Annotated in this window: 101 protein-coding genes, 3 tRNA genes and 1 other RNA gene (1 of these 105 running past the window's edge); 56 read left to right on the top strand and 49 right to left on the bottom strand. The window is 66.5% G+C overall.

The features are described 5' to 3' along the window. Positions 1-406, top strand: the 3' portion of a protein-coding gene (locus tag PKE72_RS14135; RefSeq protein WP_271166019.1) for an amino acid permease. 1,169 nt of this gene lie to the left of the window's left edge; the window shows 406 of its 1,575 coding nt (coding positions 1,170-1,575); its start codon lies off the left edge, out of view; it ends in the stop codon at positions 404-406. 186 nt (positions 407-592) lie between these two features. On the opposite strand, the gene PKE72_RS14130 is transcribed toward PKE72_RS14135, so the two are convergent. From PKE72_RS14130 to PKE72_RS14120, 3 genes are all read right to left on the bottom strand, one after another. Then, positions 593-677 (bottom strand) — tRNA-Leu (locus tag PKE72_RS14130). Positions 678-735: 58 nt separating this feature from the next. Continuing rightward, a complete protein-coding gene (locus PKE72_RS14125) occupies positions 736-1,098 on the bottom strand; it encodes a hypothetical protein (protein WP_271166018.1) in 363 nt (120 codons plus the stop codon). A gap of 87 nt (positions 1,099-1,185) precedes the next feature. Continuing rightward, positions 1,186-1,701: a Dps family protein gene (locus tag PKE72_RS14120; protein WP_271166017.1), complete on the bottom strand. Its 516-nt coding sequence runs from the start codon at positions 1,699-1,701 to the stop codon at positions 1,186-1,188. Positions 1,702-1,910: 209 nt separating this feature from the next. Between PKE72_RS14120 and PKE72_RS14115 the strand changes: the two genes are divergently transcribed. The 7 genes from PKE72_RS14115 (at position 1,911) to nagE (ending at position 10,835) form a co-directional block, all read left to right on the top strand. Beyond that, entirely contained in the window at positions 1,911-2,447 is a 537-nt protein-coding gene (locus PKE72_RS14115) for a chemotaxis protein CheD (RefSeq protein ID WP_271166016.1), read from the top strand. Positions 2,448-2,611: 164 nt separating this feature from the next. Beyond that, a complete protein-coding gene (locus tag PKE72_RS14110) occupies positions 2,612-3,616 on the top strand; it encodes a glycosylasparaginase (RefSeq protein WP_271166015.1) in 1,005 nt (334 codons plus the stop codon). Continuing rightward, positions 3,616-4,359 carry a copper homeostasis protein CutC gene (locus PKE72_RS14105; protein WP_271166014.1) on the top strand — a complete coding sequence of 248 codons (744 nt, stop codon included), beginning with the start codon at positions 3,616-3,618 and terminating at the stop codon, positions 4,357-4,359. Before PKE72_RS14110 ends, PKE72_RS14105 begins: the two co-directional genes overlap by 1 nt. 67 nt (positions 4,360-4,426) lie before the next feature. After that, positions 4,427-5,461, top strand: coding sequence for an SIS domain-containing protein (locus PKE72_RS14100; protein ID WP_271166013.1), 1,035 nt, complete (start codon positions 4,427-4,429; stop codon positions 5,459-5,461). Continuing rightward, entirely contained in the window at positions 5,458-6,600 is a 1,143-nt protein-coding gene (nagA, locus tag PKE72_RS14095) for an N-acetylglucosamine-6-phosphate deacetylase (protein WP_271166012.1), read from the top strand. Before PKE72_RS14100 ends, nagA begins: the two co-directional genes overlap by 4 nt. A 30-nt stretch (positions 6,601-6,630) precedes the next feature. Further along, the gene (gene ptsP / locus PKE72_RS14090) at positions 6,631-9,147 is read left to right on the top strand and encodes a phosphoenolpyruvate--protein phosphotransferase (protein WP_271166011.1); all 2,517 of its coding nucleotides are present in this window, start codon (positions 6,631-6,633) and stop codon (positions 9,145-9,147) included. After that, entirely contained in the window at positions 9,144-10,835 is a 1,692-nt protein-coding gene (gene nagE, locus PKE72_RS14085) for an N-acetylglucosamine-specific PTS transporter subunit IIBC (protein WP_271166010.1), read from the top strand. Before ptsP ends, nagE begins: the two co-directional genes overlap by 4 nt. Positions 10,836-10,884: 49 nt before the next feature. On the opposite strand, the gene galA is transcribed toward nagE, so the two are convergent. Continuing rightward, on the bottom strand, positions 10,885-13,782 hold the full coding sequence (galA, locus tag PKE72_RS14080) for a beta-galactosidase GalA (protein ID WP_271166009.1): 2,898 nt from the start codon (positions 13,780-13,782) through the stop codon (positions 10,885-10,887). Between the two features lie 49 nt (positions 13,783-13,831). Then, positions 13,832-14,569, bottom strand: a complete 738-nt coding sequence (locus tag PKE72_RS14075; protein WP_271166008.1) for a GntR family transcriptional regulator — start codon at positions 14,567-14,569, stop codon at positions 13,832-13,834. A 298-nt stretch (positions 14,570-14,867) separates the two neighbouring features. Between PKE72_RS14075 and PKE72_RS14070 the strand changes: the two genes are divergently transcribed. The 6 genes from PKE72_RS14070 to PKE72_RS14045 are packed head-to-tail and all read left to right on the top strand — an operon-like array spanning position 14,868 to position 27,894. Next, a complete protein-coding gene (locus PKE72_RS14070; protein WP_271166007.1) occupies positions 14,868-17,063 on the top strand; it encodes a beta-N-acetylhexosaminidase in 2,196 nt (731 codons plus the stop codon). Then, positions 17,060-19,666, top strand: coding sequence for a beta-mannosidase (locus PKE72_RS14065; protein WP_271166006.1), 2,607 nt, complete (start codon positions 17,060-17,062; stop codon positions 19,664-19,666). The genes PKE72_RS14070 and PKE72_RS14065 overlap by 4 nt, the downstream gene beginning before the upstream one ends. After that, positions 19,663-22,254: a glycoside hydrolase family 3 C-terminal domain-containing protein gene (locus PKE72_RS14060; RefSeq protein ID WP_271166005.1), complete on the top strand. Its 2,592-nt coding sequence runs from the start codon at positions 19,663-19,665 to the stop codon at positions 22,252-22,254. Before PKE72_RS14065 ends, PKE72_RS14060 begins: the two co-directional genes overlap by 4 nt. Continuing rightward, on the top strand, positions 22,251-23,678 hold the full coding sequence (locus PKE72_RS14055; protein ID WP_271166004.1) for a glycoside hydrolase family 125 protein: 1,428 nt from the start codon (positions 22,251-22,253) through the stop codon (positions 23,676-23,678). The genes PKE72_RS14060 and PKE72_RS14055 overlap by 4 nt, the downstream gene beginning before the upstream one ends. Continuing rightward, positions 23,675-25,981 (top strand): GH92 family glycosyl hydrolase, encoded by a 2,307-nt coding sequence (locus PKE72_RS14050; protein WP_271166003.1) that lies wholly within the window; start codon positions 23,675-23,677, stop codon positions 25,979-25,981. Before PKE72_RS14055 ends, PKE72_RS14050 begins: the two co-directional genes overlap by 4 nt. Further along, the gene (locus PKE72_RS14045; protein ID WP_271166002.1) at positions 25,978-27,894 is read left to right on the top strand and encodes an alpha-L-fucosidase; all 1,917 of its coding nucleotides are present in this window, start codon (positions 25,978-25,980) and stop codon (positions 27,892-27,894) included. Before PKE72_RS14050 ends, PKE72_RS14045 begins: the two co-directional genes overlap by 4 nt. Before the next feature lie 224 nt (positions 27,895-28,118). On the opposite strand, the gene PKE72_RS14040 is transcribed toward PKE72_RS14045, so the two are convergent. The 4 genes from PKE72_RS14040 to PKE72_RS14025 all read right to left on the bottom strand — a co-directional run bounded on the left by PKE72_RS14040 (position 28,119) and on the right by PKE72_RS14025 (position 36,131). Next, positions 28,119-32,573: a beta strand repeat-containing protein gene (locus PKE72_RS14040; RefSeq protein ID WP_271166001.1), complete on the bottom strand. Its 4,455-nt coding sequence runs from the start codon at positions 32,571-32,573 to the stop codon at positions 28,119-28,121. An 11-nt stretch (positions 32,574-32,584) separates the two neighbouring features. Continuing rightward, positions 32,585-34,186 (bottom strand): ShlB/FhaC/HecB family hemolysin secretion/activation protein, encoded by a 1,602-nt coding sequence (locus tag PKE72_RS14035; protein WP_271166000.1) that lies wholly within the window; start codon positions 34,184-34,186, stop codon positions 32,585-32,587. A 385-nt stretch (positions 34,187-34,571) separates the two neighbouring features. Then, positions 34,572-35,576 carry a helix-turn-helix domain-containing protein gene (locus PKE72_RS14030; RefSeq protein ID WP_271165999.1) on the bottom strand — a complete coding sequence of 335 codons (1,005 nt, stop codon included), beginning with the start codon at positions 35,574-35,576 and terminating at the stop codon, positions 34,572-34,574. A 481-nt stretch (positions 35,577-36,057) separates the two neighbouring features. Further along, positions 36,058-36,131, bottom strand: a tRNA-Gln gene (locus PKE72_RS14025). Positions 36,132-36,342: 211 nt separating this feature from the next. On the opposite strand from PKE72_RS14025, the gene PKE72_RS14020 reads away from it, so the two are divergent. Beyond that, positions 36,343-36,419, top strand: a tRNA-Pro gene (locus tag PKE72_RS14020). Between the two features lie 147 nt (positions 36,420-36,566). On the opposite strand, the gene ilvC is transcribed toward PKE72_RS14020, so the two are convergent. Next, positions 36,567-37,601: a ketol-acid reductoisomerase gene (ilvC, locus tag PKE72_RS14015; RefSeq protein WP_271165998.1), complete on the bottom strand. Its 1,035-nt coding sequence runs from the start codon at positions 37,599-37,601 to the stop codon at positions 36,567-36,569. Here ilvC and PKE72_RS14010 point away from each other — a divergent pair. The 3 genes from PKE72_RS14010 to PKE72_RS14000 all read left to right on the top strand — a co-directional run bounded on the left by PKE72_RS14010 (position 37,600) and on the right by PKE72_RS14000 (position 41,771). Then, a complete protein-coding gene (locus PKE72_RS14010; protein ID WP_271165997.1) occupies positions 37,600-38,142 on the top strand; it encodes a DUF924 family protein in 543 nt (180 codons plus the stop codon). The two genes, ilvC and PKE72_RS14010, sit on opposite strands and share 2 nt — an antisense overlap. A 1,005-nt stretch (positions 38,143-39,147) precedes the next feature. Continuing rightward, positions 39,148-40,815 carry an energy-dependent translational throttle protein EttA gene (gene ettA / locus PKE72_RS14005; protein ID WP_271165996.1) on the top strand — a complete coding sequence of 556 codons (1,668 nt, stop codon included), beginning with the start codon at positions 39,148-39,150 and terminating at the stop codon, positions 40,813-40,815. Positions 40,816-40,844: 29 nt separating this feature from the next. After that, entirely contained in the window at positions 40,845-41,771 is a 927-nt protein-coding gene (locus tag PKE72_RS14000) for a 2-hydroxyacid dehydrogenase (RefSeq protein ID WP_271165995.1), read from the top strand. Here PKE72_RS14000 and PKE72_RS13995 read toward each other — a convergent pair whose 3' ends face one another. Next, complete coding sequence (locus PKE72_RS13995; RefSeq protein WP_271165994.1) at positions 41,772-42,173, bottom strand: EF-hand domain-containing protein; 402 nt, start codon at positions 42,171-42,173, stop codon at positions 41,772-41,774. 117 nt (positions 42,174-42,290) lie between these two features. Here PKE72_RS13995 and PKE72_RS13990 point away from each other — a divergent pair, with 117 nt between their 5' ends. The 5 genes from PKE72_RS13990 (at position 42,291) to metH (ending at position 48,609) form a co-directional block, all read left to right on the top strand. Beyond that, a complete protein-coding gene (locus PKE72_RS13990) occupies positions 42,291-43,265 on the top strand; it encodes an ArsR/SmtB family transcription factor (RefSeq protein ID WP_271165993.1) in 975 nt (324 codons plus the stop codon). Further along, the gene (gene metF, locus PKE72_RS13985; protein WP_271165992.1) at positions 43,265-44,221 is read left to right on the top strand and encodes a methylenetetrahydrofolate reductase [NAD(P)H]; all 957 of its coding nucleotides are present in this window, start codon (positions 43,265-43,267) and stop codon (positions 44,219-44,221) included. The genes PKE72_RS13990 and metF overlap by 1 nt, the downstream gene beginning before the upstream one ends. Positions 44,222-44,396: 175 nt before the next feature. After that, positions 44,397-45,479, top strand: a complete 1,083-nt coding sequence (locus PKE72_RS13980) for a homocysteine S-methyltransferase family protein (RefSeq protein WP_271165991.1) — start codon at positions 44,397-44,399, stop codon at positions 45,477-45,479. Then, positions 45,479-45,943, top strand: a complete 465-nt coding sequence (locus PKE72_RS13975) for a hypothetical protein (RefSeq protein ID WP_271165990.1) — start codon at positions 45,479-45,481, stop codon at positions 45,941-45,943. Before PKE72_RS13980 ends, PKE72_RS13975 begins: the two co-directional genes overlap by 1 nt. Further along, positions 45,943-48,609 carry a methionine synthase gene (gene metH / locus PKE72_RS13970; RefSeq protein ID WP_271165989.1) on the top strand — a complete coding sequence of 889 codons (2,667 nt, stop codon included), beginning with the start codon at positions 45,943-45,945 and terminating at the stop codon, positions 48,607-48,609. Before PKE72_RS13975 ends, metH begins: the two co-directional genes overlap by 1 nt. A 41-nt stretch (positions 48,610-48,650) precedes the next feature. Here metH and PKE72_RS13965 read toward each other — a convergent pair whose 3' ends face one another. The 3 genes from PKE72_RS13965 to PKE72_RS13955 all read right to left on the bottom strand — a co-directional run bounded on the left by PKE72_RS13965 (position 48,651) and on the right by PKE72_RS13955 (position 53,346). Continuing rightward, a complete protein-coding gene (locus PKE72_RS13965; RefSeq protein WP_271165988.1) occupies positions 48,651-49,226 on the bottom strand; it encodes a hypothetical protein in 576 nt (191 codons plus the stop codon). A 144-nt stretch (positions 49,227-49,370) separates the two neighbouring features. Beyond that, the gene (locus PKE72_RS13960; RefSeq protein WP_271165987.1) at positions 49,371-52,502 is read right to left on the bottom strand and encodes a TonB-dependent receptor plug domain-containing protein; all 3,132 of its coding nucleotides are present in this window, start codon (positions 52,500-52,502) and stop codon (positions 49,371-49,373) included. Positions 52,503-52,785: 283 nt separating this feature from the next. Further along, positions 52,786-53,346: a hypothetical protein gene (locus tag PKE72_RS13955; RefSeq protein WP_271165986.1), complete on the bottom strand. Its 561-nt coding sequence runs from the start codon at positions 53,344-53,346 to the stop codon at positions 52,786-52,788. 187 nt (positions 53,347-53,533) lie between these two features. Here PKE72_RS13955 and PKE72_RS13950 point away from each other — a divergent pair, with 187 nt between their 5' ends. Next, a complete protein-coding gene (locus tag PKE72_RS13950) occupies positions 53,534-54,436 on the top strand; it encodes an MBL fold metallo-hydrolase (protein ID WP_271165985.1) in 903 nt (300 codons plus the stop codon). On the opposite strand, the gene PKE72_RS13945 is transcribed toward PKE72_RS13950, so the two are convergent. Further along, positions 54,433-55,119 carry a DUF1499 domain-containing protein gene (locus PKE72_RS13945; protein WP_271165984.1) on the bottom strand — a complete coding sequence of 229 codons (687 nt, stop codon included), beginning with the start codon at positions 55,117-55,119 and terminating at the stop codon, positions 54,433-54,435. The genes PKE72_RS13950 and PKE72_RS13945 overlap by 4 nt on opposite strands. A gap of 15 nt (positions 55,120-55,134) precedes the next feature. After that, positions 55,135-56,769, bottom strand: coding sequence for a long-chain-fatty-acid--CoA ligase (locus tag PKE72_RS13940; protein WP_271165983.1), 1,635 nt, complete (start codon positions 56,767-56,769; stop codon positions 55,135-55,137). Positions 56,770-56,928: 159 nt separating this feature from the next. On the opposite strand from PKE72_RS13940, the gene udk reads away from it, so the two are divergent. The 5 genes from udk (at position 56,929) to PKE72_RS13915 (ending at position 59,689) form a co-directional block, all read left to right on the top strand. Then, a complete protein-coding gene (gene udk / locus PKE72_RS13935; protein WP_373878103.1) occupies positions 56,929-57,576 on the top strand; it encodes a uridine kinase in 648 nt (215 codons plus the stop codon). 102 nt (positions 57,577-57,678) lie between these two features. Next, positions 57,679-58,536 carry a thymidylate synthase gene (locus PKE72_RS13930; protein WP_271165982.1) on the top strand — a complete coding sequence of 286 codons (858 nt, stop codon included), beginning with the start codon at positions 57,679-57,681 and terminating at the stop codon, positions 58,534-58,536. Then, entirely contained in the window at positions 58,536-58,835 is a 300-nt protein-coding gene (locus PKE72_RS13925; RefSeq protein WP_271165981.1) for a nucleoside triphosphate pyrophosphohydrolase family protein, read from the top strand. The genes PKE72_RS13930 and PKE72_RS13925 overlap by 1 nt, the downstream gene beginning before the upstream one ends. Continuing rightward, positions 58,832-59,359: a dihydrofolate reductase gene (locus PKE72_RS13920; protein WP_271165980.1), complete on the top strand. Its 528-nt coding sequence runs from the start codon at positions 58,832-58,834 to the stop codon at positions 59,357-59,359. The genes PKE72_RS13925 and PKE72_RS13920 overlap by 4 nt, the downstream gene beginning before the upstream one ends. A 9-nt stretch (positions 59,360-59,368) precedes the next feature. Further along, a complete protein-coding gene (locus PKE72_RS13915) occupies positions 59,369-59,689 on the top strand; it encodes a YbjQ family protein (protein WP_159851431.1) in 321 nt (106 codons plus the stop codon). Between the two features lie 19 nt (positions 59,690-59,708). On the opposite strand, the gene PKE72_RS13910 is transcribed toward PKE72_RS13915, so the two are convergent. Next, on the bottom strand, positions 59,709-60,806 hold the full coding sequence (locus PKE72_RS13910; RefSeq protein WP_271165979.1) for an NADH:flavin oxidoreductase: 1,098 nt from the start codon (positions 60,804-60,806) through the stop codon (positions 59,709-59,711). Positions 60,807-60,881: 75 nt separating this feature from the next. Then, positions 60,882-61,958 (bottom strand): Mrp/NBP35 family ATP-binding protein, encoded by a 1,077-nt coding sequence (locus PKE72_RS13905; RefSeq protein WP_271165978.1) that lies wholly within the window; start codon positions 61,956-61,958, stop codon positions 60,882-60,884. Positions 61,959-62,032: 74 nt separating this feature from the next. Between PKE72_RS13905 and miaA the strand changes: the two genes are divergently transcribed. From miaA to PKE72_RS13885, 4 genes are all read left to right on the top strand, one after another. Further along, positions 62,033-62,905, top strand: a complete 873-nt coding sequence (miaA, locus tag PKE72_RS13900) for a tRNA (adenosine(37)-N6)-dimethylallyltransferase MiaA (RefSeq protein WP_373878102.1) — start codon at positions 62,033-62,035, stop codon at positions 62,903-62,905. A gap of 10 nt (positions 62,906-62,915) precedes the next feature. Beyond that, positions 62,916-63,283: a transfer-messenger RNA gene (gene ssrA / locus PKE72_RS13895) on the top strand. Positions 63,284-63,373: 90 nt separating this feature from the next. Further along, positions 63,374-63,844 carry an SspB family protein gene (locus tag PKE72_RS13890; RefSeq protein WP_271165977.1) on the top strand — a complete coding sequence of 157 codons (471 nt, stop codon included), beginning with the start codon at positions 63,374-63,376 and terminating at the stop codon, positions 63,842-63,844. 62 nt (positions 63,845-63,906) lie between these two features. Beyond that, the gene (locus PKE72_RS13885) at positions 63,907-64,668 is read left to right on the top strand and encodes a C13 family peptidase (protein WP_271165976.1); all 762 of its coding nucleotides are present in this window, start codon (positions 63,907-63,909) and stop codon (positions 64,666-64,668) included. Here PKE72_RS13885 and PKE72_RS13880 read toward each other — a convergent pair. After that, positions 64,637-64,993, bottom strand: a complete 357-nt coding sequence (locus PKE72_RS13880) for a RusA family crossover junction endodeoxyribonuclease (protein ID WP_271165975.1) — start codon at positions 64,991-64,993, stop codon at positions 64,637-64,639. The two genes, PKE72_RS13885 and PKE72_RS13880, sit on opposite strands and share 32 nt — an antisense overlap. Positions 64,994-65,096: 103 nt before the next feature. Between PKE72_RS13880 and fumC the strand changes: the two genes are divergently transcribed. The 4 genes from fumC to PKE72_RS13860 are packed head-to-tail and all read left to right on the top strand — an operon-like array spanning position 65,097 to position 68,214. Next, positions 65,097-66,488 (top strand): class II fumarate hydratase, encoded by a 1,392-nt coding sequence (gene fumC / locus PKE72_RS13875; RefSeq protein WP_271165974.1) that lies wholly within the window; start codon positions 65,097-65,099, stop codon positions 66,486-66,488. 35 nt (positions 66,489-66,523) lie between these two features. After that, complete coding sequence (locus tag PKE72_RS13870; protein WP_271165973.1) at positions 66,524-66,766, top strand: type II toxin-antitoxin system CcdA family antitoxin; 243 nt, start codon at positions 66,524-66,526, stop codon at positions 66,764-66,766. Beyond that, on the top strand, positions 66,760-67,077 hold the full coding sequence (locus tag PKE72_RS13865; protein WP_271165972.1) for a CcdB family protein: 318 nt from the start codon (positions 66,760-66,762) through the stop codon (positions 67,075-67,077). The genes PKE72_RS13870 and PKE72_RS13865 overlap by 7 nt, the downstream gene beginning before the upstream one ends. A gap of 57 nt (positions 67,078-67,134) precedes the next feature. Beyond that, positions 67,135-68,214, top strand: a complete 1,080-nt coding sequence (locus PKE72_RS13860; RefSeq protein WP_271165971.1) for an alpha/beta hydrolase — start codon at positions 67,135-67,137, stop codon at positions 68,212-68,214. A 4-nt stretch (positions 68,215-68,218) separates the two neighbouring features. Here the strand turns inward: PKE72_RS13860 and PKE72_RS13855 are convergent, their stop codons facing one another. Both PKE72_RS13855 and PKE72_RS13850 read right to left on the bottom strand, forming a co-directional pair. Continuing rightward, on the bottom strand, positions 68,219-68,605 hold the full coding sequence (locus PKE72_RS13855; protein WP_271165970.1) for a YccF domain-containing protein: 387 nt from the start codon (positions 68,603-68,605) through the stop codon (positions 68,219-68,221). Between the two features lie 89 nt (positions 68,606-68,694). Next, positions 68,695-68,934, bottom strand: coding sequence for a DUF2171 domain-containing protein (locus tag PKE72_RS13850; RefSeq protein ID WP_271165969.1), 240 nt, complete (start codon positions 68,932-68,934; stop codon positions 68,695-68,697). 156 nt (positions 68,935-69,090) lie between these two features. On the opposite strand from PKE72_RS13850, the gene PKE72_RS13845 reads away from it, so the two are divergent. Next, positions 69,091-70,341: a patatin-like phospholipase family protein gene (locus PKE72_RS13845; RefSeq protein WP_271165968.1), complete on the top strand. Its 1,251-nt coding sequence runs from the start codon at positions 69,091-69,093 to the stop codon at positions 70,339-70,341. 2 nt (positions 70,342-70,343) lie between these two features. After that, positions 70,344-70,535, top strand: coding sequence for a DUF4169 family protein (locus PKE72_RS13840; RefSeq protein ID WP_271165967.1), 192 nt, complete (start codon positions 70,344-70,346; stop codon positions 70,533-70,535). A 2-nt stretch (positions 70,536-70,537) separates the two neighbouring features. Here the strand turns inward: PKE72_RS13840 and PKE72_RS13835 are convergent, their stop codons facing one another. Next, a complete protein-coding gene (locus PKE72_RS13835) occupies positions 70,538-71,431 on the bottom strand; it encodes a DMT family transporter (protein WP_271165966.1) in 894 nt (297 codons plus the stop codon). 148 nt (positions 71,432-71,579) lie between these two features. On the opposite strand from PKE72_RS13835, the gene PKE72_RS13830 reads away from it, so the two are divergent. Then, a complete protein-coding gene (locus PKE72_RS13830; protein WP_271165965.1) occupies positions 71,580-71,804 on the top strand; it encodes a ribbon-helix-helix domain-containing protein in 225 nt (74 codons plus the stop codon). A 25-nt stretch (positions 71,805-71,829) separates the two neighbouring features. Further along, positions 71,830-72,549, top strand: a complete 720-nt coding sequence (locus PKE72_RS13825; protein ID WP_271165964.1) for an SIMPL domain-containing protein — start codon at positions 71,830-71,832, stop codon at positions 72,547-72,549. Here the strand turns inward: PKE72_RS13825 and PKE72_RS13820 are convergent. Then, the gene (locus tag PKE72_RS13820) at positions 72,530-72,754 is read right to left on the bottom strand and encodes a hypothetical protein (RefSeq protein ID WP_271165963.1); all 225 of its coding nucleotides are present in this window, start codon (positions 72,752-72,754) and stop codon (positions 72,530-72,532) included. The two genes, PKE72_RS13825 and PKE72_RS13820, sit on opposite strands and share 20 nt — an antisense overlap. Positions 72,755-72,900: 146 nt before the next feature. On the opposite strand from PKE72_RS13820, the gene PKE72_RS13815 reads away from it, so the two are divergent. From PKE72_RS13815 to PKE72_RS13805, 3 genes are all read left to right on the top strand, one after another. After that, positions 72,901-75,258, top strand: a complete 2,358-nt coding sequence (locus PKE72_RS13815; RefSeq protein WP_271165962.1) for an ATP-dependent helicase — start codon at positions 72,901-72,903, stop codon at positions 75,256-75,258. Positions 75,259-75,353: 95 nt separating this feature from the next. Further along, positions 75,354-76,445, top strand: coding sequence for a PLP-dependent cysteine synthase family protein (locus PKE72_RS13810; RefSeq protein WP_271165961.1), 1,092 nt, complete (start codon positions 75,354-75,356; stop codon positions 76,443-76,445). An 80-nt stretch (positions 76,446-76,525) separates the two neighbouring features. Then, positions 76,526-76,708: a DUF3606 domain-containing protein gene (locus PKE72_RS13805; RefSeq protein WP_055753752.1), complete on the top strand. Its 183-nt coding sequence runs from the start codon at positions 76,526-76,528 to the stop codon at positions 76,706-76,708. A gap of 9 nt (positions 76,709-76,717) precedes the next feature. Here PKE72_RS13805 and PKE72_RS13800 read toward each other — a convergent pair whose 3' ends face one another. The 16 genes from PKE72_RS13800 to lipA all read right to left on the bottom strand — a co-directional run bounded on the left by PKE72_RS13800 (position 76,718) and on the right by lipA (position 90,270). Continuing rightward, positions 76,718-77,878 carry a low temperature requirement protein A gene (locus PKE72_RS13800; RefSeq protein WP_271165960.1) on the bottom strand — a complete coding sequence of 387 codons (1,161 nt, stop codon included), beginning with the start codon at positions 77,876-77,878 and terminating at the stop codon, positions 76,718-76,720. Between the two features lie 89 nt (positions 77,879-77,967). Next, a complete protein-coding gene (gene lpdA, locus PKE72_RS13795) occupies positions 77,968-79,374 on the bottom strand; it encodes a dihydrolipoyl dehydrogenase (RefSeq protein ID WP_271165959.1) in 1,407 nt (468 codons plus the stop codon). Between the two features lie 2 nt (positions 79,375-79,376). Next, a complete protein-coding gene (locus PKE72_RS13790) occupies positions 79,377-79,856 on the bottom strand; it encodes a glutathione peroxidase (RefSeq protein WP_271165958.1) in 480 nt (159 codons plus the stop codon). Between the two features lie 15 nt (positions 79,857-79,871). Next, positions 79,872-81,176, bottom strand: coding sequence for a pyruvate dehydrogenase complex dihydrolipoamide acetyltransferase (locus tag PKE72_RS13785; RefSeq protein WP_271165957.1), 1,305 nt, complete (start codon positions 81,174-81,176; stop codon positions 79,872-79,874). Continuing rightward, positions 81,173-81,472 carry a DUF5076 domain-containing protein gene (locus tag PKE72_RS13780; RefSeq protein ID WP_271165956.1) on the bottom strand — a complete coding sequence of 100 codons (300 nt, stop codon included), beginning with the start codon at positions 81,470-81,472 and terminating at the stop codon, positions 81,173-81,175. The genes PKE72_RS13785 and PKE72_RS13780 overlap by 4 nt, the downstream gene beginning before the upstream one ends. Further along, positions 81,469-82,839 carry a pyruvate dehydrogenase complex E1 component subunit beta gene (locus PKE72_RS13775; protein WP_271165955.1) on the bottom strand — a complete coding sequence of 457 codons (1,371 nt, stop codon included), beginning with the start codon at positions 82,837-82,839 and terminating at the stop codon, positions 81,469-81,471. Before PKE72_RS13775 ends, PKE72_RS13780 begins: the two co-directional genes overlap by 4 nt. A 3-nt stretch (positions 82,840-82,842) precedes the next feature. Next, positions 82,843-83,871 carry a pyruvate dehydrogenase (acetyl-transferring) E1 component subunit alpha gene (gene pdhA, locus PKE72_RS13770; RefSeq protein WP_271165954.1) on the bottom strand — a complete coding sequence of 343 codons (1,029 nt, stop codon included), beginning with the start codon at positions 83,869-83,871 and terminating at the stop codon, positions 82,843-82,845. 133 nt (positions 83,872-84,004) lie between these two features. After that, the gene (locus PKE72_RS13765) at positions 84,005-84,304 is read right to left on the bottom strand and encodes an FtsB family cell division protein (RefSeq protein ID WP_373878110.1); all 300 of its coding nucleotides are present in this window, start codon (positions 84,302-84,304) and stop codon (positions 84,005-84,007) included. A gap of 137 nt (positions 84,305-84,441) precedes the next feature. Further along, entirely contained in the window at positions 84,442-85,719 is a 1,278-nt protein-coding gene (eno, locus tag PKE72_RS13760) for a phosphopyruvate hydratase (RefSeq protein WP_271165952.1), read from the bottom strand. Between the two features lie 86 nt (positions 85,720-85,805). After that, the gene (locus PKE72_RS13755; protein ID WP_271165951.1) at positions 85,806-86,423 is read right to left on the bottom strand and encodes a hypothetical protein; all 618 of its coding nucleotides are present in this window, start codon (positions 86,421-86,423) and stop codon (positions 85,806-85,808) included. A 110-nt stretch (positions 86,424-86,533) separates the two neighbouring features. Beyond that, positions 86,534-86,716, bottom strand: coding sequence for a 50S ribosomal protein L32 (rpmF, locus tag PKE72_RS13750; protein ID WP_035305966.1), 183 nt, complete (start codon positions 86,714-86,716; stop codon positions 86,534-86,536). Positions 86,717-86,861: 145 nt separating this feature from the next. After that, a complete protein-coding gene (locus PKE72_RS13745) occupies positions 86,862-87,386 on the bottom strand; it encodes a GNAT family N-acetyltransferase (protein WP_271165950.1) in 525 nt (174 codons plus the stop codon). A 10-nt stretch (positions 87,387-87,396) separates the two neighbouring features. Further along, positions 87,397-88,515 carry an NAD(P)/FAD-dependent oxidoreductase gene (locus PKE72_RS13740; RefSeq protein WP_373878109.1) on the bottom strand — a complete coding sequence of 373 codons (1,119 nt, stop codon included), beginning with the start codon at positions 88,513-88,515 and terminating at the stop codon, positions 87,397-87,399. Then, the gene (locus PKE72_RS13735) at positions 88,512-88,844 is read right to left on the bottom strand and encodes a hypothetical protein (protein WP_271165948.1); all 333 of its coding nucleotides are present in this window, start codon (positions 88,842-88,844) and stop codon (positions 88,512-88,514) included. The genes PKE72_RS13740 and PKE72_RS13735 overlap by 4 nt, the downstream gene beginning before the upstream one ends. A 9-nt stretch (positions 88,845-88,853) precedes the next feature. Continuing rightward, on the bottom strand, positions 88,854-89,300 hold the full coding sequence (locus PKE72_RS13730) for a type II toxin-antitoxin system RatA family toxin (RefSeq protein WP_271165947.1): 447 nt from the start codon (positions 89,298-89,300) through the stop codon (positions 88,854-88,856). Positions 89,301-89,307: 7 nt separating this feature from the next. Continuing rightward, positions 89,308-90,270 carry a lipoyl synthase gene (gene lipA, locus PKE72_RS13725; RefSeq protein ID WP_267513065.1) on the bottom strand — a complete coding sequence of 321 codons (963 nt, stop codon included), beginning with the start codon at positions 90,268-90,270 and terminating at the stop codon, positions 89,308-89,310. A gap of 171 nt (positions 90,271-90,441) precedes the next feature. Between lipA and PKE72_RS13720 the strand changes: the two genes are divergently transcribed. Then, positions 90,442-91,986 carry an AMP-binding protein gene (locus PKE72_RS13720; RefSeq protein ID WP_271165946.1) on the top strand — a complete coding sequence of 515 codons (1,545 nt, stop codon included), beginning with the start codon at positions 90,442-90,444 and terminating at the stop codon, positions 91,984-91,986. Positions 91,987-92,244: 258 nt separating this feature from the next. Here the strand turns inward: PKE72_RS13720 and ygiD are convergent, their stop codons facing one another. The 3 genes from ygiD to PKE72_RS13705 all read right to left on the bottom strand — a co-directional run bounded on the left by ygiD (position 92,245) and on the right by PKE72_RS13705 (position 94,619). Next, on the bottom strand, positions 92,245-93,003 hold the full coding sequence (gene ygiD, locus PKE72_RS13715) for a 4,5-DOPA-extradiol-dioxygenase (RefSeq protein ID WP_271165945.1): 759 nt from the start codon (positions 93,001-93,003) through the stop codon (positions 92,245-92,247). 4 nt (positions 93,004-93,007) lie between these two features. Beyond that, on the bottom strand, positions 93,008-93,610 hold the full coding sequence (wrbA, locus tag PKE72_RS13710; RefSeq protein WP_271165944.1) for an NAD(P)H:quinone oxidoreductase: 603 nt from the start codon (positions 93,608-93,610) through the stop codon (positions 93,008-93,010). A gap of 151 nt (positions 93,611-93,761) precedes the next feature. Next, on the bottom strand, positions 93,762-94,619 hold the full coding sequence (locus tag PKE72_RS13705; RefSeq protein WP_271165943.1) for a D-alanyl-D-alanine carboxypeptidase family protein: 858 nt from the start codon (positions 94,617-94,619) through the stop codon (positions 93,762-93,764). Between the two features lie 338 nt (positions 94,620-94,957). Between PKE72_RS13705 and PKE72_RS13700 the strand changes: the two genes are divergently transcribed. The 4 genes from PKE72_RS13700 (at position 94,958) to PKE72_RS13685 (ending at position 98,096) form a co-directional block, all read left to right on the top strand. Continuing rightward, positions 94,958-96,316, top strand: a complete 1,359-nt coding sequence (locus PKE72_RS13700) for an MFS transporter (RefSeq protein ID WP_271165942.1) — start codon at positions 94,958-94,960, stop codon at positions 96,314-96,316. Next, positions 96,313-97,107, top strand: a complete 795-nt coding sequence (mazG, locus tag PKE72_RS13695; protein WP_271165941.1) for a nucleoside triphosphate pyrophosphohydrolase — start codon at positions 96,313-96,315, stop codon at positions 97,105-97,107. The genes PKE72_RS13700 and mazG overlap by 4 nt, the downstream gene beginning before the upstream one ends. 8 nt (positions 97,108-97,115) lie before the next feature. Continuing rightward, positions 97,116-97,772, top strand: a complete 657-nt coding sequence (locus PKE72_RS13690; protein WP_271165940.1) for an HAD family hydrolase — start codon at positions 97,116-97,118, stop codon at positions 97,770-97,772. 126 nt (positions 97,773-97,898) lie between these two features. Next, complete coding sequence (locus PKE72_RS13685) at positions 97,899-98,096, top strand: hypothetical protein (RefSeq protein ID WP_271165939.1); 198 nt, start codon at positions 97,899-97,901, stop codon at positions 98,094-98,096. Between the two features lie 41 nt (positions 98,097-98,137). On the opposite strand, the gene ahpF is transcribed toward PKE72_RS13685, so the two are convergent. The 5 genes from ahpF to PKE72_RS13660 all read right to left on the bottom strand — a co-directional run bounded on the left by ahpF (position 98,138) and on the right by PKE72_RS13660 (position 103,101). Further along, positions 98,138-99,724, bottom strand: a complete 1,587-nt coding sequence (ahpF, locus tag PKE72_RS13680; protein ID WP_271165938.1) for an alkyl hydroperoxide reductase subunit F — start codon at positions 99,722-99,724, stop codon at positions 98,138-98,140. A 131-nt stretch (positions 99,725-99,855) separates the two neighbouring features. Continuing rightward, entirely contained in the window at positions 99,856-100,419 is a 564-nt protein-coding gene (gene ahpC / locus PKE72_RS13675; RefSeq protein ID WP_271165937.1) for an alkyl hydroperoxide reductase subunit C, read from the bottom strand. A gap of 187 nt (positions 100,420-100,606) precedes the next feature. Further along, positions 100,607-101,122, bottom strand: coding sequence for a hypothetical protein (locus tag PKE72_RS13670; protein WP_271165936.1), 516 nt, complete (start codon positions 101,120-101,122; stop codon positions 100,607-100,609). 48 nt (positions 101,123-101,170) lie between these two features. Further along, positions 101,171-102,373 carry an exo-beta-N-acetylmuramidase NamZ family protein gene (locus PKE72_RS13665; RefSeq protein WP_271165935.1) on the bottom strand — a complete coding sequence of 401 codons (1,203 nt, stop codon included), beginning with the start codon at positions 102,371-102,373 and terminating at the stop codon, positions 101,171-101,173. A 224-nt stretch (positions 102,374-102,597) separates the two neighbouring features. Next, the gene (locus PKE72_RS13660) at positions 102,598-103,101 is read right to left on the bottom strand and encodes a DOMON-like domain-containing protein (RefSeq protein WP_271165934.1); all 504 of its coding nucleotides are present in this window, start codon (positions 103,099-103,101) and stop codon (positions 102,598-102,600) included. A gap of 202 nt (positions 103,102-103,303) precedes the next feature. On the opposite strand from PKE72_RS13660, the gene tyrS reads away from it, so the two are divergent. The 4 genes from tyrS to PKE72_RS13640 all read left to right on the top strand — a co-directional run bounded on the left by tyrS (position 103,304) and on the right by PKE72_RS13640 (position 107,073). Then, positions 103,304-104,557 carry a tyrosine--tRNA ligase gene (gene tyrS / locus PKE72_RS13655; RefSeq protein ID WP_271165933.1) on the top strand — a complete coding sequence of 418 codons (1,254 nt, stop codon included), beginning with the start codon at positions 103,304-103,306 and terminating at the stop codon, positions 104,555-104,557. A gap of 127 nt (positions 104,558-104,684) precedes the next feature. Beyond that, positions 104,685-105,152 (top strand): peroxiredoxin, encoded by a 468-nt coding sequence (locus PKE72_RS13650; protein WP_271165932.1) that lies wholly within the window; start codon positions 104,685-104,687, stop codon positions 105,150-105,152. 192 nt (positions 105,153-105,344) lie between these two features. Next, positions 105,345-106,493: a peptidoglycan DD-metalloendopeptidase family protein gene (locus PKE72_RS13645; protein WP_271165931.1), complete on the top strand. Its 1,149-nt coding sequence runs from the start codon at positions 105,345-105,347 to the stop codon at positions 106,491-106,493. Then, on the top strand, positions 106,474-107,073 hold the full coding sequence (locus PKE72_RS13640) for a bactofilin family protein (protein WP_271165930.1): 600 nt from the start codon (positions 106,474-106,476) through the stop codon (positions 107,071-107,073). The genes PKE72_RS13645 and PKE72_RS13640 overlap by 20 nt, the downstream gene beginning before the upstream one ends. Positions 107,074-107,113: 40 nt before the next feature. On the opposite strand, the gene prfB is transcribed toward PKE72_RS13640, so the two are convergent. Continuing rightward, a protein-coding gene (gene prfB / locus PKE72_RS13635; protein ID WP_271165929.1) for a peptide chain release factor 2 occupies positions 107,114-108,236 on the bottom strand; the annotation gives its coding sequence in 2 pieces (ribosomal slippage) (positions 107,114-108,166 and positions 108,168-108,236; 1,122 coding nt in all). Positions 108,237-108,356: 120 nt separating this feature from the next. Continuing rightward, complete coding sequence (locus PKE72_RS13630; RefSeq protein ID WP_373878101.1) at positions 108,357-110,768, bottom strand: penicillin-binding protein 1A; 2,412 nt, start codon at positions 110,766-110,768, stop codon at positions 108,357-108,359. 138 nt (positions 110,769-110,906) lie between these two features. Here PKE72_RS13630 and PKE72_RS13625 point away from each other — a divergent pair, with 138 nt between their 5' ends. From PKE72_RS13625 to PKE72_RS13615, 3 genes are all read left to right on the top strand, one after another. After that, positions 110,907-111,335 carry an organic hydroperoxide resistance protein gene (locus tag PKE72_RS13625; protein ID WP_271165928.1) on the top strand — a complete coding sequence of 143 codons (429 nt, stop codon included), beginning with the start codon at positions 110,907-110,909 and terminating at the stop codon, positions 111,333-111,335. 172 nt (positions 111,336-111,507) lie between these two features. Further along, positions 111,508-112,512 carry a cobaltochelatase subunit CobS gene (cobS, locus tag PKE72_RS13620; RefSeq protein WP_271165927.1) on the top strand — a complete coding sequence of 335 codons (1,005 nt, stop codon included), beginning with the start codon at positions 111,508-111,510 and terminating at the stop codon, positions 112,510-112,512. Positions 112,513-112,581: 69 nt separating this feature from the next. Further along, positions 112,582-114,372 carry a response regulator gene (locus PKE72_RS13615; protein WP_271165926.1) on the top strand — a complete coding sequence of 597 codons (1,791 nt, stop codon included), beginning with the start codon at positions 112,582-112,584 and terminating at the stop codon, positions 114,370-114,372. The last annotated feature ends 356 nt before the right edge of the window (positions 114,373-114,728 follow it).

The following is a 114,728-nucleotide window of genomic DNA, read 5'->3' as shown; positions in this document are numbered from 1 at the left end:
CAAGACCCCCTATGTCGTGACCATCTTCACCGGCGTCGCCGTCGCCATCGCCGCCGCCCTGTTCCCGGTTGGAAAACTGGCCGACATCTCGAACTCAGGCACCCTGTTCGCCTTCTTCATGGTGTCGATCGCGGTCCTGATCCTGCGCAAGACCGATCCCAACCGGCATCGCCCGTTCAAGACGCCGCTGGTCTGGATCATCGCCCCGCTGTCGGCCATCGGCTGCGCCGCCCTGTTCTGGAACCTGCCGCACGACGCCAAGATGGTGCTGCCGATCTGGGGCGGCGTCGGTCTGCTGATCTATTTCGCCTACGGCTATCGCAAGAGCCACCTGGGCCGCGGTCTGGTCGAGGTCCATGAGACCGACAGCGACTTGCCGCCGCCGCCGGTTCCGCCGATCAGCTAAGACACGCGCTGACGTCCTCAGGCAGGCCAGCCAAGACGGCCCTAAGCCCTGAGGGCGAACAGCCCAAACTCGGCCTCAAACAGCCCGCCAGGGCGGCAGGCCCAAAAAAACGGCCTCAGTAGCGCGAAGCGCGATAGGCCCAACAACAAACAAAGGCCCCGGAGCGATCCGGGGCCTTTTTTGCTTTGGTGCGGATGAGAGGACTCGAACCTCCACGCCTCTCGGCGCTGGAACCTAAATCCAGTGCGTCTACCAGTTCCGCCACATCCGCAGGGGCAGGCAGAGGGCTCTAGAGGCGTGCGCCGCCCCTGACAAGAGCCCGACCGGCTTCAACGACGACCGGCGACCAATTCGTTGCGGATAGTGCGTCCCAGGGGATCTCGGGCTTGCCAGGTTTCGCCGATATCGGCCTCGACCATGCGGCTGCAGAAACGCGGCAGGATCTGGCGCGGACGAAACCCCGTCAGGCAGATCTTGTCGCCCTCCAGGCTCCATCTTGCGCTCAGCTGGCGCCCGTCCGAAAACTGGGATGTATAACGCCCATCCGGTTCAAAGAAATGCTTCACCCACTGGCCGTTGGGATAATGAGACACGATCGTGTTCCCAAAGGCCCCCGACATGTCCGCCCGGACCGGCGCCGCCGCAACGACGACGCCCAACGCCAAGCCGCAGCCGACTAGTGTAATCCGCATTCAACCCCTCCCGGCTGCTGCGGCGGGATTATTACCGTCCGTTAAGATTTGGCAAGCCGGGACGAGTCCGCACGCGCGTCCTTAGCCTCAGACGTTGCCGCGACGGCCCGACTCGAACAGGAACCACACTCGCTTCTCGGTCTCATCGACCCAGTTTTCCAGCAGGCTGGCCGTGGCGATATCACCGTACTCGTCGCAAAGATCATGGACCTCGCGCATACGGCCGACCAGATCGTTGTTGTCATCCCTCAGCTCGGCCAGCATGTCGAGCGGGTCCACATAGTCCGCATCATTGTCCAGAACCCGTGACTCCTTGGCGATCTGGCCGATGGACCGCAGCGTGGTTCCGCCGATCTTGCGGGCGCGCTCTGCGATCGGATCGGTCATGGCCAGGATTTCCGCCGACTGTTCGTCAAGCAGCAGATGATAGTCGCGAAAATGCGGACCCGACACGTGCCAATGGAAATTCTTGGTCTTGATATAAAGCGAGAAGACATCGGCCAGCAGGGCGGTGAGGGCGGCCGAAATATCCCGCGTCGCATCCTCGGACAGACTGGTGGGGGTTCTTAGCGGCGCAAGCCGTTTTTCGCGAGCGGTGGCCATGATGCTTCTCCTCAGCTTCGGTCCTCTCTAGCTAGTCAGTGCAACGCTTCGGCGAAAGCCCCAGCTTCCACCATTTTCACGCCCAAGGCCTCGACAGGAGATAAGACCCTGACTCCGGCATCTAACACCCGTCCGCTACACCATCCATAAACCAATGTTCGTCATTTTCGCTGGTGACTTGGACCCCAGGTCGGTCCGGCCCAGGCGTCATGAAATACAATATTCGCAGTCGTGTCTGGGACGACGAAGGCCGCCCCGTACGCCACACATCCATCGCGCAGGGGCAATACTGCGTCAGCGACGATCCCGACGCCGTGATCACGACGGTCCTCGGATCCTGTGTGGCCGCCTGTATCCGCGACCCTCACCGAGGGATCGGCGGGATGAACCATTTCGTCCTGCCCAAATCGCCCACCCCCCTGCCGGAACATTGCGATCCCTACCGCTACGGCGACCACCTCATGCCCCGACTGATCGACGCCTTGATCGCCAGGGGCGCCAAACCCGAACGGCTGGAGGCCGTCATTTTCGGTGGAGCAAGCACCTTCGAGTCCTTCTACAATGTCGGCGAACGCAATCGCGACTTCGCGCTGGACTTTCTCTTTGCGCAGGGCGTCGCAATCATGGATGCCCCACGCGTCGGCGCATTGGGCTGCCGACTGGAATATTGGCCCGTTTCCGGCAAGTTGGTTCAGACGCCCTTAGGAGCAACCAAGGCGCGTCGCCGCAAACCCCTGAGTCAATAACGACTGCTGCGGGACGGATGAGAGTCCCGATGACGTTCGCCTACCCGAACGACACGGTGCACTAGACCCAATCTATTGCCAATGAATATCCTGCGAGATACCTCTTCCGTCCAGGCGCAGCCGAGGGCACGGTCGCGCCTCCACCGAATTGAACGAGGTCGAAGATGATCAACAGGCGCTCCATGATGTCTGTGATGGCGAGCGTCGGTTGCCTCGCCGCCAGCAGCCGCACCGCCTCGGCGGGCGCCCCGGCTTCGGGTGACGCGCTGATCGTCTCGACCTGGGATTTCGGCGCGGCGGCGAATGACGCGGCCTACGCCAGACGGCGCGCCGGCGGATCCCTGCTGGATGCGGTCGAGGCGGGCGCCAATGTACCCGAGGCCGACCCTACAAATCATTCCGTCGGCTTCGGCGGCTATCCTGACCGAGACGGGCGCGTCACTCTGGACGCGGTGATCATGGACGATACGGGCCGCGTCGGCGCCGTGGCCGCTCTGGAGGACACCGTTCACGCCATTTCGGTGGCGCGGGCCGTGATGGAAAAGACCCCGCACACGCTTCTGGTCGGCGAAGGCGCCACCCGGTTCGCGCGTGATCAAGGCTTCCCTCAGACCAATCTGCTCACTCCCGAAGCCGAGGCCGCCTGGCGCGACTGGCTGAAGACGGCGGACTATAGTCCCCAGGCGAACGTCGAGCGGACCGGATACCGCACCCCCGGGGGCGCCCTGGATCACGATACGATCGGCCTTCTGATGCGTGACCCGGACGGCCGGTTCGCCGGCGCCTGCACGACGTCGGGCATGGCCTTCAAGATGCGCGGACGGGTCGGGGATTCGCCCCAGGTCGGCTCTGGCCTTTACGTCGAGAAAGACGTAGGCGGCGCGACCGCGACCGGGGTCGGCGAAGAGGTTACCCGCGTCGCCGGCAGCGCTCGTGTCGTCGCCTCCATGCGCGCCGGCGCCTCGCCCCAGGCCGCCTGCGAAGAGGTGGTGCGCCATATCGCCGGCCTGCGCGGCGACGCGATCCGGGGGGTTCAGGTCGGCTTCCTGGCCATGGACCGGCACGGCCGCGTCGGCGCCTTCTGCCTGCTGCCCGGCTTCGTCTATGCGGTGACGGATACGTCCGGCGTGACCCAGGTCCGCACCGCACCTTCGCTGTTCGCCAGCTGATGACGCCCCTGCTCGAGGTCTGCGTCGGGAGCACGGCCGATGTCGAGGCCGCGACGGCGGGCGGCGCGGACCGGGTCGAGCTGTGCGCCGCGACATCCATCGGCGGGCTCACCCCCTCGGCCGCGGCCATCTCCGCCGCCGTTCGTGGCCCCTGCCCCGTCCATGTCCTGATCCGCCCCCGCGAAGGCGGCTTCACCTATGACGCCCCGGACGCCGCCCTGATTGCGGACGATATCGCGCGGGCGCTCGACCTGGGCGCCGCCGGGGTCGTGATCGGCGCCGGCCTGCCGGACGGCCGCCTGGACCTGTCGCGGCTGGAACAATGGATCGCCCGGGCCCGCCGGATCAACAGCGCCGCCGATGTCACCCTGCATCGCGCCTTCGACCTCTGCCCCGATCTGAGCCAGGCCCTGGAACAGGCGGCGGCCCTGGGGTTCGACCGTATCCTGACTTCGGGCGGCCGCCCGCGTGCGCCGGACGCCGTCTCCGCCCTGATCGCCTTGCATGAACAGGCTGACGGTCGCCTGACCATCATGCCCGGCGGCGGCGTCAACGCGGCCAATGTCGCCGCGCTTCTGGCGGGCGGCCTGACGGCCTTCCATGCCTCGTGCAGCGAACCCGTCGACGCAGAGAGCCACGATCCGCGTTTGCTCGCGTTCGGCTTCGTCGCCCCGACGACTCGCAGGACGACCGTCGCGCAAGTTGCTGCAATGCGAAAAGCCCTGAACGGACGGGGCAAATAGCCCTTGAACAATACCAATATATTACCTATCAACCTCCAGTGATCTGTCATCAGGGGTTGAGTCTTTCGTGGTCAAATTGGCGCTGACGGCGACCGTCATGGAACGTGAGGCGCTCGAAGCCGCCGACGCGGTGGAGCAGATGCTCCAGAAGAACGCAGCCGTCTTTCAGGCTCTGGGCGCGCAACTGCGCACGACGCCCCCGGCGGTGGTGGTGACGGTTGCGCGCGGATCCTCGGATCACGCCGCCACCTACGCCAAATATCTGATCGAGGCCTTTGTCGGCGTGCCGGTCGCGTCGGCGGCCCCCTCCATCGCCTCCGTCTACGGCGCCCCCAGCGCACCCGGCAGCGCGCTTTGCCTGGCGATCTCGCAGAGCGGGCGCAGCCCCGACCTTCTGGCCTCTGTCGATGCCCAGCGCGCCGCCGGCGCCCAGGTCGTCGCCCTTGTCAATGACGAGACCTCGCCCCTGGCTGAGCGGGCGGACACGCTGGCGGGGCTGAACGTCGGACCCGAGCTCGCCGTCGCGGCGACCAAATCCTTCATCGCCTCCCTGGCGGGAGTAGCGGCCCTGGTGGGGGCCTGGTCGGAGAATGCCGAACTTCAGGCGGCCGTGGCCAGGCTGCCGGATGATCTGCGGCGCGCCGCATCCCTGGATTGGCGCGACGCCGCCCGCTCCCTGATGGACGCTGACCAGTTGTTCGTCATCGGTCGCGGGTTTGGCCTGGGCGTAGCCCAGGAAGCGGCGCTGAAGCTCAAGGAGACCTGCGGCGTGCAGGCCGAAGCCTTCAGCGCGGCCGAAGTCCGACACGGCCCCATGGCCATCGTCGGCGAGGGCTTCCCGGTCCTGCTGATGGCAGGTTCCGACACCGCCGGCGATTCCGTCCGCGCCGTCGCCGCCGAATTCGCCGCTCGAGGCGCCAGAACCCTGCTGGCCGACGCCCAAACGGGCGCGGGCCCGCTTCCGGCCTTCGCCGCCCATCCGGCCATCGAGCCCCTCCTGATGATTCAGAGTTTCTATCGTCTGGCGGCCCATCTATCCGTGTCGCGCGGCCTCAATCCAGACTCGCCGCCCCATCTGCGCAAGGTGACGGAAACCGTATGACTCGCCTGCACTTCACCGGCGGCTCCATCGTCGCTTCGGACGGTGTTCATGCCCAGGGAACGATCACCGTCGACGGCGACCGCATCACGGCGCTGGACTTCGACGCCGCTCCAAACTCGGCTGACGACACCATAGATCTGGCGGGCGGATGGCTGACGCCCGGCTTCATCGACACCCAGTGCAACGGCGGCGGCGGGGTCCTGTTCAACGACGAGCCCACCGTGGACGGCGTCGCCGCGATCGCCGAGGCGCACAGGCGTTTCGGCGCAACGGCCCTGCTGCCGACCATCATCAGCGACACGCCCGAGGTCATCGCCGCCGCCCTGAAGGCCGTGGACGCAGCGATCGAAGCCGGCGTGCCCGGCGTCGTGGGCGTCCACATCGAAGGACCGGTCATCAGCACGGCCCGCAAGGGCATCCATGACCCCAGCCGCTTCAGCCGCCTGGACGAGAACCTGATCGCCCTGCTGACGCGGCCTCGTCGCGGCAAGGTCGTCGTCACCCTTGCTCCGGAACGGGTCCAACCCGCCGACATCGCACGCCTGGCCCAGGCCGGGGTGCGGGTATCGGCCGGTCACAGCGACGCCGACTATGACACCACCAGGGCCGCCTTCGCCGCCGGCATGACGGGCGTCACCCATCTCTACAACGCCATGACGCCGCTGCACCATCGGGCGCCCGGCCTGGTCGGCGCCGCCCTGGACGATCAACAGGTCTGGTGCGGCCTCATCGCCGATGGGCATCATGTCCATGACGCCGCCCTGCGGATCGCCCTGAGATCCCGGCCTATGGATCGCTTCATGCTGGTCAGCGACGCCATGCCCTGCGTCGGCGCCGAGACCAAGGACTTCATACTGCAAGGCCGGCCGATCACGGTTCGCGACGGTCGCTGCGTCAGCGCCGACGGAACCCTCGCGGGCTCGGATCTCGACATGGCGGGGGCTGTGCGCGGGATCGTCGCCCGGACGGGCGTCACGGTTCCACAGGCCGTCGCCATGGCCTCGGCCAGTCCGGCCGCCTTCCTGGGGCTGTCTGGAGAGCGAGGCGCGCTGGCTGCCGGCCTCCGCGCCGACTGGGTCTGGCTGACGGCCGACCTCCAACCGACGGGCGTATGGGTCGGCGGTCAACGGCTTCACTGACCGGCGCTTGATTTTCGGGGGGAAAACAGCATGGCGAACATCATCATCACGGCGCCGATCCAGGGTTGGTTGACCCCGATGGCCGCCGTTCCCGACCCCGTGTTCGCCAGCGGCGTCCTGGGTGACGGCGTCGCCATCGACCCCACCGGCGATCGGGTTCTAGCGCCCTGCGACGGCGTCATCACCAGCCTGCAGTCGGCTGGACACGCCATCGCCATTCTGACGGACGAAGGCGTTGAGGTGCTGATCCATGTCGGCGTCGATACGGTCGCCCTGGGCGGTCGCGCCTTCACCGCCAGCGTCGCGGTCGGCGACCGGGTCGTTCGCAACGATCTTCTGATCACGCTGGATCTCGACGACATCGTCCAGAACGCCAGCGCGGCTGTGACGCCGGTGATCATCACCAGCGCTGAACGGTTTTCGATCTCGTCGCGCGCGGCCGAGGGTCTGGTCGCGGCGGGCGCCCCGATCCTGACTCTGTCGGAAGAAACTTCGACCGACGCCGCCGCGATTTCGCCGGATCCGTCTACGTCGCCGGACCGGGCGCAGCTCAGCGTCCATGTCGCCATGATGCACGGCATCCACGCCCGACCCGCCGCGCGCCTGCGCGAGGCGACGGTGGATCTCGAGGCGGAAGTCGCACTGGTTCACGGCGAGCGCCGGGCGGCCTTGACCAGCCCCATCGCCGTGATGGCGCTGGGCGTTCGTCATGGCGACACCATTGTCGTGTCCGCCACCGGCCGTGACGCCGAACGGGCGGTCGCCCTCGTCGCCGGCCTGATCGAGGACGGCATGGGCGAGCGCGGCGAGCCGCTCCATCCGGCCCCGTCCGTCGTCGCCCCCGTTCCGCCTCGGACCATCCCGGACGACGGGCGGCTTGTCGGGGTCTCGGCAGCGCCAGGGCGGGTCATCGGCGTCGCCCATCGGCTGCAGGTGGCGGAAATCGTCTTCACCGAGACGGCGACGGACCCTGCGGCGGAACACGCCGCCCTGGACGCGGCGCTCGACGCCGTCGGCGTCCGCCTGGCACAGGCCAAGATCGGTGCGAACGCCGATGAACAGGCGATCCTGACCGCCCACGCCGCCATACTCACCGACCCATCGCTGGTCGAAGCGGCCGTGTCGGTCATCAAGACCGGCGGCAGCGCCTGCGCCGGATGGCGCGCGGCGATCCGCGAACAGGCGGCCGCCCTTCGCGCCGGCGGCGACGCCCGAATGGCGGAACGCGCGGACGATCTGCTCGATCTGGAACGGCGCGTCCTTCACCAGTTGACTGGCACAGCCGAGACCGCCGGCGCGCCCCTGCCCCCCGACGCCGTTGTGGTGGCCCGCGATCTCCTGCCGTCTGACGTCGTCGATCTGGCGCGTCGCGGCGCGGTAGCCTTGTGCGTTGAAGGCGGGGGCCCGACCTCCCACGCCGCCATACTGGCGGCGACGGCGGGTCTGCCCATGGTCGTGGCCCTGGGGTCGGTGCTGGACAGCGTGACCGACGGCGTCTGCCTGATCGTCAATGGAGACGAGGGCGTTGTCGAGCCGGCGCCCGATGACGCCCGCCTGACCCAGGCGCGCGCCCAGATCGAGTCTGAACGACAACGGATCGCCGCCGCCCGCGCCGCCCGCGACGTCCCTTGCCGCACCCGCGACGGCGTCCGGATCGAGGCCTTCGCCAACTGCGGCTCGGTGGAAGACGCCCGCGCGGCGGTCGAGGCCGGGGCGGAAGGCTGCGGCCTGCTGCGCACCGAATTCCTGTTTCTCGAACGGGATACTCAGCCGACGGTCTCGGAACAGACCGCGGCCTATCAGGCCATCGCCGACACCCTGTCGCCGCGCCCGCTTATCATCCGCCTGCTGGATATCGGCGGCGACAAGCCCGCCCCCTATCTGCCGATCGCGGCCGAGGAAAACCCGGCCCTGGGTCTGCGCGGCATCCGCGTCGGTCTGGCCCATCCTGAGGTTCTCGAGGCCCAGTTGCGCGCCATCCTGACCGTCGACTCCGCTGGCCCGCTCCACATCATGGCGCCGATGATCGCCAGCCTCGACGAACTGCGACAGGTGCGCGCCGTGCTGGACCGGCTGACGGCCGAACTCCCCGTCACGTCCGCCGTCTCGCTGGGCGTCATGGTCGAGACGCCCGCCGCGGCCATCACCGCAGATCTGTTGGCGGCGGAGGCCGACTTCCTCTCCATCGGCACCAATGACCTGACCCAGTACGCTCTGGCGATGGATCGCGGCAATCCGGCGGTCGCGGCAGGCGTCGACGGCCTGCATCCCGCCGTCCTGCGCCTGATCGCCGAGGCCTGCCGCGGCGCCGCCCGACACCAGACGCCGGTCGGTGTTTGCGGGGGCCTGGCCAGCGACAGCCTGGCCGTTCCCCTGCTGATCGGCCTGGGCGTGACCGAGCTGTCGGCCGCCCCCGCACGCGTCACCGCGATCAAGGCCCTGGTCTCCGGTCTCGACGCCGCGGCCTGCCGCGCCCACGCCGCCGCCGCCCTCAATTGCGCCACCGCCGCCGAGGTTCGGGCGCTCGCACGGAAGTTCGCCGCATGAAGTCGCTGCTCGAGGCTCTCCAACCCCTGGGCCGCGCCCTGATGCTGCCCATCGCCGTCCTGCCTGTCGCGGGGCTGATGCTGCGCCTGGGCCAGGCCGACCTGCTCGACATTCCCTTCCTCGCCGCCGCCGGCGACGCCATCTTCGCCCACCTGGGCCTGCTGTTCGCCATCGGGGTGGCGACCGGGTTCGCGCGAGACGGCGACGGCGCGGCCTGTCTCGGCGGCGTAGTCTGTTTCCTGGTCGCGACCGAGGCCGGAAAGGCCCTACTGGCCGTGCCGCCCGAGGCCGCCGCCGGCCTCACGGGACCGGGCGCCGAGCTCGCCGTCGCCGCCTGGAAGGCCAAGGCCATGGCCAAGCTGGACGTGCCCATCGGCATCCTGTCGGGCTTGATCGGCGGCGTCTTCTACAACCGCTTCTCGGGCTTGAAACTGCCCTCATACCTGGCCTTCTTCGGCGGTCGCCGGTTCGTGCCGATCGCGGCGGGCGTCGCGGGTCTGGTGCTGGCGGCCATCGTCGGCCTGGGCAACGCCGGGATCAGCGCCGCCATCGCGACGATGAGCGACTCCATCTCCCAAAGCGGCAGCGTCGGCCTGTTCCTGTACGGGATGTTCAACCGTCTTTTCCTCGTCACCGGCCTGCACCACGTCCTGAACAACTTCTTCTTCTTCGTTCAGGGCGATTATCAGGGTGTGAGCGGCGATCTGCGCCGCTTCTTTGCGGGCGACCCCAGCGCCGGCGGCTATATGGCGGGCTACTTCCCGGTGATGATGTTCGGCCTCCCCGCCGCCTGTCTCGCCATGTATCACGCCGCCCGTCCCGAACGGCGTCGCGCGGTCGCCGGCCTGCTGTTCAGCCTGGCCCTGACCTCCGCCCTAACGGGGGTGACCGAGCCGATCGAATTCACCTTCATGTTCCTGGCGCCGGCCCTCTATGTCATCCACGCGGTGCTGACCGGCGTGTCCATGGTGGTGATGGACCTGCTGAACGTCAGGCTGGGCTTCGGCTTTTCGGCCGGCCTGTTCGACTATGTGCTCAGCTTCGGCAAGGCGACACGGCCCCTGCTGCTCATCCCGGTCGGCCTGGTCTATTTCGCCATCTATTACGGCCTGTTCCGCCTGGTCATCGAGCGCTTCGACCTGCCCACGCCCGGACGCGAGAAGGACGAGCCGACCGCCCCAACCCAGGACGCAGCCCTGACCGACCGCGGCGCCGCCTTCATCTCCGCCCTGGGCGGGGCTGCGAACATCACCAAGGTCGACGCCTGCGCCACCCGCCTGCGCCTGATCGTGGCGCGTCAGGACGCCGTCGATGCGGCGGCGCTGAAAGCCCTCGGCGCGCTCGGGATCGTGCGCCCGTCAGACCATGCGCTCCAGGTCGTGCTGGGCCCGGTGGCGGATATCGTCGCCGTCGAGATTCGCGACGCCCTGGCGCGTCCGACCGCTGCGGTCAGCAATCAGGCCGCAGCCGCGCCGGCCCCCGCTGCGCCACTCGACGAGCCGGTCCTGTCCGCCGCTCTGGTCACGGCCCTGGGCTGCGCGGACAACATCCTGTCCACGACCCGGCACCATGGACGCGTTCGCGTGGTTGTGGCCGAACCAGGGCTGATCGACGACCAGGCTCTGGCGACGGCAAGCGCACGCGGCGCCTGCCGCCCGTCTCCCACGGTCGTGCATCTGCTGGGCTAGATCGCAGCAAGCCTGACGGCGCCCGCCAGGGCCGCCGTCAGGTCGATCTTCAGCGACGAGCCTTCAGCTTGACCGGACCAGTCACGCCCGACGCTTCGGCGGCCGCCGCCTCGATGATCAGCGTGATCCGCCGGTCACCGGCGCCCGGCCCGAACGCAGCGACGCCGTCTATCAGGGGCGTCGCCTGGCCGTCGATCCACAACGAGGCCTGACCGGACAGGCCTTCGAACTGCAACACCCCGCCCTCCTGGGCCACGGCGCGCCACGGCCTTACCGCCGTGCGATAGACCCGCCAGTTCCGCATCGGCTCCGCGCCGGTCGCCACGCCGCTGCGCACGAAGGCCCAGCTGTTGTTGTCGCCGTCGGTCGGCGCCAGGCTCGGGTCGGGCCGCTGCGCCAGGGCCGGCGAACGCCGCCAGCCCAGGATCGGCTGGGCGGGGACCAGGACGGGCGCGTACCGAGGCGCCGCCCGATCCAGCCGTTCGACCGCCAGCCGCGCGGGCCGCAGTCCGGGCGCCGACGCCGTCACGACGATCCGTCCCTTCCCCGCCGCCGCCTGAACGATCACCTGCGCCAGACCGTTGAACAACGATCGCGCCGCGCCCTTTTCCGGCTCGTGGCTGTTGGGATTTCCATTGCCCAAACCGATGATCTCCGCCCCCGCAACATCAAAGGTCACGGGCAGGTTGGCGATCGGCACATGGCGTCCGGCGGCGTCCACCGCATCGACCGTGATGGGCTGAACATCCTCTCCATCGCCTGCCATCACGGTCCTGGCCGGGGTCAGCCGCAACCGAACCGGCGCGCCCGTCGTCTCGTGCGCCGCCGTGGCGACGACCCGTCCGGCGCGCCGGGCGACCGCCTCGATCCGACCGGGCTCATAGGGCACCGTCCATTCCGCCCCCATGATCCGGTCGCAGGCCACGACGCCCAGCGAGCGTCCGTTCAGCTTCAGTTCGACCTCATCGGCGTTCGACATGACCAGCACCGGGACCGGCTGTCCCTCGCGCCCCGGCCAGGTCCAGTGCGGCGTGATCGAAACCACGTCCTGATCATCGACCCAGTGCGCCCGGTGAATATCGAAGGCCGTCTTGGGGAAGCCGCACAGATCCATAATGCCGAAGAAGCTGGCGATGGTGGGCCAGGCGTGCGGCGTGGGCTCGCCATGATAATCAAACCCGGTCCAGACGAAGCCGCCGGCGACGAAGGGCCGATCCATGATCGCCTTCCAGGTCTTGCGATGCGTATCGCCCCAGCTCGCCGCCTCAGTGTCATAGGAGGTGATGACATTGGCGCGCGAATCACTGGCGAAGGCGCCCCGCGTTTCGAAGGCGCTGGTGTCCTCCGAACTGGTGATCGGCCGCGTCGGATGAAGCGCGTGAAAGCGATCATAGTCGCCCTGGTAGTAGTTGAAGCCGGTCACATCGACGACGCTCGACACATTGATCGGTTCGAAGAAGGCCCCGTTCATCGCCGCCGTCACGGGCCGCGCATCGTCCAACGCCTTCACCGCATGGGCCATGCGGCGCACCATCTCGACCCCGGCTTCGGAGCCCTGCATCGGCTCCTCGTTGAACACCGACCACAGGATCACGCTGGGGTGGTTGCGGTCACGCCGGACCAGCCACTCCAGCTGCGCCATATAGTCGGGCGCCGGGTTGAACACCCGGTTCTCGTTCATGACCAGGAAGCCCATCCGGTCACACAGGTCCAGGAACTCGACCGCAGGCGCGTTGTGGGCGCTGCGAATGGCGTTGCAGCCCATCGCCTTCAGCCGCTCCAGCCGCCAGCGCACCAGGGCCTCGGGCAGGGCCACCCCGACCCCGGCGTGATCCTGGTGGATACAAACGCCCTTGAGCTTCAGCGGCTGGCCGTTGAGGAAGAAGCCCTGGTCCGCATCGAATCTCAAGGTGCGGAAACCGACCGCGATTCGCCGCTCATCCACCACGCGCCCGTCGACCAGCACCTGGGTCAGAACCGTGTAGAGCGTCGGCTGATCGACGGACCACAGGGCCGGATCGGCGACGGAAATCGACACCGACGCCACCGCCCGTTCCAGCGCGGGAACTGTCAGCGGCGCGCGACGCGTGGCCAGGGTCCGCCCCTGCGGGTCCAGCAGGCTGGCCTGCACTTCGACCTGGGCCGGGTCGCGTCCCACGTTGAACAGGGTCGCTTCGACGGGCACGCGCCAGCCGCCGTCGGGGTCCTTTCGCGGATCACAGTGGACGCCGTCGGTGATCAGGGCGACCGGCGCGCGGACCGTCAGCCAGGCATGGCGATACAGACCCGCGCCCTCGTACCACCAGCCCTCCATCGCCTCCGCATCGACGCGTATGGCGATCACATTCAGCTCGTCGCCGAACCGGGCGAACGGCGTCAGATCCACCTCGACGCTGTTATAGCCGGACCAGTTGTGGGCCACGATGCTGCCGTTGGCCCAGATGGTGGCGTGGGTGGCGATGGCGCCGAACTGGAGCAGTATGGTCTTGCCCCGGTCGGCCGGGTCCAGCCGAATCGTCCGCCGATACCAGCCGACCCCGCGCGGCCGGAACCCCTGGGAGATGTTGGCGGTCTCGACGAAGGGCTGGGACGCGGCCCAGTCGTGCGGCAGGCGCACCCGGCTCCAGTCGCTGTCGTCATAATCCATGGCCGCCGCGCCCCGCGCATTGCCGGCCTTGGCGTTCAGATAGGTGGCGTGATGGTCGGCCGGCGGCGGCGGCACGATGTCGCCCTCATGAAACAGCCATCCCAAATCCAGACTGATGCGCGACGGATCCTCGATCGGCAGGGCCTCCGGCAAGGCGGTCTGGGGCGCCGGCATCGGCAGTGCGCCCACGCCGGAGGCGCGTCCAGACTCTCCGGCGGCTTCCGCTGACGCGACGCCGGGAAGCATCAATCCCGCCGTGCTCGCGCTGCCGATCAACAGGTTGCGGCGGTCGACGATCATGGCGGCTCCACGCGAAGACTGGGCCGCCGCAACGCGCCGGCGAGAGGGATCAGATGTCCGAAAGTTCGGCGACGAAGTCGTAGGCGTCGCCGCGATAATAGGAGCGCGTCAGCTCGACGGTTCGCCCGTCACGCAGGAAGGCGCGCCGCTCGATCAACAGCCCCGGACTGCCCAGGGTCACGCCCAACATCTTCGAATGCTCGCCGGCGAACGGCACGGCCCGCAGGCGCTGAAGCGCGCGGACGGGACGCATTCCGTGGGCTTCCAGCGCGGCGTAAAGCGAATCCTCCACGGCCTCAAGCGACGGCAGGGCCGTGCCGAGAATGGTCGAGAACTCCAGCGCCATCGGCGTCTCGTCCGCGAACCGGATGCGCTGGAACCTATGGACCGGAACGCCCGGCGACACCCCGAATGCGATGGCTTCTTCGGGGGTCACCGTGCCCGAGGCGCGCGCCACCCAACGGCTGCTCGGCACGCGGCCCCGCGCCACCATGTCTTCCGAGAAGGAGGACAGTTTGGAGAAGTTCTTTTCGACCCGTCCGGCGACGAAGGTGCCCGCGCCGCGACGACGGCTCAGCAGCCCGTCCTCCACCAGATCGCCGATCGCACGGCGCACCGTGATGCGCGACACGTCATATTCTGTCGCCAGATCCCGCTCCGCCGGCAGGGCGTCGCCTTCCGCCAGGGTTCCGGCGGTTATGGCGTCCCGGATCAGCTGGCGCAATTGGATGTAAAGTGGCGCCACATTGCTCGGCGACAGTGCGCCGATCCGCTGTGAAAACGACATGCCTCTCTCGATCATCTACCGCCGGTTCAGGGCCGATCTCAGATTGTCCTCGCATGGAGCCAGGGGAATTCACAATACCATTAAGCGGCATAGCCCCTGGAAAACGACGATTCGTCACACCGGATAGGGCTGGACGCCCCGTCGAGAGGGCGCCATCGTGCGACAGTACCAAAATCAGACCAAAGGGGATGGGATGATGCAAAAAGCGATTATTGCGGCAGTTTGGGCGGGGGCCCTTCTTCACGCTTCGTCAGTCTCAGCTGCGGCCGAGACCGCCTCGCCCCTACCGCTGATCCCCATGCCCGCCTCGGTCACGCGGACGACGGGCGGCGTCTCCATCACGAACGGGGGCGGCGTCGTCGCTTCGGACGCGGGCGCGACCACGGCGGCGCGCCTGCTGATCAATCATGTTCGAACCACGCGAGGGCTTGAGCTTCGCCCTGCGACCACCGGCGCTGTCCGTCTTGAACGCGACGCCGGCGTCGTCGGCGAGGGCGCCTATCGGCTCGAGGTTTCGGACGCCGGGGTGCGGATCACCGCCTCGACGGATTCGGGCCTGCTGTACGGCGCCATGACCCTGGCTCAGTTGCTTTCGCCCGACACCGCCTTCGGCCAGCCCGTCGCCGTCCCGGCCATGGTCATCGAGGACCGTCCCGCCTACCGCTGGCGCGGCTATATGGCCGACGTGGCGCGCCACTACCAACCGGTCTCGGCGCTGAAGACCTCCATCGACCAGATGGCGGCGCTGAAGCTGAACGTCCTCCACCTGCACCTGTCCGACGACCAGGGCTGGCGGATCGAGATCAAGCGCTATCCCGAGCTGACGCGGATCGGCGCCTGGCGCACCACGCCTTCGGCCGGAAACGAACCGCCCAAACGCTATGGCGGCTTCTACACCCAGGACGAGATGCGCGATCTGGTCGCCTACGCCGCCGCGCGGGGCGTCACCATCGTTCCCGAAATCGACCTGCCGGGCCACGCCCAGGCCATCGTCGCCTCCTATCCCGAGCTGGGCGTCTTCGGCGACCGTCCGCCGGTCTCGGGCGACTGGGGCGTCAATCCCTATCTGCTCGACCCCGGCCCGGAAGGGATCGCCTTCGTCAAGGCGGTGCTGGACGAGATCATGGACATCTTCCCCGGCCAGTACATCCATCTGGGCGGCGACGAAGCGATCAAGGACCAGTGGAAACGCTCGCCCCGCGTCCAGGCCCTGATGCGTGAACAGGGGATCGCCACCGAGAACGCACTCCAGTCCGCGCTGATCCGCGAGTTCGACGCCTATCTGCGGGCCCATGACCGGGTGCTGATCGGCTGGGACGAAATCCTCGAGGGCGGCGGCCTGCCGCAGTCCGCCGCCGTCATGTCCTGGCAGGGCGAAAAGGGCGCGATCGAAGCCTCAGCCGAGGGACATGACGTCGTCCTGTCGCCGGCGCCCATCCTGTATCTGGACAATATCCAGTCCTGGCTGCCGGGCGAACCGCCGATGCGGCCGGCCAATCCGGCCATGACCCTGGAACGGGTCTATGGCTACGACCCCATGCCCCAGGCCATCGCGCCCGCCGACCGCCACCATGTGCTGGGCGCCCAGATGAACGCCTGGTCGGAATATCTCTCGACCCCGGCCCTGGTGTGGCACGCCACCTTCCCTCGCCTGGCCGCCTTCGCCGATAACATCTGGTCCGGCGCCCCGACCCGCGACTTCCCCGGCTTCCTCGACCGGCTGGAGCCCCAGATGGCCCGCTGGAAACGGGCGGGCGTGCCCGCCGCCGACAGCGCCTTCGCCGTCGGTTACACGCTTCAGGGCGCCCGCTCCGACGCCGTCCGCACCGGCCAGGCGACCGTGGCCCTGGCCAGCCAGACCGGACAGGGCGTGATCCGCTACACCCTGGACGGCTCCGAACCCTCGCCGACCTCGGCCGTCTATGCCCAGCCCCTGACCACGCCCCTGGGCGTGACCATCCGCGCGACATCGTTCGGCGCCGGGGACCAGGCCCTGGCCGCGCCCCGCACCTATGAAACCCGCCCCGCGGCCCTGCTCACCGCCGACGTCAACGCCCTGTCCGCCTGTATGGGCGGGATCGAACTGCGCCTGCCGCTGGATCCGGATTCCGGCGCGGTCGCCCCGGCCTATAACGCCAACATCTTCGACGACTGCATGAACTGGCGGAACGCCCCGCTCTCGGTCGCCAAGGGCTTTGACATCGAGGTGGCGCGCCTGCCCTACAACTTCGGCATCGCCAATGATTTCAAGCGGATGAAACACTATTTCGCCGCGACCCAGTTCGGCGAACTGATCGTCCGCGCCGGCGGATGCGAAGGAACGCCGGTGGGAACCTTCCCCCTGCCCGACCCTGCCGCCGCGCCGGTGCAGATCCGTTTCGCCGGCCCCCTGCCCGCCGGTCTGACCGACAGCGACCTGTGCATGACCTTCACCTCCCCCATCGGCGACTATTTCTACGCCGTCGGCGGCGTCACGCTGGAGGCGACCCAGTGAGATCGCACCGCGTCAGCGCACTCGCACTCGGCATCGCCCTGTCCTGGGCCATCACGGCCCCCGCCTTGGCCGGCGAACGACAGACCACTCCGCTCGACAGCGGCTGGTCGTTCCGGATCGACCCAACCGACGTCGAAGCCGCCCGCGCCCACCCCCGCGCCGCCCGCTGGCTGCCGGCCCAGACGCCGGGTAGCGTGCAGCAGGACCTGATCGCCGCCGGTCTCGTCACCGACCCCTTCGTCGGGCTGAACGAGGCGGACATCCAGTGGGCCGGACTGACCGATTGGGAATACCGACGCACCTTTGAGGTGACGCCCGAGATGATGGCGCGCGGCCATCTCGATCTGGTGTTCGACGGGCTCGACACCTTCGCCACGGTGCGAGTCAACGGCACGGTCCTGCTGTCGGCGGACAACGCCCATCGGCGCTGGCGGGCCGATGCGAAACCCCTGCTGAAGCGGGGGGCCAATACGATCACCGTGACCTTCGCCTCGCCCATCGACACGCTTCAGCCCATGGTCCTGGCCGAGGCCCATCCCCTGCCCGGCGAATACGACAGCGCCTTCGGCGACGAGCCCAAGGGTCGCCAGACCTCCCCCTATATCCGCAAGCCCAAATATCATTACGGCTGGGACTGGGGCCCGCGGATCGTCAACATCGGCCTGTGGCGGCCGGTGTCGCTGGACGCCTGGGACGACGCCCGGATCGACACCCTGACTATTGACCAGGAGGCCGTGACCGACGCCGAGGCGCGGATCAACGCCCGTCTCGACATCACGGCGGACACCCCGACCTCGGTGCTGGTTCGCGTCGACCTGACCGGCCCCGACGGCCGCACCCAGACCCAGACCCGCCCCGCCGGCCTGGCCCCCGGCGCCAACCGGCTTTCGGTCCCGGTGACCATCCCGGCCCCGCGTCGCTGGCAGCCGATCGGCTATGGCGACCAGCCGCTCTACACCGTCACGGCGACCCTGGTCGAAGACGGCCGCGACAGCGACGTCGCCTCGAAACGCACAGGGCTTCGCACCGTCGAACTGATGCGGGAGGACGGCGGCTTCGGGCTCAAGATCAACGGCGTGCCCATCTTCATGAAGGGCGCCAACCTGATCCCGTTCGACAACTTCCCCGCCCGCGTGAGCAGCGAGGACCAGGCGCATGTGCTGCGCATGGCCGCCGACGCCAATATGAACATGATCCGCGTCTGGGGCGGCGGCTATTATCCCGACGAGGCCTTCTACGAAGTCGCCGACGAACTGGGCCTGATGGTCTGGCAGGACTTCATGTTCGGCGGCGCCGTCACGCCCCCCGGCGCCGACTTCCGCGACAATGTGGCGGTCGAGGCGACCGAACAGGTCGAACGCCTGCAAGCCCACCCGTCCCTGGTGATCTGGGCCGGCAACAACGAAGTCCTGTCCGGATGGGAAAACTGGTCCGACCGCAAGGCCTTCAAACAGGCCGTCGGCCCCGACGAGCAGGAACGGATTGGAACCCATATGGCGGTTCTGTTCGACCGGGTCCTGCGTGAAGCGGTGACGCGCGGCGACGCCGACGTCCCCTACTGGCCCGGCTCGCCCTCGACCGACTACGAGACCCCTACCGACACCGACCGCGACGGCGACCGCCACTTCTGGGACGTCTGGTCGGGCTCAAAGCCCATCGAACGCTATACCGACAGCTGCCCGCGCTTCATGTCGGAATACGGCTTCCAGGCCATGCCGGGCCTGGCCACCATCGCCGCCTTCGCCGGGACGACCGACCTGACCGCCGACAGTCCGGTGATGAAGGCCCACCAGAAATTCCTGGCCGGCGAGGGCAATGCCCGCATCCTCTTCTATCTGGCCCAGCACCACCGCACCCCGCGCGACTTCGCCGACCTGGTCTATCTCAGCCAGGTGATGCAGGCGGACGCCATCCGCACGGCGGCCCTGCACCACCGCGCCTGCCGTCCCGTGACCATGGGCTCGCTGTATTGGCAGCTGAACGACACCTGGCCGGCCATCTCCTGGTCCAGCATCGACTGGTACGGCCGTCCCAAGCTGCTGCACCATGCGGCCCGCCGCTTCTTCGCGCCCCAGGCCATCGTCGCCGAGCGCCGCGCCGGCCAGACCCGGATCGCCCTGGTGTCCGACGCCACGACCCCGGTCGCGGGCCGCTGGACCCTGCGCACCCTCAGCATGGACGGCCAGCTTCTGGCCGAGCGCAGCGGCGCCGTGACCCTGGACCCTCTGTCGGCCGTCGATGTCGTCAATATTGACGACGCCGAGCTGTTCGGCGCCGCCCCGGCCTCGAGCAGCTACGCCGTCGCCGAACTGAGCCTCGACGGTCGCCGCGTCAGCCGCGCCGTCATCGAACGGGCCGAGCCCAAGGACATGGCCTATCCCGACCCCGGCTTGTCCAACCGTTGGGACGGCGACCGCCTGACCGTTACCGCCGCCAATCTGGCGCGAGCCGTCATGATCGATTTCGGCGTCGTGGCGGCCACCCCGTCCGACAACGGCTTCGATCTCCTGCCCGGCGAGAGCGTGACGGTGACGGTGGACAGCGCCGCAGACCCGCAGGCTCTGCGCCAGGCCCTCACCCTTCGCACCCTGGCCCAACCATGAGACACAGCACCGCAATTCTGGCCTTGCTGATGGCGGCTGGCCTCGCCGCCCCCGCAGCGGCCCAATCGGTCAACTGCGCCGCCTGCGCCCCCTCGGACGCCCCGGCTCAGACCGCTTCAGGCGAAGGCCTGACCCTGGAGCGCAAGGCGGCCCAGCTGATGAACGCCGCCCCGGCCGAGTCCCTGCTGGGCCTGCCCGCCTATGACTGGTGGAACGAGGGCCTGCACGGCCTGGCCCGCAACGGCCAAGCGACCGTCTTCCCCCAGGCCATCGGCCTGGCCGCGACCTGGGACGTCGATCTGGTGCAACGCGTCGGGGACGTCACCTCCACCGAAGCCCGCGCAAAATGGAACGCGCGCCCGACCAACGCCGCCCGCGACCTGTACGAGGGCCTGACCCTCTGGTCCCCCAACGTCAACATCTTCCGCGATCCCCGCTGGGGCCGGGGCCAGGAGACCTATGGCGAAGACCCCTATCTGACCGGCCGCCTCGGCGTCGCCTTCGTCCGGGGACTTCAGGGCCCGGACCCGGACCATCCGAAAGTCATCGCCGCCCCCAAACACCTGGCGGTACACTCAGGCCCCGAGGCGGGCCGCGACAGCTTCTCCGTCAATGTCTCGCCGCGAGACCTCGAGGCCACCTATCTGCCTGCCTTCCGCGCCGCGGTGGTGGACGGCAAGGCCCAGTCCCTGATGTGCGCCTATAACGCCATCCACGGCACGCCGGTCTGCGCCTCCTCGGCCCTGATGATCGACCGGCTGCGCGGCGACTGGGGCTTTACCGGCGTGACGGTGTCGGACTGCGACGCCGTGGCCAACATCTATCTGTTCCATCACAGCCAGCCCGACGCCGCCCACGCCGCCGCCGCCGCCCTGAAGGGCGGAACCGACATCAACTGCGGCGGCGCCTATCGCGCCCTGCCCGCCGCCGTGCGCGCGGGTCTGGTCGATGAAGCCCTGGTGGACGCCGCCCTGGATCGCGCCCTCGCCGCCCGACGCGCCCTGGGCGCCGTCGTCGACGGCCGCTCGCCCTGGGACGCGATCCCCGCGACCGCCGTTGGCACGCCCGAACACCGCGCCCTGGCGCGCGAAGCCGCCGAAAAATCCATCGTCCTGCTCGAAAACCGCGCCGCCCTTCTGCCTCTGCAGAACCAGAAGATCGCGGTCATCGGCGCCAATGCCGACGACCTGAACGTGCTCGAGGGCAATTACCACGGCGCGGCCATCGATCCGGTCACGCCGCTGGAGGGTCTGCGGGCGCGCTTCGGCGCGGCGCGCATCACCTACGCCCAAGGCGGTCCTCTGGCCGAGAACACCCCGGTGGTCGTACCCGAAACGGCGCTGAGCAGCGGCGGCCGGCCCGGCCTGGAGGTCGAGGTCCGCGACGCCGACGGCCATGTGATCCGCAGCAGCCGCGACCGCCGCATCGACCTGAACCTGACCAAGACGGCGCCATTCACGGCGCGCTGGACCGGCCTGTTCACGCCCCCCGCCCCCGGCCGCTATCGCCTGATGATCGACGGCCCCGCCTGCTGGCACGCCTGCCCGGCGCATGACGCGGTGCGGCTCTGGGTCAATGGCGTCAAACAGATCGACAGCATCATCGGCGGCTCCGGCCTGGAGGTCGAAGTCGCCGGCGACCGCCCCTCGGACATCCGGCTGGAGCTGGATCACAAGGGCGGCGACGAAGGGATCCGGCTGCGCTGGATCGCCCCCGCCGAGATTCAACGCGCCGAGGCCGAGGCCGCAGCGGCGGCGGCCGACGTCGTAGTCGCCGTGGTCGGCCTGTCGCCCGATCTGGAAGGCGAGGCCCTGCGCGTCTCGGCGCCCGGCTTTGTCGGCGGCGACCGCTCCGAGGTCATCCTGCCCGAACCCCAGATCGACCTGCTGAAGGCGCTGGCCGCCACCGGCAAGCCTCTGGTCGTGGTCATCGCCTCGGGCAGCGCGGTGTCGCTAGGCGACCTCAAGCCCGACGCGGTCCTCCAACTCTGGTATCCCGGCGTCGAGGGCGGAACCGCCCTGGCTTCCGTCCTCAGCGGCGACGTCAATCCGTCCGGCCGCCTGCCGGTGACGATCTACGCCTCCAGCGCCGACCTGCCGGCCTTCACCGACTACGGCATGAAGGAGCGGACCTACCGCTACTTCACGGGAACCCCCGCCTGGCCCTTCGGTCACGGCCTCAGCTACACCCGCTTCGCCTATCAGCCGCCCCGCCTGCCCGAGACGATCGGCGCGGGCCAGCCGCTTGAGGTCGCCGTCTCGGTCCGCAACATCGGCGCACGCCCGGGCGAGGAGGTGGTCCAGGCCTATCTCCTGCCGCCCGACGCCGGCCGCGAAGGCAATCTGACCGACCCGGTCTTGCAACGTCAGCTCGCCGGTTTCGCGCGGGTGTCCACCGCGCCGGGCCAGACCCGCGAGGCCAAACTGACCATCGACCCGCGCGCCATGAGCAGCGTGGACCGCACGGGCACACGCCGCGTCCTGCCGGGCGCCTATCGTCTGTGGCTGGGCGGCGGTCAGCCAGGCGACGCCGACGGCGTCTGGACCCAGTTCGTCGTCACCGGCGAAGCGGTGGAGTTGCCGAAATGATCCCGACCCGACGCACCCTTCTCGCCACGGGCGCCGCCTTCGCCGCCGCTCCGGCGCTCGCGGCGCCCCCCGCCGCCCCCTTCATCAGCCGCCGCCCCGCCGTGTCGGATCGCCGCTTCACCAGCGTCGCCGTCGAGGCGGAGATCCAACGCGTCTCGGCCCGGATCGCCGATCCGAAACTGCGGTGGATGTTCGCCAACTGCTATCCGAACACCCTCGACACCACCGTGCGGATGTCCCAGGTCGACGGCGCGCCCGACGCCTTTGTCATTACCGGCGACATCCCCTGCCTGTGGCTGCGGGACTCGGCGGCGCAGCTGAAGCCCTATCTGCATCTGGCGAACCGCGACCCCGCCCTGGCCGACGTCTTCCGGGGCCTGATCGCCCGCCAAGCCCGCTCGATCCTGATCGACCCCTACGCCAACGCCTTCATGGAAGACCCGTCGGCCGCCTCGAATCTCGAATGGGCCCTGTCCGACGAGACGGAGATGAAGCCCGGCGTCGCCGAACGGAAATGGGAGATCGACTCCCTCTGCTATCCGATCCGTCTCGCCTACGGCTATTGGCGCCAGACCCGCGACCCGCGCCCCTTCGACACCACCTGGGCCGCAGCGGCTGCGGCGTCCGTGCGGACCCTGCGCGAACAGCAGCGCAAAGACGGTCCCGGCCCCTATCGTTTCCGGCGCAAGGCCAACCAGCCGACCGAGACTCTGCTCTGGGGCCAGGGCAATCCGACCCGTCCGGTCGGGCTGATCCACTCCGCCTTCCGCCCGTCGGACGACGCCTGTCTCTATCCTTTCCTCATCCCCGCCAACCTGTTCGCCGTGACCACCCTGCGCGAGCTGGCGGTTCTGGCGGTCGAGGCCCGTCCCGATCCGGCGCTCGCCGCCCAGGCCACGGCCCTCGCCGACGAGGTCGAGGCCGCCCTGCGCCAATGGGGAACCATGCGCCTGAGGGACGGGCGCGAGGTCTGGGCCTATGAGGTCGACGGCTTCGGCAACGCCGTCTTCATGGACGACGCCAACGCCCCCTCCCTGTCCAGCCTCGCCTATCTGGGCTGCGTCAGCCCTACCGACCCGCTGTGGCGCCGCACCCGCGATGCGGCCTGGAGCCCCGACAATCCCTGGTTCTTCAAGGGACGCGCCGCCGAGGGCATAGGCGGCCCCCATGTCGGCCTGGGCCAGGTCTGGCCCATGTCCCTGATCATCCGCGCCCTGTCGTCCGACGATCCGGCCGTGATCCGGGCCTGTCTGCGCCAGTTGCGCGACACCGACGCCGCTGCGGGCTTCATGCACGAGGCCTTCGACCAGGACGATCCGACCCGTTTCACCCGGTCCTGGTTCGCCTGGGCCAACGGCCTGTTCGGCGAACTGATCGTCCACCTCGACCAGACGGCGCCGGCGCTGTTGCAGGAAGCCCTATGATCTCGCGTCGCGCCCTTCTCGCCTCTGCGGCCCTGATCGCTCTGCCTGCTCCCGCCCTGGCTGCTCGCCCGACCTCGACCCGCCCGAACCTCTTCATCGGCACGGGCGGCGACGGCCATACCTATCCCGGCGCCACCCTGCCCTTCGGCATGGTCCAGCTCTCGCCGGACACGGATGTCGAGCGATGGGCCACCTGCTCGGGCTATCACCGCGACGACGACTCCATTCAGGGCTTCAGCCACACCCACCTGTCGGGCACGGGCATAGGCGACATGCTGGACGTCCTGGTGGTCCCCACGACCGGCCCGGTCCAGCTCCTGCCCGGCCCGTTGGCCGATCCTGATCAAGGCTACCGCCAGCGCTTCTCCGACGAACAGGCCCTGCCCGGCGACTACCGCGTCACTCTTGAGTCCGGCGTCCGGGCCGAGCTGACGGTGACGGAGCGAACCGGATGGCACCGCTACACCTTCCCTCAGGGCGCCGGACATCTGCTGATCGACCTGTCCCATCTGGTGGCGGACAGGCCGGGCGCGCGGCCCTTGATCGACGAGGCGTCCCTGGCCCTCGACGCCGACGGAACCCTGACCGGCGGGCGCCGCGTGCATCGCTGGGCCAAGGGGCGGCGGATCTATTTCGCCCTCCAGGTCTCGCGTCCCCCCGACCGGGTCGTCCTGTACGGCGACGACGATGTGGAACAGCCCGCCGGCGCCACGGCCGTCGAGGGCAAGCGGCTCAAGGCCGTGCTCCACTATGACGACGCCGGCGCCGCCCCCCTTCTGGTCCGCTGCGCCCTGTCGGGCGTGGACGTCGCCGGCGCCCGCGCCAATCTGGCGGCCGAGGCCTCGCACTGGGACTTCGACCGGGTGCGTCAGGCGGCCCGGACGCAATGGGCCCAGACCCTGGACTGTATTCGGGTGGAAGGCGGGTCCGAGGATCAGCGCACCATCCTGTCCTCGGCCCTCTATCACGCCCTGCTGGCCCCTACCCTCTTCTCGGACGTGGACGGCCGCTACGTCGGGCTGGACCGCCAGGTTCATACCCTGCCCCAGGGCGAGGCCGCCTACAGCACCTATTCCCTGTGGGACACCTATCGCGCGGTCCATCCGCTGCTGACCCTCATCGCCCCCGACCGCGCCCGCAGCCTGGTCAGCGACCTGATCCGCCAGACCCAGCAGAGCGCCTACGGCCCGCCGGTCTGGCCGCTTCAAGGCGTCGAGACCGGCACCATGATCGGCTGGCACGCCGTGCCCGTTCTGGCCGAGGCCATGGCCAAAGGGATCGTCGCCGACTACGCCGCCGCCTGGCCGGCCATCGCGCGGCGCAGCTTCGATTTCAGCACGGCCGATCTCGCCAACAGCCGGGGCCGCGCCCTCTACGACCAGCTGGGCTACATCCCCGCCGACAAGGTGGAGGAGAGTGTCAGCCGAACCCAGGAATACGCCTATGACGACTGGGCGGCCTCCCATATCGCCCGCGCCGCCGGCGCCGAGGCCGAGGCCCGCCGCCTGGTCCAGCGCTCCGGCAATTGGCGCGGGGTGATCGATCCGGCCATTGGTTTCGCTCGCCCCCGCTTCGCCGACGGCGGCTGGTGGACGCCCTATGATCCAATCCAGCTGGGCCACATGCCCCGGCCCGACTGGCGCGACTATACCGAGGCCAACGGCTGGCAGGCGACCTTCCTGAACCAGCACGACATCTACGGCCTGATCGCCCACCTCGGCGGCGACGCCGTGTTCGAGGCCAAGCTCGACGCCCTGTTCTCGGCGCCCTCAACCCTGCCCGCCAACGCCCCGCCCGACATCGCCGGTCTGGTCGGCCAGTACGCCCACGGCAACGAGCCCGATCAGCACGCGCCCTATCTCTATGCCTATGTCGGCGCCCCCTGGAAGACCCAGGCCATGGTGCGTCGCCTCTGCACCGAGATGTACCACAACGCCCCTCACGGCATCATCGGCAATGACGACTGCGGCCAGATGAGCGCCTGGTTCGTCTTCTCCGCCCTGGGCCTCTATCCGGTCGATCCGGTCGAGGCGGCCTATGTCTTCGGCTCGCCCCTGTTCGACCGCGCCCAGGTCGCCTTGGGCGGCGACCGCACCCTGGTGATCGAGGCGCGGAACAACGCCCCCGACCACCCCTATGTCCAATCGGTCCTCTGGCGCGGACGGCCCTGGAGCAGGGCCTGGATCGCCCACGCCGAACTGATGCGTGGCGGAACCCTGTCCTTCACCATGGGCCCCCGGCCCAACCTCGACTTCGGCCGCGCCCTCGCCGACCGTCCGCCTTCTTTCGGAAAAGCCGCATGACCCTCGACCGTCGCTCCCTGATCGCCGCCGGCGTCGCCCTGGCGGCCGCGCCCTTAGCCCTGCCCGCCCGCGCCGCGTCTCGCGTCGCCCCGCCTGCGCCCTGGGGCGCGGTCCCCTCGGCCCGCCAGTGGCAGTGGCACCAGCGTGAACAATACGCCTTCGTCCACTTCGCCATGAACACCTTCACGGACAAGGAATGGGGCTATGGCGACGAATCCCCCTCGATGTTCAACCCCACCGATTTCGATGCGGACCAGATCGTCGCCGCCGCCCAGGCCGGCAATCTGAAGGGCGTCATCCTGGTCGCCAAACACCACGACGGCTTCTGCCTGTGGCCGACGATGCTGACCGAACATTGCATCCGCAACAGCCCCTACAAGGACGGCAAGGGCGACATCGTCGGCGAGGTCGCGGCCGCCTGTCGCCGGGCCGGCATGGGCTTCGGCATCTATCTGTCGCCGTGGGATCGCAACCACGCCGAATACGGCCGCCCCGCCTATATCGACTATTTCCGCAAACATGTGGTCGAGCTGTGCACCCGCTACGGCGAGTTGTTCGAGTTCTGGTTCGACGGGGCCAACGGCGGCGACGGCTACTACGGCGGCGCGCGCGAGACGCGCCAGATCGACGCCCCCGCCTATTACAACTGGCCCTCGATCGTCGCCCTGGTCCACAGCCATCAGCCGATGGCCTGCACCTTCGACCCCCTGGGCGCCGACATCCGCTGGGTGGGCAATGAGGATGGGATCGCCGGCGATCCCTGCTGGCCCACCATGCCCAATCACCCCTATGTCCAGAGCGAGGGCAATTCCGGCGTGCGCGGCGCCCCCCTGTGGTGGCCGGCCGAGACCAACACCTCGATCCGCCCCGGCTGGTTCTTCCACGCCGACGAGGACGCCAAGGTCCGCAGCCCCGCCAATCTGGTCCGCTATTTCGACACCTCGGTCGGGCGCGGCACAAACATGAACCTGAACATTCCGCCCGACCGGCGCGGCCGTATCCCGGATCAGGACGTCCGCATCCTGAAAAGCTTCGGCGACGCGATCCGGGCCAGTTTCGCCGTCAATCTGGCGGACGGCGCCGCCGTCTCGGCCAGCCATGTCCGCGGCCCCGGCTATGAGCCCGCCCGCGTGCTGGACGGCGACCGCGAAACCTATTGGTCCACGCCCGACGACGTCGTCACCCCCACCCTGACGCTGGACCTGGCCTCGGAACAGAGCTTCGACCTGATCCGTCTGCGCGAATATCTGCCGCTCGGGGTGCGTGTCACCCGTTTCGCCGTCGAGGCCGATGTGGACGGGGCCTGGCGCGTCCTGGCCGAGCACGAATGCATCTCGGCCCAGCGCATCATCCGCCTGGATCAGCCCATCAAGGCCCGTCGTCTGCGGCTGCGCGTGCTGGAGGCCCCGGCCTGCCCCGCCATCACTGAATTCGCCGTCTTCCGCTCGGTCGCCCCCGTCGCCGTCCCGCCGGTGGCGTCCAGTGATCCGAAGGTCCTGTCCACCGCCGGCTGGCGCATCGTCGAGGCCAGCGCCCCGGGCGCCGAGGCCCTGCTGGATTCTGAGGTCTCCACCGCCTGGATCCTGCCTGCGCCGACGCCGTCGCAACCGGCGACCGTCACCCTCGACCTGGGCGCGGTCCAGGCTCTGGGCGGCTTCAGCCTGACCCCGGCCCGCCACCCCATCCGGGGCGCGGCGCCCCCGCGCGGCTACCGCGTCGAACTCAGCGCCGACGGCGTCAGCTGGACGCCCGAGACGACCGGCGAATTGTCCAACATCGCCTACGCCCTCTCCACCCAGAGGGTCGCCTTCGCCGGCCCCCGCTCGGCCCGCTACATGCGATTCCACTTCGACCAGACCGCCGTCCCCGCCGCCCGCCTCGCCATCGCCGGCATCGGCGGCTTCAAGCCCTGAGGAAGCACGCAGGGACCGTCTGAACGCCGCCCGCGCGGGCGGTCCCAGCCTGACAAAAGCCTGGCGTCGCCCCCGTCCATCCCCCGATGGCGGGGGCGTCTGGCTGTGCGAAGACCTCATCCACGCCCAAGCGCGCAAAAAGGCTTTCCCAACGGATCGCTCACGCCCCTTCGCGGGCGTTCAGCCCTTGCTGCAATTACGACGCGCCAGATGCTCGGTGACCCTCATTGCATCCGAACGACTGTATTTCCCTGGGCGCCCTGCTGGGTGTCGCAGCCGCGAGAAGACAACCCCTCGCATTTGTCAGGAAGCGCCATTGTGGGAATCGCCGCGTCCAATTCTTCCTCGCTCTCGATGAGCATTGGAACTGGAGCCGCGGGCACAGTTGCGGCTCGCGCGACCGAGGCGATGGACCGGGCGTCCGAAGCCGATACGGTGTCTTCGACCGTCAGGTTTCCCTCAACATAGAGGATGTCGTAGTTGGACAAGCCCGCACCCACAGCGCTCGTCGCATCGATAGCGTAGACGCCTCGGGCGGCGTCGGGCGCAGCGCCTTCGCTGATTAGGGATACAGACGACACAACGTCGCCATTCACCAGTCCAGCGACCGAATAACCGTCCAGACGCGCCGTCTCTCCAAAACGCTTCGTTTCGTCGCTTGCCGTGATCGTCAGCCCGGCCTTGCCCACGGTCAGCACGCCGCCGACATAGGTGATGTCGTAGTTCGACAGGCCCGCGCCGCCGGCGTTGGCCGCCGTGATCGTATAGTCGCCCACGGTCGCCGTCGTCGCCGACCCCGTGCTGGCCAGATCGACCGAGGTCACGGCGTCGCCATTCACCAGACCGCTGACGCCATAGCCCGCCAAGGTCGAGCCCTGGCCGTAGGTCTTGGCCGCATTGTTCGCCGTGATCGTCAGCCCGGCCTTGCCGACCGTCAGCACGCCGCCGACATAGGTGATGTCGTAGTTCGACAGGCCCGCGCCGCCGGCGTTGCCCGCCGTGATCGTATAGTCCCCGACCGTGGCCGTCGTCGCCGACCCCGTGCTGGCCAGATCGACCGAGGTCACGGCGTCGCCGTTCACCAGGCCGCTCACGCCATAGCCCGCCAAGGTCGAGCCCTGGCCGTAGGTCTTGGCCGCATTGTTCGCCGTGATCGTCAGCCCGGCCTTGCCCACGGTCAGCACGCCGCCGACATAGGTGATGTCATAGTTCGACAGGCCCGCGCCGCCGGCGTTGGCCGCCGTGATCGTGTAATCGCCCACGGTCGCCGTCGTCGCCGACCCCGTGCTGGCCAGATCGACCGAGGTCACGGCGTCGCCGTTCACCAGGCCGCTGACGCCATAGCCCGCCAAGGTCGAGCCCTGGCCGTAGGTCTTGGCCGCATTGTTCGCCGTGATCGTCAGCCCGGCCTTGCCGACCGTCAGCACGCCGCCGACATAGGTGATGTCGTAGTTCGACAGGCCCGCGCCGCCGGCGTTGCCCGCCGTGATCGTATAGTCGCCCACGGTCGCCGTCGTCGCCGACCCCGTGCTGGCCAGATCGACCGAGGTCACGGCGTCGCCATTCACCAGACCGCTCACGCCATAGCCCGCCAAGGTCGAGCCCTGGCCATAGGTCTTGGCCGCGTTGTTCGCCGTGATCGTCAGCCCGGCCTTGCCTACCGTCAGCACGCCGCCGACATAGGTGATGTCATAATTCGACAGGCCGGCGCCGCCGGCGTTGGCCGCCGTGATCGTGTAGTCGCCCACGGTCGCCGTCGTCGCCGATCCCGCGCTGGCCAGATCGACCGAGGTCACGGCGTCGCCGTTCACCAGGCCGCTCACGCCATAGCCCGCCAAGGTCGAGCCCTGGCCGTAGGACTTGGCTGCGTTGTTCGCCGTGATCGTCAGCCCGGCCTTGTCCACGGTCAAAACGCCCGTGCTGTTCAAATTTAGACCATAACCCGATTGAGAGGTGTCCAGCGTCCCTTGACCGACGGTGATCGCATAAGGCCCGCCGGCGACCGAGGCGTTCGCACTCGCGCCAACGGAACCGATAATGGGCGCACCGCTCACCACCGCGCTGAGCATATCGGCCTGATAGGCCCCCGTGACGCCGCTCATAAGGCCGGTGATCGTATAGTTGTTCGAAAGATCAGGTGTTTGACCATAGATCTTCGACGCGTTCAGCGATGTTGCCTGAAGCACGGGTTGGTAGGCGAAGACATAGCGATTGCCCGTGCCGGCCACCGTTCCCAGAGCGGCCGTATTCCATAAGGCGGACGCATTACTATCGAGACCGTTGAACTGGTGAGGATCGGTCGGCGAGTTGAGGTAGATCAGCCAGCGTCCGCTGGAGATGTTGATCGCGCCGACGCCCACGTCGTTGATGAAGGCGTCGCCTGCGGCCAGCCGGACATCGCTTGCGTTGAGGACGCCGGTCAAGCGCAAGCCTGTTGCGCCTGTCGCGGTCAAGGCGCCGACGTTGGCCGCGCCCAGAATGAGGTTTCCGCTATCGGTGATCGATGTGGCCCCGCCGGTCAGGGTTACGGCCTGGCCGAAATCATTGACTGCCGTGGTCAGGGTGATGGCGCCCGCTCCGGCGTTGAGACCGGTGGTCCCGGTGACGCTCAGACCATCCGTCGTGGACTGGCTGATGGCCCCGCCGTTGCTGGTCGCGACAAGCGCGCCGGTCACGACGCCGCGCCCCAGGTTCAAGGCGCCGCTGCTGTTCACCGTCAAGGCGCCGGTCGACAGCGTTCCCAGCGTCAGGGCTCCGCTATCGGTAATTTGCGTCGTTCCGCCCGTCAGCGAAACCGCCTGACCGAAATGATTGCCGGCAGTGGTCAGGGTGATGGCCGCAGCGCCCGCATCCAGAGCGCTGGCGCCTGTGACGGTCAGGGCGTTGGTCGTCGATTGGGTGATCGCCCCGCCGTTGCTTTGAGCCGTCAGCGCGCCCGTCACGGTCCCGCTGCCCAGGTTCAGGGCGCCGGTGCTGGTCGCCGTCAGACTGCCTGTCGCCAGCGAGCCAAGGGTCAAGGCGCCGCTTGAGACGATCTCGGTCGTCCCACCCGTCAGATTGACCGCCTGGTCAAAATCGTTGTTCGCCTGGCTCAGAGTGATCGCGCCGGAGCCGGCTTGAACAGTGCTGACGCCCGTCGCCGCGATCCTTCCAGCGGTCTGGCTGATCGCGCTGTTGGTGCTGGATAGCCCAAGCGTGCCGGAGGCGTTGATGTCATGGCCGATCGCGATCCCGGTCGCGCCCGACAGGGTCACATTCGCTCCGGAAAGCGCGGCCAGCGTGGTCAATGTCCCGCCGCTGCTCAATCTCAGATCGGCGCTTCCGGTGTTGATCGCACTCGATGGCAAGATCAAAGCCCCGGCGGCGATCAGCGACAGCTCGCTGTTGGCGCCAAGGGTCAATGCGCCCATCGATAGATTGCCCGAAGCGACGATTTTGACGCCACTGGCCGTCGCCCCCACTGCGCCGCCAAATGTGTTGCCTGCGTTTTCAAGCGTAAGCCTATGGCCCGCCAGGGAAAAACTGCTGGCGCCGCCAACTGACAATGCGCTGCTTTGCGTCAGGTCGGTCGTCGTCGTGAGGCTTAAGCTCCCACCTACGCTCAGCGAGCCCAGCTGCGAGATGTTATTGGCGCCCGTAAAATTGGCATAGCCGCCGATGCTGCCCCCCAAGCTCCCGGCGGTATAGACGCCCCCCTGCTGGACAGCCGAATTGGTGCTGAGGCTGATCGATCCTTCGCCCACGTCGATCGAACCGTTCCCCACGATCCCGACCTGCCCGGCTCCGTTCGCCACCAGAGACACTGATCCGTCCGGTCCACTGCTGATGGACGCGGCGCTGATCGTGCCGCTGTTGTTGATCAACTGATTGAACGCGCCCTGAACCGCGCTGGCCTGCAGTCTGATCACACCGCCGGGCGCGATCAGACTGCCCGAGTTGTCGACGGCAAGGGTGTCAAGTTGAAATAGCATCGCCTTGTCGACCACGACGCCAAAACCGCTGCTTTCGAAGGTCAACGTCACCTTGTCGGCGGCGGCCAGGTTGATCGAACCGACGCTCGCTGTGATCGTCCCGCTATTGACGACCTTGCCGCCCAGGAGCGTCACCCCCCCAGCCGCCGCCGTGATCGTTCCGCCGTTGGACATCAGCGCGACGGTGTTGCCGCCTGCGTCCATGACATCGACGCCGCTCATAAAGTTGGAAGACGACTGGTCCAGCGTACTCGCAATCAGACCGCCGACGTTGATCTGCGCCGTGCTGCCGAAGATCATGCCGTTGGTGTTCACCAGGAACACCTGCCCGTTGGAATTCAGCTGACCGAAGATCTGGGTAGGGTTCCCGCCCACAACCCGATTGAGAACGACCGACGAGGTGCCGGGCTGGTTGAAGGTGACCGTCGCCGCAGAGCCGATATCGAAGCTCGTCCAGTTCAACGCCATGCGGGCCGAGGTCTGGTCGATCGTCAGGGATGCGCCGCTTGGCGCGTTGATCGTGCCTGTTCCACCGGCGATGCTGCCGCCGCTCGGCAACTGGGTCGAGGCGACCTGGGCTGTCGCATAGTGGGGCGCGAAGGCGGCGATCAGGCCGGTCGCCAACGCCAAGGGCGACACGGCGCGTTTCAACTGCGCCCGAACGCGACGTCCGTTCAACGATGACTTGAGGCTATGCAGGGGTGTCATGGCGCAGTCCCTTAGAAGCTAAATCCGAGCGCGGCCCAGATTTGGACGTCGCCGGTCTGGGCCGACGGATTGTCTGTAAGAGGCGTGGAGGCGGTAAGCGTCAGTTGCAGCCCCCGTCGGTAAGGGAGGTTGACGTCGACCCCCACGCCGACGCCGTCGTAACGCTCGGGCCTGGCCCCCCGGCGACGATTATCGGCCGTAGGGGACACCCGCCCCCAGTCGTAGAAGGCTTTGAAGGTGACGATCTCCGACCACGGCCGCCCCTTGAACGGAGACGCAACCCCGCCAAAGCCCGGCGCATCGACCTGGTATTCTGCGGTCAGTTGAAGACCCCGGTCGCTCAGCGCGGCGGACAGGGGCGCAGCCCTGACGCTTTCAGGTCCGCCGATGGCGAATTGCTCGAGTGGCGGAAGGGCCGCCTCGGTATATTGGCCGGATCCCTGGACGAGAATCCGCTGATCAGCGGTCAGACCCTGAATCCGCGAGAGCGACAGCCGCGCGATCAGGAAGTCGCTGTCGTGCTCGCCATATATGAAGTTCTGCGAGGCGGATCGATCGTTGAAGGATTTCCTCAGCGTCACCTGCCCGAAGTTTACGCCTCGGCTTGACGGTTGATCTTGACGAAAAGCCAGGCCGGCTTCGACGACATCGAAAGCATGGTCCGACAGCCGTAGACCGAGGCCGTCCAGCTTGGACGTCTCGTAGATATAGGTCCCTGTGGCCTGCGCCTGGAACAACGGCGTGTTCGCGAACTTCCACTCGAAGCCGAAAGCGCCCTGCGTGGTCGGGCCGCTGATGTCCAATGCCGCGAACGGACCCGTGCTCAGGTCCAACTGGCTCCGGCTGATCGAGGCGACGGCGCTGAGGCCAGGCGTCATGACCAGCGGCAGCCTGTAGGACGCCGATCCGGTCCAGCTGTCGCTGGGATCCAAAGCATAGCCGTAACTTGCCGACAGAACGTCGCCCAGCCCCAGTGGGCTGTACAGGCTGGCGCCGGCTTCGAGCCGATATCGGCCCGAGGTCTCGGTGCCGTGGTTGTTGACGCCAAACCTCAAGGCGTAAGGGCGGCCCTCGTCCTCCGCCGTCACGACAATATCCGTTTCACCCGCCTTGGCGCCCCGCTCCAACACCGTCGAAACCTTGGCCGCCGGCAGGTCCCGCCCGTACCGGATGGCCTGTCCCAAGGTCTCTGACTGGAGCGGGCGGCCGATCAAATCCCGGTAAGGCGCCCGTAACGCCGCTTCCCTAAGTCGCCCGTTGGCGACGACACGAACCTCTCCGACACGCCCCTCGACGACCTCGATCGTCAGAACATGATCTTCACCGATACGCTGCGGCGGGATGATCGCCGTCGCCGTCAAGAAGCCTGCCTGGCGATAGGCGGCCGTGATCGCATCGGCGATCTGCGACATCTGATCAAAGGTCAGGCGAGGCGCCCCGCTCGCTGAGGCGATCCGGCTCGCCAAGGCGTCCGACGCGACACGCTGTATGGACGATTCTGAAATTCCTGTGCCCGGATGCTCGGACACGCCCACGATCCGCACACTCGAAATCAGCGCGGATTGCTCGCCGCCAGGTTCGTTGGACACCTGCGTCGTGGAGGCGGCCGGCAAGGCCTCCACAGGTTCAGCGCACAGCCCAAACACAGCTGCGACAAACGCGATTTTATACACTGGTTATGAGCCCCCGCCCCTTTTGGCCGCGCCTAGGCCCGACATTTTTTATTTTAGACGAACGCAAATATTAGAAGCGACAGCGCAACGGATGAACGCCATCACCCACGGCTCGGCGACGCGATGCGCATAGCCGTCGCGAGCGACATTGTTTCAGTACCACAGATCGACTCCGTTGTTCTGGATGATGAAGGACAGGCTCCGAGCATCAGATCGCGCTCGTAAAAGCGGCCCAGAAGAGAGATGAAAAGCGCTCGCGGCATCCGTCGCGCCAATGTGCGGCAAGGCGCATTCCAGCCCGAGAAATTGAGCCTTTCAGCGCAGACTAGCTGAGATTGACGATCCAGCTTCGCCAGTCCTCTTCGCTTCGCATGGGTTCGGACGCACCATTTGAGGCCGCGAGGCCGCGGAGTTCGCGCGGGGTCATGCCGTACAGATTACGGAACGCCGCGACGAAGTTCGACCTGTGGCTGAAGCCGAAGGCTGCCGCTATGGCGCCGATCCTTTTCTCACGTCCGCGAGGGTCGAGCAGCCGATCCCGAACCGCCCGCAACCGCCTCTGCTGGACATAGGCGGAGAAGCCGCCGAGCGGCTGAAACAGGTAGTAGAGCTTGCGTTCGGATATGGCGAAGGCCGCGGCCGTCTCGGCGGCGCTCAGGGTCGGATCTGCGAGCCGCGTCTCTATTCTACGGCAGATTTGCTCGACCAGACTCTGGTTCGCCGACGAGCGCGACGCCTCGTTCAGATGTCCGTTGATCGCGGCTGCAGCCAGCGCCACCGTCGGCTCGACCAGGAGCGCCGCCTGATCGCGTCCGAGCGAAGGGGCCAACTCCGTCAACAGGGATAGATGCCCACGCAGAAGACTGACGAGAGGATCTTCGCGAGGCACGATTTTGAGGTGGACATCGTCCGGCTGTCTGATCAGCGGAGCGAGCAGGCGCCGGGGGATGATGAGGTTCATGTTCTCGTAGTCGGTCGCCGCCGTGTCGAGCGGCTGCGCCAGATCGACGATCAGCAGATCGCCGGGACGGGTCCAGGCGTCGGACGTCGCGTCTCGCGGGCCGCACGCCCCCTCGGGATAGAACTGAACGAGATAATGCGAGAGCCCGTCCTGAGCCGTGCGGTAACGCGAGCGGCTAAAGGACTGGGCGGTGGAGCGACTATGCCCGACCAGAAGCTCCCCGAAGCCATAGCCGCCTGCACGCCCATGAAAGGCGCCATGGCTTGGGGCTGCAACCTTTACGTCGAACATGACGCTCATGGCCTCGGTCCAACTGGCCACAGCGGCGTGATCCGCCCCCTGGCCGGCGTCGAAGAAGGAGGCTTGCACCCTCGCGTCTGCGCCAAGCTGCGTCATTCCCGCGTCTCACACCGAAAGCTTTGCCGTGTCCAGCCCGAAAAACAGCCGCCGAAGGACCGTTTTCGCTGACCAGAATCACGCGTCAACCAATTCGCGTTGAACAGAGCGGTCGAGAATGTCTTTCGGCACGGCCAAGCGCCGCTCGTTCTGGCCGAACGCATGAAGGAGGATGTCAGCCTTGCGGATTTGGCGTCCGCAGTGGGCCGCAGGGCGCGGCTGATGAAGCGGACGCTGGCCGCCCCTCTGACATGTCCGCAGGCGATTGGCGCCTCGTGGATTTGCGCCGTTTGCGCAGCACCGATCTGGACGCCCTGACGCCGGAATGGCGCGAACTCATCCGAGGATACGATCTCGCCGTTGTCGCGCCCGCGCTGATGACCCCTAGCGGCGGAATCGGCAACCGGCATGGCCGCCGTGGGGCTGAAACAGGCTCAAATCCAGTGAAAGCGGATGGCTGGGGAACTAGGACTCGAACCTAGAATGACGGTACCAAAAACCGGAGTGTTACCATTACACCATTCCCCAGCAGGTCCGGCGACCGCTGCGCTCTCGCGCGGCGGAGGCGGTCAGATAGGCCAAACCGTTTTCGGATGCAACACCCTCTTTCAGGACTATTTTCGCCCCGTGCAAAGCCCCGTGCAAAGAAGGTCGAAATGGACGCTTGCGGGGTCCGAAACCCATGGCTATAAGCCGCGTCCTCACTTCGGGGCGACGCCGCCAGGCCAGCCCCCACGGTCGGAGTGTGGCTCAGCCTGGTAGAGCACTGCGTTCGGGACGCAGGGGTCGGAGGTTCGAATCCTCTCACTCCGACCATCTTCTCTTTCTAAAATTCTATATGATCGTCACCCTCGGGCTGGACCCGAGGGCCGGGCCGTCCGCCGCATTGCGTCACTGAGGACGCACAGCCCGATCCACAGCCGATCCTCGGGTCGAGCCCGAGGATGACGAATCTCCTGCGCATCAGTCGTCGTTCGCCGCCGTCTCCCGCGCCAGCCGCGCCACCTCGTTCAGATGCGCCTCCACCGACTCGATCGGCCGCCGCCCCAGGGCCCCGCGCCGCGCCAGCAGGTCGGGCGAACCGGCGTCGTAATCCGCCATCAGGGCCCGCACGAACCCCCCGCCCTGCACCTCGGCCAGCACCTGGTCCATCGCCGCGCGCGAGGCGGCGTTGATGATGCGCGGCCCGGTCAGATAGGCCCCGTACTCCGCCGTATTGGAGATCTTGGCGAAGGCGCCGGCTATGCCGCGCTCATACATCAGGTCGGTGACCAGCTTGGCTTCATAGAAACACTCGAACCAGGCCACCTCGGGCGGATAGCCGGCCTCGACCAGTTTCATGAAGGCCGAATCGATCAGTTCGGCGATCCCGCCGCACAGCACCACCTGTTCCCCGAAGAGATCGCTCTCGCACTCGTCCCTCATCGTCGTCTCGAGGATGCCCTTGCGCCCGCATCCCAGGGCGGCCGCATAGGACAGGCCCAGGGCGTGGGCCCCGCCCGTGGCGTCCTGATGCACCCCGAACAGGCAGAAGACACCCTCTCCGGCCTCGTACAGGTCGCGGATGCGCGGCCCGATCCCCTTGGGCGAGGCCAGGATGACGTCCAGGTCCGCGCGCGGCTCCACCAGGCCGAACCGCACCGACAGGCCGTGGGCGAAGACCAGGGCCGCGCCCGGCCGCACGTTCGGCGCCAGCTCGTCGCGCCACAGGTCCCGGTGCGCCTCGTCCGAGGTCATGACGGCGACCACGTCCGCCCCCGCCGCGGCCTCTGCGGCCGTCATCACGGAGAAGCCGTCGGCCGTGGCGCGTTCCCGCGTCTTCGACCCGGTCTTCAAGCCCACGACGATGTCGGTCACGCCCGAATCGCGCAGGTTCAGCGCATGGGTCCGCCCCTGGCTGCCGTAGCCGATCATGGCCACGCGCTTGCCGCGAAGGATCGAAAGGTCGCAGTCGCGGTCATGGAAGACGGGCAACGTATTGGCTAGGATCTGGCTCATGACCGCCTTCATAGCCCCATCCGACGTCGTCGCCTTCTGGAAAGAGGCCGGTCCCGAAAACTGGTTCGCCAAGGACGCGGCCTTCGACGCCGCGTTTCGCGCGCGGGGCCATGATCTGCACCTGTCCGCCGCCCGGCGCGAGCGCGACGACTGGATCGATGCGCCCGAGACCGCGCTCGCCCTCCTGATCCTGCTCGACCAGTATCCGAGGAACAGCTTCCGCGGCACGGCGCATCAGTTCGCCACCGACCCCCTGGCCCTGATGTTCGCGAACCAGGCCGTGGCGCGCGGCCACCACCTCCAGGTCGCCCCCGAACTGAAGAACTTCCTCCTCCTCCCCTTCGAACATTCCGAACGGCTCGAAGATCAGGACCGCTACATGGCCCTGATCGCCGGCGACGCCGAGCTCGAGAAATGGGGCCGCCTCCACCGCGACATCATCCTCCGCTTCGGCCGCTTCCCCCACCGCAACCCCGCCCTGGGCCGCGCCACCACGCCCGAAGAACAGGCCTTCCTCGACGAGGGCGGTTTCGGCGGCTGAACGTTCGAGAGCGAGTTCGCGGCCAAGAGCCCCTCCACCACCGCGCAAAGCGGCGCGGCGGTCCCCCTCCCCGCAAAGCGGGGAGGAGACGCGGCGGCGGCGCCTGTCTCCTCCCCACGCAGTGGGGAGGTGGATCGACGCGCAGCGGCGAGACGGAGGGGCTCTTTGACGCCGCACCGCGCACAATGACGCTGCCTCCACCCCAATGATCCACCCCCGCGCGCGGAAAGGTGACGCCCCCCTCCCTCTTTCGTCATTCCGGGCGCAGCGCAGCGGAGACCCGGAACCCAGCGGCGCGCGTGAGCGCGAACCTGTCGCGAACTCGCTGCTCGACATCTTGCGGCGGACCCATTTCGCCTTCGGCGCCGCTGGGTTCCGGGTCTGCGGGCCAAGCGGCCCTTCGCCCGGAATGACGAAAGACGGGGGTCCGCGCGCACAATGACGCTGCCTCCCCCTCAACGATTTCAACGCCCTAACAGAATTTCACCCTCCTCTTCTAACCACCCCTCAAACCTCCAGCATAATCCTCTCATCCCCGCCGATGGGGAGGGCGTCGGATCCAGCGCCCTGACGGCGGCGGGGCTGTGGTCGAGCGATGAAGCCGGCGGGAAGGAGACCGCCGGGGTCCTTAGGGGCGGCGATGGATGCCGTCTCCTGCTCGCCGCACGCTTCGGAAAGCGGACCGCTGTCGATTTTCAATCGGCACGTCCGCCCCGGCGAAGCCGTCGCAAGGCGGCCCGCCGATCCGGCAAGGCTCGAAGACGAGGGCCGCCAGCCGGAGCGCGTGTGGAAAACGACCGCGTGGGACGACGACTGCGCCGAAACGGTACTTAAAACTTCAAACCCCGGGTGCAGACCCGGCGTCCCACGCCCTCCCCAACTTCGCCGCGAAACCGGCGAAGGCGCCCGCGCATGTCTTCGCCTCATTTGCTCTCTCGCCTCAGGATCGCTACATCCGCCCGAACCTCCCAATCCGACGAAACCCGAAGGGCGAAACCGCACCTCATGGCGCAGCAATATATTTTCCAGATGCAGGGTCTGACCAAGACCTTCCCCGGCGGCCGCAAGATCTTCGAGAACATCTGGCTCAGCTTCTACAACGACGCCAAGATCGGCGTCGTCGGGGTCAACGGCTCGGGTAAATCCACCCTGCTGAAGATCATGGCCGGCCTGGACACCGAGTTCACCGGCGAGGCCCGCGCCGCCGACGGCATCAAGCGCGGCTATCTGGAGCAGGAGCCCAAGCTCGACGACAGCCTGAACGTCCGCGAGAACGTCGAGGCCTGGTGCGAAGAGAAGCAGTGGGTCAACCGCTTCAACGCCGTCGCCGCCGAACTGGGGGAGAACTACACCGACGAGCTGATGGAGGAGATGACCTCTCTCCAGGAGAAGATCGACGCCGGCGACGTCTGGGACATCGACAGCCGTATCGAAATGGCCATGGGCGCCCTGCGCTGCCCGCCCGACGATTGGGAAGTCACCAACCTGTCCGGCGGTGAGAAGCGCCGCGTGGCCCTGGCCCGCCTGCTGCTGTCCAAGCCCGACATGCTGCTGCTCGACGAACCGACCAACCACCTGGACGCCGAATCCGTCGCCTGGCTGCAGCATCACCTGGAAAACTTCCCCGGCTGCGTCATCCTGGTGACCCACGACCGCTACTTCCTGGACCTCGTCACCAAGTGGACGCTGGAGCTGGACCGCGGCAAGGGCCACCCGCACGAGGGCAACTATTCCTCGTGGCTGGAAGCCAAGACCAAGCGCGTCGTGCAGGAACAGTCGGAATCCGAAGCCCGCCAGCGCGCCCTCACCCGCGAACTGGAATGGGTCCGTTCGGGCGCCAAGGCCCGTCAGGCCAAGTCCAAGGCCCGTCTGGCCGCCTACGAGCGGATGGTCGAGGAACAGGAATCGATGCGCGGCGCCCAGACCCACGCCCACATCCAGATCCCGCCCGGCCCGCGCCTGGGCAATGTCGTGCTGGAAGTCGAAGGCCTGGCCAAGACCTATGGCGACAAGACCCTGTTCGACAACCTGACCTTCAAACTGCCGCCCAACGGCATCGTCGGCGTCATCGGTCCCAACGGCGCCGGCAAGTCGACCATGTTCAAGCTGATCACCGGTCAGGAAACGCCCGACGGCGGCACGATCAAGGTCGGCGAGACCGTCAAGCTGGCCTATGTCGACCAGTCGCGGGACGACCTGAAGCCGGACGAGACCATCTGGCAGGCCATCTCCGGCGGCACCGATGTGATGATGGTCGGCAAGCGCGAGATCAACACCCGCGCCTATGTCGGCAGCTTCAACTTCAAGGGCGGCGACCAGCAGAAGAAGGTCGGCCAGCTGTCGGGCGGTGAGCGCAACCGCGTGCACCTGGCCAAGACCCTGGCCTCGGGCGGCAATCTGATCCTGCTCGACGAACCGACCAACGACCTGGACATCGAGACCCTGCAGAACCTCGAAGAGGCCCTGGAAGAGTTCGCCGGCTGCGCCGTGGTCATCTCCCACGACCGCTGGTTCCTGGACCGTCTGGCCACCCACATCCTCGCCTTCGAGGGCGACGGCCACGTGGAATGGTTCGAGGGGAACTTCGAAGCCTACGAACAGGACAAGATGCGTCGCCTGGGCGCCGACAGCATCATCCCCAAGCGCATCCAACACCAGAAGTTCGGGCGGTAATCGTCTGATCGAAAAAGAGGAGCCGCTGCATGACCCAACGCCCCGCCGTTCTCATCATGCAGCGGCATCTCGCCCCGCTCTCTCCACTGCTTGAGAGCGCCTATGACGTCTATCGCTTCTGGGAAGGTCCGCCGATCGAGGCCGCCCACGACATCCGCGCCCTGATCGTCGCCGGCGAAGCGCCGCTGGACAAGGCGCTGATCGAACAGCTCCCCGCCCTCGACCTGATCGCCTGTTTCACCTCCGGCTATGACGGCATCGACGTCGACTGGTGCCGTGAGCGCGGCCTGCCCGTCACCCATGCCCCCGGCGTCAATCATGAAGACGTCGCCGACCACGCCCTGGGCCTGATCCTGGCCGCGCGCCGCCAGATCGTATCGGGTGATCGCCAGATCCGGTCCGGCGGCTGGACCGCCGAGACCCGCACCATCACCGCCTCCATCGGCGGCCAGAAACTGGGCGTCGTCGGCCTGGGCGCCATCGGCAAGGCCGTCGCCGACCGCGCCGAGGCTTTCCGCATGGCGGTCGCCTGGTGGGGCCCCCGCCCCCACGACGCCGAATGGCCCCGCGCCGACAGCCTGCTGGCCCTCGCGAAGGCCAGCGACATCCTGGTCGTCGCCTGCAAGGCCGACGACACCAATCGCGGCCTGATCTCGCGCGAGGTGCTCGAGGCCCTGGGCCCCGACGGTCTGCTGGTCAATGTCTCGCGCGGCCAGGTGATCGACGAGGACGCCCTGATCGCGGCGCTGAAATCCGGCGCCCTGGGCCAGGCCGCCCTGGACGTCTTCATCGAGGAGCCGACAGCCCCTTCACGCTGGGCCGATGTGCCGAACCTTGTCCTGACGCCCCACACCGCCGGCGCGACGACCGCCGGGGTGCAGGGCATGCTGATGCTGCTGATGCAGAATCTTCAGGCCCATTTCGCGGGCCAGCCGCTGAAGACGCCGGTCGCGTGATCAGTTCGGGCGCTGCGGACGCTGGGGGCGTTCATCGGCCGTGACGACGCCGTCGCCGTTCTTGTCCATGGACTTGAACATGGCGTCGGCGCCGGCTTCCATCTCGGCCTTGGTGATCAGCCCGTTTCCATCGGCATCGGCGCGGCTCAGCATCCGACCGCCCGGCGAGGCGGCCAGTTCGGAGGCGTTGATCGCGCCGTTATGATCGGCGTCGACGCGATCAAACATGCCCATCATGCGAGTCTTCATCTCGGCCAGGGTCTCGCGCTCCGGCGGACGCATTCCGCCCATCGGCGGGGGCCCCGACATCTGCCCGCCGATCGGCGGCTCGGGGAAATCGCTCTGCGCCAGGGCCGGACCGGCGGCGACGAGAGCGAGGGCGGAGATCAGGAGACTGCGCATGGAACCACTCCAAAGGGATTGCATGTCCTTTAACGGCGGACTGAAGCTTTCCCGTCGCGCCATGTACGAGGTCGTTTTTACTTGCCAAATCATATAAGGATATCTTTATATGATCGGATGAGTTTAACCGCCGACCAGACTGTGGAAGCCCTTCGCGCCGCCGGCGAACCCACCCGCCTGCGCATCCTCTCCCTGCTGGCCAGCGAAGAGCTTTCGGTCATGGAGATGTCGCGAATTCTCGACCAGAGCCAGCCGCGCGTGTCTCGCCATCTGAAGCTGATGACAGACTCCGGCCTGATCGAACGGTTTCCGGACGGCGCCCGCGTCTACTACCGCCTGTCGCATGACGCCCAGGCCCGCCGGCTGATCGACACCGTACTGGATATTCTCGCCGACGACGCCGGAGAGGCCGATCATCGTCGGTTGAGCGAAGTCCAGAAGGATCGCCAGCAGGCCGCCGAATCCTATTTCGAACAGATCGCCCCCCAGTGGGATCGGCTGCGCTCTCTCTATGTCAGCGAAAGCGCCGTCGAAGCGGCGCTGGAAGCCGCCGTCGGACCCGGCCCCTTCAAGCGCGTCGTCGATCTGGGCACCGGCTCGGGCCGGATGCTGACCCTGTTCGGCAAGAAGGCCAAGATGTCGGTCGGGCTGGATCTGAGCCAGAACATGCTCAACATCGCCCGCGCCAATGTCTCCAAGGCCGGGCTGAACAAGGTGGAACTGCGCCACGGCGACATCTTCGCCACCCGCCTGCCCGCCGCCAGCGCCGATCTGGTGATCGTCCACCAGGTGCTTCACTATCTCGCCGACCCCTTCGCCGCCGTCGCCGAGGCCGCGCGCCTGGTCTGCCCCGGCGGCCGGCTGCTGATCGTCGATTTCGCCCCCCACGGCTTCGAACATATGCGCGAGGCGCATCAGCATCGCCGCCTGGGCTTCGCCGACCAAGAGATCAACGGTTGGCTGACCGACAGCGGCCTGACTCCGTCCCCGCCCGTCGCCCTGCCCCCAGACAATGAGGGACTGACCGTGACGATCTGGACGGCGGAACGCCCCGTCCCCGCATCCTTGGCCCCGGCCAGAAAGACCGCTTAATGGCCGCGTCCTCCACCAATCTCGCCGAAGCCCGCGCCCTGCTTCTGTCGCCGCTGGGTCCGGTCGCCCGCGCCGGCTCGAACCAGGACGCCGTTCGCGTCTCCTTCGAATTCTTCCCGCCCAAGACCGACGAGGCCGAGGCCAATCTGTGGACGGCGATCCGGCGGCTTGAGCCGCTGAACCCGGCCTTCGTCTCGGTCACCTACGGCGCCGGGGGCTCGACCCGCGAACGCACCCACCGCACCGTCCAGCGGATCATCGCCGAGACCTCGCTGCGTCCCGCCGCCCACCTGACCTGCGTCGAGGCCAGCCGCGACGAGGTGGATGAGGTCATCGCCGGCTACAAGACCATCGGCGTCGATCATATCGTCGCCCTGCGCGGAGATCCGCCCGGAGGCGGCGGCATCGGCGGCGTCTATCAACCCCGCACCGACGGCTACGCCAACGCCACCGAACTGACGGCCGCCATCCGCCGTATCGGCGGCTTCGACGTCACGGTCGGCGCCTATCCCGAAAAACACCCCGAAAGCCCCTCCATCGATCACGACATCGATGTGCTGAAGGCCAAGGTGGACGCCGGCGCCACCCGCGCCGTCAGCCAGTTCTTCTTCGACATCGACGCCTTCCTGCGCTTCCGCGACCGGGTTCGGGCGGCGGGCGTGACCATTCCCCTGATCCCCGGCGTCATGCCCGTGTCCAACTTCGCCGGCCTGACCCGCATGTGCGGCGCCTGCGGAACCAGCATCCCCGACTGGCTCAAAGCCCATTTCGAGGGACTGGACGACGACCCGGAAACCCGTCGCTTGCTTGCCGCTTCGGTCGCCGCCGAAACCTGCGCCCGTCTGCAGGAAGAGGGCTTCTCCGACTTCCACTTCTACACCCTGAACCGCGCCGATCTGGTCTATGCGATCTGCCGCGTTCTGGGCGTGCGTGAACAAAAGGCGGCAGCCGCGTGAACAAGAGCCCCTCCGTCTCTTCGCTTCGCTTCGATCCACCTCCCCATTCGCCAAGCGGCGATCAGGGAGGAGACGCAACGGTTCATATCTCCTCCCCATCGCGCAGCGATGGGGAGGTGGCGCGGCGCGCTTGCGCCGTGACGGAGGGGCTCTCGACGCCCCAAGGAGTTCAAGCATGACCCGCGCCGAACGCATCGCCGCCCTCCACCAAGCGGCCAAGGAACGCATCCTCGTCCTGGACGGAAGCTGGGGCGTGATGATCCAGCGTCGCGGTCTGTCCGAAGCCGACTTCCGCGCCGACCGGTTCGTCGCCGCCAACGGCTATGACGAGGCGCACCAGATGAAGGGGAACAACGACATCCTCTGCATCACCCGCCCGGACATCATCTCGGACCTGCACGACCAGTATTTCGGCGCCGGGGCCGACATATCCGAGACCAACACCTTCTCCGGCACCACCATCGCCCAGGAAGACTACGCGCTGGACGCCCAGGCGGTCTGGGACATCAATCTGGAAGGCGCCAAACTGGCCCGCGCCGCCGCCGACCGCTGGACGGAAAAGGAGCCGCACAAGCCGCGCTTCGCCGCCGGCTCCATCGGCCCGCTGAACAAGATGCTGTCGATGTCGTCCGATGTGAACGACCCCGGCGCCCGCAGCGTGACCTTCGACCAGGTCTATGAGGCCTATCGCCATCAGGTGAAGGCGCTGAACGAGGGCGGCGTCGACCTCTATCTGATCGAGACCATCACCGATACGCTGAACTGCAAGGCCGCGATCAAGGCCATCAAGGACCTGGAGGACGAGGGGCTAGACGCCCTGCCCATCTGGATCAGCGGCACCATCACCGACCGATCGGGCCGCACCCTGTCGGGCCAGACGGCCGAGGCCTTCTGGAACAGCGTGCGCCACGCCAAACCCTTCGCCGTCGGCTTCAACTGCGCCCTGGGCGCCGACCTGATGCGCCCCTTCATCGCCGAACTGAGCCGCGTCGCCGACACCCTGGTCGCCGCCTATCCCAACGCCGGCCTGCCCAACGCCATGGGCCAGTACGACGAGGAACCGCATGAGACCGCCCACTTCATCGAGGAATGGGCGGCGTCCGGCCTGGTCAACATCGTCGGCGGCTGCTGCGGCACGACGCCGGATCACATCAAGCACGTCGCCGAAGAGGTCGCCCCGCTGAAGCCGCGCGCGATCCCGGAACGCCCGGTGGCCTTGCGACTGTCGGGGCTCGAACCCTTCGAGATGGTGGCGTGATGAAGGTGGAGATTTCTCGAGAGGATTTCAAAGCGTTTTCTGACGAACTCGAACAGTTTGTTTCCAGCCTTGATACTGGTTTTCGAGCACGCTTTCGTCGCTCACATGATGCAATCCTCATCTGGACCAACCCAGTCGACCGTAGACACCCCCGACTTGAAGTAAGCGCATCCGAGACGGACTTATCGTTTTCTCTTAGCAGCGCCGGTGAAGATGAAATTCCGATGACTCCCGCCAACGCCCGCTGGGTACTCGCCGTCTTGGACGCCTGCCGTGATGGCCGTGTTCGATATGTGACGATGAAGTCGAGCCTAATGCCTGCCTTTGCAGTGATGTTGACGACGAGGGGCCTAAACGAATTCTCCTGGATCGGACAAGGCGAGACAGGACAACGGTTGATCAAGGCGGGGCCAAGAAAAGTGCATTCCTATCCCATCACAGGCTGGCAGGAAGCACTCGCCTGATGCGCCCCACCTTCATCAACGTCGGCGAACGGACCAACGTCACCGGCTCGGCCAAATTCCGCAAGCTGGTGGTCGAGGGCGACTATTCGGCCGCCCTGGACGTCGCGCGTCAACAGGTCGAGGCCGGGGCCCAGATAATCGACATCAACATGGACGAGGGCCTGCTGGACGGCGCCGTCGCCATGCGGACCTTCCTCAACCTGATCGCGGCCGAGCCCGACATCGCCCGCGTGCCGGTGATGATCGACAGCTCCAAATGGGAAGTGATCGAGGCAGGCCTGAAGTGCGTCCAGGGCAAGCCCATCGTCAACTCGATCAGCATGAAGGAGGGCGAACAGGCCTTCCGCGATCATGCGATCAAATGCCTGCGCTATGGCGCCGCTGTCGTCGTCATGGCCTTCGACGAGGTGGGCCAGGCCGACACCGCCGCGCGCAAGATCGAGATCTGCACCCGCGCCTACAACATCCTGGTCAACGAGGTCGGCTTCCCGCCCGAGGACATCATCTTCGACCCCAATATCTTCGCCGTGGCGACGGGGATCGAGGAGCACGACAACTACGCCGTCGACTTCATCGAGGCGGTCAAGGTCATCAAGGCCACCCTGCCCTACGCCCGTATCAGCGGCGGGGTGTCGAACGTCTCGTTCAGCTTCCGCGGCAACGAGCCGGTGCGCCGGGCGATCCACAGCGTCTTCCTGTACCACGCCATCGCGGCGGGGATGGACATGGGCATCGTCAACGCCGGCGACCTGCCTGTCTATGACGACATCGATCCCGAGCTGCGCGAAGCGGTCGAGGACGTGATCCTGAACCGCCCCCAGCGGACCAACGTCTCGAACACCGAGCGGCTGGTCGACATGGCCCCTCGCTACAAGGGCGAGAAGGGTCAGGCCCGCGTCGTCGACCTGAAATGGCGTGACCAACCGGTCGGCAAGCGGATCGAACACGCTCTGGTCAACGGCATCACCGAGTTCATCGAGGCGGACACCGAAGAGGCTCGCCTGGGCGTCGAACGTCCCCTGCACGTCATCGAAGGTCCGCTGATGGACGGGATGAACGTGGTCGGCGACCTGTTCGGCTCGGGCAAGATGTTCCTGCCCCAAGTGGTGAAATCCGCCCGGGTGATGAAGCAGGCCGTAGCCTGGCTGGAACCCTATATGGAGGCCGAAAAGGCCGGCAAGCCGCGCGAACAGGCGGGCCGGATCCTGATGGCCACGGTCAAGGGCGACGTCCACGACATCGGCAAGAACATCGTCGGCGTCGTGCTCCAGTGCAATAATTACGAGGTCATCGACCTGGGCGTCATGGTCCCGGCCGACCGAATCCTGGACGAGGCCAAGGCCCATAACGTCGACATCATCGGCCTGTCCGGCCTGATCACCCCGTCGCTGGACGAGATGGTCTTCGTCGCCGCCGAGATGGAGCGGCGCGGCTTCGACATTCCCCTGCTGATCGGCGGCGCCACCACCAGCCGCACCCATACAGCGGTCAAGATCGAGCCGGCCTATCGCCGCGGCTCGACCACCTATGTCGTCGACGCCTCGCGCGCGGTCAGCGTCGTCTCAGGCCTGCTGTCCAAGTCCGAGCGCGCCAAGAACGAGGCCGCCACCCGCGACGAATATATCCGCATCCGCGAACAGTACGCCCGCGGCCAGGAGGTCAAGGCCCGCGCCACCCTGTCTCAGGCGCGCGAAAACCGGTTCCGCATCGACCCGACCCAGCCCCTGCCCGGCAAGCCGGCCTTCATCGGCGTGAAATCCTTCGACGCCTGGGACCTGCAGGATCTGGCCGACCACATCGACTGGACCCCCTTCTTCGCCAGCTGGGAGCTGATCGGCCGCTATCCCATGATCCTGGAGGATGAGATCGTCGGAGAGGCTGCGCGCGACCTGTTCGAGGACGCCAAGCTCATGCTGAAGCGGATCATCGACGAGAAGTGGTTCACGGCGAAGGGCGTGGTCGGCTTCTGGCCCGCCCGCGCCGACGGCGACGACGTCATCGTCTTCGCCGACGAGAGCCGGGATGCGGAGATCGCCCGCTTCCACACCCTGCGCCAGCAGATCAAGAAGTCGAACGGCAAGCCGAACCTGGCTCTATCCGACTTCATCGCCGAAGAAGGCGACGACTATATCGGCGCCTTCGCCGTCACCGCCGGCCACGGCGAGCTGGAGATCGCCAAACGGTTCAAGGACGCCGGCGACGACTATTCCGCCATCCTGGCCACCGCCCTGGCCGACCGCCTGGCCGAGGCCTTCGCCGAGCGGCTGCACAAGGAAGTCCGCACCCAGCTCTGGGGTTACGCCGCCGACGAGGCGACCAGCATCGACGACCTGATCACCGAACAATATCAGGGCATCCGCCCCGCCCCCGGCTATCCAGCTCAGCCCGACCACACGGAAAAGGCCACCCTGTTCCGCCTGCTCCAGGCCGAAACCAACGCCGGCATGGCCCTGACCGAGAGCTTCGCCATGACGCCCCCCGCCTCGGTCTCGGGCCTCTATTTCGGCCATCCGGGCAGCCACTATTTCGGCGTCGGCAAGATCGATCTGGACCAGGTCGAGGACTACGCCCGGCGCAAGGGCTGGGACGTGGCGACCTGCGAACGCTGGCTGGCCCCCATCCTCAACTACGACCCTTACGCCGCCAAACGCGAAACGGCGGCCTGATCCGAGCTCAGGCCGCCGTTCCATAGTCCATCGTCTGCCGATCAGTTGGCGGGCGCCGGCGCCTCAAGCCCGACTTCAGCCGGGGTCGCCGGCGGGGTCGTGATGTTGTTCCGAATACGCCGCGCAGCATGTTCGCACCGACCCGGTAAACCGTAGAACAGCCCGAACGACTGGCTCCGCGCCGCCTCGTCCTCGCTGGCCAGCAGGGGCGCCCACTGAGCCTTGGCGGCTGCGGCGGCTTGCTGTGCCGCGGCCTTGGCCGCCGCCGTCTGACGCGGCTCGGCCGCCGCCAGAGCGCTGCGGAAATCCTGCGCCTCCAGACGGCCAAGACGCACCAGTTCGACGTCCTCGGGTGCACGGTCAGTCAGGGTCTCGCCCAGATCCGCATGCCCCGTCACCAGCGCATCGCACCAGGCCACCAGTGGATAATCCTGCGTCGGCGCGCCGCGCGGCAGCGGATTCGCATAGGCGATCGCCTCCCGCACCTTCAGGGCGTCTGCGGTTTCAGCGCCCCGATTTCCGGTGACGATCGGTCCGTCCTGGTCCTGAGCGACGACTGGAGCCATCCCGGACATGAGCGTGACGGTGGCGGCGAGCGCTGCGGCGGTCTTAAACATCGGCATCCTTGATCTTGAGCCCCCCGGCCCGGTCTCAGTGCACCGTAACGCTTGACGGCCCGAATGGTTTTTCTACGGCGCACAAAAAAGAAGGGCGGCGAACCCGAAGGTCCGCCGCCCAACCCTAGTAGCGAAGATGCGGGCTTAGAAGCTCGCGGTCACGCTGATGAAGGCGTAACGGCCCATCGCATCATAGACTTGCGGATAGGTGTTGTTGTTGCCCGTCGTGCCGACCGAGTAGGACAGCGGCGGATCGTTATCGAGCACATTGTTCACGCCGCCACGCAGGGTGACGTTGTCGCGCAGCTGCCACGAGCCGTTCAGGTCGAGGTAGTGCTGGTCCTCCAGAGTGCTGTCGAGGCGGGTGGTGACGCCGGAGTCGATCTCGACTTCGCCGATATACCGCCACGTCGCGCCCAGATTGACCCCATCCCACGGCGTACCCCAGGACACCGAGGCGCGGTGACGCCATTCGGGCGAGGCGGCGATGCCGTTGGCGGCGCAGGTGTTGCCGAACTTGCCAGCGCAATCGAACACCGAGTTGGCGAAGCCCAGGCCGGTGTCGGTTTCCAGGCTTTCCAGCCAGGTGCCGGTGAAGGCGAAGCCGAGCGTGCCGAAGCTGGCCGCGCCGAAATCGGCCAGGTCGAGGTTGTAGCCGGCGTTGATATCGACGCCCGAGGTCTTCAGACCACCGATGTTGGTGTTCAGATCGACCACCACGCCGTCGCCGGACCACAGGGAGCCGTTGGCGTTCCGCTGGATCGCTTCGCACGCTTGTTGCAGACCGCCCGTGTAGCAGGCGTCCAGGGTGTTGGCGGCGCCGATCGACGAGATCAGGTTGGTGATCTCGATGTCGAAATAGTCGACCGACATGTTGAAGCCCGGCAGGAAGCTGGGCGTGAACACGATGCCGAAGGTCGTGGTTTCGGAGTCTTCCGGGTTCAGGTCGGGGTTGCCGCCTTGCAGATAGTTGTACTGGCCGGCGGGGCTGGTCAGGAAGCCGTTGTTCGCTTGAGCGGAGGTGACCTGCCAGGGGTTCGAACCGATACAGGCGCTCGACGAGGCGGTGCCGTCTTCATTCGGGTCGGTGAAGTCGCAGGGATCGTCATCCAGGTCGAACAGGTTGAAGCCCTGTGCGGTGAACAGATCGATCACGTTCGGCGCACGCGTCGCCTGTTGATAGCTGGCGCGGAACCGGATGTCCGAAACGGGGGCATAGTCGAGGCCCAGCTTCCAGGTGTCGGTCTTGCCGCCCTGCGCATAGTCGGAGGCGCGATAGGCGCCGTCCACCGTAATGGATTCGGCGAAGGGCAGGCCTTCGACGATCGGCAGTTGGAATTCGCCGAACAGGTCGTAGGTCGAGTTCGCTCCGCCGAGGCCGATGGTGGCGCCGCCTTGACCCGCGCCGTCGCCGGTCGAGTAGGTTACGTCGGTGACCAGATCCAGGGCGTCACGACGGTACTCCATGCCCAGGGCCAGCTTCAGGCCGCTTTCCGCCCAAGGCGAAACCAGACCCTTGTCGGTCAGATCGCCGGTGATCGAAGCCGTTACAACCTGCTGTTCGGTGTAGCCGGACATGACCAGCGGCACCTGCACATAATCCAGGGCCTCCTGGGTCACGCCATCGCGACGGAAGAGGTTGTAGGGGACGCAGTTCGGGTCCGTGCCGTCCAGGACGGACGCGCAAACGGGAGCGCCCGAGCTCGGATCGGTGACGACGTCCAGGGCTCGGGTCAGACGGGCGACCGAGAACTCGTTGCGATAGATCTGGGCCAACCGGACCTTGGAGTACTGGGCCGAAACCTCATAGCTCCAGGCCGCGTCCAGCTCGCCACGAATACCGATGACGCCGCGATAGGATTCGTAGTTCAGGTGCGATTGACGACCGCCGCCTTCGACGTTGCGTCGCAGGATATACAGCGGGCAAGGATCGATCAGATCGGCTCCGGCTGCAGTACAGGATTGCACGCCGGCTGCCGCGGCGATCTGATCCAGGGCATCTGCCGACGTGCCGCCGCCGGCGATCACGCCATCGATGAAGTCCTGGACCTCGTTGTCTGTGGTGTCCGGATCGTCGATGATGTCGGCGACCAGATCGCTTTCGCAGATCAGACCCCGCTGTTGGGTCGACAGCAGCGGGTTGTCGCAGTTAATCGTGGCGGTGTTGCCGAAGTTGCCCGAGGGCGCGATCTGAGCCACCGACTGATAGTCGTTGAACATCAGCTGGGCGAAGGCCTCGATCTTGTCGTTGACCTGATAGTGCGCAAAGGCGCCCAGGTTGTAACGCTCGTCGGGGCGTTGATAGTAGTTCAGCGGGCCGAAGTTATAGGCGTCGCGCGAGCCCACGTACGGGACGAAATCATTGTTGGCGTCCAGCGTGTAGGCGTAGTTTGCGAAATCAGTGAACTGGCCCGGATAAGACGTGCCGGAACCGCCGCAGGTGAAGCTGTCGCCCGCCGCGTTTTGCCCACCGAGCGAGCACGACGCGTAATCATAGTCGCGCCCGAGCACCTTGTTGTTCTTACGATAGCCCGCATAGGCCGTGATGTTGCCCTTACCGTCAGGCGAGCTCACGCCCATGATGGCGGTGATCTCGCGGCTGAAGCCGGTCTGAACGTCATCATCGGGCAGTTGGAACTGCGCCGGGTTGGTGGCGGCGCGTCCCTCGATCACTGAGCGAAGGTTGCCGGGCCCATCGTAATCGTTGTGGTGCAGGTACTGGCCATACTGAGCCGTAATTTCGAGGCCTTCGAAGTCCTTCTTCATGATGAAGTTGACGACGCCGGCGATCGCGTCCGAACCATAGACGGCGGAGGCGCCGCCGGTCAGCACTTCAACACGCTCGACCAACTGGGCCGGGATCTGGTTGAGGTCGGCTGCGGCATCCAGCGGCGAACCATATGGCATCCGCTTGCCGTCAATCAGGACCAGGGTGCGGGTCGAGCCGAGGTTGCGCAGCGAAACCGTCGCGGTGCCCGAGGCGCCGTTGGAGACGGTCGAGTTTTGGGCCGCGAAAGCCTGAGGCAGTTGGGTGACCAGATCTTCAACGCGGCTGACACCCGACTCACGGACGTCTTCTGCGGTGACCTGGGTCACAGGGCTGGTCGTGACCAGGTTCGCCTGACGAATGCGCGAACCCGTGACGACGATCTCGGAAACCGTGGCGCTCTCTTCCTCAGTCGATTGCGCCATCGCTGGGGCCGCCATTCCGATAGCGGCGAAGCCCGCGATCATGGTGGACGCCAGAAGACGCCTACGCTGGTTCTGTGCTCTCACGTTGATACCCCTCCAAGGTTTCAGGTCGCATCGGCCCCACGGGCGCGAATACATAATTCCTCGTGTCTCATCGTTTCCAACACGACACGAACAACCCAGTGTTGACCCGCCTTTCGCCGAACCGCCATGAGAATTGCATATCCGCAACCCCATTGTGGCAGGACTGTCGCAAATCAGCCACGCCATGGACACGGCCGGTGAGAGAATGCAGAATCCGTTGAACGGCATGCGCCTGTCGAAATCGTCATTCAACACGGCCGCGATTTGAGGTTTAAAAATGCGTTCAATTGGGGCTTTTTTGGTGATTTTGACGACCCCAGTCTGGTTGACTGGCAATGCCGCAGCCGCCGAAAATCAGGAATTGGGCCGCGCGGGAAGTCTTAGCGAGATCGCTGGATGCCGCTCCATCACGGCGGACGCAGAGCGTCTCGCCTGTTTTGATCGAGCCGTGGCCGCCTTTGACGCCGCCGAACGAGCGGGTGAAGTGGTGGTGCTTGATCGAGCACAGGTTCGTGAGACGAACCGCCAACTCTTCGGATTTGAGATCGCCAATCCGTTCGCCGGCCGACCAAATGTGGCGGCGGAACCGGTTCTCGAAGCGGTCGAAACAACACTGTCCTCCGCCGCCCATTCCGGCGAGGGCAAATGGATCTTCAGATTGGCGGACGGATCGGAGTGGCGGCAGATCGACTCTGACGACGTCCGCTTCAGAAACCGTGCGGGAGAGGCTGTGCGTGTCCGCCGGGCGTCTCTCGGCAGCTATATGCTGACGGTCGGAAGCAGTCGCGCGGTTCGCGTTCGACGGCAGTAGTGGATCAGCGCTGGATTGCCACTCGACTTGCATACGGCGCCGGCTCCGGTGTGCAGGAGGCGGTGACCAGTTGCGCCGCCATGAGACAGATAAAGGCGGCGGCGACGGGCTGGAGCCGATTTGAGACAGCGAAGGCGATAGAACGGGCCATGACCGGCGCTCCCACAGAGGTTACCGGGACGTTAAGGCAAGGCCCGAGCCAGCTTCGGAGCAATCGACCGTGATTCCTTTCGTGCGTGATTTCGACTTCGCCTATGGACGCCAAGACCAAGTCTCCCCGCTCGTACAGCGGGTGATCGCTGAAAATCCGGGCCCCTTCACCTTCACCGGAACGGGGACCTACATCGTGGGGGGACCGCAGACAGGAGCAACTGTCGCGGTGATCGACCCCGGACCACTCGATGATTCGCATCTGAGCGCCTTGCTGGCGGCTGTCGAAGGCCGGACGGTCAGCCATGTTCTGGTGACCCACACACACCGCGATCACGTCCCTCTCGCCCGCCCCTTCGCCGAACGAACCGGCGCTAAGATCTTGGCGGCGCGACCACCGGCGCGCGAGACCCACGCCTCAGGCGCCTTGGACGAAGACGAGGACACTGGGTTCGCGCCCGACGTCGTACTCACCGGCGGCGAGTTGATCGAAGGGGACGACTGGACGATGGAGGCGATCTTCACCCCCGGTCACGCCTCGAACCACATGGCGTTCGCTCTGAAAGAGGAAAACGCCTTGTTCAGCGGCGATCACGTCATGGGGTGGGCGACCAGCGTCGTCGCGCCGCCGGACGGGAACATGCGGGACTATATGGCCAGCCTGGACGCGGTGATTGCCCGGGACTTCGCAACTCTATGGCCGACGCACGGTGCACCCGTGACAGCTCCGGCGCCCTTCCTGGCCGCCTATCGGGCGCACCGACTGGAGCGGGAGGCCCAGGTGGTGGAACGGCTTATGGCCGGCGACCGCACAGCAGCACAGATGGTCCCGGCCCTCTATGCGGCAGTGGACCAACGGCTTTGGCCGGCGGCGTCGCTGTCAGTCTTGGCTCACTTGATCAAGTTGGTGGAAGACGGCGCGGCGACGATCGCCGGCGAACCTGGACTCAACGCCGATTTTCGTCCCGCCTAACGGATATTCTCTTCTAGCGCAGCAACGATTTTGCCCATCAGGCGACAGGTCGCGCCACCATCAGGTCGCGGGTCGCGCGCGGCGACTCGGATGTCGGTACGACCGGGCCGGATTCGAATCACGGCGTCATAAGCGAAACCGTACCAAGCGCCTTCATGAACCCCTTCCACCTCGAAGGTGGAGGCCCTCACCACGGGGAATCCGGCGTCCACCAGGGCCGAGACGGCCTGTTGCGCCAGAACCTGCGTCGGGATCGAGCGCGCGGCAGAGCAGGTTTCCGCCCCCGTAACTCCCGAGGCGTCAGGATGCAGAGCCGCCAGACGCCTATAGGTCGGGGGTTCGGCCACATGGGTGCTGATGTCTCGGGGCGATTGTTCGGCCAGGCGCCGGCCTTGATCCAGAAAGACGCCCAGGGTGGCGCCGGCCAGAACCATGGCGATCGCGGCGTAAATCCAACGCCGCCTCAAATCCCCGAGCGTCAGAACCGCCACGATCAGAGCAGCGACACCCCCAACCCAGGCCAGTCCCCGCCCCACCGTCCAGGTCAGCAGATCATAGGTGATCGCCCGATCCACCCCGCCGAACAGGGTCGCAGCCATCGCCGCCACCACCAGAACCAGCGGCGCCGCCGTCAGGGCGGTCAACCAGGGGATCAGCGCGGGAAGAGGCTTGGTCGACGGCATCGGCGCTCCATGGGATCAGACGGGCTGGATGTCGGGCAGACGGTAGTCCTTCATCCGCTCGCGCAGAAGCTTCTTGTCGATCTTGCCCGTGGCGCCCAGCGGAATCTCGCCCACGGCCACGACGTCGTCCGGCATCCACCATTTGGCGATCTTGCCGTGCAGGAAGTCGAGATGCTCCTGCTTGTCCAGCGTCTCGCCGTCCTTCAGCTTGACCAGAAGAACCGGGCGTTCATCCCATTTGGCGTGGGCGGCGCCGATCACGGCGGCCAGTTCGACCTTGGGGTGGCCCACGGCGATGTTCTCGATCTCGATGGAGCTGATCCACTCGCCGCCGGACTTGATCACGTCCTTGGATCGGTCGGTGATCTGCATGAAGCCCAGTTCGTCCACCGTCGCCACGTCCCCGGTGTCGAAGAAGCCGCCGGCATCCAGGATCGAGCCCTCCTCACGGAAATAGCCCCGGGCCACCGTCGGGCCCTTGACCATGAGATGACCGAAGGTTGCGCCGTCATGCGGCAGTTCACGGCCGGCGTCGTCCTTGAGCGTCAACTCGATCCCCAGCGGCGGCGTCCCTTGTTTGGTGCGGTATTTCAGTTGCGCCTCGAACGGCAGGGCCGCAGTCTCGGGCGTCATGTTCGACAGGGTGCCGATGGGCGAGGTCTCGGTCATGCCCCAGCCCTGAAGCACCTCGATCCCATAGTCGTCATGGAAGGCGCGGATCAGGCTTTCGGGCACAGCAGACCCTCCGATCAGCACCCGGTTGACGGTGGAGAGCTTCAGCCCGTTCTGCCGCATATGGGCCAGCAGCCCCTGCCAGACCGTCGGCACGGCGGCGGAGAAGGTGACGCCTTCGGTTTCCAGCAGTTCATAAAGGGCCTCGCCGTCCATCCGGGCGCCCGGCATCACCAGCTTGCAACCCGATGCGGGGCCGACGAAGGCGATGCCCCAGGCGTTGGCGTGGAACATCGGCACCACCGGCAGGATGACGTCGCTGGTCTTGCCACCGACCACCGAGGACTGGAGCGCCATGAAGGTGTGCAGGAAGTTGGACCGGTGCGAGTACAGCACCCCCTTCGGATTGCCCGTCGTGCCCGAGGTGTAGCAGAGGCCGCAGGCGGTGTTCTCGTCGAAGGCGCCCCAGACGACATCCGCCGACTGCTCCGCCACGATCCGTTCATAGGATTCCGCACGCGGCAACGGCGTTTGCGGCATATGGGCGTCGTCGGTCATGATGATGACGCGCTCGACCTTGGGGATATGCGGCAGGATGGCTTCCAGCAACGGCACGAAGGTCAGGTCAGTGAAAATGACCCGGTCCTCGGCGTGGTTGATGATATAGACGAGCTGTTCCGGGAAAAGGCGCGGATTCAAGGTGTGGCAGACCGCCCCCATGCCCATGACGCCATACCAGGTCTCGATATGCCGATCCGTATTCCAAGCCAGGGTGGCGACCCGGTCGCCCGGCTGTATGCCCCACGCCTTCAGAGCGTTGGACACCCGCTTGGCGCGGTCGTGGATTTGGCCGTAGGTCGTACGAACGATGGGGCCCTCGACCGAGCGCGTGACCACCTCGCGGTCCCCATGCCAGTTCTTCGCATGGTCGATGATCTTGTCGACCGTCAACGGCCAGTCCTGCATCAAGCCCAGCATGGTGCGTCTTCCTTGTCCCTTGGTGCGTCTGCTTGGCTGCGACGCTTGAACAGACGCTATCATCGGTGATCAGCGATAAGCAACGTAACGCAACGTCATCCTCGCGCGACGGATCGTCTCCCGTGGCGCTGAGACGCCCGGCGCCCTAGAAGGCGGCCCATGGCCATATTGATCGCGATCACGGGGGGCTCCGGCTCCGGCAAGAGCACCCTGGCGGAGGCGCTCGTCTCGGCCCTGCCTGAGGGCAAGGCGGTGCTGGTGCGCGAAGACTCCTACTACAGGGACGCCGCCAGCCTGCCCGGTTTCGACGCTGCGACCTTCGATTTCGACGATGTCGCCGCCCGCGACCATGATCTGATGATCACAGACCTGAAGGAACTCAAGGCCGGTCGTTCGGTGACCGCGCCCCTCTATTCCTTCATCCACCACGGACGCGAACCGGGCGGCGAACCGATCCCGGCGGCCGAGGTGGTGATCGTCGAGGGGACCCATGTGCTCTGCACCGCCGACTTGACGGCCCTGTTCGACATCCGGGTCTTCGTCGACACGCCCTCTGACATCCGCTTCATCCGCCGCCTGCTGCGCGACCAGTCCGAACGCGGGCGCTCGGCGGACTCAGTCGTGACCCAGTATCTCGCCACCGTGCGGCCCGGTCACGAACGCCTGACCGAGCCCTCGCGCACCCACGCCGACTTCATCATCGCCGACGCCACGGCGGCGGTTCGGCTGGAGGATCCCCAGGCGGTGGTGCGTCTGGCGGCGCCCGTCCTCGCCCACCCCCTGCTGCTTCCCCTGCTGGAGGCCTGACGGCGCCCATCGAAGGCGTCACCGATTCGTTTTCTGTGGACGCCGTCCCCGCCGCTGCGGGTTCCGCGTTTCGAATCACCCAATCTGAGGCAAGCTCTCGACATGAACGCTCAGGTCGCCACCGTCGAACTTCAGGCTCGGACCGCCGCGGCCGCCCCTGACCATCCGGAATGGCAGTACCTCAACCTGCTGCGCGACATCCTGGACAATGGCGTGCGACGCGACGACCGCACCGGCACCGGCACCCTGGGCGTTTTCGGCCGTCAGATGCGGTTTGACCTGTCCAAGGGTTTCCCGGTCCTGACGACCAAGAAGCTGCACCTGCGTTCGATCATCGTCGAACTGCTGTGGTTTCTGCGCGGCGAGACCAATATCGGCTGGCTGAAGGACAACGGCGTCCGCATCTGGGATGAATGGGCCGACGCCGAGGGCGAACTGGGCCCGGTGTATGGCAAGCAGTGGCGGTCCTGGACTGCGCCTGACGGCCGGGTCATCGACCAGATCGAGAAGCTGGTTCACGGCCTGAAGACCAACCCGAACAGCCGCCGCCACATCGTCACCGCATGGAACCCGGCCGACGTCGATGACATGGCCCTGCCGCCTTGCCACTGCCTGTTCCAGTTCTTTGTCGCGGACGGAAAACTGAGCTGCCAGCTGTATCAGCGCAGCGCCGACGTCTTCCTCGGCGTGCCGTTCAACATCGCCTCCTACGCCCTGCTGACCCTGATGCTGGCCCAGGTGGTCGGGCTGGAGCCCGGCGACTTCATTCATACTTTCGGCGACGCCCACCTGTATCTGAACCACCTGGAACAGACCGAACTCCAGCTGACGCGCGAGCCCCTGCCTTTGCCGGTCATGCGCATCGCGCCCAAGACCGACCTGTTCGCCTTCGAACTGTCGGACTTCACGCTTGAGGGTTACGAAGCCTGGCCGCACATCAAGGCCGCAGTGGCCGTTTGATGGACCTCAAGTCGCTGCAGGCCGCCGTCCTGCGCATTTCAGACATCTACGCCGCCGAACACCAGATCGACCGCGACCGCGACTGGGCGCTGCTGAAGCTCCAGGAAGAGCTGGGCGAACTGACGGCCGAGCATCTGCGTCTATCCGGACGGGCGCGCGGAACGCCCGACGCTGACGCCTTGGGTGACGAAGCGGCCGACGTTCTGGGCATGCTGCTGATCTATTGCGCGGGCGCAGGCGTTGACCTGGAGACGGCCATGCGGCGCAAATGGCTCAAATGGCTGGAGCCAAAAGCATGACCATTCCCCTGATTTCCCTGGTCGTCGCGCGCGGACGCAACGGCGTCATCGGCCGCGACGGCGATCTGCCCTGGCGGCTTCGTTCGGACCTTCAGCGGTTCAAGTCCATCACCGTGGGCAAGCCCTGCCTGATGGGCCGCAAGACCTGGGAGAGCCTGCCGCTGAAGCCCCTGCCCGGCCGCCTGAACCTGGTGCTGACCAAGGACGAGTCCTATGAGGCCGACGGCATGTCCAAGGGCGCCCTGGTCTGCGCCACTCTGGACGAGGCCATAGAGATCGGGCGCGAAACGGCCGAAGAGGACGGCGTGGACGAAATCTGCATCATCGGCGGCACCGCAGTGTTCGAAGCCGTCCTGCCGCGCGCCAAACGCCTCTACATCACCGAGGTCGACGCCTCTCCAGACGGCGACGCGGTCTTCCCGGCATTCGACGAGACGGCCTGGGTCGAGGTATCGTCGGAATCGCATCCGGCAGGCGAGAAGGACGATCACGCCTTCACCTTCCGAGTGCTGGAACGCCGCTAGGAGAAGTCGATGTACGTCACGACCACCAACGACCTGCCCGGTTTCCGCGTCACCCGCCATATCGGCCTGGTGCGCGGCGTGACGGTGCGCTCGCGCAACGCCATCTCCGACGCCATCGGCGGGGTCCAGTCGATGCTGGGCGGCCGGGTCGGGGCCTATGTGAAGCTGGCCGAGGCCGGGCGTCAGGAAGCCTATGACGAACTGGTCAAACACGCCGAGGCCCACGGCGCCAACGCCATACTGGCCGTTCGCTACGACGCCACCGAGATCATGCCCGGCGTGACCGAGGTGCTGTGCTACGGCACGGGCGTGATCGTCGAGCCGGCCTGAACCGGCTCGACGTCTCAGGTCAGGACAGGGTCATCAGGTCTGCGCGTTCGAAGTTGCGCAGTTCGTCAGATCGGCCGTCGCGGATTTTCTGCACCCAATGCGGGTCGGCCAGTAGGGCGCGGCCGACCGCAACCAGATCGAACTCTTCATTCTCCAGTCTGCGCACTAGGCCGTCCAGCGAGGCGGGTTTGGAACCCTCGCCGCCGAAGGCCGCGATGAACTCGCCGTCCAGGCCGACCGAGCCGACAGTGATGGTCGGCTTGTTCATCAGTTTCTTGGTCCATCCGGCGAAATTCAGGTCCGAACCCTCAAACTCCGGCTCCCAGAAGCGGCGCTGCGAGCAGTGGAAGACATCCACCCCGGCGTCTGACAGCGGCGTCAGCCATTCGACCATCTGGTCGGGTGTTTCAGCGATGCGGGCCGCGAAATCCTGCTGCTTCCATTGCGACAGGCGCAGGATGACGGGGATGTCGTCGCCGACGCCTTCACGCACCGCCTTGATCACCTCGGCGCCGAACCGGGCGCGATCAGCGATGGTCGGGCCGCCCCAGCGATCCTCACGCACATTGACCCCGCCCCAGAAGAACTGGTCGATCAGATAGCCGTGGGCGCCGTGGATTTCGACGGCGTCGAAGCCCAGCTCCCGCGCCGCGCGCGCCGACCGCCCGAAGGCGGCGATCGTGTCGGCGACGTCTTCTTCGGACATCGGCTCATACTTGGCCTTGCCCGGCGCTGTCAGGCCCGAGGGGCTGTCGACCTTGCCCAGCGGCGCCCAGTCCTCGCCCTGGCCACGCGCGGAGCCGACATGCCAGATCTGAGGCGCGATCAGCCCACCGGCGGCGTGGACCTCGTCCACCACCGTCTTCCATTGCGGCAGAGCGTCGCCGTGGAAGACCGGGACATTGGCGTCGTTACGCGCGGCAGGCCGCTCCACCACCGTGCCCTCGGTGACGATCAGCCCCACGCCGCCTTCCGCCCTGCGACGATAATAGCCAGCGACGTCTGAGGTCGGGATTCCGTTGGGCGAGAAGGATCGCGTCATGGGCGCCATGACGATGCGATTGGGCAGGGTCAGCCCCTTGATGGTGAAGGGGCGAAACAGGGCGTCGACGCTCATCGGATCTCCTTGGGTATCGGTAAGACCCAAGGTGGCGAATAGAGTTGCGTTTGAAAACCCCCAGCCGTGAAGTTTCTACAGCCCCAGGGCGACCGCCACCTGATCGGCGATCGCGGCGAACCGGACGGCGATTTCGCCAGACGGATCGGCCGCCACCACCGGTAAGCCCGCATCGCCGCCTTCGCGCAGCGCGGCGTCCAACGGCAGGTCACCCAGGAAGGGAATGGACAGACGGTCCGCCTCCGTCTTGGCTCCGCCTTGTCCGAAAACCGGGCCGGTCATGTTCTCGATCAGGCCGAGGGTCGGCACATTGACCCGTTGGAACAGCGTATGCGCCCGCCGCGCATCCGCCAGTGCCACTTCCTGCGGCGTCGAGACGATGACGGCGCCGTCCAGCGGAGTTTTCTGGATCAGGGTCAGTTGCACGTCGCCGGTGCCGGGGGGCAGATCAACCACCAGCACGTCCAGCGGCGCCTCGGCCGTGCCCCACCGGGTTTGGGTCAACATCTGAGTAATGGCCTGCGACGCCATCGGCCCGCGCCAGATCATGGCGTCGTCCATCTTGGTCAGCAGGCCGACCGACATGGCCTTCATGTCATGGGCGACATGCGGAACAATAGCGCCGTCCTCATAGGCGGGCTGGCCGCTGATCCCCAGCATGGTCGGCAACGACGGGCCATAGACATCGGCGTCCAAGATCCCGACTGACAGGCCGCGCGCCGCCAGGGCTGCGGCCAGATTCACCGCCACCGTGGACTTGCCCACTCCGCCCTTGCCGCTGGCGACCGCCAGAACACGACGAACATGGGCCGGTCGGTCAGTGGCGACCGGCGCCTTGGCGCGTCCCTGATCGACCGCAGCCTTCGAAAGACCGGCGGTGCGCGCTGCCGGCTTGCTGAGCCCCGGTTTAGCCTCGGCCGTCAGGATCACCGACACCCGGTTCATACCGGGCAGGGCCTTCAGCGCCGCCTCGGCGGCGTCCCGGACCGGGGCATAGGTTGCGACCAGACTGCGATCGACCTCCAGCGCAAAACCGGCCCGGTCATCGGCGACCACCAACCCTTGAACGAGGCCGGAGGCGATCAGCCCCTGGCCGGAAACCGGGTCAGTGACGGCGTCTAGGGCGGCGATGACGGCGGAACGTTCGACCAAGACGGTCTCCACAAGACTTGCAGGCGATAAGGGGCGTGTTCTATCGCCCATGGATGCCGCCCGCGAGCCTCGATTTGTCCCAGCCGCCATTAGTCACCCTGATCGCCGGCCCCACCGCCTCGGGCAAGTCGGCCCTGGCGTTGAAGATGGCGCGCGAGACCGCGGCCGTGATCATCAACGCGGACAGCCAACAGCTTTACGCCGACCTCCGCATCCTGAGCGCCCGCCCGTCGCCAGAGGAGGAGGCGCAGGCCGACCACCGCCTGTACGGCGTCGCCGACGCGGCGGAGACCTGGTCTGTCGGCAAATGGAGCCGGGCCGCCCTGGATCTGTTGGACGCCGCGCACGCCGAAGGCCGGCCGGCGATTCTCGTCGGCGGCACCGGCCTGTATTTCAACGCTCTGACGCGTGGGCTGGCGGATATTCCCCCGGTCCCGCAGAGCGTCCGCGACGCGGCGGAGGCGGACTATGCCGCATGGGGCGAAGCCGGGTTCCGCGCCCGTCTGGCCGAACGCGACGCCGAGGCCGCCCGGACGATAGAACAAGGCGACCGCCAACGGCTGATCCGGGCCATGAGCGTCCATTCGGCCAGCGGGCGCGCCTTGAGCGACTGGAAGGCGGATACACGCCCGCTGCTTGCGCCTGGGTCGTGGACAGGGCTTGTCATCGAACCCGACCGTGGCGCCCTCTACGCCAACTGCGACCGGCGTGTGGATCTGATGATGGAGAACGGCGCGCTCGACGAGGTTCGCGCACTGATCGCGCGAGGCCTCTCCCCGGCTCTGCCCGCCATGAAGGCGGTCGGGGTGCGCGAACTGGCGGCCTATCTGGCCGGAGAGATCGGCGGGGATGAAGCAATCGATGCTTTGAAACAGGCGACCCGGAACTACGCCAAACGCCAACTGACCTGGTTCAGGAACCAGACCCCGGACTGGATGCGGGTCTGAAGCGCACGCGACGCTTGGAAAGCGTCCGCGCAACGCCTATATTAGCCTTGTCCGGTTTCGGCCGGACTATAGCGATAAACGCGCTTGTAATAAGCGGACCGGACCCGGGTGCGATTCCCGGCGGCTCCACCATTCTCTTCCCCGCGTTATCGGCGGAGGCGTCATGGGGCCGACTAGCATCGACGGACGTGTAAAGAGGATTGCTTTCGCTCGTCCTGGCCCACCGTATCGGGCCATTTTCTAACTGCGAACGATAACTTCGCTGGAGAAGTCGCTCTCGCCGCGTAATGCGGTTCGGGTGATTTCGAATCTTAAGTCCTAGGGGTTCAGATCCTTGGGCGGGGCCTGTCGGGAGCCTGGCAACAGAATCCCGGCGCTTAATCCGTCACATCCTGTGCGTTTACCTCATTCGCATCTTTCGCGCGCGCGCCTGCGCCGCTATCAGTCGCGCTCAATTGCGAGGTGACGATGACCGACCAGGCCCCTCCGGTCGACGAGATGCAGTACGAGCGGCTGGCGCATGAAGCGCTGCGCGGCGTGATCCGTTCTGCCCTCGATCATGTTCTGGCCGAAGGCCTGCCCGGCGCCCACCATTTCTACATCACCTTCAAGACCCGGGCCGCCGGCGTCAGCATTCCGCCGGACATGCTGGCCAAATACCCGGACGAGATGACGGTGGTGCTGCAACACCAGTATGAGGACCTGCAGGTCGAGGCTGATCGCTTCTCGGTCAAGCTGCGGTTCGGCGGCGTGCCGCGCACCCTGGCCATGCCCTATTCGGCCGTCACCCGCTTCTATGACCCCAGCGTCCAGTTCCTGCTGCAGTTCGACGAGCCCGAGATTGTCGAAGCGGTCGAAGAGACAACGCCGCCCGAGGATCCGACGCCCGGCTCGGACGGCCCTAAAGTCGTATCGCTGGACCAGTTCCGGAAGAAGTAGCCCTTCCCTCCTCGCAAGCTCGCGATAAGCTCCGCCAGCAGCCTAGGGCGGAAGGATATGCGATGTTTCGTTTCATAGCGGCGCTCTCGGTGCTGGGCCTTACGGTCCTGGGCTGCGCGGCTCATGCCCAAAGCCGTTTCGATGGCTGGGCCTCGGCGGTGATCGCCGCCGACTGGCGCGACAGTGACGGGCGTCCCATCGCCGCCTTCGACAACGCTCAGCGCGACCTGACGACCGGTTTCCAGCGCGCCGGCTTCGACCCTGACGCCATGATCAGCGTCAGCCTGCGACCCGATGTCCCCAACCCCGTCGAGGCGGAAGACAGCCTGCGTCGTTTCGCCGAGGCGGCGCAACGGGCGCGCCGCGGCTGCCTGTTCTACGTCACCTCGCACGGCTCCCCCGAAGGCCTGGTCTTCGGTCCAGAGGCCACCCTGGAGCCGGAACGCCTGATTCCGGTTCTGCGCAGGATCTGCGGCGACCGCCCGACGGTGGTCGTGCTGTCAGCCTGCTTCTCCGGAATCTTCGTCGATGGATTGAAGGCGCCCAATCGCATGGTGATGACCGCCGCCCGCCGCGACCGGTCTTCGTTCGGCTGCGCTGCCGATGCGACCTATCCCTATTTCGATGAATGCGTGCTGGAGAGCCTGAAGACTGCGCCGGACTTCATCGCCCTGTCCCGCGCCACAACCGGCTGCGTCGCCGCCCGCGAACAGGCCGAGGGCCTGACGCCCGCGTCCGAGCCCCAGACCGCGATCGGGGCCACTATGCAACTATTGCTGCCGACCCTGAGGTTCAGGCCTTCCGGGGATAGGATCGGATCGTGATCCGCTCCCGCTCGCCTTCATGGCGCTCAACCAGCAGGCGGGCGACCTGGCTGTCGTCGTGGAACAGATAGCCCTTGATGGAATCCAGCAGCGCCTTGGCCAGGTTGTCGAGGTCCATCCAGGGCGGCTCGCCGACATGCTCCATGCGGATTTCAACGACATGATCGCCCCAGGACGGCCGTGACGCCCATTCCTTGCGCATGAACTCATAGACCAGCGGCTTGTAGTATTTGGCCTGAGTAGTCAGGCCCTCAATGACGATCTCGACCGCCTGCCCGTCCTCGCGCGCCCGGACCTTGCCGGTTCCGATCCAACCGGCCGTCATGGGTTCGCCTTTGGTCGGAGGATGTCCGCGCTCTTCTTGCCCTGCATGACTGCCGTGCTACACCCCCGCGCAAACAATCGCCACGCCTGAGAGCGAGTCCCCAATGAGCAACGTCCGCATCGAAACCGACACCTTCGGCCCCATCGAGGTCGCCGCTGATCGCTACTGGGGCGCCCAGGCGCAGCGGTCGCTGGGGAACTTCAAGATCGGCTGGGAAAAGCAGCCCCTGCCGGTCGTCCGCGCCCTGGGGATCGTCAAGCGGGCGGCCGCCGAAACCAACCGCGACCTGGGCAAGCTGGATCCGGCCCTGGCTGACGCCATCATCAAGGCGGCCAATGAAGTCATCGAAGGCAAGCTGAACGACCACTTCCCCCTGGTCGTCTGGCAGACGGGTTCGGGCACCCAGTCGAACATGAACGCCAACGAGGTGATCTCGAACCGCGCCATCGAAATCCTGGGCGGCGAAATGGGCTCCAAGAAGCCGGTCCACCCCAACGACCACGTCAACATGAGCCAGTCGTCGAACGACACATATCCGACGGCCATGCACGTGGCCTGCGCGGAACAGGTGGTCAACGACCTGATCCCGGCCCTGAAGCATCTGCACGCTGCGCTGGACGCCAAGGCCAAGGCCTGGGCCCACATCATCAAGATCGGCCGCACCCACACCCAGGACGCCACCCCCCTGACCCTGGGCCAGGAGTTCGGCGGCTATGCGCAACAGGTCGCCAACGGCATCGAGCGGATCGAACAGACCCTGCCCAAACTGATGGAACTGGCTCAGGGCGGCACCGCTGTGGGCACCGGCCTGAACGCCCCGATCGGTTTCGCCGAAAAGGTCGCGGCCCAGATCGCCGAAATCACCGGCCTGGCCTTCACCACGGCGCCGAACAAGTTCGAGGCCCTGGCCGCCCACGACGCCATGGTCTTCAGCCACGGCGCGATCAATACGGTCGCCGCCTCGCTGTTCAAGATCGCCAACGACATCCGCTTTCTGGGCTCCGGCCCGCGTTCGGGACTGGGCGAACTGGCCCTGCCGGAGAACGAGCCCGGCTCGTCGATCATGCCGGGCAAGGTCAACCCCACCCAGTGCGAAGCCCTGACCCAGGTCTGCGTCCAGGTGTTCGGCAACAACGCCGCCCTGACCTTCGCCGGCTCGCAGGGGCATTTCGAGCTGAACGTCTACAACCCGGTCATGGCCTACAACTTCCTGCAGTCGGTCCGTCTGGTCGCCGATGCGGCCATCAGCTTCACCGACAACTGCGTCGTCGGCATCGAGGCCCGCGAGGACAATATCGCCCGCGGTCTGAATAACTCGCTGATGCTGGTCACGGCCCTGAACGGCAAGCTGGGCTATGACATCTGCGCCAAGATCGCCAAGACCGCGCACAAGAACGGCACCACCCTGCGCGACGAAGCCGTCGGCGGCGGCTATCTGACCGACGCCGAATTCGACGAGGCGGTGCGTCCCGAGAAGATGATCTCGCCGGGCTGATTGGCGCCTCACGGGTTCCGGGTTAGGCTTCGCCCATGGGCAAGGTCGAACTGAACATCGGGATCGATCCGGAATTGCTGGAACAGGCGGCGCGTCTCGGCGTCGCCGTTTCAGGGCTGAGCGAAAGCCAGTTGCGCCTGCATCTGCAGAAGGTCGATCCCGCCGGCGCCGAGGCGCGCGCCGACCGCTGGGCCAAAGAGAACGCCGAAGCGATCAAGGCCTATAACGACCGCATCGAAAAGGACGGCTGTTTCGGCGAAGAGTGGCGCACTTGGTAATTCGCCAGTTCGACGTTTTCCGGAATCCAACCGCGTCGCTCAGGCACCGAACACCCTTCATCATTTTGATCCAGTCTCACCATCTGCCCGGCATCGACAGCCAGATTGTGGCTCCATTGCACACGGCCGCCACAACCGAGCGACTGGCCGGTCTGTCGATACCGTTGCAGATCGATGATGTGGACGTCGTCATGGTGATCAGCGAACTTGCCTCTCTACCCTCTGACCGGCTGCGTCAGAAAGTCGGCTCTCTCATCTCCCATGAGGACGAGATTCGTCGCGCCCTGGATCGCCTGTTCACCGGTTTCTGATCACGGACGCCCTGAAAGCACGCTACGGTTGCCGCAACTTAAACGCCGGGAACCGCCATGGCCGACGTCCGGGTATTCTTCGCCACCAACCGCAACTACCAGCCCGCGAACAAGCGGCAGGTGTTCGGTCGCACCTTCAACCCCGACGGCGTGGCCGCCTTGCGGTTCGGCTATGCTGATTTCAAGTCCGATCCCGAGCGACCGGCGCTTCAGGATCTGCACGTCTATCCCGACATCCTGAACCAGGCCGACGTGACCAAGACCGGCGGCGGCCAGTTCATGGAGGACCTGCGCGCCGCCATGGCGGACGGGCGGCGGTGCGACACCCTGGTCTTCATCCACGGATTCAACGTCAGTTTCACCGGCGCGCTGCAGACTGCGGCCCTGCTGGCCCAGGGACTGAATGTCGGCGGGCATCCGCTGAATATCGTCGTATTCAGCTGGCCTTCGGACGGTTCGGCCGTACCCTGGATGTCCTATTACAGCGACCGGGAGGATGCGCGGGCGTCGGGACCGTCGGTCGCGCGGGCCTTCCTGAAGTTCAGAGATTTTGTCATAGCGCTGAACGAAGCCGACTACTGCCAGCGACGGGTGCATCTGCTGACCCATAGCATGGGCGCCTATGTGCTGCGCCAGGCCTTGCAGGCCCTGATCGCCAAGGATCGGGACGGCCTGACCCGGCTGTTCGATCAAATCCTGCTGGCCGCGCCGGACGAGGACGACGACGCCTTCGAGCACGACACGAAGCTAAGGCTCCTGCCCCGCATAGGCCGACAGGTGACCGTCTATTATAATCCCAATGACAAGGGGCTGACCGTCTCGGACAAGACCAAGGCCAATCCGGATCGCCTGGGCTCGGACGGGCCGCGCCTGGTGGACCTGATGCCCAAGAAAGTGGCGCTGGTCGACTGCCGTGTGGTCGCCGGCGCGGCCGATCCGTTCGTCGAGCACAGCTATTATGTGCGCAGCCAGGCGATGAGCGACGACATCTCGGCGGTGCTGGCGGACACGCCGCTGGAGACCCTTCCCAACCGGGTCTTCGTCGAACGTCAGCGATCCTGGCGGATCGTCGCCGAAACCGGCGTGAAACCGGCCCGACCACCCGATCCGACCAGGCCAGACGCGCCTCCGACCTGAAGACCTAGGGTTTGTCGCGGATCGTCCGTCCCACCGGCGCCAGAGCCAGCTTGGCCAGTTCCAAATCCTTCAGAGCGAAGGGAATGCCGATGATGGAGATGAACTCGGCCACCGCGATCACCAGGTGAGACAGGGCGATGTACCAGCCGGCGACCACGAACCAGACCACGTTCAGCACCAGCCCCAGGCACCCCGCCACCGGGTGGGCGTCCTGCCAGACGATCTCCCGCCCGAACGGCCAGAAGGAATAGCTGGCGATCCTCCAGGCCGCGAAGGTCCAAGGAAGCCCGACAATCGTCAGGGCCAGAATCGCGCCGCCCAGCAGCCACAGCAGGCCGGACAGCCAGCCGCCGAAGATGAACCAGAGAATATTCAGGATCAGGCGGATCATCGCGTCCCTCCGATAACAATGTCCTCCAGATAGAACGAAGGCCCCGCCGGTGACAGCGGGGCCTCCATTAATTCGCCGAAACCTGCGGGCTAGTGGGGCTTCTCTGTCCAACGCGCCTTGGCGTCGTCCTTCGTCAGATTCAGATGGACATGTTTGTCGTCCACCCGTTCTACCCAGCTGACCGGGATCATGTGGTGCTTGAAGCCGCCCGCGAAATCGAGCTTGGCCAGCTCGATCTGATCCCCGAGCACATGGTCCACGCGACCGACGTGACCGCCGTCCGATCCGACGACTTCGAGATGTTCCTTGATGAGCGTTGCGTCGACCATGGTCACTGTCCTTGGGTTTGGTTGTTCTGCCGGATCAAACGTTCGTCGGGTCGCAGGGTTTCAAACCGCAGCGCTTGGCGCTGTCGTCGTCCGGTGATGACAGACCCTTCCCGCCGACGGTATGAGTACAGTCAAGGCTAGTGGAGAAGGCATCGGATGAGACGGATCTATTCCAGCCTGCTGGCCTTCGTCATGGCGGTCGCGGTGGCGTCCTGCGGCACCCTGGATCGTCCTGTCGGTCCCTTGCGCCTCGCCGACGGCGCCCTTACGCCGGCGCAGGATCCCCGCATCCGCGCCAATGACGCCGCCCGGCTGGAAGCCTTCACCGAGGAGGTGGGCGCTCGCCTGTCCAACGATCGGCCCTTCTCGATCCTGGCCTTGTCCGGAGGGGGAGCGAACGGGGCCTATGGCGCAGGCGTTCTCGTCGGCTGGACCGAACGCGGCGACCGTCCGGTGTTCGACATCGTCACGGGCGTCAGCACGGGAGCGCTCGCCGCCCCCTTTGCCTTCGCCGGGTCCCAATGGGACTCGCAACTCGGTCATGCCTATACCGACGGCGGAGCCAGCAGTCTGCTCAGTTGGCGAAGCCTGGCGATCTTCCTCTACCCCAGCCTGTTCAGCGCCGGCGCCCTGCGCGATCTGGTGGACGACAACGTCACGCCAGACCTGTTGGCGGCCATCGCCCGCGAACACGCCAAGGGCCGCCGCCTTCTGGTCGCCACTACCAATCTGGATAGCGAAGAGACAGTCATCTGGGACATGGGCCTTCTGGCCAGCCAGAACGACGACAATTCGCGCGCCCTGTTCAAGGAGGTGCTGGTCGCCTCGGCCAGCATACCCGGCGTCTTTCCGCCGGTGCTGATCGCCGGCCTTCAGCCCGACCGTACTGTGGTGATGGAGATGCACGCCGACGGCGGTGTCAACACGCCCTTTCTGGCCATTCCCGAAAACCTGTCGCTCTGGACACGAGGTGCGGACCAGCCGGGCGGCGGCGCCCTCTATGTCGTGGTCAACGGCCAGGTTGGCCGTAATGACGGGGTCACGCCCGGACGGCTGACCGCCATCCTGATGCGCAGCTACGACAGTATGAGCAAGGCCTCGCTGCGCGCCCATCTGGCGACGACGGCGGCCTTCGCCCAGCGCAACGGCATGAGCCTGTCGCTGGCCGCCATCCCCGATAACATTGAGGCCTCGAGCCTGAAATTCGACCAGAAGACCATGACCGCCCTGTTCAACCTCGGCCGCGAACGTGGGCGGTCCGCCGACGGCTGGACCAGACTGGACCAGACCGCGTCTGCGCCGGCCTTCATTCCTCCGTCCACCTTGCCGGCCGACCAGGTTCCCGAGGCCCTCAAACCCAAGGCGCCCGCGACGGCCGCAGCGACGACGCCGGGGCCTCAGGACTAACCATGGCGGAGATCATCAATCTGAGCCGGGCGCGCAAGGTCCGCGCCAAGGCCGAAGACAAGGCCCGAGCCGCGGTGAACCGCGTCGCCTACGGCCGCACCAAGGGGGAGAAGAAGGCCGCTCAAACCGAGCAGACGCGGGCGACCCGCCTGCTGGACGGCCAGAAGTTGGACGGCGACAAGCCGACGGATTGAAATCAGGCCGGCTTCGGCGCCCGGATCAGCAAAACCTGCCCCGCCAGCACCAGGGCCAGTCCGATCAACATGGTCATCCCCACATGGGCGCCCTCGAACAGCACAGACATGATGACGGCGATCGGCGGCGTCAGGGCGGAGATATAGCTGGCCAGGGCGAAGCCCCGCTGCCGCGCAAGGGTGAAATACAGGCCGAAGGCGATGACCGACCCGAACAGCGACAGGTGCAGCAGCGACAGGACATAGGCCGAGGTCGGCTCGATCCGCCATTGGACGCCCGTCGCAAATCCATAGATCGCCAGCATGGTCGTGCCATAGGCCATGGCCCAGGCGGTCGCCGCCATCACCGGCGCCCCGGCCTGTTGTCCCCGCCAAGCGAACCAGTTGCCGAAGGCCGAGGCGACGACGGCGATCAGGGCAAAGACAATGCCCAGCGCCGGCGCGGACCCGGCTGATACGCCCGCGCCAGACAACTGCCCGAACGAAAGGACAGCCACCCCCAAAATTCCAAGGATCGCGCCCTGCCAGGCGCCGACGGCCGCCTTCTGCCCTTCCAGAAGGCGAAACAGCACCAGGTTGACGAAGGCCAAGGCGGCGAAAATCACGGCGACGACCGCAGACGCGACCCGCTCTTCCGCCGCATAAACAAAGCCATAGCTAACGGCGAAGACGAAGGCGCCCTGCCCCACGGCCGCCAGATGCTGGGCGCGCGTCAGCCGCAGCGGCCGACGCGTCACGGCGCAGAAGCCAAACAGTACAATAGCCGCCAGCCCAAACCTCCAGACGATGGACACGATCGGATCCACCACGCCCAGTTGCAGGGTGATGGCGAACCAAGTCGTGCCCCAGATCAGGGCGCAGGTCAGGATGGCGAAAATTGTAAGGGGGCGACTCATGCAAGGCTCCTTAGGCGAGGACCGCTTACCACTGCGCCCCCACAAGCGCCGCTCACGTCTTGCGCCCGAGTGTGACAAACTGCGCCGTATAGGAGAACGCCATGCGCAGCCGCTTCATGATCCCCGCGCGCCGACGGAACACCGCGAAATGAGCGGCCTGACCAAACGGTCGGTCGTGCTGGCCGGTCACGCCACATCTGTGGCGCTGGAGCCCGAATTCTGGGCCGTTCTGGACCGCATCGCTGCGGCGCGCAGCTTCAGCAAGGCTCAGCTTCTGGCCGATATCGACGCGAACCGTGGCCGCCGCCCGCTCGCCTCGGCCTGCCGCCTGCTGGCCCTGTCGTGGGTGGCGGAACACGGACCGGCAGCGTAACATGGGTCGATAAATGGAGCCCTTGATGGACACCCCACGTCTGATTCCCGCCGCAGCCTTCGGGGGCTTGTTGGCCGTCGGCCTGATCGGAGCCGGCGCCCTGATCGGCCAGGGCGTGATCCATGCCCGCGCCGGCGATCGCACCGTAACCGTTCGCGGCCTGTCGGAACGCGAGGTAAAGGCCGATCTGGCGGTTCTGCCGCTGCGGTTCACCGCGTCGGGCGATGTCCTGTCCGAAGTCCAGGCCCGGATCGACGGCGATCTGGCCCTGGTCCGTCAGTTCCTGAAGTCTCAGGGCTATCCCGCCGACGCCGTCGACCTGGGCCGGCTTGAGGTCGCCGACACCCGCTCGCGTGAATATGGCGTCCAGAACGGCGGCCCCCGCTTCATTCTGGCCCAGACCGTCATCGTCCGCACCGGCGACGTCGCCCGTGTCCAGGCCACCACCCGCGCCCTGAACGACCTGGTGCGCCAGGGCGTAGTGCTGCAGGACTTCCAGGGGCCGTCCTACATCTTCACCAAGCTGAACGCCGTGCGGCCCCAGATGATCGCCGAGGGCACGGCGGCGGCGCGCACCGGCGCCGAACAGTTCGCCAAGGACTCCGGCACGCCCCTGGGTCCGATCCGTCAGGCCACCCAGGGCTCGTTCGAAATCCTGCCGCGCGACGGTTCGGGCGGCGACGAATCCGGTTCCATCGACAAGAAGGTCCGGGTCGTGACCACCATCACCTATAGCCTGAAATAGGTGGACCGGAGTCAGGCGTCTCCGCCTGATCAGCCTGGGCCATGGGGCGGCCGATCTGTTGAACCTCATCGAGCTTGGGGTCGCCGCCCTTCTCAAACAGGGCGATCCAAACGGCGATGACGACGAACATCCCGACCATGCCCAGGGCGAAGGCGCGCCAGCCGCCTCTGTCTCGTCCGGGTCCTGGGTTCGGGGGCTGCTTCATCCTCTGCGCCTTTCGTTGCATCGCACAAGGAACAGGTCGTCGATCAAGGCGGTTCCGCACTTCATTTGCACGGCGGCCCTGACATCGCCGTCCGGTCCCCTTATGTTCCCCTATTCGAATCTGACCGCCCGGACCTTTTCCCGCCTGTGACCGACCTTCCCGCCCCCCGTATTTCAGACCTGGCCCGGGCGCGCGCGCCGCAGGCGGAAGAGGCGCGTGACTATCTGGCGGGCCTGAACCCCGAACAGCGCGAGGCGGTCGAGACGACCGAGGGACCGGTCCTGGTCTTGGCCGGCGCCGGCACCGGCAAGACGCGGGTCCTGACCACCCGTCTGGCGCACATCCTGGCGACCGGCCGGGCCAAGCCGTGGGAGCTTCTGGCCGTCACCTTCACCAACAAGGCCGCCCGCGAGATGCGCGAGCGGATCACCCATCTGATCGGCCCCTCGGCGGAAGGGCTCCGCTGGCTGGGCACCTTCCACTCCATTGCCGCCCAGATCCTGCGCCGTCACGCCGAACTGGTCGGGCTGAAGTCCAGCTTCACCATCCTGGACACCGACGACCAGGAACGGGTGCTGAAACAGCTGCTGGAAGCCGCCAATATCGACACCAAACGCTGGACGCCCAAGTCGCTGTCCGGCCTGATCGACCATTGGAAGAACCGCGGCTGGACGCCCGAGAAACTGCCCCCCGGCGAGGACTTCGCCAACGGCAAGGGCCAGGGCCTGTACGCCGCCTATCAGGCGCGGCTACGCGGCCTGAACGCCTGCGACTTCGGCGATCTGCTGCTGCACAACATCACCATCCTGTCGAAACACGCTGATCTAGCGGACGAATATCGCCGCCGCTTCCGCTACATCCTGGTGGACGAGTATCAGGACACCAATGTCGCCCAATATCTGTGGCTGCGGCTGCTGACGGCCTCGACCGGCAATGTCTGCTGCGTCGGCGACGACGATCAGTCGATCTATGGCTGGCGCGGGGCCGAGGTGGACAACATCCTGCGCTTCGAGCGCGACTTCCCCGGCGCCAAGATCGTCAAGCTGGAGCGCAACTATCGCTCGACCAGCCATATCCTCGGCGCGGCCTCGGGCCTGATCGCCGCCAATCGCGACCGGCTGGGCAAGACCCTGTGGACCGAGGACGACAGCGGCGACAAGGTGCGGGTGCGCGGCGTCTGGGACGGCGAGGCCGAGGCCCGGCTGATCGGCGACGAGATCGAGACTGCGCGCCACCCCCATGCCGGCGAACCGGGTCTGAAATACAAGGACATGGCCATCCTGGTCCGCGCCTCGTTCCAGATGCGGGCCTTCGAGGAACGGCTGGTCATGCTGGCTGTCCCCTACGAGGTCATCGGCGGGCCGCGCTTCTTCGAGCGGGCCGAGATCCGTGACGCCCACGCCTATCTGCGGCTGATCCTGTCCGAGGACGACGATCTCGCCTTCGAGCGGATCGTCAATGTGCCCAAGCGCGGCATCGGCGACACCAGCGTTCAGAAGGTCCTGCAGATCGCCCGCCAGCACGATTTGTCGGCCCTGACCGCCGTGCGCGGCCTGATCAACACCGACGAGCTTCAGGCCCGCACCCGAACCGCCCTGTCCAACTTCGTGCGCGACCTCGACCGCTGGCGCGCCCTGTCCGAGACCACGCCACACTGGCAGGTGATGGAGACGGTGCTGGAGGAAAGCGGCTACACCGACATGCAGAAGGCCGACCGCACCAGCGGCCAGACCCGGCTCGATAACCTGAAAGAACTGACCCAGTCGATGCAGCAGTTCGAGACGCTGCAGGCCTATCTGGAGCACGTCTCCCTGGTCATGGACCTTGAGCGCGCCAACAGCGACGATCCGAACGGCGACGGGGCGGTCCAGATCATGACCCTTCACGGCGCCAAGGGGCTGGAGTTCCCCCTGGTCTTCCTGCCCGGCTGGGAGGAAGGCGTCTTCCCCAGCCAGCGCAGCATCGACGAAAAGGGCGAAAAGGGCCTCGAGGAGGAACGCCGCCTGGCCTATGTCGGCGTCACCCGCGCCAAACAGGACGCCCGCATCTCCTTCGCCGCCAACCGTCTCGTCTATGGCCGCTGGACCTCTCAGTTGCCCAGCCGCTTCGTCGACGAACTGCCCATCGCCCACGTCGATCCCCAGTCCGACACCGGCTACTACGGCGCCTCCGCCGGCATGAAGGAGGCCAAGAGCCGCTGGGACGACGCGCCCTCCTTCGGCAGCGGCTATTCCTCCCCCGGCTGGAAACGCGCCCAGTCCTTCACCGCCGCCCAGACCCCGAACAAAATCACCGCCCGCAAGGCCGTGATCGAAGGCGACGGCCGCCTGATCGCCACCGCCGATCCCAAGTCCGGCTCCGGCTGGAAAAAGGGCGAGCGCGTCTTCCACCAGAAGTTCGGCTACGGCCACGTCCGCGTCATCGAGGGCAACAAGCTGCTGGTCGATTTCGAAAAGGCCGGCGAAAAGCGGGTGATCGACAGCTTCGTGGAGAAGGCGGGGTAAACGGGTCGAGGCCCAGGCGAGGAACATTCTCTGCCTTTGCCGCCGGCCAAGCTTTGGCCTAAGCCATCGCCTTCCCGTCTACGACCGAGTCCGCCATGTCCGCCCCTGCCCGTCCCACCGTCGATCGCGCCTGGCTGAGCTGGGCCATGCGGCGGATCGAGGCGGACTACAACCGCTCGGCCGACACCCATCTGATCCCGGTGGACATGCCGGCCCTGTCGGACATCGCCCTGTATCTGAAGGACGAATCCAGCCACCCGACCGGTAGCCTGAAGCACCGGCTGGCGCGGTCGCTGTTCCTCTATGCCCTCAGCAACGGCTGGATCGGCGAGGGCATGACCATTGTCGAGGCCTCCAGCGGCTCGACCGCCGTGTCCGAAGCCTATTTCGCTCGGATGCTCAACCTGCCCTTTATCGCCGTGGTTCCGCGCTCCACCGCACAAGAGAAGATCGCCGCCATCGAATTCTATGGCGGACGCTGCCATTTCGTGGACGTCCCGGGCCAGGCCTATTCGGAAAGCCAGCGGCTCGCCGACGAACTGGGCGGCCACTACATGGACCAGTTCACCTATGCCGAGCGGGCGACGGACTGGCGCGGCAACAACAATATCGCCGAGTCCATCTTCGCCCAGATGCGACGCGAGCCCTGCCCCGTGCCCCGCTGGATCGTGTGCGGCGCGGGCACCGGCGGCACCTCGGCGACGATAGGCCGGTTCGCCCGCTTCAATCGCCACGACACCCGAATCTGCGTCGCCGACCCGGAAGCCTCGGTCTTTCACCGTCACTGGGCCGATGCGACGGTCCAGACCAGCGCCGATCGTCCGTCCTTGATCGAGGGCATCGGTCGCGCGCGGGTCGAACCCTCCTTCGTCCCCAACGTCGTGGATCGGATGATCGTCGTGCCCGACGTCGCCTCCATCGCCGCCACCCGCGTGCTCAGCCGGCGTCTGGGCCGCCCCTGCGGCGGATCGACCGGCACCAACCTGTGGGCCTGCGTTCAGTTGGCCCAGGAAATGGCGAACGCGGGCGAGTGCGGCTCGATCGTGTCCATTCTGTGCGACCACGGAGACCGCTACGCCTCGACCTATTTCGACGACGCCTGGATCGCCGCCCAGGGCCTGGACACCGCCCCTTGGGAAGCCCGCCTGGACGCCTTCTTCGAAACGGGCGTCCTGCCGGAGGCCTGAACCGCCTGTTCCGTGGAGGCGGACGAGGCTAAGAAGGCCGGAGCGATCGAAAACGGTCAACATCTCCACAGGAGCCGACCATGGCGGGCCTCAAGGACAAGCGCGGCTTCATCGACAAGGACCGCATCGACCTGTCGGAGCGTCAGTCGGTCGAATACTGGATGAAGCGCTGGGGCGTGACCAAGGACCAGATCACCGCCGCCCACCGCAAGGTCGGCCGCATGACCAAGGACATCGCGGCGGAACTGGGCAAGAAGCGCTGACGCCAAGCCTCAGTCTCGAGGCCGCAGCGCCTCCCAGACGGCGAGCGCAAGCAGAACCGCCGAAGAAATGAGGCTGAGCCACAGCGGCGACAGATGCGCCCCGCCCATCAGGGCCGCCAGCGCCAGCAAGACCAGCAGGCCGCATCCCGCCAGCCGGTCGAGCGACCAGCGCCCCCAGACGCAATAGGCGGCCAGAGACGACCCAAACAGGAAGATGGCCGGTCCGCCCAGAACCGCAGCGACCACATGGGCTTCGGCATGGCCCAGCGGATGGGCCAGCACGAATTCGTCGCCCACCGCCGAGACGATAATCCCTGCGATCAGAACGATGGGGGCGTAGGTATAGGCGCGCCGCGCAATGGATCCGGCATCCTCGGCATGGGCGATGAAGTCCGACGCGGCGTCGTGCTTGGCGCCGAAATAGAGCTGCCACATTGCAATCGTGGTCAGGAAACTCGAGGTAAACGCCGCGATCGTCGGCAGGGTCCACGGAAGTTCAGCGAAGGTGGCGCCGGTGACCAGCAGCGTCTCCCCCAGACAGATGATCACGAACAGACCCACGCGCTCGGCCAGATGCGCCCCCTCCACGGTCCAGTCGGCCGTACTGGCGCGGCCGAGCCCCGGCGCGCGATAGCCCAATGCGGGGCCCGCATACTCGACCGCCAGGGCCGCCAGCCAGATGAACAGGCGATGGTCGGGGTTTGCGATCCCGCCCACGACCCAGAACACCCCGCTGAACGCCGTCCAGCACAGGATGCGCTGGAAGTTCTGACGCAGGATCTGATCCTCCCTCGCCGCCCAAAGCATGAACAGCGAGCGTCCGACATGAATGGCCACAAAGGCGCAGGCGAACACCAGCCCCCGCCCTCCGAAGGCGTCGGGCAAACCGATGGACATGACCAATCCGGCGGCCATGATCACGAACAGGGCCAGTCGAACCGGCGTCCGCTCCACGTCCAGCCAGTTTGTGACCCATGACGTATAGATCCAGCTCCACCAGACGGCGGCCAGAAGGATCACGGCTTCCAACGCGCCCAGCGGCGTCGGATGCTCGATCAGCAGATGGCTGATCTGGGTGATGGCGAAAACGAAGACCAGGTCGAAGAACAGTTCGACGAAGCCGACGCGCGCATGCTCGCCCTTCACGCGCGTCCGCAACAGCGAAACCATATCGCCCCTCCCCATCGGGAGAAGCTTAGGCCGGTTGTCGACCGCCGTCATCCCTGCGGCGCCCCATCACTCGGAGGAGCCGCCCCGCCTTAGAGGTGGAGGGTCCGCCCGTAGGCGTCCAGCGCCGCCTCGTGCATGGCCTCCGACATGGTGGGGTGCGGATAGACGATGCCGTGGATGTCTTCTTCCGTCGCCTCCATGGTGATGGCGGTGACATAGCCCTGGATCATCTCGGTCACTTCGTGGCCGATCATATGGGCGCCGATCAGGGCGCCGGTCTTGGCGTCGAAGATCACCTTGACGAAGCCGTCGACCTCGCCCGCGGCGACGGCCTTGCCGTTCACGCGGAACGGGAAGCGGCCGATCTTGACCTCGCGCTTCTCGGCGCGAGCGGCCTGTTCGGTGACGCCGACCGACGCGACCTGCGGCTGGGCGTAGGTGCAGCCGGCGATGGGCGAATGGACGTTTGGGGTCTTGTAGCCGGCGATGAATTCGGCGGCGTGGATGCCTTCATGCGACGCCTTGTGCGCCAGCCAGGGCGCGCCGGCGCAGTCGCCGATGGCGAACAGGCCCTTGACGTTGGTCTGGCAGTGGCCGTCGGTCTTGATGTGGCCGCGGTCCAGTTCGACGCCCAGCGCCTCCAGGCCGATGCCGTCGGTATTTGCGGTGATGCCGACCGCCGAGATGCAGACCTCGGCCTCCAGAACCTCGGCCTTACCGCCGACCTCGACGTCCACCTTTACGCCGGCGCCGGTCTTGGAGACCTTGGTCACCTTGGCGCCGAGCTTGAACTTGAAGCCGCGCTTCTCGAACGACTTCTGGGCGGCCTTGGAGACCTCCTCGTCCTCGACCGGCATGATGCGCTCGACCGCCTCGACGACTGTCACCTCGGCGCCCAGGGCGCGATAGAAGCTGGCGAATTCGATGCCGATGGCGCCCGAGCCGATGACGACGAAGGACTTGGGCAACTTCTTCGGCGCCAGGGCGTCGCGATAGGCCCAGATCTTGTCGCCGTCGGCCTCCAGGCCGATCTGCGGCAGGGCGCGGGCGCGCGCGCCGACGGCCAGCATGACCGCCTTGGCCTCGACCGTGCGCGACCCGCCGGCCTTCAGGGCGATGACGACCTTAGGAGCCGCAGCGCCTTTTTCCAGCTTGGCCGAACCCTCGATCACCTCGATCTTGTTCTTCTTCATCAGGAAGGCGACGCCCTTGTTCATCGTCGCCGCGACGCCGCGCGAGCGCTGGATGATGGCGTCGAAGTCGAACGACGCGCCGGACGCCGACAGGCCGTAGTCCTTCAGATGGCTCAGGCTCTCGAACTTCTCGCCCGACTTCAGCAGGGCCTTGGTCGGGATACAGCCCCAGTTCAGGCAGATGCCGCCCAGGTTCTCGCGCTCGACGATGGCGACCTTCTGGCCCAATTGGCTGGCGCGGATGGCCGCGACGTAACCGCCGGGGCCCGAGCCGATGACGACGAGATCGAATTCAGCAGCCATGATCAGATCAACTTCTCGATGTCGGCCTTGATGGCCTCGGGTTCTGTTTGCGGGGCGTAGCGGGCGACCACCCTGCCCTCGCGGTCGGTCAGGAACTTGGTGAAGTTCCACTTGATGGATTGCGAGCCGAGGAAGCCGCGCTTCTGCTTGGTCAGCCAGGCATAGAGCGGATGCCGCTTCGGCCCATTGACCTCCACCTTGTCGAACAGGGGGAAGGTCACGTCGAAACTGGTGGCGCAGAAGGCGGCGATCTCCGCCGCCCGTCCCGGCTCCTGCTCGCCGAACTGGTTGCAGGGAAAGCCCAGCACCTCGAACGGCCGGTCGGCGAACGTCCGGTGCAGCTTCTCCAGCCCGTCATACTGGCCGGTGAAACCGCACTTGGACGCCGTATTGACGATCAGCAGCGCCTGACCGCGGAAACGGTCCAGCGAAACCTCCGTGCCGTCGATGGCGCGGGCGGAGAAGTCATAGACCGAGGTCATGACCTCACCCTCCCCTTACGCCAGCATCGCGACGGGATCTTCGATCAGCGGCTTGAACGCCTGCAGGAAGCGGGCGCCGGTCGCGCCGTCCACCACACGGTGATCGCAGGTCAGGGTGACCGTCATCACGGTCGCCGCCACGATCTGACCGTCCTTGACGACCGCCCGTTGTTCGCCAGCGCCCACGCTCATGATGCAGCCCTGGGGCTCATTGATGATCGAGGAGAACGACTTGACGCCAAACATGCCGAGATTCGAGACCGAGAAGGTGCCGCCCTGGAACTCTTCGGGCTTCAGCTTGCGGTCGCGGGCGCGCTTGGCCAGGTCCTTGGACTCGGTCGCGATCTGCGCCAAGCCCTTGGTCTCGGCCTTGCGAATGATCGGGGTGATCAGGCCGCCGTCGATCGCCACCGCCATGGAGACGTCGGCGTTGTGGTGCATGGCGATGCCTTCGGGAGTGTAGGAAGCGTTGGCCTCCGGCACCAGCTTCAGCGCCAGGGCCGCGGCCTTGATGACGAAGTCGTTGACCGAAACCTTGATCCCCTGCGGCTCCAGCATCTTGTTCACCTTGGCGCGAACAGCCATCAGCTGGTCGATCTCGCAGTCGATGAACAGCGGGAAGTGCGGCACGTTCTGGATGCTGTCGACCATGCGACGCGCCACGGCCTTCCTCATCCCGTCCAGCGGGATCAGGTCGTAGCTGCCGTCCGGGATCCCCATCTGGGCCAGAGACTGAACCTGACGCGGCGCAATGCCCGAGGTCGCAGCGGCGGCGGTCGGCGCGGCGGCCGGTTGGGCGACGCCCTTGCCGGCGGCTTCGACGTCGCGCTTCACGATCCGGCCATGCGGGCCCGTGCCCTTGACCGACTTCAGATCGACGCCGTTCTGGGCGGCGATGCGACGCGCCAGGGGCGATGAGAAGATGCGTTCGCCACTGTCCGACTTCGGCGCAGCCGGAGCCGGCGCGACCGGTGCGGACGCCTTGGGCGCCTTGGGCGCCTCGGCGGCGGCCGGTGCGGCCTTCGGGGCCTCGTCAGCCTTGGCGGCCGACTTTTCGGCCTTCTGGGGCGCAGCGGCCCCGCCTTCGTCCTTCAGACGGGCGATCGGGGTGTTGACCTTCACGCCTTCCGTACCTTCGGCGACCAGAATGTCGGTGATCTCGCCCTCGTCCACGGCCTCGACTTCCATCGTGGCCTTGTCGGTTTCGATCTCGGCGATCACGTCCCCGGCGGAGACGACGTCGCCCACCTTGACGTGCCACTTGGCCAGGACGCCCTCTTCCATGGTCGGAGACAGGGCGGGCATCAGGATGTCGGTCATTGAGCAACTTCCTTCTCGGTCAGTGCGGCGCGGGCATGGGCCTCGGTCCAGCCGTCGCAGATAGCCTTGAAGGCCTCCTTCTGGTCCAGACCCGCGATCTGGGCGTAGGCGTTGGAGAAGTGCCAGGCGCACTCGGCCAGGACCGTCCCCATGTGGCGCGGTTCGTTCAACGCTGGGCGGATGTTCATGTGGGGCGTGGTCCCGCCCCACCAGATCCGCGCCAGTTCGGTGACTTGTGCGGGATCGAGCTGGCTCAGCTGTTCCGGGATGGCCAGGGCCTTCTCGTCCAGGCTCATGCCATCACCTGCTTCACGGCCGCGATGATCTTGTCCACGCCCGGCAGCGAGAGGGCTTCCAGATTGGCGGCATAGGGCAGCGGCACGTCTTCCTGGTGCACCCGCAGCGGAGGCGCATCCAGATAGTCGAAGGCGTGTTCGATGACCCGCGCCACAACCTCGGCGCCGACGCCCATCGGACCCCAGCCCTCTTCGGCCGAGACCAGACGGCTGGTCTTTTTGACGCTCTCGACGATGGTGTCGGTGTCCAGCGGACGCAGGGTCCGCAGGTCCACGACCTCGCACTCGATGCCTTCCTCAGCCAGCTTCTCGGCGGCCTGGAGGGCGAAGCCGACCATGCGGCTGTGCGCCGTGATGGTGACGTCCTTGCCTTCGCGACGAACCTTGGCCTTGCCGATCGGCAGGACATAGTCCTCGACCTCGGGCACGTCGAACTCGAGGCCGTACATCATCTCGTGTTCGAGGAAGACAATCGGGTTCGGGTCGCGGATCGCGGCCTTCAGCAGGCCCTTGGCGTCGGCCGCATCATAGGGCGCGATCACCTTCAGACCCGGAACCTGGGCGTACCAGGCCGAATAGTCCTGGCTGTGCTGGGCGCCGACGCGCGAGGCGGCGCCGTTCGGGCCGCGGAAGACGATGGGCGCACGGATCTGACCGCCCGACATGTACAGGGTCTTGGCGGCCGAGTTGATGATGTGGTCGATCGCCTGCATGGCGAAGTTGAACGTCATGAACTCGACGATGGGCTTCAGGCCCGCCATGGCCGCGCCGACGCCCAGACCGGCGAAGCCGTGCTCGGTGATCGGGGTGTCGACGACGCGCTGGTCGCCGAACTCCTGCAGCAGCTCGCGGCTGACCTTGTAGGCGCCCTGATACTGGGCGACTTCCTCGCCGATCAGGAAGACCTTGTCGTCGCGGCGCATCTCTTCGGCCATGGCGTCGCGCAGGGCGTCGCGGATGGTCGTCTTGACCAGCTTGGCGTCGGCCGGGATTTCCGGATCGCGCAGTTCGACCTTAGGGGTTGAGGTCTGGGCGGGTGCCTTCTCGGGATCGCCGGTCTTGCCTTCGGCTGTCGCCTTGGGCGCATCGGCCTGGGCCTCAGCCTTGGGCGCGGGCGCAGCCGCCCCGTCTTCGCCGGCCAGACGCGCGATCGGCGTATTGACCTTCACATTCTCCGAACCTTCGGCGACCAGGATTTCCAGCACTTCGCCTTCATCCACGGCCTCGACTTCCATCGTGGCCTTGTCGGTTTCGATCTCGGCGATCACCTGGCCGGCCGACACCGTGTCGCCCGCCTTGATGTGCCATTTGGTCAGCGTGCCCTCTTCCATCGTGGGGGACAGCGCCGGCATGAGGATGTCGGTCACGGATCAGGCCTCCACGTAGACGTCGGTATAAAGCTCGGACGGATCGGGCTCCGGGCTTTCTTGGGCGAATTGAACGGCCTCGGCGACGATGGCCTTGATTTCGTTGTCGATGGCCTTCAGCTCGTCTTCCGTCGCATTGGCGGCGGCCAGCAGAGTCTTGATGTGGTCGATCGGGTCGCGGGTCTTCTTGACCTCGTCCACCTCTTCCTTGGTCCGGTATTTGGCCGGATCGGACATCGAGTGACCGCGATAACGGTAGGTCTTCACTTCGAGGATATAGGGGCCTTCGCCGGCGCGGGCGCGATCGACGGCCTTCTTGACCGCATCCCGAACCGCGATGACGTCCATCCCGTCCACCTGCTCGCCCGGAATGCCGAAGCTGGCGCCGCGCTGGCTCAGCTGGGTCGTGGACGACGAGCGCTCGATGCTCGTGCCCATGGCGTACTGGTTGTTCTCGATGATGTAGATGGCCGGCAGCTTCCACAGCTGAGCCATGTTGAAGCTCTCGTAGACCTGACCCTGGTTCGAGGCGCCGTCGCCGAAATAGACGAAGGCCACCGAATCATCGCCGCGGTACTTGCCGGCGAAGGCCAGGCCCGTGCCCAGCGACACCTGCGCGCCGACGATGCCGTGGCCGCCGTAGAAGCCGGTCGGCACGTCGAACATGTGCATCGACCCGCCCTTGCCGCGCGACGAACCGCCGATGCGGCCGGTCAGCTCGGCCATGACTTCCTTGGGATCCATGCCCGCAGCCAGCATGTGGCCATGGTCACGGTAGCCCGTGATGATCTTGTCGTGGCCTTGCTTGACGCTCTCTTGAACGCCGACGGCCACGGCTTCCTGGCCGATATACAGGTGGCAGAAGCCCCCGATCAGACCCATGCCGTACAGTTGGCCCGCACGCTCCTCGAAGCGGCGGATGAGAACCATCTCGCGGTAAAAGCGGAGGAGGTCCTCCTTGGACGCCGAAGGCGTATTTGAAAGCTTGTCAGGCGCAGTGGTCTGAGCGGCTTTGGCTGGGGCTTTCGCCATCCGGCATCTCCCGGCTAGGCGCCGGGGAGCGACGCCTTCTTATCGTTACGGAAGGGGGCTTTAGCAGCCTTCCTTCCCGGAACGCAAAGGGGTGCGGGCTCGGCTGTAACAATAGTTCAAGTGGCGAGGGTTTTCACCCTTGAACGGGCTGTTCCTGAACGCGGATCACATAGTCGCGCGGGTCCGAAAAGCCGAGGACGGCCCGGGCGCGCTCCTCCAGTAAGTCCTTGGAAAGACTGTCAGTACGCAGATAGCGTACCCGCGTCTCCAGGTCGCGCCGCTGTTCGGTCAGGTGGGCGAGCTGATCCTCACGCTGCCCCATCAGGGCGTCGCGCGACGATCCACTCAGCAGGCCGCGCTCGCCCGTCAGAGCCTGCACGCCCAGATAGGCGAGCAACAGCAGCAGGGCGAGGGAAAGGCGGTACGGCTTCATCCGTTCGGGCACTCAAACGCTCCTTCTGAGCGCGAAAAACACAGTTCACGAACTGTGCCCGAAAATGCCTAATAAAATGTAGCTTGACCGTAAGAAAGTCGGCGAAGAACGCTGATTCTTCGCCGAGAATTCACAGGTTAGCGCAGCAGCATGCCGTCGCCGAAATAGACGGCCTGATCGCCCAGCATCTCTTCCAGGCGCAGCAGCTGGTTATATTTCGCCACCCGGTCCGAGCGGGCCAGCGAGCCGGTCTTGATCTGCCCGCAGTTGGTGGCCACGGCCAGATCGGCGATGGTCGAATCCTCGGTCTCGCCCGAGCGGTGGCTCATCACGGCGGTGTAACCGGCGCGGTGGGCCATATCGACGGCGTCCAGGGTCTCGGACAGGGTGCCGATCTGGTTGACCTTGATCAGGATCGAGTTGGCCAGGCCTTCGCCGATGCCGGCGGCCAGACGCGCCGGGTTGGTCACGAACAGATCGTCGCCGACCAGTTGCACCCGGTCGCCCAGGCGTTCGGTCAGCAGACGCCAGCCGTCGAAATCATCCTCGGCCATGCCGTCCTCGATCGAGACGATCGGGAAGCGCTCGCACAGATCGACCAGATAGGCGGCCATGCCCTCGGCGTCGACGGTCTTGCCCTCGCCGGCCATCACGTATTTGCCGTCCTTGAAGAACTCGGTCGAGGCAACGTCCAGACCCAGGTGGAAGTCTTCACCGGCCAGATAGCCGGCGGCCTGCCCCGCCTTGGTGATGAAGCTCAGGGCTTCTTCGGCCGAGGCTAGGTTCGGGGCGAAGCCGCCCTCGTCGCCGACGTTGGTGTTGTGGCCGGCGTCCTTCAGCTGCTTCTTCAGGGCATGGAAGATCTCCGTGCCCATGCGCAGGGCGTCGGTGAAGGTCTCGGCCCCGGTCGGCAGGATCATGAACTCCTGGATGTCGATCGGATTGTCGGCATGGGCGCCGCCGTTGATGATGTTCATCATCGGCGTCGGCAGGACGCGGGCCGAGACGCCGCCGATATAGCGGTGCAGCGGCAGGCCGGCCGAAATGGCGCTGGCCTTCGCCGCCGCCAGGGACACGCCCAGAATGGCGTTGGCGCCCAGGCGCGCCTTGTTGGGGGTGCCGTCCAGATCGATCATCGCCTCGTCCAGACGGCGCTGATCCTCGGCGTCCATGCCGGACAGGGCGTCGAAAATCTCGCCGTTGACGGCGTCGACCGCCTTCTGCACGCCCTTGCCGCCCCACAGATCCTTGTCGCCGTCGCGCAGTTCGACGGCTTCGTGTGCGCCGGTCGAGGCGCCCGACGGCACGGCGGCGCGGCCGAACGAGCCGTCATCCAGGATCACATCGACTTCCACCGTCGGATTGCCCCGGCTGTCGAGGATCTGGCGGGCGACGATGTCGGCGATGTCGGTCATGGCTCGGCTCTTTGGCTCAGGCGGAAAACAGGTTCGAGGGGTTTAGCCGTCTCCCCGCGAATCGCCAATGCCTGTTGCCGCTCCCGTCAGGAACAGCCTTCGACCAGTTGGATCGACGGATCGCCGGCGTGAACCATGGTCACCTTGCCGTCCGTGCCGACTTCGTAGCGGACGCCGCGTGCGGCGGGATCGGTCACATAGGCGGTGGATCCGCCGCGGGACCAGACAAGCAGATCCTCAGCCGGCGCCGGCCAGTACTTGTGCGGCTGGGCGAAGACGGCGCCGCCATAGGCCTGTTTGATCGCCATTCCCGTGGCGCCGACGCCGAAACCGCGATCCGTCTTGGTCGTCGCGCCGCGCGCGGCGGTTATGCGGGTCAGCACCCCGTTCTGGATCATGACCCTGACATCCGTCGGCGCATTGACCGGATGGAATTCGTCGCAGGTCTCTGGATCGGCCCCGCCGACCGCATCTGGCTGCGAATCCTCGCCCCAAACCCGCACCAGTTCGGCGCGCGTCATACCGATTCGCGCCGGGCCGAGGCCTTCGCTGGTCAGGACCGTAGCGTCGACGGGCGCAGGCGGCGCAGGTTCCGGCGACGGTGTGGCGGCGACCGGCGGCGTTTCGGCCACCGGGTCGTCACGGCGTTCACAGGCGGCGAGGGTAAGCAGCGCGACGGCGCTGACGGCGGCGAAACGAATCATGAGGCGAAGTCTCCAGGCAAGCTTCGCCGCACTGAACGCACGAAAACGGCGCGCGGATCACCGCGCGCCGTAAATAACTTCGTCCGGACGAGCCGGAAGCCTTCGAAAGACTAGTCTTCCTTCGGCGTGATGACCTGGCGACCGCGATAGGTGCCGGTCTTCAGGTCGATGTGGTGGGGGCGCTTCAGCTCGCCGGTGTCCTTGTCCTCGACATAGACGTTCGAGCTCAGGGCGTCGTGGGCGCGGCGCATGTTGCGACGCGAGGGGGATACTTTCCGCTTCGGAACGGCCATGTCCGTCTCAATCTTCTAAGTCGGGCGCCGCCCAGAGCCGAAGCCTGATCAAGCGCGAAAACGATAGCGGCGGCCCCAGTTCTTCGCAAGAAGAACGCCGAGCCGCCACGCGAGGCGCGGCTTATGCATGAACCGCACGATGATTTCAAGGCGTCTTGCGCGACTTCCAGCGATCACGGTCCAGCCCGAAGTAAAGACTGTCCATCCAGACGCCTCCGACCCGCCAGGTCCGGCTGGCGGCCCCCGTCTGTTCGAAGCCCAACCCCGTCAAAAGCCGAATGGACGCCGCATTGGCCGGATCGACATCTGCAGTCACCGCATCGATATCCCGCGTGGTCATCACATGATCGATCACTGCGGTCAGAGCTTCCGTCGCCAAACCCCGCCCCCAATAGTCCGGGTGCAGGATGTAGCCGATCTCGGGCAGACGCCAGAACCCCGCCTTGCCGATGACCCGTCCCTGCGCCTCGATGACGAAATCATCGCTGATCTCAGGGCCGCCGGCGATCATGCTTTCCAGCCACTCCGCCGTCTGTTCCCTGGTTTCATGCGGTGTCGTCGACCACCACCGCATGGCGTCCGGCGATGAAAGGACCTGATGCAGATCATCGACATCGCCGGGTCTCGCCCGTCGCAAAATGAGGCGTGGCGTGACGAGCTGATGGATCACGGGGTGGCGTTCATGCGGACCCCGTCAGGGCCACGGCCACCGCCTCGCCGATGGCCAGCGAACTGGTCAGGCCGGGGCTTTCGATGCCGAACAGGGCCATCAGCCCCGTTATCCCGTGACGTTCGACGCCGTGCAGCTGGAAGTCCGGTTGCGGTTCGCCCGGACCATGCAGCTTGGGCCGGATCCCGGCGTAGTCGGGCGTCAGGGCGCCGTCGGGCAGGCCCGGCCAGAAGCGGCGGATATAGGCGGCGAACACCTCTGCCTTGGCTGGATCGACCGAATAGTCCTCGGTCTCGACATAGGCCAGGTCGGGGCCGAACACGGCCTGCCCGCCCAGGTCCTTGCGATAATGGGTGCCCAGGGCGCCGGGGATGGGCGGCGGATAGATCAAGCGGTCGAACGGCGCCTTGCCGACCAGGCGGAAATAGATCCCCTTGCCGAAATGGCCCGCCGGAATGTCGCCGGCCGGATAGCCGTCGACAGCCGCCGCCACGGCTTGCGCGGACAGGCCGGGCGCCGTGACCAGCAGGCGGCTGGTGACGGCCATCGCCCCCTCCCCGCCCACACGGATCGTGAAGCCGCCGCCCGGCAGGGGCTCGGCGCCTTCGAACGGGGCCGACACCACCACCGATCCGCCCGCATCCTCGATCTCGCCCTGCAAGGCCAGCATATAGCCGTGGCTGTCGAACAGGCCGCTCTCGGGCGACAGGATGGCGGCGTGGGCGTTCAGCTCGGGCTCCAGCGCCCGCGCCTGGGCGCCGGTCAGGTGCGCCAGCCCCTCGACCCCGTTCGCCGTCGCCTGTTCGAAGATGGCCTCGATCCGCTCGACCTCGCCCGCCTCGGTCGCCACGACCAGCTTGCCGCATTTGCGATGATCGATCTTGCGGCTGGCCAGAAAGTCATAGAGGGCGCGCCGCCCCTCGACGCAGAACTGCGCCTTCAGCGATCCGGTCGGATAATAGAGGCCGCCGTGAATGACCTCGGAATTGCGCGACGAGACGCCCTGACCGATGTGGCCTTCCTTCTCCAGCACCAGCACCGTCAGGCCCCGTTTCGACAACGCCCGACCGCAGGCCAGGCCAACCGCCCCGGCGCCCACGACGGTCGCGTCGAAATCGAACACGCTCAGCAAAACTGGGCCATCTTCGAGCTCAAGAACAGCAACAGAGGCCACAAGGGCAGGACCGCAAAGCCCCACAAAGCGCGTGGCTCATTGCGGACAGCGAACGCTTGCCAGCCATTTATCAGAACGACGATGATGGCGATCGGCAAGGTCAATGCGCTCATGACGAAAAGATGAGCAGGCCATCCTGCACACGAGTCACCCGCCATTCCCGACATAGCCGCAAAGAGCAGCAGCATTGGAGAGGCCAAGACGAATGCACACGTCGACAGAATAAGAACCGTGAGCAGAATCCAACTGCGACGCTTGTACAATACAGGCTTGGGTTCCGACATCGCGCGTCCTCAGCGAAAACGCCTGGCGGCTTCGCTTTCAAAGCACCCTATCAGCTTTTCCACCGCCCGGTCGAAATTGGCCGACAGCATCAGATCCAGCATGCGCGACTTGAAGGCGAAGTCGATCATGAACTCCAGCCGCGCGCCGTCGGGATGCGGAAAGAACTCCCACCGATTCTTCAGGTGCTTGAACGGCCCGCGCAGCAGGCCGACCTCGACCTTGGGCGCGTTCCGGTCATGCCGGACCCAGGTGGAGAACCGCTCCTTCAGGAAGGAGAAGCCGACACCAGCCTCGGCGTCCAGCACGGTGACGCCCTCGCCTTCGGCACGCTCATTCCAGACCCGCATCGACGTGACCCAGGGCACGAAGTCGGGATAGGCGCGCACGTCGGCGACCAGATCGGCAAGCTGTTCGGGCGCATAGGGAAGAATGCGCGTTACGCGGTGGACGGCCATACGGAATTTAGCGGCGCAGCTGCGCCTCGCGCGCGGCCTTCAGCCGGGCGAAGTCGTCGCCGGCGTGGTGCGACGAACGCGTCAGCGGCGACGAGGACACCATCAGGAAGCCCTTGGCCCGGGCGATCGCCTCATAGGCCTTGAACTCTTCCGGCGTGACGAACCGGTCGATGGCGGCGTGTTTGCGCGTCGGCTGCAGGTACTGGCCGATGGTGATGAAGTCGACGCCGGCGGACCGCATGTCGTCCATCACCTGCATGACCTCTTCCTTGGTCTCGCCCAGGCCGACCATGATGCCGGACTTGGTGAACTGTTCCGGGTCCCGCTCCTTGACCATCTGCAGCAGGCGCAAGCTGTGGAAGTAGCGCGCGCCCGGCCGGATCTTCAGATACAGGCGCGGAACGGTCTCGAGGTTGTGGTTGAAGACGTCCGGCTTGGCGTCGATCATCACCGCCGCCGCCCCGTCCTTGCGCAGGAAGTCGGGCGTCAGGATCTCGATGGTGGTGTTCGGCGCCTGGATGCGGATCTGGCGCACCACCTCGGCGAAGTGGGCCGCGCCGCCGTCCGCCACATCGTCGCGGTCGACCGAGGTGATCACCACATGGTTCAGGCCCATCTGCTGCACAGCCAGCCCGACCTTGCCCGGCTCCTCAGGGTCCAGCGGCTGGGGCAGGCCCGTCTTGACGTTGCAGAAGGCGCAGGCCCGTGTGCAGGTGTCGCCCATGATCATCAGGGTGGCGTGCTTCTGGCTCCAGCACTCGCCGATATTCGGGCAGGCCGCCTCTTCGCAGACCGTGTGCAGTCCCTTGGACCGGACGATGTCCTTGGTGGCGTTGTACTGGCCCGAGCCGGGCGCCTTGACGCGCAGCCAGTCGGGCTTTTTCAGAACGACCGACTCCGGACGGTTCTGCTTTTCCGGGTGGCGCAGCTCCGACGGCTTGCGCTGAAGGGTGTCGATCAGGGTGACCATGGCCGGTATTTCGGCCTTCCGACGTCCAATGGCAAGCCACGGCCGGTTACAGATGATGCCGCAGCTTGGAACTCACGCGACGTTACGCATCTTTTCAAGACGCCGTCCCGTCATTAATGACGGACGCCCGACAACAGAGAGGGCCCCTCGCGCCCTCCGTAGGAGACGCGCTTGCGCCAGGCCCTGGATCCCTCGCTTTACGACTCGTCCCTGATCGACGCCCTGATCGATGCGCGGGCGCGGTTCGGCGACAAGGAAATTCTGGAGGACCAGGATCGCCACCCCCTCACCTACACCGGCCTGATCCGCGCCGCCTTCGTTCTGGGCCGCAAGATCGCCAACATGACCGACCTCGGCGAACGCGTCGCCATCCTGCTGCCCTCGTCCATGGGCGTGGTCGTCACCTTCTTCGGCCTGCACGCCCACGGCCGCGTGCCCGTCATGCTCAACTTCACCGCCGGCGAGGCCAATCTGAAAGCCGCCATCAAGGCCTCGGGCGTCAAGAAGGTCCTGACCGCCAAACGCTTCATCGACCAGGCCAAGCTGGACGATCTGATCGTCGAACTGAAGACGGTCGCCGAGGTCGTCTGGCTGGACGACGTGCGCAAGACCATCGGCCTACCGGACAAGCTGTACGGGCTCGCCGCCGGCGCTGCGCCCAAGCGGTTCCGCGTCAAGACCGATCCGGATGCGCCGGGCGTGGTCCTGTTCACCTCCGGCAGCTTCGGCACGCCCAAGGGCGTGGTGCTGAGCCAGCGCAACCTGGTCGCCAACGCCCGTCAGGTCGCCGCCCATATCGACCTGCTGCCGGAATGGGTGATGTTCAATCCCCTGCCCACCTTCCACTGTTTCGGCCTGACCGGCGGGGTCATCCTGCCTCTGCTTCAAGGCCTGAAGGCCTTCCAGTATCCGTCGCCGTTGCACGCCAAACAGATCACCGACCTGCTGCCCCAGGTGAAGGCCTCGATCCTGTTCGCGACCGACACCTTCCTGAACCAGTACGGCCGCGTCGCCGAGGCTGACGATTTCGCCACCCTGAAGTTCGTGGTCGCCGGCGCCGAGAAGGTGCGCGAGGAGACCCGGAATCTGTTCAACACCAAGTTCGGCGGCGTCGAACTGCTTGAGGGCTACGGCGCGACAGAGGCCTCGCCGGTCGTGGCCGTCAACCACCCCCACCGCAACGCCCCCGGCACGGTCGGCCAGATCCTGCCCGGCCTGGACTGGAAGCTGGAGCCGGTCGAAGGCATCGCCGACGGCGGACGCCTGTATCTGCGCGGCCCCAATGTGATGAGCGGCTATGTCACCTCGGCCGAGCCGCTGGAATGGTCGCCGGTCGAGGACGGCTGGCTGGACACCGGCGACATCGTCGATGTCGACGCCGAGGGCTACATCACCATCAAGGGCCGCGCCAAACGCTTCGCCAAGATCGGCGGCGAAATGGTCTCCCTGACGGCGGTCGAGGGCATCGCCGGCGCGGTCTGGCCGGACCAGCGCCACGCCGTCGTCTCCATTCCCGACACCCGCAAGGGCGAAAAACTGGTCCTGGTCACCGACCACGCCGAGGCCGAGGTCGCCCCCCTGGCCGAATGGGCCCGCGCCAACGGCGCCCCCGAGCTGATCGTGCCCAAGAAGATCGTCAAGGTCGCCGAAGTCCCCGTCCTGGGCACCGGCAAGACCGATTATGTGACGATCCAGAAGATGGTCGAAAGCGCCTGATTTTTTTAACCTCCCCGTTCGCGAAGGCGAACGGGGAGGAGATGCCCGTTTTCCTTTCGTCATTCCGGGCGAAGCGCAGCGGAGACCCGGAACCCAGCGGCGCCGAAGGCGAAATGGTTCAGCCGCGCGATGTGGAACACCGAGTCTGGGACAGGTTCGCGCTCTCGCGCGCCGCTGGGTTCCGGGTCTTCGGGCCAAGTGGCCCTTCGCCCGGAATGACGAAAGATGTAGGTGGGCCTTCTAACGGGGAAGACGCCGTCACCCGACCCTGACGCCCGTCATCGAAATCGACCCGCCGTCGATCCTGTCGTTGAAGAAGCTCACCGGCTCGCCCGGCGCCTGCTGGGCGGCGACATACAGCACCGGCAGAAAATGTTCGTCGGTCGGCACGCTCAGTTGGGCGTCCTCGGCCAGCCCCACCCAGTCGATCAGGGCCTCGTGGTCGCCCCTCTCGAACGCCGCCTTCACCGCCTCATTGAACCCGGTCGCCCAGGCATAGGGCTCAGCCCCCGCCTCGCGCTTCCAGGTCCGCAGATTGTGGACGAAATCCCCCGACCCCGCGATCACGACCCCCTCGTCCCGCAGCGGCCTCAGAGCCTTGCCCAACTCATAATGCTGCCGCGCCGTCAGTTCGCGGTTCAGCGACAGCTGCACCACAGGCACGTCGGCGTCCGGCCAGACATGGTGCAACACCGACCAGGTCCCGTGATCCAGACCCCATTGCTGCGTCTGCACCGCCCCGGTCAGTTCCGCGACCCGCGCCGCCAGTTCGGGCGAGCCGGGCGCGGGATATTGCATCTCGTGAAGTTCGCGCGGGAAATTCCCGAAATCATGAATGGTTTCGGGCTTTTCTTGCGCTGTGACGCCCAGCCCGCGCGTCTCCCAATGGGCGGAGATCATCACCACCCCCTCGGGCTTGCCGATGGCTTCGCCCAGATCACGCCAGGCGGTCCCATAGGGACCGCCCAGAGCATTCATCGGCGAACCGTGACCGAAGAAGACGGCGGGCTGGCGCATCGGATCAGCCGTGCAGCTTCTTGGCCAGCTCGGCGATATGCTTGCCCTGGAAGCGGGCGCCGTCCAGCTCGATCTCGCTGGGCATGCGCGAGCCGTCGCCGCCCGTGATGGTGGTCGCGCCATAGGGCGAGCCGCCGTGCACCGCGTCCAGGGTCATCTGCGCCTGGAAGGAATAGGGCAGACCGACCACCGGCATGCCGTGGTGCATGAAGAAGTTGTGCAGACCCTGGAAGGTGGTCTCCTGACCGCCGTGCTGGGTTGCGGTGGCGGTGAAGGCTCCGCCGATCTTGCCGATCAGGGCGCCCGAGAACCACAGGCCGCCGGCCTGATCCAGGAAGGCGCGCATCTGCGACGCGGCCGAGCCGAAGCGGGTGCCGGCGCCGATGATGATGGCGTCATAGTCTTTCAGGTCGTCGATCTTGGCGATCGGCGCCTTCTGATCCAGCTTGTAGTGCGAGGCCTTGGCCAGCTCTTCCGGCACGGTTTCGGGCACGCGCTTGATGTCGACCACGGCGCCTTCGACCTGACGCGCGCCTTCGGCGACGGCTTCGGCCATGATTTCCAGATGGCCGTAGGTCGAGTGGTAGAGGACGAGAATCTTGGGCAAGGGAGGACTCCGTTGAATGTCACGGCCGCCATTCGCAACAACGACCGTTGCTAACTTGGCGTCTCGCTCGGCGCCATGCAAGCCCCCTCTCGGCTTTCGCGATGGTTTCAGTCAAAAACGGAAATGAAAACCGAAGGCTCGTCCAACCGGCTCAGGGCGCGAACGAAGGGTCCCAAGGCCGCACATACTCCCAGTGCCAGGGCTCATAGACATAGGGGACGAAGCCGAACCGCCCGGCGTTGGCCACCAGCCAGCGATAGGTCGCCCCCCGCGCCATAACCTCCCGGCTGGCCGCCGCCGTCGAATCGACGCCCCGGCCCGGCGCCTGACCGACGTACAGATCAACCGCCGTCCCGGTCCGGTGCGGCGAACAGACCGCCCGGCGCAGACCGTCGCAATTGCCCTGCTGGGCGCAGCGCGCGGCGTCGGCCTCAGGATCGCGGAAGCCCGAGAAGATCTGCAGCAGTTCGGGATCGGCGGCGACCTCAGGGACCTCCGCCCTCGCGGCGGCGACCAGGCGACGATAGGCGTCCAGCACGTCCCGACGCAAAAGGCGGGTCAGACGGTCGGCGTGTTCTTCGGATGCGACCAGATAGCCTAACTGATTGATCGGCGGCGGATCCGGGCATTCCCCTCGGGTCCGCGCCATCACGAACGGCCGCCGCTCCTGCCACAGGCCGCGCAACACCTGAAAGGTCGCGGCGTCGAACAGGCCGGTCGGCGCCAGGCCATGGGTTTGCTGAAATCCCGCCAGTTGCGAGGCGAAGATCGGGGTGCCGGGTCCGCACCGCGTGTGCAACTCCTGCTGGATCAGGGGCGCATAGGCCATCCAGCCGTACTCGGTCGCCCCGAACGGCGCCCACTCCATCCCATAGGCCGAGCCCGCGTTGACCAGAGCCTCGTCGCCCCAGACGTCGGTGTTGGTATGGCACGGCCCCGCCGCACGCGCTCCACCGGCGAAGGCCAGAACGAAACAGACGGACAGGAACGCAAGAAGGCTTCGCCACATGGCGACAGCAAGCCCCAAGCCGGCCGATGGAGCAAGCGCCGAACGACGACGGGGGCAACACCACCCTCTTTCGTCATTCCGGGCGAAGCGAAGCGAAGACCCGGAACCCAGCGGCGCGCGAGAGCGCGAACCTGTCGCGGACGCCATCTTCAAGCAGCATGCGGCGGAGGTATTTCGCCTGACGGCGCCGCTGGGTTCCGGGCCTACGGGCCAAGCGGCCCTTCGCCCGGAATGACGAAAGAGGAGTGGAGCGGCCGCACAATCCGACTCCGCTCGCGCGCCCAAACCTGCAATCTTGCGGCGGCCCGACTCATCCGGGCTGTCCTCGGACCCGCCGCATGACCGCCGCCGCCGCGCCCCGTCGCTCCAACGCCGTGCTCGCCGCCTTCTCCGGCCCCTGCCTGCCGCTGGCGGCCTTCGGCGTGGCCCTGCCCGTCACCCTGCCGGAGTTCTACGCCACCTATGTGGGGCTGGAGCTGGGGGTGGTCGCAGCCGTTTTCATGGCGGTGCGCCTGATCGACATCGTTTTCGACCCCTTCCTCGGCTGGGGCATGGACAGGACCAGGACCCGGTTCGGCCGCTACCGCCCCTGGATGGCGCTCTCGACGCCCATGCTGATGCTCGCGGCCTTCATGATGTTCGTGGTGGTCCAGCCGGGCGCCCCGCCGGCCTATCTGTTCGGCTGGCTTCTGTTCCTCTACCTCGGCTTCTCGATCGGAACCCTGGGCCAGCTGGGCTGGGCCGCCGTCCTCGCGCCCCAGTATGACCAGCGCAGCCGCGTCTATGGCTGGTGGCAGGTGTTCAACATCATCGGGGTGGTGCTGATCCTGGTCCTGCCGACCATCGTGGTGAAGACGGGAATTGGCGACTATGCCGACGGCGTCCGGATCATGGGCTGGGGCATCATCATCGCCCTGCCCGTCACCATCGGCCTGGCCATGGTCGCCGTGCCCGAGCCCGTGACCCGGGGCGACGCGCCGCACGGCAGTCTCGGCGCCTATCTGGCCCTGCTGAAAAAGCCGGTGGTGCGCAAACTGCTGATCTCGGATCTGCTGCTGGGCGTGGCGCCCGGCATCACCGGTTCGCTGCTGTTCTTCTTCTTCGGCCAGATCCGCGGCTACGACCACACCGAGGCCGGCCTCTTCATGCTGGTCTATTTCATCGCCGGCCTGTGCGGCGCCCCCTTCTGGGCCTGGTTCGCCACCCGCGTCGGCAAGGACAGGGGCCTGGCGGTCGCCAGCCTCGTCTCGGCCGTCCTCTACGTCGGCGCCACCCTGGTTCCCGGCGGCAACTTCGCCCTGACCGCCGTCGTCATGTTCATCGCCGGCCTACCCTATGCCGCAGGCCTGTTCCTGACCCGCGCCATGATGGCCGACGCCGGCGACCAGGAGCGGTTCGAGACCGGGATCGACCGCACTGGCCTGATGCTGTCCATCCTCTCGGCCACCACCAAGATCGGCCACGTCGTGGCCCTGGTGCCTTATCTCATCCTTCAATGGGTCGGCTTCCGCGCTGTACCCGGACCGGACGCCAACAGCCCCATGGCCCTATTGACCCTTCAGATCCTCTTCATCCTGGTCCCCGGCGTGCTGCTGGTGCTGGCCGGCTGGGCGCTGAAGGCCTATCCGCTGACCGCCGCCCGCCACAACGAGATCCGCCAGGCCCTCGACGCCCGCGACGCGGAGGCGCAGGCGTGAGGCCCATCGACCGCCTGCTCGGCGTCATGGAACGTCTGCGCGATCCCGAAGGCGGCTGCCCCTGGGACGTGGAACAGACCTTCGCCACCATCGCCCCCTACACCATCGAAGAGGCCTACGAGGTCGCCGACGCCATCGAGCGCAACGACCTGAACGAGCTGAAGGGCGAGCTGGGCGACCTGCTGTTCCAGGTCGTCTTCCACGCCCGCATGGCCGAGGAACAGGGTCTGTTCGCCTTCGACGACGTGGTCACCGCCATCGCCGACAAGCTGGAGCGCCGCCACCCCCACGTCTTCGGCGATGAAGCTCAACGGTCTTCAAAAGAACAGACCGTCGCCTGGGAGGTCATCAAGGCCGCCGAGCGCAAGGATCGGAAAAAGCCCGGCGTTCTCGACGACGTCCCCGTCGGCCTGCCGGCCCTGACCCGCGCCGCCAAACTGACCAAACGCGCCGGCCGCGTCGGCTTCGACTGGCCCTCGACCGACGAGGTGTTCGACAAGCTGGCGGAAGAGGTCGAGGAGCTGCGCGTCGAGATCGCCGCCGGCGACATGGCCAAGGCGCGTGAGGAGCTGGGCGACCTGCTGTTCGTCGTCGCCAACCTGGCCCGCAAGCTGGACGTCGAGCCCGAGGACGCCCTGCGCGCCACCAACGCCAAGTTCGTCCGCCGCTTCGGCTTCATCGAGGCCGAACTGGCCAAGGACGGCCGCACCCCCGACCAATCGACGCTGCAGGAGATGGACCGCCTCTGGGACGCCGCAAAGGTCGCCGAGAAGGCCGGCTCGTCCTCCTGAGCCGCCGCATGCCCTACGACCTGATCATCTTCGACTATGACGGCGTCGTCGCCGACAGCGAGGTGCTGAACAGCACCGTCATGGCCGAGCAACTGACCGCCATCGGCCTGCCCACCAGCCTGGACGAGGTGCTGGCCGCCTATACGGGCAAGCGCTGGCGCGACAACCGGCCGGCGGTCGAGGCGGCCCTGGGCCGGCCCTGTCCCGATGATTTTCACACCACCTGGTTCGCCACCTGCCGCGCCCGCGCGCCGCTCCATCTGAAGCCCGTCCCCGGCATGATCGACTTCGTCGCCGCCCGGTCCGAGGCCCGCTGCATCGCCTCGTCCAGCGGGCCGGACTGGATCGGCGTCGGCCTGGACCTGTTCGGCCTGACCGATCATTTCGACGGCGCCGTCTTCACCGGCCTGGTGGTCGAGCGCGGCAAGCCCCACCCCGACATCTTCCTGCACGCCGCCGACACCATGGGCGTCGATCCGACCCGCGTCCTGGTGATCGAAGACAGCGAGGCGGGCGTCACCGCCGGGGTCGCGGCCGGCATGACGGTGGTCGGCCTGACCGCCGGCGGCCACATCCGCGACGGCCACGCCGACCGCCTGGTCGCGCGCGGCGCCCACCACATCGCCGACAGCTACGCCGCCGTCGCCGCCTTCATGGATCGCTAGACGCCGGCCCCCCCGCCCGGCTTGCGCGTGGCAAACCGCCGGTAACCCAATCTCTATACCTGCGCTTTAAGCTTCGCCGTTCAGCATCGGCTCGATGGGACGACACTCAGGCGAGGGAGCGGGCGAGTGAACGACGACAAGCACAGCTGCACCGGGGGTTACGACGCCCCGCCGACGCGCCCCCGCGAGGAGGCCCAGACCCGCGAAGCCTACGCGGGCGGATCGCACGGCGGCGGTGCGCCGGGCCTGGGCGGCCTGTTCGCCCAGGGCCTCGTCCTGCTGCTGGCGTTCTGCTGGATTTTCGACCAGGTCGCCTTGAAGTAACGACCGAAAGACCCGCCATAAGCCGCTGGCGAACCTGACGATCAGGCCGCCACGACCTCTTCCTTAGCCGGCACGGTGCGGATCATATAGTCAAAGGCCGCCAGCCCCGCCTTCGACCCCTCGCCCATCGCCACCACGATCTGCTTGTAGGGCACGGTCGTCACATCGCCCGCGCCGAAGATGCCCGGCTGGGACGTCTCGCCGCGATGATCCACTTCGATCTCGCCGCGCGGGGTCAGGCCCACGGCGCCGTGCAGCCATTCGGTGTTCGGCACCAGGCCAATCTGAACGAAGATCCCCTCCAGATCGACGTCGTGATGGGCGTCGGAGTTGCGGTCCTTGTAGGACAGGCCCGTCACCTTCTCGCCGTCGCCGTGCACCTGGGTCGTCAGGGCCGAGGTGACGATCCGCACGTTCGGCAAGGTCGCCAGCTTGCGTTGCAGCACCGCATCGGCCCGCAGCTCGCTGTCGTATTCAATCAGGGTCACATGGGCCACGATGCCCGCCAGGTCGATGGCCGCCTCGACGCCCGAGTTGCCGCCGCCGATCACCGCCACCCGTTTGCCCTTGAACAGCGGCCCGTCGCAGTGCGGGCAATAGGCCACGCCCTTGTTCTTGTACTGGTCCTCGCCCGGCACGTTCATCTGACGCCAGCGGGCGCCGGTCGACAGGATGACGGTCCGCGACTTCAGACTGGCGCCGTTCTCCAGCACCACCTCGTGCAGCCCGCCTGGAACCTTGGCGGGAATCAGCTTCGACGCCTTCTGCAGGTTCATCAGGTCCACCTCATATTCGCGGACATGCTGTTCCAGATGGGCGGCCAGTTTCGGCCCCTCGGTATGGGGCACCGAAATGAAGTTCTCGATCGCCATGGTGTCCAGCACCTGGCCGCCGAACCGCTCGGCCACGATGCCGGTGCGGATGCCCTTGCGCGCCGTATAGATGGCGGCCGCCGCCCCGGCCGGTCCGCCGCCGACCACCAGCACGTCGAACGGATCCTTGGCCTTCAGCCGCTCGGCGGCCCGCGCCTCGGCGCCCGAATCCAGCCTGGCGACGATCTGCTCCAGCTCCATCCGGCCCTGGCCGAACAGTTCGCCGTTCAGGAAGACCGTCGGCACGGCCATGATCTTGCGCTCGTCCACCTCGTCCTTGAACAGGCCGCCCTCAATGGCGACGTGTTTGATGCGCGGGTTCAGCACGCTCATCAGGTTCAGGGCCTGCACCACGTCGGGGCAGTTCTGGCAGGACAGCGAGAAATAGGTCTCGAACACATAGTCGCCGTCCAGGTCCTTGACCTGCTGGATCAGCTCCTGCGCCGCCTTGGACGGATGGCCGCCGACGTGCAGCAGGGCCAGCACCAGCGAGGTGAACTCGTGGCCCAGCGGAATGCCCGCGAACCGCACGCCGATGTCCGTGCCCTTGCGGCGGATCAGGAAGCTGGGCTGGCGTTCGTCGTCATAGTCGCGGCCCATCTCGACCTTGCCGTGCGAGACCGAGACGATCTCCTCCAGCAGGGTCTTCAGCTCGATCGACTTGGGCCCGGCGTCCAGCGAGGCGACCAGTTCGACCGGATGGACGATGTTCTTGAGGTAGCCCTCGAGCTGAGATTTCAGATTGGCGTCCAGCATGGGGCAGTCCTCGAATTTCCAGGGGTGACGCGCCGCCTTCGAGCCGATCCCGGCGAGGCTTTGCGCGATGGCGTCCGACCTTCCGGCCGGGTGGGTCCGACCCGAAGGCCGGACTCTATAGGCGTTCAGTCTTAGATCTTGCCGACGAGGTCGAGCGACGGCGCCAGGGTGGCTTCGCCTTCTTCCCACTTGGCCGGGCAGACTTCACCCGGATGCGCGCGAACATACTGGGCGGCCTTGACCTTGCGCAGCAGTTCGGCGGCGTTGCGGCCGATGCCTTCCGAGGTGGTCTCGGTGAACTGGATCACGCCGTCCGGATCGACCAGGAAGGTCGCACGGTCGGCCAGGCCCACGCCCGGACGCATGGCGTCGAAGTTGTTGGTCACCAGGCCCGAGGGATCGCCCAGCATGGTGTAGGTGATCTTGCCGATGGCCGGCGACGAGTCGTGCCAGGCCTTGTGCGAGAAGTGAGTGTCGGTCGACACCGAATAGATCTCGACGCCCAGCTTCTGGAACTCGGCGTAATGGTCGGCCAGGTCTTCCAGCTCGGTCGGGCACACGAAGGTGAAGTCGGCCGGATAGAAGAAGAAGATCGCCCACTTGCCCGCCACATCGGCGTCCGTGACCGTCAGGAACTTGCCGTCCTTATAGGCCTCGGCGGTGAAGGGCTTCAGGGTCGTGTTGATGAGGGCCATGCAGGGCGTCCATTCAGCAGGAGTTGGGGAGGCCCGCTTCCTACCGCACCGCAACAGATAAGCCCAATCAGTTATTTGCAGATGCGTGATAGATTTTGGTTATAGCGGAATTCGCCCATGTAGCCATTGTCCCCTGCCGCAATCCCTCGAACCAAGGCCCACTTCATGAGAAGTGACCTAAGGTCAGTTAGCCACCTGACCGCTCAACGAAATGAATAGCTTCTTCAGTCGAACCAAATCTTCGCGTCGAAGGAATAGGTCCCGCGCAGACTATGCTCATCAACTCTGCGACGTATGAACCATCATTCGCAAACTGTTTTACTGGAGGGGATAATGAAAAAGGATAAGGAACCATTTCATGATAATCTCGTACCCCTAACGCGATGTATGCGTTTTGGCCGCATATGATTTGAAAATCCTGAATCCATAAATCTACATTCTTCCCCCCAACGATGATTGGATTGGCTGGAACACTCAAAACTTGCACATAAAATGAAACCGATCCAACATCTTCCCTACGATCTGTAACGAAAGAACTACCATTCGGACTTGAGTCTACTAAATACCATGCGCCGTTTTCAGAATTATCAACCCTCGATTCCGATAATCTTCGAGTATCAGCACTAGTTTCTTGCGCGCGTGATGAATGCGTAAGAAATGAAACAAACAAACATATAGAAAAAGTGACAGTAAAATTTCTCATGGATCCCCCATACGCATTGGCCCAATCTTTAACGAGCCTGACGATAAATCAATACAACAGGAACACCCGCCGCGCCTCTTCCCACGCCGCCTCATCCGGCCGCGTCGCCTCATCCAGATCCCCCGGCCCCGCCGCCGCGTCGTCCACCCATTCCCGCAGCCCCGGTCCGCCATTGATCACATCGATGGGCAGTTTCCCGAACGCATACTCGTACGGAAAATCGCGCCACAGGTCATAGTCGGGATACAGCCGACGGATCGCCTTGAACCCCAGGGCCTGCACCCGCCACGGCTTGAAGGCGGCATGATCATAGCCGGGGTGATCGACATGGATCTGCACCCCGCTGCACAGTTTCCCGACATGCTTATGGAAGGTCGGCTCGAACCACATGTCGCGTAAGGTACAGCCGCCCAGCCACTCCGGGGCCAGAACGTGCATCTCCGCGATCACCGCCCGCGCATCGATGTCCGGCGCCCCGAACAGCTCCAGCGGCCGGGTCGTGCCCCGGCCTTCCGACAGGGTCGCCCCCTCCAGCATCACCGTCCCGGCATAGGCCCGCGCCATCGACAGGTTCGGCGCATTCGGGCTGGGATTGACCCAGGCCCGCTCGCCCAGGGGCCAGCCGAAGCCCGGCCCCGCCTCGGGCGCCCAGCCCTGCATCTCGACCACCCGGTAATCCACATCCAGCTTGAACTGGTCGATGAACCACAGGCCCAGTTCGCCCATGGTCATCCCGTGCCGCATCGGCATCGGTCCGGCCCCGACGAAACTCTCCCAGCCGGGCTTCAATGTCTGCCCCTCGACCGGCCGCCCCGCCGGATTGGGCCGGTCCAGCACCCAGACCGACTTGCCGTGTTTCGCCGCCGCCTCCAGCACGTACAGAAGCGTCGTCACATAGGTGTAGATGCGGCAGCCCAGGTCCTGCAGGTCGATCAGGACGACGTCGAACGTCTCCATCCACTCGTCCCTGGGCCGGCGCACCTCGCCGTACAGGCTGAAGACCGGGAAGCCGTGCACCGGATCGCGATAATCCGGGCTCTCCATCATATTGTCCTGCAGATCGCCCTTCATCCCGTGCTGCGGCCCGAAGGCGGCGGTCAGTTCGATCTCGGGACAGGCGGCCAGCGCATCGACTGCATGGCCCAGGTCCTTCGTCACCGAGGCCGGATGCGCCAGCAAGGCCACGCGCCGCCCCTTCAGCTGCGCCCTCAGGGCGTCGTCGGACAGCAGACGGTCGAGACCGAAATTCATGGGCGGCTCCTGAGGCGTTCGACCCAGCCATGCCCGACGACGAGGCCGCTCACAACCCGTTCCATCGCCCTCTCCACGCACCATCCCAACCGCGTCATCCTAGGCCTTGTGCCTAGGATCCATACGCCCGGTGTTTGGGTTTGGAGTCCGACCTTCGCCGCTTGAGTCTATGGATCCTAGGCACAAGGCCTAGGATGACGCCGTTCTGGGTCGAAAACAGCGTTTCAAAGAACCGCCGACCACGACCCCTCGTGATGAAAGTCCGGCTTATCCGATGGATGCGCCAGGGCCCAATAGCCGATCGCCCCGTCCAGCCCCTCGACCACCGCCGTCAGCCCGACCGCGTCCGTCGCATCCTCGGGCAGGTCCACATCGACCGTCAGCCCGAACCGCCCCGGCGCCATCCGCGTGACGATGAAGGGCGGCGCGATCTCCAGCCCACGCATCCCCTCGCGATAGCCGTCGAACCGATAGGCCGCCCAGCCCCCCGACGGCGACAGATTATATTCGACATAGCCGCCCGCCGTCCGCACGAAGGCCTCGAAACAGGTCGTCCGCCACAGTTCGTCGGTCCTTGCCCGCGCCGTCGCCTCGGGCCAGCGCACAAACTCGACCGGCCCGGCCAGCAAATACTCCAGGCTCAACACCCGCCCCGCCCGCCGCGCCTCGACCTCCAGCGTCAGCCCGGCGGGCGGCGAAATCGGGTGCGGGATCAGGGGCAGACGCATCCGCCCTTCGTAGCGCAGGCTTGACGCCGGTCAACGCTCCGCCTTATCGAAGGCCCCATGTTCGCCGCCCGCGCCATCACCGGCCTGTATTACCGCCCGCACCTCTAAGCGAGCGGCCCGCGAACCTGCGCCGCCTTCGCTGGCGACGCGCTCTTCGGAAATGGAAGACGACCGCCGGCATCCCTGCTAACGGAGCCCCGCCATGACCGATCAAGCCTTCAAATCCGACTTCCTCCGCACCCTCCAGGCGCGCGGCTACATCCATCAGATCACCCACCCGGTCGAGCTGGATGCGGCGGCGGCCGACGGCGTGGTGGCCGGCTACATCGGCTTCGACGCCACCGCCCCGTCGCTGCACGTGGGCAGCCTGATCCAGATCATGATGTTGCGCCGGCTCCAGCAGGCGGGGGGCAAGCCCATCGTCCTGATGGGCGGCGGCACCACCAAGGTCGGCGACCCGACCGGCAAGGACACGTCGCGCCCCCAGCTGACCGAAGAGACGATCCAGTCGAACATCGACTCGATCCAGACGGTCTTCGCCAAATTCCTGACCTTCGGCGACGGCCCGACCGACGCGGTCATGGTCAATAACGACGACTGGCTGTCGACCTACGGCTACATCCAGTTCCTGCGCGACTTCGGCACCCACTTCACCGTCAACCGGATGCTGAGCTTCGACTCGGTCAAGCTGCGCCTTGAGCGCGAACAGCCGATGACCTTCCTCGAGTTCAACTACATGCTGATGCAGTCGGTGGACTTCCTGGAGCTGAACCGCAGCCACAAGGTCACCCTGCAGATGGGCGGGTCGGACCAGTGGGGCAATATCACCTCGGGCGTCGATCTGGTGCGTCGGGTGGATCAGAAGGCCGCCTTCGGCCTGACCACGCCACTGTTGACCACGGCCTCGGGCGGCAAGATGGGCAAGACGGCCCAGGGCGCCGTCTGGCTGAACGCCGAACAGCTGAGCCCCTATGACTACTGGCAGTTCTGGCGCAACGCCGAGGACGCCGACGTCGGCCGTTTCATGCGCCTGTTCACCGACCTGAGCCTGGAGCAGATCGCGGACTACGAAGCCCTTGAAGGCGCCGCCATCAACGACGCCAAGAAGGCCCTCGCCGACGCCGCCACCACCCTGCTGCACGGCGCCGAGGCGGCCGCCACCGCCCGAGCTGCGGCCGAAAGCGCCTTCGAGAAGGGCCAACTGTCCGCAGACCTGCCGACCGTCGAACTGCCGGCGGGCGAGGTTTACGGCGCCATGATCGCCGCCGTCGTGACCAAGGCCGGCCTGACCGCGTCCAACGGCGAGGCCCGTCGTCTGGCCCAGGGCGGCGGCCTGCGCCTGAACGACGCCGCCGTGGCCGACGGCGCCCAGCTACTGACCGAGGCCGATCTCAAGGACGGCGTCATCAAACTGGCGGCCGGCAAGAAGAAGATCGTGCTGGTTCACCCGACCTAACACCCCGTCACCCTCGGACTTGATCCGAGGGCCGGGTTTTCCGCCGCACGTGCGAACGGGCGGCGGAAAGCCCGACCACCCTCCGATCCTCGGGTCGAGCCCGAGGATGACGACAGGAACTGAGACCATGCCCGCGACCGAAGGCCACCCCGCCCCCGCCCTCGACCTGCCGACCGACAACGGCGGCCAGGTTTCCCTCGCCGCCCTCAAGGGCAAGCCAGCCGTCGTCTACTTCTATCCCAAGGACGACACGACCGGCTGCACGCGCGAGGCCCAGGACTTCACCGCCCTGGCGCCCGACTTCGCCGCCCTGGGTGTGCCCGTCATCGGCGTGTCCAAGGACACGGTGAAGAAGCACGACAAGTTCAAGGCCAAATACGACCTCGCCGTCGTCCTGGCCTCGGACGAGGACGGCGCCGCCTGCGAGGCCTGGGGCGTCTGGGTGGAGAAGAAGCTCTACGGCCGCGAATATATGGGCATCGAACGCGCTACCTTCCTGATCGACGCCGACGGTCGGGTCGCCAGGGCCTGGCGTAATGTGAAGGTGGCCGACCACGCCGCCGCCGTTCTGGACGCCGCCCGCGCCCTCGGCTGACGGCTCCCCGCCGACCCGACACCCAGCCGGTTGAAAAGCCGATTCGGGAATTCCCCTTCAGCGCGAGTCTCAATCAACAATCGCGTGATAATGCCCGTTTAGCGCCTTAATCGTGGTTAACGAGCCCTAAACAGTCTTGCCCGTGTCATCGTTGCACCGGATAAACCTCCCCTCGACGTGGGGGCGTTGCTTATGAGTGTGCAAGAACAATCGCAGGAACTGTCCTGGCACGAACGTTTCTTGCCGGTACGCTATCTGTATCTCCGCAGCCATGACGACATCCGCGCCTATGCCCTGACCGCCCGGCGACAGGTGATGATCGTTCTCGTGGCCGTCGTCGCCCTCGGCTGGTCGCTGATGGCCTCCGGCGCCTTCCTGTTCGACCTGATCGCCCAGCACCGGTCCGACGCCGAGGTCATCCGCGCCCGCGCCGCCTCCGAACGCCTCAACGCCGATCTTCAGGCCCGGCTGGAAAGCGCGGTGGTGCGCATGTCGGCGGCCAACGGCTCGCTCGAGCAGACCGCCGCCATGATCGAGCGGCGCCACGCCGCCCTGACCACTGTCATGGCCGACTTCCACGGCGTCGAAGGGGCGGAAAAGGCGCTGGCCCCGACCCCCGTCCCTGCGTCCGCCGCCCCGATCCAGCGAATCCTGGCGGTCCGCCTGGATCAGGAACGTCTGCTGGACCGGGCCGAGGACTTCGCCCAGACCCGGGCCGAGCGTCTGCGAGTCGCCTTCCGTCTGGCCGGCCTCAACCCCGCCGCCTATGTCGCCGCCTCCGGTCCGCTGGGCGGCCCCCTGGTCGAGGCCCGCGACCCCCGCGCCCTGGCGGCCATTCTGGACGTGGACGAGCCCTTCGCCGTCCGCATTCGTCACGCCGCCACCAATCTGAACGAGATGCGAGCCCTGACCGACGCCGCCGAAGGCCTGCCGTTCAAACGCCCGACCCAGGCGCGCACCACCTCCGGCTACGGCGTCCGCTTCGATCCATTCAATGGACGGCCCGCCATCCACCAGGGCCAGGACTTCGCCGCCCCCCTGAACACCCCGATCTACGCCACCGCCCCCGGCGTCGTCGCCTTCGCCGGCGTTCGTTCAGGCTATGGCAATACTGTTGAGCTAGACCATGGACGCGGTTTCAAGACACGCTACGCCCATCTCAACGTCCTGGGGGTCAAGCCCGGCCAGTCGGTCGCGCTCGGCCAACGCATCGGCGCCATGGGCACGACGGGCCGCTCTACGGGCGTCCACCTCCATTACGAAGTCTGGCTGAACGGCCGACCCCAGAACCCCGCACGCTTCCTCAGAGCAGGAGATCAACTTGTTCAACAAGACAAATAAAGCCCCGGCCCCGGCGCCTTCGCCCCGTCCGACCTCGCCCGTCATTCCGCCGCTGCCGGACATGCCGTCCGCGCCCCGCGCCGGCGTGGCGCCGTCCACGCCCTCGCCGGTCCCGACCGGCCGCGGTCTGTCGACCCTGTCGTCGGATCTGGTGTTCGAAGGCAATGTCTCGGGCGCCGGAGACCTTCAGATCGACGGTCAGGTCAAGGGCGACGTCCGCGTCGGCCGCCTGATCGTCGGCGAGACCGGCGCCGTCGAAGGCAATGTCCAGGCCGATTATATCGAGGTGCGCGGTCGCATCGTCGGCGGCGTCCTGGGCAAACAGGTCAAACTGGTCGCCACCGCCTATGTGGACGGCGACATCACCGCCGAACAGCTGTCGATCGACGTCGGCGCCTTCTTCCAGGGCCGCGTCGCCCAGGGCCAGCGTCAGGCCCCTGCGCCCGCCGCCGTCACCCCGGTCGCGCCGCAACCGGCGCCTGCCCCCATCGCCAGCCCCGTCGCGTCGCCGGCTCCGGTCGTCGTCGCCTCGGCTTCGGACGCCTCGTCCGACAAGCCGACTGAAAAGGCTGCGGTCTGAACCAAATTTCTCCTCCCCATCACGGATGGGGAGGAGACCTTCAGTCCACGTTCGATCCGCGCGTCTCGCCGACCCGCGCCGCCAGGGCCGCGCCCATGAAGGCGTCCAGATCGCCGTCCAGCACCCCTTGGGTGTCCGAGGTCTCGACCTCGGTCCGCAGGTCCTTCACCATCTGATACGGCTGCAACACATAGGATCGGATCTGGTGACCCCAGCCGATGTCCGTCTTGGCGTCCGCCAGGGCCTGGGCCGCCGCCTCGCGCTTCTGCAACTCCAGCTCATAAAGACGCGCCCGCAGCATCTTCCACGCCATTTCCCGGTTCTGGTGCTGCGACCGGCCGGCCTGGCAGGCCACGACCGTATTGGTCGGAACGTGGGTCAGGCGCACGGCTGAGTCGGTCTTGTTGATGTGCTGACCGCCGGCGCCCGAAGCGCGATAGGTGTCGGTGCGCACGTCCGACGGATTGATGTCGATCTCGATCGTGTCGTCCACGACCGGCGACACGCCGATGGAGGCGAAGCTGGTGTGCCGCTTGGCCGCCGCGTCATAGGGACTGATCCGCACCAGGCGGTGCACGCCCGATTCCGACTTCAGCCAGCCATAGGCGTTGGGCCCGGCGACCAGGATGGTGGCCGACTTGACCCCCGCCTGTTCCCCTTCTTCATAGGCCTCGATCGTGACCTCATAGCCGTGCGCCTTGGCCCAGCGGGAATACATCCGCAGCAGCATCCCGGCCCAGTCGTTCGATTCGGTGCCGCCGGCGCCGGAATTGACTTCCAGATAGGCGTCGTTGCCGTCGGCCTCGCCGGACAGCAGGGCCTCCAGCTCGGCCCGGGCGGCGCGTTCCTTGATGCCCCGCAGCGACGCGCGCGCGTCTTCCAGGGCGCCCTCGTCGCCTTCCTCGTCCGCCATCTCGGCCAGCATCACCCCGTCCTCGAGGTCCTGCTCCATCGCCTTGACGGTGTTGATCTTGGCTTCCAGCTGCGAGCGATCGCGGCTGACGGCCTGGGCTTCGTCGGGCTTGTCCCACAGCGTCGGGTCCTCGACCCGCGCGTTCAGCTCATCGAGCTTTCTTAGAGCGACATCCCAGTCAAAGACGCCTCCTGAGCAGAGCGACGCTCTGCTCGATGTCGGCCTTCATGGCCTCGACATCCGGTCTCATCGCATTCTCCAGCGACACAAAGCCCTCAAGCAGCGCGGCCCGAAGGCCGCGCGACAGGGCAGGTTTAAAGGAAAACGGCGCGCCACGAGGACGCGCCGTTCGAAGGGCCTACCTAGAGCCTCAGTACAGTCCGCTCAAGTCCTCAGCCGGCGCCTTCTTCGGCGGCGGGGCGGCGGCGGGCGGCGGCGGGGCGGTCGCGCCGCTGGCGGCGGCCTCCTGTTCGCGACGCACGACCTCGTAATAGTTCTGGGGTCCGACCGGCTGGGTCGGGGCCTGGACAGGGGCCGGGGCCTGGCGTTCGGTGCCGGGGCGGAAGGCTTCCTCGATGCCGTTGACCATGCGGAAGACGGCGTTCTTGGGCCGCACGAACGGACGCGCGGGCCGTTCCTTCAGCGCCGTCTGCATGAATTCGTTGAAAATCGGCACGGGCGTCGTCGCCCCCGTTTCGCCGGACCCCAGCGACCGGTTGTCGTCGAAGCCGATGAAGACCCCGACCACGATATCGGTGGTGAAGCCGACGAACCAGGCCGAGCGGTATTCGTTGGTCGTGCCGGTCTTGCCCCCGACCCAACGGCCCAAACCGCGCGCACTGGCGGCGGTGCCCCGCTGGACCACGCCTTCCAGCATCGAGCTCATCTGATAGGCGGTGATCGGGTCGATCACCTGGGTTCCGCGCGGCTGCAGACGCGGCGATTCCTGCCCCGAGAAGCCCCGGCCGCACTCGCGACAGCTGCGGTTATCGGCCCGGAAAATGGTTTCCCCATCCCGGTCTTGCACATAGTCGATCAGATAGGGCGTGATCCGACGCCCGCCATTGGCGAAGGCCGAATAGGCGGCCGTGATCTCCAGCGGCGTCACCTCGCCCGCGCCCAGCGAGACCGACAGGTTCGGCTGCAGGCCTGGAATCCCCATCCGGGCGGACTGGTCGACGATCTTCTTCATGCCGACCGCGTCAGCCAGACGCACGGTCATGACGTTGCGCGACAGTTCCAGCCCGCGTCTCAGGCTCTGCGGCCCGTAGTATTCACGGCTATAGTTCTCGGGCGTCCAACGCTGGCCATTGGCCCCGCCGGCGAAGCTGATCGGCGCATCCAGCACGATGGAGGCGGGGGTGAAATCCCCCTCCAGCGCGGTCGCATAGACGAAGGGCTTGAAGGCCGAACCCGGTTGACGCCGCGCCTGGGTCGCCCGGTTGAAGCTGGACAGGGCGTAGGAATAGCCCCCCACCATCGCCAACACCCGGCCCGACTGAGGCTCGATGGCCACCAGGGCGCCGTTGACGCGTGGCAACTGTTTCAGGGCGAACTGGCCGTTCTTCTTCTCGACGAAGATCAGCTCGCCTCGTCGCAGCTGCTTGTTGGCGTTGGCCCAGGCGGCGTCGGCGGCGATCAGAGTCCCGCTCTCGTCATCCTTGGCGGTGCGGATGCGGACGGTGTTGCCGCTGACGCTCTCGATGGCGGCGGCCTGCCAGGTGCGGCGTTCGGGCGGCGCCTGTTCCTTCAAGGCCGCGGCCTGCCAGCCCTCGGCGAAATCGGTCGTGCCCCAACCGCCGCGCCAGCCGTGGCGCCGGTCATAATTCTCCAGCCCCTGCATCAGGGCCTGGCGCGCCGCCGTCTGCAAGGTCGGGTCCAAGGTGGTGCGCATATAGAAGCCGCCGGCGCGCAACTGCGCCCCGAAGTCCGGATTGGCCGCCGCCTGGCGCCGCGCCTCTTCGACGAAGAAGTCGGCGTCCTTGTATTCCGACCGCTGCGGCGCATCGCGCGTGGCCAGCGGCCGGGCGCGCATCTCGACCAGTTGGGCCTCTGTCAGCCAGCCGCTCTGCTCCATCTCGCCCAGCACCCAGTCGCGCCGACCCTTGGCCGCGCCGGGATGGCGTTTGGGGTGATAGTTGTTCGGCCCCTTGGGCAGGGAGGCCAGGAAGGCCGCCTCGTCCGGCGTCAACTGCGCCAGCGACTTGCCGAAATAGTTATAGGCCGCCGAGGCGATGCCGAACGAGCGATAACCCAGGAAGATCTCGTTCAGATACAGGTTGAGGATCTGCTCCTTGGACAAGGTCGCCTCCAGGCGATTGGCCAGGATGGCTTCCTTCAGCTTGCGGTTCAGGCTCGATTCGTTGGTCAGCAGGACATTCTTGGCCACCTGCTGGGTGATGGTCGATCCGCCCTCCAGCCGGCGCCCCTGCACCAGGTTGAAGACGTTCTTGATCGAGGCCCGGCCGATGCCGCCCACGTCGATCCCGCCGTGCTGGAAGAAGTTGCGGTCCTCGGCGGCCAGGAAGGCCTGGATCACCGTCTCGGGAATCTGGTCATAAGAGACATAGATTCGGCGTTCGTCCGAGAACTCGCCGATCAGGGTGCCGTCGCCGGCATAGACCCGCGTCGCGGTCGGCGGCCGATAATCGGCCAGCTCGGACGCGTCCGGCAGGTCATGAAACAGCCATGCCGCATAGACGGCGACCACCAACCCCGCCAGGGCGATGCCGCCCAGCAGAACCATGCCCGCCCATACGAACCAGCGTTCGGCAATCTTCACTGCGTACTCCGACGACGCGCCCCGAAATCGTGCTTTAGCCCGCGTCGCCCCCCAAAGGCTAGGGCGCGGATGCAACGTCCCCTTCCCGTCTCCCGTTAAGCCCCCATCTCAAGCCTTCCCAATCCACAGGAGCCCACCATGGAAGTTCTGTATCGCGCCCAGGCCACAGCCTCCGGCGGCGGCCGCGAAGACGGCCGCTCGACCACCGACGACGGCAAGATCGACGTGAAACTGTCCACCCCCAAGGAAATGGGCGGCAAGGGCGGCGACGGGACCAATCCGGAGCAGTTGTTCGCCACCGGCTACGCCGCCTGCTACCTCGGCGCCCTGCGTCTGGTCAGCGGCAAGGCCGGCACGCCGGTCGGCCCGGACACCAAGATCACCGCCGGAATCGGCTTCGGCAAGAACACCAAGGGCGAGGGCTTCAACCTCGACGTCGATCTGACCGTCACCGATCACGGCCTGGATCAGGCGGTCATCGACGACCTGATCGAAAAGGCCCACCAGGTCTGCCCCTATTCCAACGCCACGCGCGGCAATGTGGATGTTCGACTGGCGGCCAAGTAATTTCACCTTCCGCTCATCCCCGCGAAAGCGGGGACCCAGGGCTTTGGGCGACGACCGCAGCCATTTGCAAAGGGTCGTCGTCCAACCTCCTGCCGGGCAAATGAACTGGATCCCCGCTTTCGCGGGGACGAGCGGGGTTTCAGTGGCCCCGAACCTGCGCTAATCGCAGACCATGACCTCCCTGCTCGACGCCCTCCCCGATCCCCTGCTGACGCTCGAACCCGCCCGCCGCGTGACCCTGCGCGAAGCCTTCGGCGTGGACAGCGACATGACCGTGCCGGTCTTCGCCGAGCGCGACAGCCATGTGCCCGAGATCGACGAGGCCTATCGCTTCGATCCCCAGACGACGATCGCCATCTGCGCCGGCTTCGCCTTCGACCGCCGCGTCATGGTCCAGGGCTATCACGGCACCGGCAAGTCGACCCATATCGAACAGGTCGCCGCCCGCCTGAATTGGCCCCTGGTCCGCGTCAACCTGGACAGCCACGTCAGCCGGATCGACCTGATCGGCAAGGACGCCATCGTCCTCAAGGACGGCAAACAGATCACCGAATTCCGCGAGGGCATCCTGCCCTGGGCGCTGCAACGCCCCGTCGCCCTGGTGTTCGACGAATATGACGCCGGCCGTCCCGACGTCATGTTCGTGATTCAGCGCGTGCTCGAGGCCCAGGGCCGCCTGACCCTGCTGGACCAGAACCGCGTCATCCGCCCCAACAAGCATTTCCGCCTGTTCGCCACCACCAACACCATCGGCCTGGGCGACACCACGGGCCTGTATCATGGCGCGCAACAGATCAATCAGGCCCAGTTGGATCGCTGGAACATCGTCACGACGCTGAACTACCTCGACCACGACGTCGAGGCCGAGATCGTCGCCGCCAAGGTCCCCGAATGGTCCGACGCCGAGGGCCGCCGTCGCATCGCCGCCATGGTCCGCGTCGCCGACATGACCCGCAACGCCTTCATGAACGGCGACATCTCCACCGTCATGTCGCCCCGCACCGTCATCACCTGGGCCCAGAACGCCCTGATCTTCGGCGGCGACCTGGCGCTCAGCTTCCGCCTGACCTTCCTCAACAAGTGCGACGAACTGGAACGCCCCACCATCGCGGAGTTCTACCAGCGCGCGTTCGGCGAGGACCTGCCCGAGGCGGCGACGCGGGTGAAGGTCGGGTAAAACCCTCACTATTGAGGCCTCGTTAAACTCCCTGGCGTAAGGCCACGCTTGAAGCGGGGACTTGGCGAAGTGGCCGACAGTACAGATTACCTAAAGGCCTATGCCGACCGGTATCGGGACATGTTCCCGGTGCGGCTGGTCACCATCGCCGCGATCGTGATCGTGGGCTGGTGGTTGCTCGGCTGGGGCTGGGCGGCCAATTTCGCCGTCTTCCAGTTCGGCCTCTACGCCCTGCTCTGGAACGTCGTCCAGACCGCCCGCGCCCGCCCCGGGGCTCCGGGCGCAGAACGGCGTTTCCGGCTCAGCACTGAGGCCGTCACCCTCGGCCTCGCCACGCACAACGCCCTGTTCATCCTCGCCGTCTGGCATTCCCAGCCCCAGTATCTCGACTATCTGCGTCTGCTGCTGGCCGGCAATCTGATGGTCGGCGCGCTTCAGGTGCACATCAGCCGGATCAGTTTCGCCGCCGCCGTCGCCCCGCCGTCCATCGCGGCCATGATCATCGCCTCCAACCAGCCCCAGGCGACCACGGGGATCAAGATCGCCGTCGGCCTGTTCGTCCTGGGCATCATCGGCGCCTCCTGGCGCCAATGGCGCAGCGATCGCCAGACGGTCGAGCTGATGGTCGCCCTGACCGAACGCACGCGCGAGCTTCAGTCCGCCCTGGGCCAGGCCGAGACCGACCGCGCCGCCGCCGAACGGGCCAATAAGGCCAAGTCCCGCTTCCTGGCCATGATCAGCCACGAGGTCCGCACCCCGCTGAACGTCATCCTCGGCCTGACCGAGGTCCTGCGCGGCCGTCGCCGTCCCAAGGCCGAGGCCGTGGTCATCGACGACATGGCCGAGGCCGGGGGCATGCTGCTTCGCCTGCTGAACGGCGCCCTGGACATCTCCAAGATCGAATCGGGCCAGGTCGATCTTCGCCTCGCCCCCGTCGATGTCGCCGCGCGGATCGAGGCGATCGCCCGCGTCTGGCGCGCCCGCGTCGACGAACTGGGCCTCGCTCTGGAGGTCGAGCTTCAGGGCCGCCGCGAGGACTTCCTGGTCCTGACCGACGAGGCCCGGGTCGAACAGATCCTGATCAACTATCTGTCCAACGCCCTGAAACTGACGCCGTCCGGGACCGTCCGCATCCTGGCCCGCGCCCTGCCCGCCGCCGACGGCCGCATCGACCTTGATCTCGAGGTTCACGACCAGGGCCCCGGCGTGCCGAAGGATCAGCGAGACCGCATCTTCGAACCCTTCGAACAACTGGCCCCCGGTCGCGCCGCCGGCGGCGCCGGCCTGGGTCTGGCCCTGTGCCGCGCCTCCGCCCAGGCGCTGGGCGGCGCCCTCGGCGTCCGCGCGGCCAAGCCGCAGAACGGCGCGCAAGGCGCCGTCTTCTGGGTCCGTTTCACGGCCGAGCCCGCGCCACGCCCGACCGTCCGGGCTGCGGACGCCGGGCGCGCCGCCGAAGGGGCGCTCGAGGCTTCCACCACGCTGCGCGTCCTCGCCGCCGAGGACCATCCCGCCAATCGCAAGCTGCTGGCCCTCCTGTTCCAGGCCTTCGGTCTGGACCTGGTCCTGGTCGAGAACGGTCAGGAGGCGGTCCAGGCCGTCGCCGCCGAACGCTTCGACCTGGTGCTGATGGACGTCATGATGCCGGTCATGGACGGCGTCGAGGCGCTGAGCGCCATCCGCGCCGACGAGGCCGCCACGGGCCGCCCCCGCCTCCCAATCCATATGCTCACCGCCAACGTCTTCGACGAGGACGTGGCCCGCTACATGGCCGCCGGCGCCGACGGCGTCCTGCGCAAACCTATCGAACCCCCCGCCCTCCAGGCCGTCCTCCTGGGGGCGAGCCAGTCTGTCGGCGCCTGACCTCCCGCAGTCACTCCCAGCCGCCGCGCGCTCAAAGCTTGAGAACGAATTTGCGGCTAAGAGCCCCTCCACCCCCGCGCAAGAGGCGCGGCGGTCCCCCTCCCCGCAAAGCGGGGAAGAGACGCGACGAACCTCTGTCTCCTCCCCACGCAGTGGGGAGGTGGATCGACGCGCAGCGGCGAGACGGAGGGGCCCTTCGACGCGCACCGCGCACAATGAAGCTGCCTACACCCCAATGATCCACCCCCGCGCGCGGAAAGGTGACGCCCCCTCCCTCTTTCGTCATTCCGGGCGAAGCGCAGCGGAGACCCGGAACCCAGCGGCGCCGAAGGCGAAATCTATCCGACGCACGATGC

The sequence above is a fragment of the Brevundimonas intermedia genome (assembly GCF_027922165.1).
Taxonomy (GTDB): domain Bacteria; phylum Pseudomonadota; class Alphaproteobacteria; order Caulobacterales; family Caulobacteraceae; genus Brevundimonas; species Brevundimonas intermedia.
The sequence above is the reverse complement of the archived record's forward strand: the minus strand, read 5'-3'. Positions and strand labels throughout refer to the sequence as shown.

What these genes read in the sequence shown, in the direction of transcription:
- PKE72_RS14040 (WP_271166001.1), bottom strand. Translation starts at nt 32,573, where the DNA reads ATGACACCCCTGCATAGCCTCAAGTCATCGTTGAACGGACGTCGCGTT.
- PKE72_RS13690 (WP_271165940.1), top strand. Translation starts at nt 97,116, where the DNA reads ATGCCCTACGACCTGATCATCTTCGACTATGACGGCGTCGTCGCCGAC.
- PKE72_RS13790 (WP_271165958.1), bottom strand. Translation starts at nt 79,856, where the DNA reads ATGACCTCGGTCTATGACTTCTCCGCCCGCGCCATCGACGGCACGGAG.
- PKE72_RS13660 (WP_271165934.1), bottom strand. Translation starts at nt 103,101, where the DNA reads ATGCGTCTGCCCCTGATCCCGCACCCGATTTCGCCGCCCGCCGGGCTG.
- PKE72_RS13830 (WP_271165965.1), top strand. Translation starts at nt 71,580, where the DNA reads ATGAGCGGCCTGACCAAACGGTCGGTCGTGCTGGCCGGTCACGCCACA.
- PKE72_RS13825 (WP_271165964.1), top strand. Translation starts at nt 71,830, where the DNA reads ATGGACACCCCACGTCTGATTCCCGCCGCAGCCTTCGGGGGCTTGTTG.
- PKE72_RS13700 (WP_271165942.1), top strand. Translation starts at nt 94,958, where the DNA reads ATGACCGCCGCCGCCGCGCCCCGTCGCTCCAACGCCGTGCTCGCCGCC.
- PKE72_RS13975 (WP_271165990.1), top strand. Translation starts at nt 45,479, where the DNA reads ATGAAGGTGGAGATTTCTCGAGAGGATTTCAAAGCGTTTTCTGACGAA.
- PKE72_RS14055 (WP_271166004.1), top strand. Translation starts at nt 22,251, where the DNA reads ATGATCCCGACCCGACGCACCCTTCTCGCCACGGGCGCCGCCTTCGCC.
- PKE72_RS14125 (WP_271166018.1), bottom strand. Translation starts at nt 1,098, where the DNA reads ATGCGGATTACACTAGTCGGCTGCGGCTTGGCGTTGGGCGTCGTCGTT.
- PKE72_RS13945 (WP_271165984.1), bottom strand. Translation starts at nt 55,119, where the DNA reads ATGCCGTCGACCAAGCCTCTTCCCGCGCTGATCCCCTGGTTGACCGCC.
- PKE72_RS14070 (WP_271166007.1), top strand. Translation starts at nt 14,868, where the DNA reads ATGCCCGCCTCGGTCACGCGGACGACGGGCGGCGTCTCCATCACGAAC.
- PKE72_RS13980 (WP_271165991.1), top strand. Translation starts at nt 44,397, where the DNA reads ATGACCCGCGCCGAACGCATCGCCGCCCTCCACCAAGCGGCCAAGGAA.
- PKE72_RS13940 (WP_271165983.1), bottom strand. Translation starts at nt 56,769, where the DNA reads ATGCTGGGCTTGATGCAGGACTGGCCGTTGACGGTCGACAAGATCATC.
- PKE72_RS13850 (WP_271165969.1), bottom strand. Translation starts at nt 68,934, where the DNA reads ATGGTCGACGCAACGCTCATCAAGGAACATCTCGAAGTCGTCGGATCG.
- fumC (WP_271165974.1), top strand. Translation starts at nt 65,097, where the DNA reads ATGAGCAACGTCCGCATCGAAACCGACACCTTCGGCCCCATCGAGGTC.
- PKE72_RS14115 (WP_271166016.1), top strand. Translation starts at nt 1,911, where the DNA reads ATGAAATACAATATTCGCAGTCGTGTCTGGGACGACGAAGGCCGCCCC.
- nagE (WP_271166010.1), top strand. Translation starts at nt 9,144, where the DNA reads ATGAAGTCGCTGCTCGAGGCTCTCCAACCCCTGGGCCGCGCCCTGATG.
- PKE72_RS14110 (WP_271166015.1), top strand. Translation starts at nt 2,612, where the DNA reads ATGATCAACAGGCGCTCCATGATGTCTGTGATGGCGAGCGTCGGTTGC.
- lpdA (WP_271165959.1), bottom strand. Translation starts at nt 79,374, where the DNA reads ATGGCTGCTGAATTCGATCTCGTCGTCATCGGCTCGGGCCCCGGCGGT.
- PKE72_RS13785 (WP_271165957.1), bottom strand. Translation starts at nt 81,176, where the DNA reads ATGACCGACATCCTGATGCCCGCCCTGTCTCCGACCATGGAAGAGGGC.
- PKE72_RS13990 (WP_271165993.1), top strand. Translation starts at nt 42,291, where the DNA reads ATGAGTTTAACCGCCGACCAGACTGTGGAAGCCCTTCGCGCCGCCGGC.
- PKE72_RS13840 (WP_271165967.1), top strand. Translation starts at nt 70,344, where the DNA reads ATGGCGGAGATCATCAATCTGAGCCGGGCGCGCAAGGTCCGCGCCAAG.
- ilvC (WP_271165998.1), bottom strand. Translation starts at nt 37,601, where the DNA reads ATGAGCCAGATCCTAGCCAATACGTTGCCCGTCTTCCATGACCGCGAC.
- PKE72_RS13910 (WP_271165979.1), bottom strand. Translation starts at nt 60,806, where the DNA reads ATGAGCGTCGACGCCCTGTTTCGCCCCTTCACCATCAAGGGGCTGACC.
- PKE72_RS13925 (WP_271165981.1), top strand. Translation starts at nt 58,536, where the DNA reads ATGGACCTCAAGTCGCTGCAGGCCGCCGTCCTGCGCATTTCAGACATC.
- PKE72_RS13860 (WP_271165971.1), top strand. Translation starts at nt 67,135, where the DNA reads ATGGCCGACGTCCGGGTATTCTTCGCCACCAACCGCAACTACCAGCCC.
- eno (WP_271165952.1), bottom strand. Translation starts at nt 85,719, where the DNA reads ATGACCGACATCGCCGACATCGTCGCCCGCCAGATCCTCGACAGCCGG.
- PKE72_RS14010 (WP_271165997.1), top strand. Translation starts at nt 37,600, where the DNA reads ATGACCGCCTTCATAGCCCCATCCGACGTCGTCGCCTTCTGGAAAGAG.
- PKE72_RS13665 (WP_271165935.1), bottom strand. Translation starts at nt 102,373, where the DNA reads ATGAATTTCGGTCTCGACCGTCTGCTGTCCGACGACGCCCTGAGGGCG.
- PKE72_RS13915 (WP_159851431.1), top strand. Translation starts at nt 59,369, where the DNA reads ATGTACGTCACGACCACCAACGACCTGCCCGGTTTCCGCGTCACCCGC.
- PKE72_RS13870 (WP_271165973.1), top strand. Translation starts at nt 66,524, where the DNA reads ATGGGCAAGGTCGAACTGAACATCGGGATCGATCCGGAATTGCTGGAA.
- PKE72_RS13730 (WP_271165947.1), bottom strand. Translation starts at nt 89,300, where the DNA reads ATGGCCGTCCACCGCGTAACGCGCATTCTTCCCTATGCGCCCGAACAG.
- PKE72_RS14000 (WP_271165995.1), top strand. Translation starts at nt 40,845, where the DNA reads ATGACCCAACGCCCCGCCGTTCTCATCATGCAGCGGCATCTCGCCCCG.
- PKE72_RS13625 (WP_271165928.1), top strand. Translation starts at nt 110,907, where the DNA reads ATGGAAGTTCTGTATCGCGCCCAGGCCACAGCCTCCGGCGGCGGCCGC.
- PKE72_RS13805 (WP_055753752.1), top strand. Translation starts at nt 76,526, where the DNA reads ATGGCGGGCCTCAAGGACAAGCGCGGCTTCATCGACAAGGACCGCATC.
- nagA (WP_271166012.1), top strand. Translation starts at nt 5,458, where the DNA reads ATGACTCGCCTGCACTTCACCGGCGGCTCCATCGTCGCTTCGGACGGT.
- PKE72_RS13880 (WP_271165975.1), bottom strand. Translation starts at nt 64,993, where the DNA reads ATGACGGCCGGTTGGATCGGAACCGGCAAGGTCCGGGCGCGCGAGGAC.
- PKE72_RS13845 (WP_271165968.1), top strand. Translation starts at nt 69,091, where the DNA reads ATGAGACGGATCTATTCCAGCCTGCTGGCCTTCGTCATGGCGGTCGCG.
- PKE72_RS13955 (WP_271165986.1), bottom strand. Translation starts at nt 53,346, where the DNA reads ATGCAAGTCGAGTGGCAATCCAGCGCTGATCCACTACTGCCGTCGAAC.
- PKE72_RS14120 (WP_271166017.1), bottom strand. Translation starts at nt 1,701, where the DNA reads ATGGCCACCGCTCGCGAAAAACGGCTTGCGCCGCTAAGAACCCCCACC.
- PKE72_RS13835 (WP_271165966.1), bottom strand. Translation starts at nt 71,431, where the DNA reads ATGAGTCGCCCCCTTACAATTTTCGCCATCCTGACCTGCGCCCTGATC.
- PKE72_RS13995 (WP_271165994.1), bottom strand. Translation starts at nt 42,173, where the DNA reads ATGCGCAGTCTCCTGATCTCCGCCCTCGCTCTCGTCGCCGCCGGTCCG.
- ptsP (WP_271166011.1), top strand. Translation starts at nt 6,631, where the DNA reads ATGGCGAACATCATCATCACGGCGCCGATCCAGGGTTGGTTGACCCCG.
- PKE72_RS14045 (WP_271166002.1), top strand. Translation starts at nt 25,978, where the DNA reads ATGACCCTCGACCGTCGCTCCCTGATCGCCGCCGGCGTCGCCCTGGCG.
- PKE72_RS13810 (WP_271165961.1), top strand. Translation starts at nt 75,354, where the DNA reads ATGTCCGCCCCTGCCCGTCCCACCGTCGATCGCGCCTGGCTGAGCTGG.
- ahpC (WP_271165937.1), bottom strand. Translation starts at nt 100,419, where the DNA reads ATGGCCCTCATCAACACGACCCTGAAGCCCTTCACCGCCGAGGCCTAT.
- PKE72_RS13930 (WP_271165982.1), top strand. Translation starts at nt 57,679, where the DNA reads ATGAACGCTCAGGTCGCCACCGTCGAACTTCAGGCTCGGACCGCCGCG.
- PKE72_RS13855 (WP_271165970.1), bottom strand. Translation starts at nt 68,605, where the DNA reads ATGATCCGCCTGATCCTGAATATTCTCTGGTTCATCTTCGGCGGCTGG.
- ygiD (WP_271165945.1), bottom strand. Translation starts at nt 93,003, where the DNA reads ATGCGCCAGCCCGCCGTCTTCTTCGGTCACGGTTCGCCGATGAATGCT.
- PKE72_RS14060 (WP_271166005.1), top strand. Translation starts at nt 19,663, where the DNA reads ATGAGACACAGCACCGCAATTCTGGCCTTGCTGATGGCGGCTGGCCTC.
- metH (WP_271165989.1), top strand. Translation starts at nt 45,943, where the DNA reads ATGCGCCCCACCTTCATCAACGTCGGCGAACGGACCAACGTCACCGGC.
- PKE72_RS13765 (WP_373878110.1), bottom strand. Translation starts at nt 84,304, where the DNA reads ATGAAGCCGTACCGCCTTTCCCTCGCCCTGCTGCTGTTGCTCGCCTAT.
- pdhA (WP_271165954.1), bottom strand. Translation starts at nt 83,871, where the DNA reads ATGGCGAAAGCCCCAGCCAAAGCCGCTCAGACCACTGCGCCTGACAAG.
- rpmF (WP_035305966.1), bottom strand. Translation starts at nt 86,716, where the DNA reads ATGGCCGTTCCGAAGCGGAAAGTATCCCCCTCGCGTCGCAACATGCGC.
- tyrS (WP_271165933.1), top strand. Translation starts at nt 103,304, where the DNA reads ATGACCGATCAAGCCTTCAAATCCGACTTCCTCCGCACCCTCCAGGCG.
- metF (WP_271165992.1), top strand. Translation starts at nt 43,265, where the DNA reads ATGGCCGCGTCCTCCACCAATCTCGCCGAAGCCCGCGCCCTGCTTCTG.
- galA (WP_271166009.1), bottom strand. Translation starts at nt 13,782, where the DNA reads ATGATCGTCGACCGCCGCAACCTGTTGATCGGCAGCGCGAGCACGGCG.
- PKE72_RS13755 (WP_271165951.1), bottom strand. Translation starts at nt 86,423, where the DNA reads ATGATTCGTTTCGCCGCCGTCAGCGCCGTCGCGCTGCTTACCCTCGCC.
- ahpF (WP_271165938.1), bottom strand. Translation starts at nt 99,724, where the DNA reads ATGCTGGACGCCAATCTGAAATCTCAGCTCGAGGGCTACCTCAAGAAC.
- PKE72_RS13735 (WP_271165948.1), bottom strand. Translation starts at nt 88,844, where the DNA reads ATGTCGGAACCCAAGCCTGTATTGTACAAGCGTCGCAGTTGGATTCTG.
- PKE72_RS14050 (WP_271166003.1), top strand. Translation starts at nt 23,675, where the DNA reads ATGATCTCGCGTCGCGCCCTTCTCGCCTCTGCGGCCCTGATCGCTCTG.
- PKE72_RS13890 (WP_271165977.1), top strand. Translation starts at nt 63,374, where the DNA reads ATGACCGACCAGGCCCCTCCGGTCGACGAGATGCAGTACGAGCGGCTG.
- PKE72_RS13705 (WP_271165943.1), bottom strand. Translation starts at nt 94,619, where the DNA reads ATGTGGCGAAGCCTTCTTGCGTTCCTGTCCGTCTGTTTCGTTCTGGCC.
- PKE72_RS13965 (WP_271165988.1), bottom strand. Translation starts at nt 49,226, where the DNA reads ATGTTTAAGACCGCCGCAGCGCTCGCCGCCACCGTCACGCTCATGTCC.
- PKE72_RS13645 (WP_271165931.1), top strand. Translation starts at nt 105,345, where the DNA reads ATGAGTGTGCAAGAACAATCGCAGGAACTGTCCTGGCACGAACGTTTC.
- PKE72_RS13885 (WP_271165976.1), top strand. Translation starts at nt 63,907, where the DNA reads ATGTTTCGTTTCATAGCGGCGCTCTCGGTGCTGGGCCTTACGGTCCTG.
- PKE72_RS13670 (WP_271165936.1), bottom strand. Translation starts at nt 101,122, where the DNA reads ATGAGAAATTTTACTGTCACTTTTTCTATATGTTTGTTTGTTTCATTT.
- udk (WP_373878103.1), top strand. Translation starts at nt 56,929, where the DNA reads ATGGCCATATTGATCGCGATCACGGGGGGCTCCGGCTCCGGCAAGAGC.
- PKE72_RS14075 (WP_271166008.1), bottom strand. Translation starts at nt 14,569, where the DNA reads ATGTCGTTTTCACAGCGGATCGGCGCACTGTCGCCGAGCAATGTGGCG.
- PKE72_RS13800 (WP_271165960.1), bottom strand. Translation starts at nt 77,878, where the DNA reads ATGGTTTCGCTGTTGCGGACGCGCGTGAAGGGCGAGCATGCGCGCGTC.
- ettA (WP_271165996.1), top strand. Translation starts at nt 39,148, where the DNA reads ATGGCGCAGCAATATATTTTCCAGATGCAGGGTCTGACCAAGACCTTC.
- cobS (WP_271165927.1), top strand. Translation starts at nt 111,508, where the DNA reads ATGACCTCCCTGCTCGACGCCCTCCCCGATCCCCTGCTGACGCTCGAA.
- PKE72_RS14105 (WP_271166014.1), top strand. Translation starts at nt 3,616, where the DNA reads ATGACGCCCCTGCTCGAGGTCTGCGTCGGGAGCACGGCCGATGTCGAG.
- PKE72_RS13920 (WP_271165980.1), top strand. Translation starts at nt 58,832, where the DNA reads ATGACCATTCCCCTGATTTCCCTGGTCGTCGCGCGCGGACGCAACGGC.
- PKE72_RS13650 (WP_271165932.1), top strand. Translation starts at nt 104,685, where the DNA reads ATGCCCGCGACCGAAGGCCACCCCGCCCCCGCCCTCGACCTGCCGACC.
- lipA (WP_267513065.1), bottom strand. Translation starts at nt 90,270, where the DNA reads ATGGTCACCCTGATCGACACCCTTCAGCGCAAGCCGTCGGAGCTGCGC.
- PKE72_RS13820 (WP_271165963.1), bottom strand. Translation starts at nt 72,754, where the DNA reads ATGAAGCAGCCCCCGAACCCAGGACCCGGACGAGACAGAGGCGGCTGG.
- PKE72_RS13780 (WP_271165956.1), bottom strand. Translation starts at nt 81,472, where the DNA reads ATGAGCCTGGACGAGAAGGCCCTGGCCATCCCGGAACAGCTGAGCCAG.